This window comes from Thermocatellispora tengchongensis (assembly GCF_014202315.1).
Classification (GTDB): Bacteria; Actinomycetota; Actinomycetes; order Streptosporangiales; family Streptosporangiaceae; genus Thermocatellispora; species Thermocatellispora tengchongensis.
On record NZ_JACHGN010000005.1, the window covers coordinates 113,300 to 226,983 of the forward strand.

Annotated in this window: 105 protein-coding genes, 1 tRNA gene, 1 pseudogene and 1 riboswitch (2 of these 108 running past the window's edge); of the genes and pseudogenes, 31 read left to right on the plus strand and 76 right to left on the minus strand. The window is 72.2% G+C overall.

The features are described 5' to 3' along the window. From HNP84_RS12640 to HNP84_RS12650, 3 genes are all read left to right on the plus strand, one after another. On the plus strand, positions 1-384 hold the 3' portion of the coding sequence (locus tag HNP84_RS12640) for an LLM class flavin-dependent oxidoreductase (RefSeq protein ID WP_185049863.1). It extends 690 nt beyond the left edge of the window; 384 of the gene's 1,074 nt are visible here — the last part of the coding sequence; its start codon lies off the left edge, out of view; it ends in the stop codon at positions 382-384. A 138-nt stretch (positions 385-522) separates the two neighbouring features. Next, on the plus strand, positions 523-1,482 hold the full coding sequence (locus tag HNP84_RS12645; RefSeq protein WP_185049864.1) for a LysR family transcriptional regulator: 960 nt from the start codon (positions 523-525) through the stop codon (positions 1,480-1,482). Between the two features lie 349 nt (positions 1,483-1,831). After that, positions 1,832-1,908, plus strand: a tRNA-Ile gene (locus tag HNP84_RS12650). Positions 1,909-2,039: 131 nt separating this feature from the next. Here the strand turns inward: HNP84_RS12650 and HNP84_RS12655 are convergent. The 27 genes from HNP84_RS12655 to HNP84_RS54900 form a co-directional block, all read right to left on the minus strand. Then, a complete protein-coding gene (locus tag HNP84_RS12655; RefSeq protein WP_185049865.1) occupies positions 2,040-3,455 on the minus strand; it encodes a tyrosine-type recombinase/integrase in 1,416 nt (471 codons plus the stop codon). Continuing rightward, positions 3,455-3,652 carry a helix-turn-helix transcriptional regulator gene (locus tag HNP84_RS12660; RefSeq protein WP_185049866.1) on the minus strand — a complete coding sequence of 66 codons (198 nt, stop codon included), beginning with the start codon at positions 3,650-3,652 and terminating at the stop codon, positions 3,455-3,457. Before HNP84_RS12660 ends, HNP84_RS12655 begins: the two co-directional genes overlap by 1 nt. Positions 3,653-3,831: 179 nt before the next feature. Then, positions 3,832-5,016, minus strand: coding sequence for a DUF3631 domain-containing protein (locus HNP84_RS12665; protein ID WP_185049867.1), 1,185 nt, complete (start codon positions 5,014-5,016; stop codon positions 3,832-3,834). Between the two features lie 16 nt (positions 5,017-5,032). Beyond that, positions 5,033-5,953 carry a bifunctional DNA primase/polymerase gene (locus HNP84_RS12670; protein ID WP_185049868.1) on the minus strand — a complete coding sequence of 307 codons (921 nt, stop codon included), beginning with the start codon at positions 5,951-5,953 and terminating at the stop codon, positions 5,033-5,035. 221 nt (positions 5,954-6,174) lie between these two features. After that, complete coding sequence (locus HNP84_RS12675) at positions 6,175-6,666, minus strand: hypothetical protein (protein WP_185049869.1); 492 nt, start codon at positions 6,664-6,666, stop codon at positions 6,175-6,177. After that, positions 6,663-7,796 (minus strand): DNA cytosine methyltransferase, encoded by a 1,134-nt coding sequence (locus HNP84_RS12680; RefSeq protein WP_185049870.1) that lies wholly within the window; start codon positions 7,794-7,796, stop codon positions 6,663-6,665. The genes HNP84_RS12675 and HNP84_RS12680 overlap by 4 nt, the downstream gene beginning before the upstream one ends. Beyond that, the gene (locus HNP84_RS12685) at positions 7,793-9,664 is read right to left on the minus strand and encodes a DNA polymerase (RefSeq protein WP_185049871.1); all 1,872 of its coding nucleotides are present in this window, start codon (positions 9,662-9,664) and stop codon (positions 7,793-7,795) included. Before HNP84_RS12685 ends, HNP84_RS12680 begins: the two co-directional genes overlap by 4 nt. Continuing rightward, the gene (locus tag HNP84_RS12690) at positions 9,664-9,933 is read right to left on the minus strand and encodes a hypothetical protein (RefSeq protein ID WP_185049872.1); all 270 of its coding nucleotides are present in this window, start codon (positions 9,931-9,933) and stop codon (positions 9,664-9,666) included. The genes HNP84_RS12685 and HNP84_RS12690 overlap by 1 nt, the downstream gene beginning before the upstream one ends. Before the next feature lie 82 nt (positions 9,934-10,015). Continuing rightward, the gene (locus tag HNP84_RS12695) at positions 10,016-10,504 is read right to left on the minus strand and encodes a single-stranded DNA-binding protein (protein WP_185049873.1); all 489 of its coding nucleotides are present in this window, start codon (positions 10,502-10,504) and stop codon (positions 10,016-10,018) included. Between the two features lie 271 nt (positions 10,505-10,775). After that, the gene (locus HNP84_RS12700) at positions 10,776-11,087 is read right to left on the minus strand and encodes a hypothetical protein (protein WP_185049874.1); all 312 of its coding nucleotides are present in this window, start codon (positions 11,085-11,087) and stop codon (positions 10,776-10,778) included. A 72-nt stretch (positions 11,088-11,159) separates the two neighbouring features. After that, positions 11,160-11,414, minus strand: a complete 255-nt coding sequence (locus HNP84_RS12705; protein ID WP_185049875.1) for a hypothetical protein — start codon at positions 11,412-11,414, stop codon at positions 11,160-11,162. 300 nt (positions 11,415-11,714) lie between these two features. Beyond that, on the minus strand, positions 11,715-14,003 hold the full coding sequence (locus HNP84_RS12710; RefSeq protein WP_185049876.1) for a DNA translocase FtsK: 2,289 nt from the start codon (positions 14,001-14,003) through the stop codon (positions 11,715-11,717). Continuing rightward, positions 14,003-14,377, minus strand: coding sequence for a hypothetical protein (locus HNP84_RS12715; protein WP_185049877.1), 375 nt, complete (start codon positions 14,375-14,377; stop codon positions 14,003-14,005). The genes HNP84_RS12710 and HNP84_RS12715 overlap by 1 nt, the downstream gene beginning before the upstream one ends. A 19-nt stretch (positions 14,378-14,396) precedes the next feature. After that, entirely contained in the window at positions 14,397-14,708 is a 312-nt protein-coding gene (locus tag HNP84_RS12720) for a hypothetical protein (RefSeq protein ID WP_185049878.1), read from the minus strand. Continuing rightward, complete coding sequence (locus HNP84_RS12725) at positions 14,708-14,998, minus strand: hypothetical protein (protein WP_185049879.1); 291 nt, start codon at positions 14,996-14,998, stop codon at positions 14,708-14,710. Before HNP84_RS12725 ends, HNP84_RS12720 begins: the two co-directional genes overlap by 1 nt. Beyond that, complete coding sequence (locus tag HNP84_RS12730) at positions 14,998-15,273, minus strand: hypothetical protein (RefSeq protein WP_185049880.1); 276 nt, start codon at positions 15,271-15,273, stop codon at positions 14,998-15,000. The genes HNP84_RS12725 and HNP84_RS12730 overlap by 1 nt, the downstream gene beginning before the upstream one ends. Further along, positions 15,273-16,265, minus strand: coding sequence for a hypothetical protein (locus tag HNP84_RS12735; RefSeq protein WP_185049881.1), 993 nt, complete (start codon positions 16,263-16,265; stop codon positions 15,273-15,275). The genes HNP84_RS12730 and HNP84_RS12735 overlap by 1 nt, the downstream gene beginning before the upstream one ends. A 13-nt stretch (positions 16,266-16,278) precedes the next feature. Continuing rightward, entirely contained in the window at positions 16,279-16,440 is a 162-nt protein-coding gene (locus HNP84_RS12740) for a hypothetical protein (protein WP_185049882.1), read from the minus strand. Further along, on the minus strand, positions 16,437-16,820 hold the full coding sequence (locus HNP84_RS12745; protein ID WP_185049883.1) for an RRQRL motif-containing zinc-binding protein: 384 nt from the start codon (positions 16,818-16,820) through the stop codon (positions 16,437-16,439). The genes HNP84_RS12740 and HNP84_RS12745 overlap by 4 nt, the downstream gene beginning before the upstream one ends. Beyond that, positions 16,817-17,008 (minus strand): hypothetical protein, encoded by a 192-nt coding sequence (locus tag HNP84_RS12750; protein ID WP_185049884.1) that lies wholly within the window; start codon positions 17,006-17,008, stop codon positions 16,817-16,819. The genes HNP84_RS12745 and HNP84_RS12750 overlap by 4 nt, the downstream gene beginning before the upstream one ends. 268 nt (positions 17,009-17,276) lie before the next feature. Beyond that, entirely contained in the window at positions 17,277-17,807 is a 531-nt protein-coding gene (locus HNP84_RS12755; protein ID WP_185049885.1) for a hypothetical protein, read from the minus strand. Next, entirely contained in the window at positions 17,807-18,181 is a 375-nt protein-coding gene (locus HNP84_RS12760) for a WhiB family transcriptional regulator (protein WP_185049886.1), read from the minus strand. The genes HNP84_RS12755 and HNP84_RS12760 overlap by 1 nt, the downstream gene beginning before the upstream one ends. A 91-nt stretch (positions 18,182-18,272) precedes the next feature. Next, positions 18,273-18,437, minus strand: a complete 165-nt coding sequence (locus HNP84_RS12765; RefSeq protein WP_185049887.1) for a hypothetical protein — start codon at positions 18,435-18,437, stop codon at positions 18,273-18,275. A gap of 126 nt (positions 18,438-18,563) precedes the next feature. Beyond that, positions 18,564-18,728, minus strand: a complete 165-nt coding sequence (locus tag HNP84_RS12770; RefSeq protein ID WP_185049888.1) for a hypothetical protein — start codon at positions 18,726-18,728, stop codon at positions 18,564-18,566. A gap of 93 nt (positions 18,729-18,821) precedes the next feature. Continuing rightward, the gene (locus HNP84_RS12775) at positions 18,822-18,995 is read right to left on the minus strand and encodes a hypothetical protein (RefSeq protein ID WP_185049889.1); all 174 of its coding nucleotides are present in this window, start codon (positions 18,993-18,995) and stop codon (positions 18,822-18,824) included. An 84-nt stretch (positions 18,996-19,079) separates the two neighbouring features. Then, positions 19,080-19,259 carry a hypothetical protein gene (locus tag HNP84_RS12780; RefSeq protein ID WP_185049890.1) on the minus strand — a complete coding sequence of 60 codons (180 nt, stop codon included), beginning with the start codon at positions 19,257-19,259 and terminating at the stop codon, positions 19,080-19,082. 85 nt (positions 19,260-19,344) lie between these two features. Then, the gene (locus HNP84_RS54900; RefSeq protein WP_281396108.1) at positions 19,345-19,479 is read right to left on the minus strand and encodes a hypothetical protein; all 135 of its coding nucleotides are present in this window, start codon (positions 19,477-19,479) and stop codon (positions 19,345-19,347) included. A gap of 355 nt (positions 19,480-19,834) precedes the next feature. Here HNP84_RS54900 and HNP84_RS12785 point away from each other — a divergent pair, with 355 nt between their 5' ends. Together HNP84_RS12785 and HNP84_RS12790 are read left to right on the plus strand one after the other, a co-directional pair. Beyond that, entirely contained in the window at positions 19,835-20,221 is a 387-nt protein-coding gene (locus HNP84_RS12785) for a GntR family transcriptional regulator (RefSeq protein WP_185049891.1), read from the plus strand. A gap of 172 nt (positions 20,222-20,393) precedes the next feature. Then, entirely contained in the window at positions 20,394-21,761 is a 1,368-nt protein-coding gene (locus HNP84_RS12790; protein ID WP_221336204.1) for an NsdA family TPR-like regulatory protein, read from the plus strand. On the opposite strand, the gene HNP84_RS12795 is transcribed toward HNP84_RS12790, so the two are convergent. Continuing rightward, complete coding sequence (locus HNP84_RS12795; RefSeq protein WP_312924823.1) at positions 21,755-22,852, minus strand: phosphotransferase family protein; 1,098 nt, start codon at positions 22,850-22,852, stop codon at positions 21,755-21,757. The two genes, HNP84_RS12790 and HNP84_RS12795, sit on opposite strands and share 7 nt — an antisense overlap. Before the next feature lie 647 nt (positions 22,853-23,499). On the opposite strand from HNP84_RS12795, the gene HNP84_RS55990 reads away from it, so the two are divergent. Next, entirely contained in the window at positions 23,500-25,098 is a 1,599-nt protein-coding gene (locus tag HNP84_RS55990; RefSeq protein WP_185049893.1) for a glycoside hydrolase family 99-like domain-containing protein, read from the plus strand. Positions 25,099-25,156: 58 nt separating this feature from the next. Here the strand turns inward: HNP84_RS55990 and HNP84_RS12805 are convergent, their stop codons facing one another. The 6 genes and pseudogenes from HNP84_RS12805 to HNP84_RS56000 all read right to left on the minus strand — a co-directional run bounded on the left by HNP84_RS12805 (position 25,157) and on the right by HNP84_RS56000 (position 31,727). Next, positions 25,157-26,056, minus strand: a complete 900-nt coding sequence (locus HNP84_RS12805; protein WP_312924619.1) for an ABC transporter substrate-binding protein — start codon at positions 26,054-26,056, stop codon at positions 25,157-25,159. A gap of 106 nt (positions 26,057-26,162) precedes the next feature. Next, a complete protein-coding gene (locus HNP84_RS12810) occupies positions 26,163-26,807 on the minus strand; it encodes a tyrosine-protein phosphatase (protein WP_185049895.1) in 645 nt (214 codons plus the stop codon). Continuing rightward, positions 26,804-27,841, minus strand: a complete 1,038-nt coding sequence (locus HNP84_RS55995; RefSeq protein WP_221336205.1) for a PEP-utilizing enzyme — start codon at positions 27,839-27,841, stop codon at positions 26,804-26,806. Before HNP84_RS55995 ends, HNP84_RS12810 begins: the two co-directional genes overlap by 4 nt. Positions 27,842-27,878: 37 nt before the next feature. Beyond that, positions 27,879-28,367: pseudogene (locus HNP84_RS51060) on the minus strand (PEP/pyruvate-binding domain-containing protein); the annotation flags it as partial. Between the two features lie 269 nt (positions 28,368-28,636). After that, positions 28,637-28,939, minus strand: a complete 303-nt coding sequence (locus tag HNP84_RS12820) for a helix-turn-helix domain-containing protein (protein WP_185049896.1) — start codon at positions 28,937-28,939, stop codon at positions 28,637-28,639. A 22-nt stretch (positions 28,940-28,961) separates the two neighbouring features. Next, positions 28,962-31,727, minus strand: a complete 2,766-nt coding sequence (locus tag HNP84_RS56000; RefSeq protein ID WP_185049897.1) for a helix-turn-helix transcriptional regulator — start codon at positions 31,725-31,727, stop codon at positions 28,962-28,964. 205 nt (positions 31,728-31,932) lie between these two features. Between HNP84_RS56000 and HNP84_RS12830 the strand changes: the two genes are divergently transcribed. Next, the gene (locus HNP84_RS12830) at positions 31,933-32,871 is read left to right on the plus strand and encodes an RNA ligase family protein (protein WP_185049898.1); all 939 of its coding nucleotides are present in this window, start codon (positions 31,933-31,935) and stop codon (positions 32,869-32,871) included. A gap of 71 nt (positions 32,872-32,942) precedes the next feature. On the opposite strand, the gene HNP84_RS12835 is transcribed toward HNP84_RS12830, so the two are convergent. From HNP84_RS12835 to HNP84_RS12860, 6 genes are all read right to left on the minus strand, one after another. After that, positions 32,943-33,440 (minus strand): GNAT family N-acetyltransferase, encoded by a 498-nt coding sequence (locus HNP84_RS12835; protein ID WP_221336206.1) that lies wholly within the window; start codon positions 33,438-33,440, stop codon positions 32,943-32,945. Continuing rightward, positions 33,437-34,174: a dienelactone hydrolase family protein gene (locus HNP84_RS12840; RefSeq protein ID WP_185049900.1), complete on the minus strand. Its 738-nt coding sequence runs from the start codon at positions 34,172-34,174 to the stop codon at positions 33,437-33,439. Before HNP84_RS12840 ends, HNP84_RS12835 begins: the two co-directional genes overlap by 4 nt. A gap of 118 nt (positions 34,175-34,292) precedes the next feature. After that, positions 34,293-35,102 (minus strand): alpha/beta fold hydrolase, encoded by an 810-nt coding sequence (locus HNP84_RS12845; protein WP_185049901.1) that lies wholly within the window; start codon positions 35,100-35,102, stop codon positions 34,293-34,295. Next, the gene (locus tag HNP84_RS12850) at positions 35,099-35,323 is read right to left on the minus strand and encodes a hypothetical protein (protein WP_185049902.1); all 225 of its coding nucleotides are present in this window, start codon (positions 35,321-35,323) and stop codon (positions 35,099-35,101) included. The genes HNP84_RS12845 and HNP84_RS12850 overlap by 4 nt, the downstream gene beginning before the upstream one ends. 214 nt (positions 35,324-35,537) lie before the next feature. Then, entirely contained in the window at positions 35,538-36,185 is a 648-nt protein-coding gene (locus HNP84_RS12855) for a response regulator (RefSeq protein WP_185049903.1), read from the minus strand. Further along, on the minus strand, positions 36,182-37,417 hold the full coding sequence (locus HNP84_RS12860; RefSeq protein ID WP_185049904.1) for a sensor histidine kinase: 1,236 nt from the start codon (positions 37,415-37,417) through the stop codon (positions 36,182-36,184). Before HNP84_RS12860 ends, HNP84_RS12855 begins: the two co-directional genes overlap by 4 nt. 265 nt (positions 37,418-37,682) lie before the next feature. Between HNP84_RS12860 and HNP84_RS12865 the strand changes: the two genes are divergently transcribed. After that, the gene (locus tag HNP84_RS12865; protein WP_185049905.1) at positions 37,683-39,164 is read left to right on the plus strand and encodes an alpha/beta hydrolase; all 1,482 of its coding nucleotides are present in this window, start codon (positions 37,683-37,685) and stop codon (positions 39,162-39,164) included. 84 nt (positions 39,165-39,248) lie between these two features. On the opposite strand, the gene HNP84_RS12870 is transcribed toward HNP84_RS12865, so the two are convergent. Beyond that, entirely contained in the window at positions 39,249-40,700 is a 1,452-nt protein-coding gene (locus HNP84_RS12870; RefSeq protein ID WP_185049906.1) for an MFS transporter, read from the minus strand. An 86-nt stretch (positions 40,701-40,786) separates the two neighbouring features. Here HNP84_RS12870 and HNP84_RS12875 point away from each other — a divergent pair, with 86 nt between their 5' ends. Further along, the gene (locus HNP84_RS12875; RefSeq protein WP_221336207.1) at positions 40,787-41,677 is read left to right on the plus strand and encodes a LysR family transcriptional regulator; all 891 of its coding nucleotides are present in this window, start codon (positions 40,787-40,789) and stop codon (positions 41,675-41,677) included. Between the two features lie 169 nt (positions 41,678-41,846). On the opposite strand, the gene HNP84_RS12880 is transcribed toward HNP84_RS12875, so the two are convergent. Further along, positions 41,847-43,787: an FG-GAP-like repeat-containing protein gene (locus HNP84_RS12880; protein WP_185049907.1), complete on the minus strand. Its 1,941-nt coding sequence runs from the start codon at positions 43,785-43,787 to the stop codon at positions 41,847-41,849. Between the two features lie 243 nt (positions 43,788-44,030). On the opposite strand from HNP84_RS12880, the gene HNP84_RS12885 reads away from it, so the two are divergent. The 4 genes from HNP84_RS12885 (at position 44,031) to HNP84_RS12900 (ending at position 47,846) form a co-directional block, all read left to right on the plus strand. After that, positions 44,031-45,158 (plus strand): sensor histidine kinase, encoded by a 1,128-nt coding sequence (locus tag HNP84_RS12885; RefSeq protein ID WP_185049908.1) that lies wholly within the window; start codon positions 44,031-44,033, stop codon positions 45,156-45,158. Next, complete coding sequence (locus tag HNP84_RS12890; RefSeq protein WP_185049909.1) at positions 45,151-46,272, plus strand: hypothetical protein; 1,122 nt, start codon at positions 45,151-45,153, stop codon at positions 46,270-46,272. The genes HNP84_RS12885 and HNP84_RS12890 overlap by 8 nt, the downstream gene beginning before the upstream one ends. Next, on the plus strand, positions 46,242-46,925 hold the full coding sequence (locus tag HNP84_RS12895; protein WP_185049910.1) for a response regulator transcription factor: 684 nt from the start codon (positions 46,242-46,244) through the stop codon (positions 46,923-46,925). Before HNP84_RS12890 ends, HNP84_RS12895 begins: the two co-directional genes overlap by 31 nt. Positions 46,926-47,018: 93 nt before the next feature. Further along, a complete protein-coding gene (locus tag HNP84_RS12900) occupies positions 47,019-47,846 on the plus strand; it encodes a polysaccharide lyase family 20 protein (RefSeq protein WP_185049911.1) in 828 nt (275 codons plus the stop codon). Positions 47,847-49,065: 1,219 nt separating this feature from the next. On the opposite strand, the gene HNP84_RS12905 is transcribed toward HNP84_RS12900, so the two are convergent. From HNP84_RS12905 to HNP84_RS12920, 4 genes are all read right to left on the minus strand, one after another. After that, positions 49,066-49,482, minus strand: a complete 417-nt coding sequence (locus tag HNP84_RS12905) for a hypothetical protein (RefSeq protein ID WP_185049912.1) — start codon at positions 49,480-49,482, stop codon at positions 49,066-49,068. Positions 49,483-49,682: 200 nt separating this feature from the next. Continuing rightward, positions 49,683-51,098, minus strand: coding sequence for a hypothetical protein (locus tag HNP84_RS12910; RefSeq protein ID WP_185050306.1), 1,416 nt, complete (start codon positions 51,096-51,098; stop codon positions 49,683-49,685). After that, positions 51,017-51,391 (minus strand): BTAD domain-containing putative transcriptional regulator, encoded by a 375-nt coding sequence (locus HNP84_RS54915; protein WP_312924627.1) that lies wholly within the window; start codon positions 51,389-51,391, stop codon positions 51,017-51,019. Before HNP84_RS54915 ends, HNP84_RS12910 begins: the two co-directional genes overlap by 82 nt. Before the next feature lie 82 nt (positions 51,392-51,473). After that, positions 51,474-51,683, minus strand: a complete 210-nt coding sequence (locus tag HNP84_RS12920; protein WP_312924629.1) for a mycothiol transferase — start codon at positions 51,681-51,683, stop codon at positions 51,474-51,476. Positions 51,684-52,192: 509 nt separating this feature from the next. Between HNP84_RS12920 and HNP84_RS12925 the strand changes: the two genes are divergently transcribed. Then, positions 52,193-52,789, plus strand: a complete 597-nt coding sequence (locus HNP84_RS12925) for a hypothetical protein (protein WP_185049913.1) — start codon at positions 52,193-52,195, stop codon at positions 52,787-52,789. 191 nt (positions 52,790-52,980) lie between these two features. Here HNP84_RS12925 and HNP84_RS12930 read toward each other — a convergent pair whose 3' ends face one another. Next, entirely contained in the window at positions 52,981-56,301 is a 3,321-nt protein-coding gene (locus tag HNP84_RS12930) for a CARDB domain-containing protein (RefSeq protein ID WP_185049914.1), read from the minus strand. 292 nt (positions 56,302-56,593) lie between these two features. After that, a complete protein-coding gene (locus HNP84_RS12935) occupies positions 56,594-57,298 on the minus strand; it encodes a hypothetical protein (RefSeq protein WP_185049915.1) in 705 nt (234 codons plus the stop codon). A 320-nt stretch (positions 57,299-57,618) separates the two neighbouring features. Here HNP84_RS12935 and HNP84_RS12940 point away from each other — a divergent pair, with 320 nt between their 5' ends. Then, positions 57,619-59,343: a SpoIIE family protein phosphatase gene (locus HNP84_RS12940; protein WP_185049916.1), complete on the plus strand. Its 1,725-nt coding sequence runs from the start codon at positions 57,619-57,621 to the stop codon at positions 59,341-59,343. Positions 59,344-59,370: 27 nt separating this feature from the next. On the opposite strand, the gene HNP84_RS12945 is transcribed toward HNP84_RS12940, so the two are convergent. After that, a complete protein-coding gene (locus HNP84_RS12945) occupies positions 59,371-59,760 on the minus strand; it encodes a hypothetical protein (protein WP_185049917.1) in 390 nt (129 codons plus the stop codon). A 239-nt stretch (positions 59,761-59,999) separates the two neighbouring features. Between HNP84_RS12945 and HNP84_RS12950 the strand changes: the two genes are divergently transcribed. Further along, positions 60,000-60,332, plus strand: coding sequence for a YnfA family protein (locus tag HNP84_RS12950; protein ID WP_185049918.1), 333 nt, complete (start codon positions 60,000-60,002; stop codon positions 60,330-60,332). 134 nt (positions 60,333-60,466) lie between these two features. Here the strand turns inward: HNP84_RS12950 and HNP84_RS12955 are convergent, their stop codons facing one another. Then, on the minus strand, positions 60,467-62,035 hold the full coding sequence (locus HNP84_RS12955; protein ID WP_185049919.1) for a phosphodiester glycosidase family protein: 1,569 nt from the start codon (positions 62,033-62,035) through the stop codon (positions 60,467-60,469). Between the two features lie 450 nt (positions 62,036-62,485). Between HNP84_RS12955 and HNP84_RS12960 the strand changes: the two genes are divergently transcribed. Then, on the plus strand, positions 62,486-63,514 hold the full coding sequence (locus HNP84_RS12960) for a trypsin-like serine peptidase (RefSeq protein WP_185049920.1): 1,029 nt from the start codon (positions 62,486-62,488) through the stop codon (positions 63,512-63,514). Positions 63,515-63,572: 58 nt separating this feature from the next. On the opposite strand, the gene HNP84_RS12965 is transcribed toward HNP84_RS12960, so the two are convergent. Further along, on the minus strand, positions 63,573-65,048 hold the full coding sequence (locus HNP84_RS12965; protein WP_185049921.1) for a S1 family peptidase: 1,476 nt from the start codon (positions 65,046-65,048) through the stop codon (positions 63,573-63,575). Positions 65,049-65,174: 126 nt separating this feature from the next. After that, positions 65,175-65,729, minus strand: a complete 555-nt coding sequence (locus HNP84_RS12970; protein ID WP_185049922.1) for a hypothetical protein — start codon at positions 65,727-65,729, stop codon at positions 65,175-65,177. Between the two features lie 65 nt (positions 65,730-65,794). On the opposite strand from HNP84_RS12970, the gene ybiA reads away from it, so the two are divergent. Both ybiA and HNP84_RS12980 read left to right on the plus strand, forming a co-directional pair. After that, a complete protein-coding gene (ybiA, locus tag HNP84_RS12975) occupies positions 65,795-66,364 on the plus strand; it encodes a riboflavin biosynthesis intermediates N-glycosidase (RefSeq protein ID WP_185049923.1) in 570 nt (189 codons plus the stop codon). A gap of 275 nt (positions 66,365-66,639) precedes the next feature. Next, entirely contained in the window at positions 66,640-67,734 is a 1,095-nt protein-coding gene (locus HNP84_RS12980; protein WP_185049924.1) for a serine/threonine-protein kinase, read from the plus strand. Positions 67,735-67,744: 10 nt separating this feature from the next. Here HNP84_RS12980 and HNP84_RS12985 read toward each other — a convergent pair whose 3' ends face one another. The 3 genes from HNP84_RS12985 to HNP84_RS12995 form a co-directional block, all read right to left on the minus strand. Continuing rightward, complete coding sequence (locus HNP84_RS12985; RefSeq protein ID WP_185049925.1) at positions 67,745-68,557, minus strand: hypothetical protein; 813 nt, start codon at positions 68,555-68,557, stop codon at positions 67,745-67,747. Positions 68,558-68,690: 133 nt separating this feature from the next. After that, on the minus strand, positions 68,691-70,358 hold the full coding sequence (locus HNP84_RS12990; protein WP_185049926.1) for a hydantoinase B/oxoprolinase family protein: 1,668 nt from the start codon (positions 70,356-70,358) through the stop codon (positions 68,691-68,693). After that, a complete protein-coding gene (locus HNP84_RS12995; protein WP_185049927.1) occupies positions 70,355-72,409 on the minus strand; it encodes a hydantoinase/oxoprolinase family protein in 2,055 nt (684 codons plus the stop codon). Before HNP84_RS12995 ends, HNP84_RS12990 begins: the two co-directional genes overlap by 4 nt. 167 nt (positions 72,410-72,576) lie before the next feature. On the opposite strand from HNP84_RS12995, the gene HNP84_RS13000 reads away from it, so the two are divergent. The 3 genes from HNP84_RS13000 to HNP84_RS13010 all read left to right on the plus strand — a co-directional run bounded on the left by HNP84_RS13000 (position 72,577) and on the right by HNP84_RS13010 (position 76,415). Then, positions 72,577-74,013, plus strand: a complete 1,437-nt coding sequence (locus tag HNP84_RS13000) for a M17 family metallopeptidase (RefSeq protein WP_185049928.1) — start codon at positions 72,577-72,579, stop codon at positions 74,011-74,013. A 114-nt stretch (positions 74,014-74,127) separates the two neighbouring features. Then, a complete protein-coding gene (locus tag HNP84_RS13005) occupies positions 74,128-75,018 on the plus strand; it encodes an NmrA family NAD(P)-binding protein (protein WP_185049929.1) in 891 nt (296 codons plus the stop codon). A 71-nt stretch (positions 75,019-75,089) separates the two neighbouring features. Further along, positions 75,090-76,415, plus strand: coding sequence for a trypsin-like peptidase domain-containing protein (locus HNP84_RS13010; RefSeq protein WP_185049930.1), 1,326 nt, complete (start codon positions 75,090-75,092; stop codon positions 76,413-76,415). Between the two features lie 7 nt (positions 76,416-76,422). On the opposite strand, the gene HNP84_RS13015 is transcribed toward HNP84_RS13010, so the two are convergent. The 11 genes from HNP84_RS13015 to HNP84_RS13065 form a co-directional block, all read right to left on the minus strand. Continuing rightward, a complete protein-coding gene (locus HNP84_RS13015) occupies positions 76,423-77,058 on the minus strand; it encodes a dihydrofolate reductase family protein (protein ID WP_185049931.1) in 636 nt (211 codons plus the stop codon). 52 nt (positions 77,059-77,110) lie between these two features. Further along, positions 77,111-77,884, minus strand: coding sequence for an SDR family oxidoreductase (locus HNP84_RS13020; protein WP_185049932.1), 774 nt, complete (start codon positions 77,882-77,884; stop codon positions 77,111-77,113). A gap of 98 nt (positions 77,885-77,982) precedes the next feature. Next, positions 77,983-79,491, minus strand: coding sequence for a PucR family transcriptional regulator (locus tag HNP84_RS56005; protein ID WP_221336208.1), 1,509 nt, complete (start codon positions 79,489-79,491; stop codon positions 77,983-77,985). Beyond that, a complete protein-coding gene (locus HNP84_RS13030; RefSeq protein ID WP_185049933.1) occupies positions 79,488-80,570 on the minus strand; it encodes a DUF917 domain-containing protein in 1,083 nt (360 codons plus the stop codon). The genes HNP84_RS56005 and HNP84_RS13030 overlap by 4 nt, the downstream gene beginning before the upstream one ends. Positions 80,571-80,583: 13 nt before the next feature. Then, a complete protein-coding gene (locus HNP84_RS13035; protein ID WP_185049934.1) occupies positions 80,584-81,942 on the minus strand; it encodes a hypothetical protein in 1,359 nt (452 codons plus the stop codon). Positions 81,943-81,977: 35 nt separating this feature from the next. Further along, positions 81,978-82,988 (minus strand): ABC transporter permease, encoded by a 1,011-nt coding sequence (locus HNP84_RS13040; RefSeq protein WP_185049935.1) that lies wholly within the window; start codon positions 82,986-82,988, stop codon positions 81,978-81,980. Next, positions 82,985-84,514: a sugar ABC transporter ATP-binding protein gene (locus HNP84_RS13045; protein ID WP_185049936.1), complete on the minus strand. Its 1,530-nt coding sequence runs from the start codon at positions 84,512-84,514 to the stop codon at positions 82,985-82,987. The genes HNP84_RS13040 and HNP84_RS13045 overlap by 4 nt, the downstream gene beginning before the upstream one ends. 33 nt (positions 84,515-84,547) lie before the next feature. After that, positions 84,548-85,597, minus strand: coding sequence for a sugar ABC transporter substrate-binding protein (locus HNP84_RS13050; RefSeq protein WP_221336209.1), 1,050 nt, complete (start codon positions 85,595-85,597; stop codon positions 84,548-84,550). Continuing rightward, complete coding sequence (locus HNP84_RS13055; protein ID WP_185049937.1) at positions 85,597-85,947, minus strand: antibiotic biosynthesis monooxygenase family protein; 351 nt, start codon at positions 85,945-85,947, stop codon at positions 85,597-85,599. The genes HNP84_RS13050 and HNP84_RS13055 overlap by 1 nt, the downstream gene beginning before the upstream one ends. A 402-nt stretch (positions 85,948-86,349) precedes the next feature. Further along, a complete protein-coding gene (locus HNP84_RS13060) occupies positions 86,350-89,412 on the minus strand; it encodes an MGH1-like glycoside hydrolase domain-containing protein (RefSeq protein WP_185049938.1) in 3,063 nt (1,020 codons plus the stop codon). 147 nt (positions 89,413-89,559) lie between these two features. After that, positions 89,560-90,354, minus strand: coding sequence for a CPBP family intramembrane glutamic endopeptidase (locus tag HNP84_RS13065; RefSeq protein WP_185049939.1), 795 nt, complete (start codon positions 90,352-90,354; stop codon positions 89,560-89,562). 156 nt (positions 90,355-90,510) lie between these two features. On the opposite strand from HNP84_RS13065, the gene HNP84_RS13070 reads away from it, so the two are divergent. From HNP84_RS13070 to HNP84_RS13080, 3 genes are all read left to right on the plus strand, one after another. Then, on the plus strand, positions 90,511-91,974 hold the full coding sequence (locus tag HNP84_RS13070) for a sigma-70 family RNA polymerase sigma factor (RefSeq protein WP_185049940.1): 1,464 nt from the start codon (positions 90,511-90,513) through the stop codon (positions 91,972-91,974). A 12-nt stretch (positions 91,975-91,986) separates the two neighbouring features. Continuing rightward, on the plus strand, positions 91,987-92,313 hold the full coding sequence (locus HNP84_RS51070; protein ID WP_221336210.1) for a hypothetical protein: 327 nt from the start codon (positions 91,987-91,989) through the stop codon (positions 92,311-92,313). A gap of 171 nt (positions 92,314-92,484) precedes the next feature. Further along, the gene (locus HNP84_RS13080) at positions 92,485-92,856 is read left to right on the plus strand and encodes a VOC family protein (RefSeq protein WP_185049941.1); all 372 of its coding nucleotides are present in this window, start codon (positions 92,485-92,487) and stop codon (positions 92,854-92,856) included. An 8-nt stretch (positions 92,857-92,864) separates the two neighbouring features. Here the strand turns inward: HNP84_RS13080 and HNP84_RS13085 are convergent, their stop codons facing one another. From HNP84_RS13085 to HNP84_RS13120, 8 genes are all read right to left on the minus strand, one after another. After that, positions 92,865-94,073 (minus strand): L,D-transpeptidase, encoded by a 1,209-nt coding sequence (locus HNP84_RS13085; protein ID WP_246518111.1) that lies wholly within the window; start codon positions 94,071-94,073, stop codon positions 92,865-92,867. A 211-nt stretch (positions 94,074-94,284) separates the two neighbouring features. Continuing rightward, positions 94,285-95,106: a family 1 encapsulin nanocompartment shell protein gene (locus HNP84_RS13090; protein WP_185049942.1), complete on the minus strand. Its 822-nt coding sequence runs from the start codon at positions 95,104-95,106 to the stop codon at positions 94,285-94,287. 19 nt (positions 95,107-95,125) lie between these two features. Next, a complete protein-coding gene (locus HNP84_RS13095; RefSeq protein WP_246518112.1) occupies positions 95,126-96,199 on the minus strand; it encodes a Dyp-type peroxidase in 1,074 nt (357 codons plus the stop codon). A 38-nt stretch (positions 96,200-96,237) separates the two neighbouring features. After that, positions 96,238-96,978, minus strand: coding sequence for an ABC transporter permease (locus HNP84_RS13100; RefSeq protein WP_312924827.1), 741 nt, complete (start codon positions 96,976-96,978; stop codon positions 96,238-96,240). Between the two features lie 849 nt (positions 96,979-97,827). After that, on the minus strand, positions 97,828-98,508 hold the full coding sequence (locus tag HNP84_RS13105; protein WP_185050261.1) for a response regulator transcription factor: 681 nt from the start codon (positions 98,506-98,508) through the stop codon (positions 97,828-97,830). Beyond that, positions 98,505-99,851, minus strand: coding sequence for a sensor histidine kinase (locus tag HNP84_RS13110; RefSeq protein ID WP_185049944.1), 1,347 nt, complete (start codon positions 99,849-99,851; stop codon positions 98,505-98,507). The genes HNP84_RS13105 and HNP84_RS13110 overlap by 4 nt, the downstream gene beginning before the upstream one ends. 84 nt (positions 99,852-99,935) lie before the next feature. Continuing rightward, on the minus strand, positions 99,936-101,186 hold the full coding sequence (locus tag HNP84_RS13115) for a cytochrome P450 family protein (protein WP_185049945.1): 1,251 nt from the start codon (positions 101,184-101,186) through the stop codon (positions 99,936-99,938). Continuing rightward, positions 101,183-101,929: a TetR/AcrR family transcriptional regulator gene (locus HNP84_RS13120; protein WP_185049946.1), complete on the minus strand. Its 747-nt coding sequence runs from the start codon at positions 101,927-101,929 to the stop codon at positions 101,183-101,185. Before HNP84_RS13120 ends, HNP84_RS13115 begins: the two co-directional genes overlap by 4 nt. A gap of 125 nt (positions 101,930-102,054) precedes the next feature. Beyond that, positions 102,055-102,166: riboswitch (TPP riboswitch) on the plus strand. Between HNP84_RS13120 and thiC the strand changes: the two genes are divergently transcribed. The 4 genes from thiC to HNP84_RS56010 all read left to right on the plus strand — a co-directional run bounded on the left by thiC (position 102,164) and on the right by HNP84_RS56010 (position 108,888). Further along, positions 102,164-103,780: a phosphomethylpyrimidine synthase ThiC gene (thiC, locus tag HNP84_RS13125; RefSeq protein WP_185049947.1), complete on the plus strand. Its 1,617-nt coding sequence runs from the start codon at positions 102,164-102,166 to the stop codon at positions 103,778-103,780. Its footprint overlaps the riboswitch before it by 3 nt. 101 nt (positions 103,781-103,881) lie before the next feature. Beyond that, entirely contained in the window at positions 103,882-104,430 is a 549-nt protein-coding gene (locus HNP84_RS13130) for a hypothetical protein (RefSeq protein WP_185049948.1), read from the plus strand. A 103-nt stretch (positions 104,431-104,533) separates the two neighbouring features. Continuing rightward, on the plus strand, positions 104,534-105,409 hold the full coding sequence (locus HNP84_RS13135) for an alpha/beta hydrolase family protein (protein ID WP_312924644.1): 876 nt from the start codon (positions 104,534-104,536) through the stop codon (positions 105,407-105,409). Continuing rightward, positions 105,406-108,888, plus strand: coding sequence for a helix-turn-helix transcriptional regulator (locus HNP84_RS56010; RefSeq protein ID WP_312924646.1), 3,483 nt, complete (start codon positions 105,406-105,408; stop codon positions 108,886-108,888). The genes HNP84_RS13135 and HNP84_RS56010 overlap by 4 nt, the downstream gene beginning before the upstream one ends. Positions 108,889-109,182: 294 nt before the next feature. On the opposite strand, the gene HNP84_RS13150 is transcribed toward HNP84_RS56010, so the two are convergent. Next, positions 109,183-112,338 carry a bifunctional cytochrome P450/NADPH--P450 reductase gene (locus HNP84_RS13150; RefSeq protein WP_312924648.1) on the minus strand — a complete coding sequence of 1,052 codons (3,156 nt, stop codon included), beginning with the start codon at positions 112,336-112,338 and terminating at the stop codon, positions 109,183-109,185. A 64-nt stretch (positions 112,339-112,402) separates the two neighbouring features. Between HNP84_RS13150 and HNP84_RS13155 the strand changes: the two genes are divergently transcribed. After that, a complete protein-coding gene (locus HNP84_RS13155; RefSeq protein WP_185049950.1) occupies positions 112,403-112,984 on the plus strand; it encodes a TetR/AcrR family transcriptional regulator in 582 nt (193 codons plus the stop codon). Between the two features lie 5 nt (positions 112,985-112,989). Here the strand turns inward: HNP84_RS13155 and HNP84_RS13160 are convergent, their stop codons facing one another. Continuing rightward, positions 112,990-113,481, minus strand: a complete 492-nt coding sequence (locus HNP84_RS13160; RefSeq protein ID WP_221336212.1) for a metallophosphoesterase family protein — start codon at positions 113,479-113,481, stop codon at positions 112,990-112,992. An 87-nt stretch (positions 113,482-113,568) separates the two neighbouring features. Between HNP84_RS13160 and mads6 the strand changes: the two genes are divergently transcribed. Beyond that, positions 113,569-113,684: the 5' portion of a methylation-associated defense system protein kinase MAD6 gene (gene mads6 / locus HNP84_RS13165; protein WP_185049952.1), read on the plus strand. The gene runs 1,393 nt beyond the window's last position; 116 of the gene's 1,509 nt are visible here — the first part of the coding sequence; its start codon is at positions 113,569-113,571; the stop codon falls past the right edge of the window.

Sequence of the window (113,684 nt, forward strand, 5' to 3'; positions counted from 1 at the left end):
CAGCCCTCGGCGGTGCTCGACCGCCCGTACGCCCTGATCGGCGTGAGCGCCGTGGCCGCCGACACCGCCGAGCAGGCCCGCCGCCTGGCCCGTACCGGTGGCCTGTCCATGCTCCGCCTCCGCCGCGGCCAGCCCGCCCCGATCCCCACCCCCGAGGAGGCCGAGAGCTACCCGTACTCGGAGGTGGAGGAGGACTTCCTGGAGGCGTGGCTGTCCAATGTGGTCATCGGCGACGCGCAGGAGGTCCGCACCGGGTTGTCGGCGCTGCGCGAGCGGTTCGGCGTGGACGAGCTGATGATCACTACCACTGTGTACGGCGGCGAGAACCGGCTCCGGTCGTACGAGTTGATCGCCCGCGCGTACAAGATGATCGATGACATGTGACACAGAAATAACAGCGAACCGTATTGCGCGGATATGTCCTGATATATGACCTGGACTAGGAGCGTTCCGACACTTTTTCGTCAAATTTCGTGACAAAAGCGCATTGGCGGTGTGTCTTCGGGGCCATACCGTGCGTTTATGGATCTCGAGCTCCGCCACCTCAAGATCGTGCGCGCGGTGGCCGAGGCGGGCAGCGTCTCCAAGGCGGCCACCATGCTCGGACTCGCTCAGCCCGCGCTGACCGCGCAGCTCAAGCGGATCGAGCGTGTGCTCGGGGGCGCCCTGTTCGACCGCGACCACACCGGTGCACACCCCACCGCACTCGGGGAACTCGTGCTCACCAGGGCCAGGGTGCTCCTGCCCGCGGCCCGTCAGCTACAGGAGGAAGCCGCACGTTTCGCCAACTCCCCCGGCACCGAGCAGCGGTTCCGGCTGGGAGCGACCAACAGCCCCATCCTGGGCGGCCTGGTCGACCGGCTCGCGGCCGCGGACCCACCCGCGGCCGTGAGCACGTACACATCGTGGTCCGCCGAGGAACTCGCCGGCATGGTGCTGCGGGGACGGCTGGACTACGCCCTGGTCGGCGTCTGCGGTGAGAGCCGCCCACCCGCCGCCGACTCCCTCATCTGGCGCACGGTCGCCGTGGACGCCGTCTGCGTCCTGGTAAGCGACGACCACCCCCTGGCCGGCCTCCCCGAGGCCGGCCTGGAACGATTCCGCCACGAGAACTGGTCGGTCGCCCCCGGCGACGGCTGCTTCGCCGACTGCTTCGCCGCCGCCTGCGCCCGAGCCGGCTTCACCCCCCGCACCATCTACGAAGCCGACGTAGGCACCGGCGTCCACCTGGCCCAGGTCGGCCGAGCCGTGGCCCTCTGCCAGGCCACCTTCCACCTCACCCCCGGCCTGACCCTGCTCCCCATAGCCGACGCCCCCCTCCGCTGGCGCCAGCTCCTCGGCTGGCACCCCGACTCCACCGCCGCCCGCGCGGCCCCCGCCATGCTCACCCACGCCAAGGCAGCCCACATGGACGCCGTACGCCGCAGCCACCGCTACCGCACCTGGCTACTGGACCACCCCGGCCTGGGCACCCTCCCCTGACCCGCCGACATCCACCCGACAAGGAGCCTGATAACCCCGCAGGATCCGCAATCCCGACCCCTCACACCCGGGGCGGATTCACACCCACAGCTCGGCGTGGACGTACCCCGTCTACGCCGAGCCATCCCCCAGAAAGCCACTCCCGCCCGTACTCCCCAGACACCTCTCCCCCCGCCCCAACACCAACCGCCCCCCGATTCACCCAGACTTTCCCACCCCCCACGCCCAGCACCACCATTGGTAAAATCCGACATAGCGGCCACCTCACTCCCAGACGTCCTCGCCGGCCCCGGAGACCGCCCGATCCGTGCTGGCAACAGGCCGCAAATATGAGAGACTTCACCCCTGCGGGGCGGTAGCTCAGCCGGTCAGAGCAGCGGACTCATAATCCGTAGGTCGTGGGTTCAAGTCCCACCCGCCCTACCACCCCTGATCACCAGAAAGAGCCCCTGGCCAGCACTTACGCCGCCAGGGGCTCTCTTGCGTCGTCCGGCTGTCTACGGCTGACAGTGGTCGTCTACGGCCGGTCTTACCCAATGCCTACCCACGGCCGCCGGTCAGTCGCAGTCGTCAAGCGCGGCGGCGATGCGGCGCTTGGCGGCCTCATCCTGCCCGACGATGCACTTGGCGTAGATCTTCAGAAGCACATCGACGCTGTGTCCCGCCCATTCAGCGACCTGCGTTGCCGGAACACCCGCGTTCAGCCACGTGGAGACGCAGGCGTGCCGAAGGTCGTAAGGACGTTTGGCCAGCGGCGTCTGCACTTCCTTGGCGGTCAAGGCGTTCTGTCGCGCCTTGTTCCATACACGCCGGTACGTGATGCCGGCCAGTTCGCCGCCCCGTACGCCCATGAAGACCCGCCCGCCTGGACCGGTACCGAACTCTGTGAGGTGGGCACGGAACAGCTTGGTCAACGGCGGCGGACAGGGGACCGTGCGCGTCTGCCCTTCGGCACGATGCTTGAGCGCGCGTTCCTCGTACAAGCTGCCATCGTCGGTCCATTCCCGACCCGCGAAGGGCGTTGCTGCGGCAAAGTGCAGCTCGCCCCAATCGTCGGCAGGTTCCTCCAACTCCCCCGTATCTGGGTTCACGACCAGTTCAGGGAGAACGATGTTGTCCTCCCTAAGATTGACCGCTTCCTCAGGCCGTAGCGCGGCATAGTACATCGCGCCGAAAAACGCCACGAGCCGCTTTCCGCTCGGCTTCTGCGCTTCGACCTCTGCGAGCAAACGTCGAGCTTGGTCGTGGTTCACCACGCTGCGTCGATCCACCTCATAGGCGAGTTTGGGAGGCGTCCACTTCAGGGATTTAATCGGGTTGCCGCTCAACAGCTTTAACTCCACGGCGTAATCCATCGCGTTTTGAAGTATCGTCTTGTGCCTACGGACGGTGCTGGTCGCAGCCGGCTTGCCGTTCAAACGCGACGTAGCCGCGTCGAGCATCGCGCGGGCGGTCACAGCTTCTGCGAGCGCGGACACCGGCAGCGTGTTCACTGCCAGCCACGCGAGCGCTTCCGCCATCTCCCCCGCCACCTCAGCGCGCTGTTTCGTGTTGAACGCCCAACGGCGCATGGCTGTGCGCAAGGTCATGCCGTCGGGCTTACCTTCGGTGGTTGCGAGCATGGCAGGCGTGGCAGCCGTGAGCGCGCGAGCTATGTCTTGCCGGTACTTTGCGGAAGCGGCCTTCCACTTGAAGTCGGCAAACTTGCAGGCGAACTCATACCAGCTCATTTCAGGTGGCGCGGGGCGATTCCACTTCACGGGTTCGCCGGTAAGCAGGCTAAATGCCTCCCCCTCACGGGCGACCGTGATCAGACTGCTTCGGTAGGCGTCGGCTTGAGCGCTGTTCCGAAATGTCTTCTTCCAGGGTTTCCCCGCCGTTGTCCACTGAACTCGATATGACGTGACCTTGCCGCTTTTGTTCTTGCGCACCTCGGTCTTGTAGACGCGCACGTCGTATGTGGTGTCCTGCATCAGGCAGCGTCCTCCCGGGCACTAAGCCAGCTCTCCAGGTCGGCGCGGCGAACGCGGAGAGAGCCGTTGGGCAGGGTGATGCAGCGCGGGGCGCGGCCCTTCTGCCGCCAGTCGTAGAAGGTGGATCGGGAGATCTGAAGTTCAGCGCAGACCTCAGGGACGGTGAGCATCGCGCGAAGGCGGGTGACGATGGCCATCGGGCGTGTTCCTTCCGGACATGTGATCGGTGCGTGGGCGCGGCTTGAGAAGTTTCGGCGGTTGGACCGTGATGGTTTGCCGCCGAGAATTGTGCATGTTCGAGGGGGGTATCCGTCCCATCCGTCCCAAGCTCATTTCCGCAGGTCAAGCCTGGGACGGGTGGATCGGGTGGGACGGGTCAACCCGTCCCAGGGGCGCTTTCCGTCCCGCGCTGACCTGCGCTGACGAGGTTGGGACGCTTGGGACGGATACCCCTGGCGAGTGGGACGATCTCCCCCTCGGGGACGGGTTCGGCGGTGGGGCAGTAGCGCGCCCACGCGTCGAGGAAGTCAGCGCGCTGGTAGCCCTTGGCTTGCCCGGTGGGGAATCGGATGTTGGTCGAGCGGATGTCGTATTCGGCCAGCATGATGCCGAGCTTGCGCGGGGTCAGTCCGGCCGGGCCGTGCTCGGCCCACTCGCTTTCAGGGTCGGCCTTGAGCCGGTCCAGAAGCACGGCGGTCGGGAGCGCGGTATCGGTGCCGAACGCGGCGCGGCAGGCCGTGAGCAGGCGCAGGCGCGGCGAACTGGCCGTATTCTCGTCGGCTTCGCTGGTCAGCGCGACGGCGGCGGCGCGGGCGCGTTCTGGCCAATCTCCGCCGGCGTGATCGGCGACGATGACCAGGGGTTCCCAGGTGTCGGCGGCGCGGTCTTCTACGGGCATGGCGGGTTCGGCGGCCTCCAGAGTGGACAGGTCGGTGCGTAGCCACTGGTTGATGGCGGCGGCCAGCGCGCGAAGGGGTGGGCGGTCGCGGCGGTGCCGGTAGGGCGCCGCGCTCTCACCGGGGGCGCGGCGGCGCATGCGGACCACGACAGCGCGGTCTTCGATGGTGTCGGGCATGGCGCCGATGCCGGCGAGCGCGGCCATGGCGAAGGTCGGGATGGACTCCACCCGGTTGGCGTTGGCGTCGTACCGTTTGGCGGGACGGTTGCGCTGGTGGCCGGCGTTGAGCAGGCCGCGCAGGTCTTCGTTGCCGTCCGCTTTGGGGCCGAAGATGGTGTCGGCCTCATCAACCAGCAGCGTCGGCGGATCGTCGGTGATGGAGCGGTAGACCGCGGCCGAACTTGAGTTGACGGTGATGAACGGCTCGTAACAGGTGGCCTCCACGATGTCGAGCAGCCGGGACTTGCCGCAACGCTTCTCCGGGGCGCGGATGACCAGCCGCGGGGCGTGCGCCCACGCCGGTTGGGCGTGCGTGGCGGCGATCCACAGCACGACGGCGTCGGCGGCTTGCGGGGTGGGCAGGATCACGTATCGGACCAGGGCGGCGCGCAACTGGTCCAGCAGGCCGGCACCATCAGGTGCGGGCCGGGTGGAGCGGGTCATGGGCGGGGTGTCCCTCCTATCGGCGGGCGGGTGCGCGCATGCCGGCCGCGATGCCGTAGGCGATGACGCCGGCCAGGACGTGCGGCGGGCGGGGATCGCGGCTGTGGGCGTTGGCGACCTCGGCGGCCTGCTGTAGGGCGTGTTCGACCACGTCGCGGGGCAGTGCCCCGTGGGCGATCAGCTTGCCGAGCTTCCACGCGGCGAGGTTCAGCGCCCGGTTGCGTCCGCCATCGGGGGCGTTGACCACCCGTTCGACCTCACCGGCCAGGGCGGCGCGGCCATAGCGGGACAGGCGGGCGCCGTCGAGGTCGGCCAGGCGCGGCGGCGCGCTCGCCGCCGGCGCGGACGGTGGCGGGGTGAGCAGGGCGGCGAGCCAGCCGGGAAGCGGCGCCGGCGGAAGTGGGTTGGTGATGCGGTAGGTGCCGGTGCCGTCCGGACGGTGGACGTGGCTGCCAGGGCCGACAACGTAGCCGCCGTGGGCGCGGGTGTCGATCAGCCAGCCCAGTCCGTTGCCCTTGTCCCCGCTGGTGTTGCCGAGTCGGAGGTCGGGCAGGGCGGTGTAGTACAGGTGCGTGCCGCCGCGGCGGGTGGTGACGGTGAAGGTGCCGCCCGGGTAGGGCTGGCCGTGGCGCTCACACAGAGCGCGGAAGACCTGCTCGCCGGTGACCAGGCCACGGTCACGGTAGGCGGCGGGCGGGTGCTCGCCGGGCTTGGGCAAGTCGAGGTCGATCACCACGAGCTGAGAGGGGCCGGTGGCGATGCCGATGTTGCAGGGCCGGCGGCTCCAGAATCGGGCGATCCGCTCGGGGTCGGTGGTGGCGTGCTGTTCCCATGCGGTGAAGTGGCGTAGCGGGTACTTGCCGCGGGGGGTGAGGGGGAAGACGTGCCAGCCTCGGGCGGCGCACTCCAGCGCCGCGGCGATCAGGGCGCGGCTCAATGCTTCTCCTTTCCAGGGGTGTCCCCGCCTGGCGGCGCGGCGGTCGCGGGCGGGGGTGGGACGGATCGCCCCCAACTGGTGGCCTTGTCGAGGTGGTCGGTAGTGCCACCAGTTGGGGGCGAGGCCAAGCGGCGATTCGGCACGCGCGGGAGCCTTCCTCGTGGCCGTGATGAGTGGTGCGGGTTGCCTTCTTCAGCGGACGCGGTGGGTTGGGTGACCTGTCAGAACGTGACGGGGATGACCGGTTTGACCTGCGCGGGGCCGTAGGTACTGACCTCTGCTAGCAGGGTGTAAGCGAGTCGTGCCAGTGTCGGGATATCGTCGGCGTGGCGGGCCAGGAGCAGGACGATTGCCCAGGCGGCGCCGGTGTGGCAGAGCACCGGGGCGAGGTCGCCGCGGTCACATGCGGTGTTGATGTCCTGATCGGTCAGGATGTACAGCTCGTTGTGCGTGACCTCACACGCCGCGAAAGTACCGGCCGGCGGGGCGGGGTGGGTCCGCTGGTAAGTGGCCCGATCGATGGCGGCGGTCAGTGCCAGCCGCCGCGCGGTCTCGCGGTCGTTGGCGCCGAGTGCGCCGATCGAACCGATCAGGATCATGCTGAGGTCCCAGATGGTTTCGATCAGGGGTTGGGGGTCGGAGATCAGGTGCGCGGCGTTGATCGTGTCGGCGTAGGTGGCCATGGCCGCGGTGGTCGGGTAGTCGGTGCTCATGCTGCGCGCTCCAGAACGTCGGGGCGGTCAGGCGGCGTGTTCCTGCGCAGGGTCGAGTACGGTCGGCCCACGGGTCGCCGAAGCCGTCTCCGTGGCCGTGTCGCGCGGTGCGGGTTGCCGTTCACAGCGCAGGTGTTCGGGCAGTAGGGCGGCGACGGCGACGGCCCCTGAAGCGGGACGACGCCGTTGCCCACGAGCCGGAGTCGGCCGGTGCGGGAGATGCCGGGCACGTCGGTGACCCACCCGGCAGGCAGGCCCATCAGCCATTCCGAGAAGCGCGGGCTCAGCCGGGGTCGTCCATGTCGTCCAGGCTCAACTGGCCAGGGTGGCGGGTGGCCGATCGTCGCCTCCCAGCGCGCGACGGCCGGCCCGTACGGTCCCCAGTCGAAGACACCGCGCCGCTCAGCGTGGGATTGCCGCTGGCGTAGGTCGTGCTGGTCCGTTCGCCGTCGGCTGCGGTCGGGGTCGGCAGTAGCAGGGAGACCGCCGTACGAAGGTCCATCCCCCCGTCGCCGTGCAACCCCGCCCCGTTGGTGTCCGAAGTGCGCGGCGTCGGCAGCAAGGTGAACACGTTCGGCAGTTGCCCCCGGTAGCCGGCCTCCTTGCCGTCGCGTGCGACCGGTGTCGGCAGCAGGCCAGGCGAGGCAGAACCAGCGCTTGCGCTCGTGGGCGGCGCCGAGGTCGGATGCTCGAAGACATGTCCAGTTCGCATCGAACCCGAGTCGGGCAAGGTCAGCGAGGACGACGTCAAGACCAGGTCGCCGAGTAACGATGGCCCGCACGTTTTCCAGCACGAGCAGGCGGGGTCGTAGCGTAGCGACGGCGTCGGCGATGGTGTGCCACAGTCCACTTCGGGTGCCTTTCGTGATGCCCGCGCCGCGGCCGGCGTAGGACAGGTCCTGGCAGGGGAACCCGGCGGTCAGCACGTCCACGGGCGGGACGGTGTCCCAGTCGATGGCGGTCAGGTCGCCGAGGTTGGGCACGTCGGGGAAGCGGGCGGCCAGCACCCGCGCGGCGTCGGGGTCGTTGTCGGCCGCCCACAGCAGGCGGGTGCCGAGTACCGCGTGCACGGCCAGGTCCAGGCCGCCGTAGCCGGAGCACAGCGACCCGGCGGTGAGCAGGCCGGTCATGCCGCCTCCCGGTGCGCTTCGGCGGTCTCCTGGTCGGGCAGGCGGCCCCAGTGGGTGCCGAGGATCTCCGCATCGGCGAGGATCGGCACGCCGCGGAAGTTGGTCGTCATCGCCTCCCGGAGCGCGTCCCGCAGCCGTTCGGCGTCGGCCTCGGGCGCCTGGATGATGACCTCGTCATGGACGAACAGCCACAGCCGGGCCTCGGGGTGGCGGGTGGCGAAGGTGTAGACGGCGGCCAGTAGCAGGTCACGGGCGGTGGACTGGACCATGTAGTTGCCGTTGGCGTAGCCGCGGGCCGGATCGGCGGGGATGCGGCGCCCGCTCGGGGTGATGACCTCGGATTGGCGGGCCAGGCGTTTGGTGTAGGCGATCACGTGCGGGTAGGTGGATTGCCACCGGTCGATGACCTGCCGCGCCACCTCGGGTGTGACGCCGGTCTGTGCGGCCAGGGCGGTGGCGCCGCCGCCGTACAGGGTGCCGAAGGTGCACCGCTTGGAGATGGTGCGCTGCTCTTTGGTGTAGCCGGGGCCGTACATCAGCTCGGCGGTGGCGTCGTGGATGTCCACCCCCGAGGCGATGACCCGCCTCAGGGTCAGATCGCCCGACAGGGCGGCGGCCACGCGGACCTCTACTTGGGAGAAGTCGCAGGAGATCAGCACGTGGCCGGGGTCGGCGCGGAAGCAGTGCCGTAGCCGCGGGTCGTGCTTCTTGAGCGTCTGCAACGCCGGGCCGGTGATGGACATGCGGGCGGTCTTGGCGCGCAGGGTGTTGATCTGCGGGTGGACACGCCCGTGGTGGTCGGCGGCGCGCAGGAACGCCTTGAGGTTGGCGATCAGGTTGGAGGTGCGGGCCATGGCCAGCCGCGCCGTGACCAGCTCGGCGACCTCGCGCGGGAGCGCGGCGGCGTGCCGTTCGGTCAGGGCGGTCAGGGTGTCGGCGGTGACCTGGAGTCGGCCGGTGTCGGTGCGCGGCATGCCGGTGATGCCGGCGGCGGTCAGCCGGTCATCGAGCCATGCGGCGAAGCGGGGCGAGCCGCCGGGGCAGCCGAGCACGCCGCGGATGCGGTTCTCGGCGGCGGCGTGCTCGCGCTGGAGGTCGCCGAGTAGGGCGGTGGTGTAGGGGCGGTCCAGCAGCAGGCCGCGGATGGTGATGGCGGTGGCGCGGGCGGCGAGCCACTGTTCCATCCGCACCAGGTGCGTGAACGCCAGGCAGTGCCTCAGCAGGACCGGGAGCAGGCGGCGGACGTAGATGGCGTCCAGCCCGGCGTAGACCACGTACGCCTCATCGGTCGTGGGCAGGTGGTTCCAGCCCCAGGCCAGCCACGCGTTGCCCGCGCGGTGCCCCGGCGGGGCCAGGGCGCGCATCCGGGCGTGCAAGGCGGCTTCGGCCTGCACAAGCCCGTCGTCCAGGTGCCGGCCGGTCAGCTCTTTCAGGCCGTGGCCGGCGCGTTCGTCGGGGTCGATCAGCTTGGAGATCAGGTGCGTGTCGATGACGCGCTGTCCGAGCGCGATGCCGAAGGCGGCCCACACCGCCAACGGGTCGTAGTTGGTGTGGGTGACGAACCGGCGGCCGGGGTCGGCGAGCACGGCGCGGACGGCGGCGCGCTGGGCGGGGTCGGCGGGATCGAGGACCCACGCGTGGCGGGCCGAGGCGAGTTGAACCAGGCGGACGGTGAAGGCCGGGTCGAACTGGCGCGGCCCTTTGTCGTCAATGGCGCTGGTCTCCACATCCAGCCCCAGCATGGGTTCCGCGGCGGCGAACGCGGCGAACGCGGCCGGATCGAACCCGGCGGGGGTGTGGATGGTCATGGTGTGCCCGCCATGGGTGCGGGTGTAGACGGCGGGCGGGATAGTCGGGGTGGGGGTCATCAGACCTCCGTGGGGTGGCAGTGCGGGCAGGTCCACAACACCGGCGCGGCGGCCGGCAGGACGGCCGGGCGGTGGCAGTCCGGGCAGGTGGGCGCCGCGGGGGCGGGCAGGGCGTCGGCCAGCCAGCCGTAGCCGTCGCCGATGACCGCGGCGTCGCTGGCGGCGGGGTCGGCGCCGAGGAACGCCACGCCGGTCACCGGGCTCTCGGCCGGCGGCGGTGCGGGGGTGGCGACGAACAGGGCCGGTTGGTCACCGGTGGACGCGATCATGCGGTGACTCCTTGACTGTTTCCGGAACGCCTCGGGGTGGCCTGGTCAGGTCACCCCGAGGTGGTCGCGTGATGAGGCGAGGTCAGAACGGCGGCTCGTCACCACCGGCCGCCGAGGCGGCGGGCGCTGGCGTCGTGGACGCCCACGGGTCGTCAAAACCGCCGCCAGTAGGGGCGGCCCCGGTGCCGTTGCCGTTGCCGCGGGTACGGGCGGCCTTGTGAACCTCGGTGGTGGCGAAGCGCAGGGACGGGCCGATCTCGTCAACGGTCATCTCAATGACGGTGCGCTTGTCGCCGTCGCTGATCTCGTAGGTGCGCATGCGCAGCCGCCCGGAAGCGATGACGCGAGTGCCGCGGGTCAGCGACGCGGCGACGTGTTCGCCGAGGTCGCGCCACGCCGAGCAGCGCATGAACAGCGCCTCGCCGTCCTGCCACTGCTCGACCTGCTTGTTGTAGGTGCGAGAGCTTGACGCGATGGTGAAGCCGGCCACGGGCAGGCCGGTGGCGGTGTAGCGCAGTTCGGGATCGGCGGTCAGGTTGCCGATTATCGTGATCGTGGTCTCGCCGGCCATGGCGGTCTCCTTCCGCTGTGAGCGGTTCGGTGGGGGTGGGTTGACGAGTGGGACAGGTGATCTCGCGCGGGCGGGGTGGCTTCGGCGGGTGTAGGCGGACTGCGGCGGTGTAGCCGGTCAGCGGCGGCGGGTGTGCGCGGGGCAGGCCACCGTTCGGACGTTGCCGCGCCAAATGCAGCCGCAGGAGTAGTAGCGCTCTGTCTCGGCGCTCTCGGTGCCGCGGTGGGAGGGGGCGGGGCGGGTGCCGGTCATATTGGAGTGCCTTTCGGGGTCAGTGCGTGGCGGTGAGCTGGGTGGACAGGTGGGCTCCGGTGGCGGTGACGAACGCGAAGCCGTTGCTGGTGGGGCGGAACCGGTCCAGCAGGATGCGGCAGGTGGTGCCGCGCATGTCGCGCGGGTTGCCGCGTAGGGGGTAGTCGGCGGGGAGGTTCAGGGCGCGCTGTACCTCGTGGGAGTTGGTCAAGGTGGTGCAGACGGCGTACGGGCCGTCGATGGCCTCAACCACAACGGTTCGGCCCAGGGCGCGCTGGTCGGCCCAGACGCTCCCGGGGGTGACGGCGTGCACGGCGTGGATCTTGGACATGGAAGAGGGTTCCTTTCGGATATGGGTGTTGAGGGTGGCGCGTCGCGCGGAGATGCGGGGGCGCTGTCGAGGTCAGCGGATGTTGAGCAGGCGGGCGCCGAGGCGGATCTTTCGGCCGGTGCCGACGCAGTCGGGGCAGTAGCCGAAGGAGTGGGCGAACAGGCGGCTACGGCGCTGGCCGGTGCCCTTGCAGCGCCGGCAGTCGGTGTAGGGATGGCGCTTGAGGCTGAACCGGTAGGCCACCGCGCAGGCGAGCGCGAGGACGGTCAGGACGGTCAGGCAGACGGCGATGGTGGCCAGGGCGGTGATCAGGGGAGGGGTGGGCATGGGCGTTCTCCAGACGCAAGGGCCGGGACGGTGGCATGGGACGATCGCCGGGCGGCGGGGCGTGACAGGAGCGGGGTGTCACGGCTAGGGGCCGGGGGTGAGAGTCACAGGTCAGCGGGGGTGTGACAGCGTGACAGCAGCCCCGTGACAGGAGCCGTGACAGCGGGCGTGACAGCCCGTGACAAGATCATCGGCGGGGCGGTCGCGCGTCCCACGCGCAGCCGCGCGCACGTGACCGCGGGGCGGCTTTCCGGGTCGGCGCCGGGGCCGCCCCTTCGGCGCGGGGTGTGGCGTGGGCCGCTAGGCGGCGCGGTTGTAGCCGTCGCGGTCCAGCGGGCTCAGATCGGTGATGGTGTAGGTGCGGACGCTGCCCGACTTGGCCACGGCCAGCACGCCGCGCTCGGTCAGGTCGGTCAGCACCTTGTAGATCCAGCCGCGTCCGTTGCCGGTCTGGCGGCGTACCGCGGTCAGGTCCTCATCGGTGGCGGTGAAGGTCGGCCGGCCGTGCTGGTGCCGGTGCCGCAGCCAGGCATAGACCAGGTCGCGGGCGTCGGCGGGGTGCATCTTGGCCGGCGGGGTGGCCGCGTGCAGGGAATCGGCCTCCTCAGGCGTGGGCTCGGTGACGGGATCGTCGGGGCCGGCGGTCAGGGACGGGTCGGGGTCCTCGGTGCGGGCCAGCGCCTCGGTGACCACGTCCCCGGTCGCGCGCAGGTGCTCGATGAGGTCGGTGGCGCTCTGGCCGGCCTGCACCAGGACGGGCCGGTCATCGCCGCCGGGCACGGCCGGGCCGACGATGTTCTTGCGTTCCAGGGCCTCCAGCAGACGCAGGCAGTCCTGCCAGGCGATACGCAGTTTGCGCTGCAACATGGCCGGTGAGGCGTGCTGGGTGGAAATGACCAGCTCGGCGGCGTCGGCGAGCAGTTCGGCGAAGTCGGCGGCGAACTCCTCCTGCTCATCGTGCACCGCCGGCTCAACCTCGCGCGGCGCCGTACCACCCGACACCGCCACCACCGGGCGCGGCGCGGGTGCGGTGGGCCGGGCCAGGGCGGCGGTGAACGGGTCCACCTGCTTGGCGGCGGCGGGGTAGGCCGCGGCGTGGGCGGCCATCGCGGAGCGGGCCTCGCGGCTGTCACGGCCCCAGGTGTAGGTGCGCAGCGGCATCGCGTAGTGCGTGGTGCGGATGCCGCGGGCATCCAGCAGCGCCATGCCGGGGTAGTGGTCCTCCCACTCGTGCGGCGCCACATCCGCCTTGCGCTGCCGCGCCGAGACGCCGTACTTGACATCGTCGGGGTCGGAAAGGCCGAAGCACATCTTGGCCATCTGGGAGCGGAACAGGGTCGGGATCTGGGTGTAGTCCGCGCGCTGCAACGACAGCAGGACGCTGCCGCCCGCCGAGCGGATCTCCTTCAGAATCTCCCCCAAGCGTTCCTCATCCTGCGCGCCGATCTCGCTGACCAGCTTGGCGATCTCCTCGATGTGCAGGTACCAGTACGTCAGCCCGCATCCGGGCTCCCAATCGCTGTAGCCGTGCTCGGCCAGCCACTTGGTGCGCTGCGGGATCGCCTTGTGCATCGCGCGGATCAGCTCCACCGCGCCGGCCTTGGTGGTCTCGAACCGGTGCAGTCCCTCGCGCAGCGGCCCCATCGTCTGATCGTCCTTGGAGATGTCGATTGAGAACACCGCCGCGTCGTGGCGGGTGATGACCTCCCCGAAGATATTCCACGCCCCGCCGATGCTCTTGCCGGACCCGGTGCGGCCCATGATCTGCAAGTGGTGGCCTACGAACCGGTATTCGACGGGGTCGCCGTCCTGGTAGACACCGATGCGCAACGGCTTGTCGATGGAGGCACCGGGGTGGGAGGGGCCAGGCCAGGGGATCGGCCGGCGGATGGTGGTGGGGTCGGAGACCGTCATGTACGCCCGATCGGCGCGATCGTCGTCGCGGGCCACGGTCACGCTGCCGGGCGGCAGTTGCATGCCCGACTCCAGGCGATCGGTGGCCTTGATGGCGTCCTCGGCGGTCTTCTCCCCCGGCGGTAGCTGCATCTGGCCCTTGACCTTGTGGTCGGTGACCTCGATCGCCCGCACCCGCGCCCCCTTCAAACCGGCCTGCTCTTTGGCCCGGTTGAACAGCGTGCCCAGCGCGTCCCCGCCGCCGCTGTCCTCCTCGCCGGTGGTGCGGCGGATGACGGTGCGGATGTTCCACGAGATCGCCAGGGTGGCGCCGCCGAAGAACAACGCGCCGTGCGTGATCGGCGCATCCAGGCCGGTGATGGTGGCGGTGGTGAACCACGCGCTCGCCGCCGCGGTGGTGACGGTGGCGTGCACGCGTCCGATCAGGCGCCGCTGGTGGCTCACGGCCCAGGTCAGCGCCGTGAGCACGGTAGAGCCGAGGGTGCAGCCGACCGCCGCCCACGTCACCGCGGGCGGCTGACCCCACCACACGTGCGACAACGCGCCGGCGGCGGCCTCGATGCCCAGCACGGCCCACGGCGGGACCAGCACACCGACCTTGGAGACCGCCGAGGCAACCAGGCGGTCCATCGTCGCCTCCTGCACCAGTTGCAGGGACGGCTGCTTGCGTGACATCACAGATCGACCTTCCCCTTGTACTCCTTGCGGTTCTCGGCGCGTCTCTCGGTCATGGCCTCCAGGAACTCCTGCCGGAACTGCATGTTGAACTTGACCGCCTCAGCCGAGATGCCCTGAGCCAGCTCCCGGGCGTCGGCCAGGTGCCGGGCCACACGCCACGCGCGGGCGCGCACGTCGATGCCCAGCAACAGCGGGTGGCCCTTGAGCTGGCTCATCGCCGACTCGGCGGTGGATTCGGCCGTATCCAGCTCACGCGCCAGATCGTGCGCGAAACGCTGGGTGGCGACGGTGTAGGCGGCGATCTTCGCCGCGACCTTGCCGTGGAACTCGATGCCTGCGATCTCATCGAGCCGGGTCTGTCCGGTGCCCATCCATGGCCTCCTCTCAGGGTCAGGGCAGGAAGTGCTTGCGGTAGCTGCGGGGGAAGCGCTCGCCCTGCTCAGCCAGCGCCGCGGCAAGGTCACGGGCGCGCTTGAGCCGCTTGGCCACCCGGCGGGCGCGGACCTTAGAATCCAGGCCGAACAGCAGCATGTGACCCTTCATGCTGGACATCGCCGCCTCGGCATCCACCGCGGCGATCTCCAGTTCGAGGCCCCAGCGTTCGGCCAGCGCGGTCAGTTGCCTGCCGTAGTTCGTGAACGCCTCCCCCAGGGAGCCGGTGAACTCGATGCCGGACAGTTCGGTGATGTTGCGGGTGCTCATCAGCGCCACACCTTCCGGTCAGGGTCGTCAACGACTTGGGCGGGCGCCGCCCCGGTGACCCAGGTGCGGCACTCGGCGGCCAGCAGGGCGAACAAGCGCCGCACCGCGGGGATCAGGGGGCGAACCCCGATCCGCGCAGTCAGGTACGCATCAGCCGCGGTGACCAGCAGGACCAGCGCGGCGAGCAGCATCAGCAGGGCGGTGCGCAGACGCGCGAGCGGGCGCGCCCGCGCGGGCGGGGCGGCGTCGGTGATGACGTAGACGATGCGCGGGGCGCCGACCATCGCCATCACCGCCTCCGCTTGCGGCAACGGCGGGCGGCCACGCCCCGCCGGCCGGGAGTGGGGATGGCGCGTTCGCCGGCCAGACGGGCAGCGGCCAGCGCCGGCACCTTACGCAGCGACGGGCCGGCCAGCAGTCCCGCCACGACGCCCGCCAGCCACATCGCCATCTCGCGCGGCCAGGCGGTGAAGCACACCACCGCCAGCCCCGCGGCGAGGGACACCACGGCGATCGTGATCAGGGTGCTGATCAGCGTGTCGGCGACGGCGTTGCGGCGGCTCATCAGGCCACCTCCCCACCGGCGGCGGGTCCGCCATGACGGGCGGCCTCGGCGGCGAGTGCGTCGCGCACGGCGCGGGCGTCGTCCATGCCGCACCGCAACGCCCGCTGGATCTTGTAGGCACTGGGACTCGGCGGAAGCTCGCCGGCCGCGATCAGCGCGCGGGTTCGCGCAAGGTGCTCGTTCTCCGCGGGAGAGGTTCGCCTTACCGGATCACCGGCGTTGCCGCTGTACGTAAGGCCGGTAAGGCCGCGGGTGTCGCGGTCGTGGTCCAGCCCGGCGAACGCGGCCAGGATGATCGGCAGCGCGGTGACGATGGCCACCGCGACGATCGGCCCCAGGATGTGCAGCACCAGCCGCGAGAGCGAGAAGTCCTCGGCGACGCCGGGCAGGTACGGCCAGGCGTTCATGCCCAGCGTCAGCGCGAGGAACAGCCACTCGATCCGCACCAACGCCGGCGAGGTGATCGGCTGGCCCCGGGTGCCCATGTAGGCGCGGGCACCCACCACGACCAGCAGCGCCAGGGACAGGAACGGCTCCACCAACCAGGCGAACAGCCATCCCGGCGACCACGCCGGCGCGCCATCGGCGGCGAAGCGCTGCACGCCCGCGGTGGACCAGGCCAGCGCCAGCGTCAGCGACACCATCGCGACCGTGACCAGCAGCCGCCGCATCCGCGCGGCCTGCCACGCCCGCATCGCCGGATCGCGGGCCAGCTCATGCAGCCGGGCGGCCTCGTAGGCGGCCTTACGGCGCCGGCGCACCTTGACCGTGTCCAGCAGGAACGGCGTGTCATCACCTTGCAACGCGGCCAGCGCGCGGGCCTCGGCCACCTCGGCGCGCAGCCGCTGCACGCGCCTGGTGTCCCCGCTCGGTGCCACCGGGCGGGGTGAAGGCGCGGGCGGTGCGTGTGCGGCGACGTGGCGTTCCAGGTCGGCCAGGCCGCGGGAGATGTCCTCGGGGGACGGCTCAGGGGTCGGGGTCGTGATGCTCATCGGGCACCTCCTTTCATGTGGTCTTGGGGGCGTGGATGCACAGGTAGAGCCGGACGTGGGCGGGGTCGCGACGCGAGGGGTAGGGGCCGCGGGCCGCGTCGATGGTGAAGACGGCGCGCAGGGCCAGAGCGACCGCGGTCACCTCGGCGGGCTCGCCGATCAGGCGCACGTTCATGCCGCGGCCTCCTGAGCGCAGTCCAGGCACGTGCCCAGGTGCCGCGGCAGGACGTAACCGGCGTCGCGCTCGCACACCGGGCAGGTGCGGCGGGCGGCGTTGGCCTTGGCCAGGGCGGCGCGCTGGGCGGGGGTGGCGGTGCGCTTGGGCAGCGCGAACCGCACGTCGTACAGGTAGGCGGCACGGACGCCGCCGCGGGCGCGGTAGCGGCGTGAGGCCCAGAGCACCTGTGCCTGTACGCCCTGACCGCCGGGACGCAGTCCCTCGGCGGCGAGTTGACGCATCGTCAGCAGGTGCGGCGGGGCCATCCGCCACGGGTAGGTCGGGACGCCGTACCGGGCGCCGGCCGGGTCCCAGAAGCGGGCGCGGATGCGGCTCACGGCCGGCCCCCCTCAAAGGCTCGCGTCAGCTCCAGCAGCCTCGACAGCATCTCGCCGAGCGCCCGATACCGGGGCGTGTCCTCGGCGGGAAGCCGGTACCCGTGCGCTTCCAGCACCTTCCAAACGTCGTACACCAGTCCCCAGGTGAAGCGGGCGTCGTCGTCGGCCATCTCGCCGGTATGGCTCATCACGCACCTCCACTCGGCGGAGCGGTCGCAGCGCAGGCGGTGAAGTTCGTGCGCCGGACGTGTCTGAGGACGGCCGGGCCGTCCGGATCGGCGGCCAGCAGGTAGCGCGGCGTGTGGGGGATGCGATTCCAGGCCGCGAAGTCGCAAGCGTCATCGCAGGCATCGCATGTGCAGATGTCGGCTACGAAGTAGCATCCGTGCGCCTCGCTCACCGATCCGTGGTAGACGACCTTGGCCCCGACCTGGATAGGGTTTACGGCGGCCGACATCACGCCACCTCCGTGCGCGGGCGCTGATCCAGCAGGTGTGCGGCGAAGTAGCGAACAACATCGGCCAGAACGGGCTCGCTCAGCATGCTCAGCCACCAATCCGGCTGGGTGTCCTTGGGAATCCGCATGGCCTGGCACAGGTCGGCGAAGGTGCCGACGCGAATCCGGGTCGGCAGCCCGTAGGCCGCCTCCAGGTCGGCGGCCAGGGCGGTGCGGTCGTGGTAGCCCCGGATGTCCAGGAACGAGCCGCCCGGGGTGATGACCCCCACGTGCGTCCACTCCCAGGCATCCGCACGCCGCCGCTCGACCAGGCCGAACGGCCAGCCGGTAGCCTCGCGCAGGGCCGCTGCCAGCAGCCAGCAATAGCCCCAGGCGAAGAACTCGTCGGCGTTGTCATCGATCACGCCGGGGCGTAGGACAACGCGCGTGAGGCCACGGCGGGTGGTGGGCTTGGCCGGTGCGAACACCACCTCCACCTCACCGAAGGGCCGACCGGCGGCGGCCCTGTCCAGGTGCGGATAGCGGCTCATCAGGCCACCTCGCGCGGCGACCACGCCACCGGGTCGGCGGGGCCGGGTAGGGAGGCGATCTCCTCGGCGGTCAGCCCCGCCCACACGCCCACCTCGGGGCGCGTGTCCAGGGCGTAGAACAGGCACGACGCCCACACCGGGCAGTCCGCGCACACCTCACGCGCCACCTGCACGCGCGCCTCCCGCTCCTCGGCGGACTCGTCGGCGAACAGGTCCGGGCCGGTGTGCAACTCGGGATCGAACATGCACGCGGCGTTCTCGGCCAGGTGCCGCGGCATTCCGGCGGTGACGGCGGCCAGCAGGATCAGCGCGGCGCGGTCCCGCGCAGGCGCCGGCGTCTTCGCTCGGAGAGGCGAGCCGACTTCATGGGGCATGATGGTTGGGCTCCTTCACTGGGAGTGGGGGCGCGCCCGGTGCGGCGGGTCTTGGCGGATTGGCCGCCCGGTGCGCGCCCGTCTCGCTTGGTCAAGCAGGCTTCGGCTTGGAGACGTAGGCGCCGCCGGGGATGCGGACGAACCGCGTGCCGGCGTCCTTGTGGATCAGGTGCAATCCGGCGGTGCGGTCACAGGTCAGGGACTCACTGCCGTCGTAGGCGATGAACTCGATGCCGCACTTCTCCTTGTCGGTCATGCCGTGTCCTTGGTCCTTTCGGCGAGGGGAGATACCGGCCGGTTGACCGGAGTGCCCTGGCGGGGAGTCGAACCCCGCCTTGCGACCATCAGGGCGGCAAGAGGATCAGTTCGGGCGGATGTCGGGCTAGCAGTCCCAGCAGGGCCACGGGCCGATGCCGTAGACGATGACGGTGCGTTGACGCAGGTCACGGCGCAGGTGCCGCATGGCCGCGATCCATCTCGGGCAGTCGCCCGTGTAGGTCTCGCTACCGTCCGGGCTGTAAAACTGAATGGCCTTGCGCCGCTTCACGATCCGAACTCCTTCAGGTGTGGCGATGACAGCAGCGCCCCGGCGGGGAGTCGAACCTCGCCTACGACCATCGGGGCAGTTGAGATCCGCGGACTAACCGACGTTGCCGACAAAAGTGGCCAACGCATCGGCCACCGTCATCAGCCCGTTGAACGCGCTGGTAGCCAGGCTCGCGGCCCTTTCGGGCTGTCGGACAACGAACACCAGAACGAGGCCCAGCAGAGCGAACAGCAGTAGGCGGCGCACTGGCTTGCGGTCGGAGTACACGAGTGGGTCCCTCCTTTCATGGCAGCCTGCGGGTTCAACCCCAGTCAGGGGCGGGGCATGGCCCGGCACCGGCCTCCGCCCCTGTCAGGCGGCGGCGGGGACTAGGCCGGAGCGGTGGCAGATGCTCGCGTGGTCGTGCACGTACTGGACGGTGTCGGTGCCGAACTCGCCGCAGCCGCCGCACTCGTACTCGGCCTGGGTGTCGGTCTCGGGCGTGTAGGTCACCAGGCACCCGCCCTGGGTGCAGATGGTGATCTCGGTCATCGGGTCCTCCGTGGTGGCGGGAGCTGTTGCTCCGCACGCCCGCCCGGCCGGGGAAGGGCCGGGCGAGCACGCGCAACATCAGCAGCTACTTGAGGAGCACGCTGCCGACGCCCTTGCAGACCGCGCACACCTTGATGAGCGGGGTGAGGTGGTCGCGCCCCGAGCCCTTGCACGAAGCGCACTTGACGACGTGGCCCTCGGGCTTCTGGTTGTCGCTCATGGTGATCTCCTTCGATGTGGTGGTCTTGCGTGCCCGCCCGGGACTCGCACCCAGGGGTCTGCTGGTCGGGCTGGCGGGCCGGGCGAGAGGTCCGGCCCGCCGGTGAGACAGGACGCGTGAGCGATGCGCGGGTCATCGCCCGCGCGGGCCGCCTTATTCGGTGGGAGGCGGTGGCCCATATGCAGTTCCCAAGAAGCGAGTGCGACAGCCCGTTGGCGCGCGGCGTGAGCCGCCTTCCCAGGTCTTCCGGCTGCGCGATGAACCACCTTAAGGCAGTCCATCTGTCTCATGACAGTAGGCCGTGCGCGGGCGAGCGTCAACCCACTGCCTCAAGGCAGTTGAGTACGCTGACCGTGTGGCACTTGATCAGAACCGGGCAGATGAGCCCAAGACGCATGCGAGTCAGAAGCTCGCAGCAATCATTCGCAGGGAGATCGAGGGCGGGCAGCTACAGGTAGGCGAGAAGCTGCTCTCTTACAGGAAGCTGGCGGAGAGGTACGACGTGGCCCAGAACACGGCGCAAGCGGCTGTGAGGCTTCTTCAGGCCGAGGGTTGGGTGACAGTGAAGCCGGCGAGCGGTGCCTACGTGCGCGATCGGACGGCAGCGCCCCTCGCTAGCACCCCTGAACAGCTCCGCACGGAGCTTGCTGAAGTGCGGCAGGAACTCAGGGAAACGAAGAGGCGACTGACTCTTACCGAAGATCGGGTTTCTAGCCTGATTGAGCGGCTTTCGGACGATTGAGAGAATTTCGGTTCTCACCTTTCTCGCGTCTTTCTGTGTTGAGGTAGACCTCGCCGGGGCGCTCCGGCTTGACTGGACAAGAACAAGACTGCCCCGGGGAAGGGACGCGCTACAGCGCGCACTCGGGGGCGCACATGTGCACTTCGTGAGGAGCGCCATGCCGGTCAGGTCTGTGAACGACAAGTTGGCTCGGTTGATCAACGAAGCCGGTTACTCACACAAGTCGTTCGCCCGCGCGGTTCGAGACACCTCGTCCGAAGCAGGCACACCTATTGGATGCGACCACACATCTGTCAGCCGGTGGCTCAACGGCGTCAAGCCACGTGCGGATGCGGCCCAAGTGATCGTCACGACGTTGAGCCGCGCACTCGGGCGGGCGGTGACACTGGCTGACGCCGGGCTCGCCGCGGCTGAGCGGCTACCGCTGGATCTGGGACTCTCTGTCCCTCAGGCTGCCGAAGACGGCATCGAGACGGTATCCCGACTGTGGCAGGCAGATCTCAACGAGGCTTCTGTCGTCCTACGGGAGCAAGTCAACCCCGCCGCGTGGAACGAAGCTTCCCTGACCTGGCTGCTATCCCCATCCATTACGCCGGCGCAGGTACGGGATGGTCGCCGAGTCGGCCAATCGGACGTTCAGCGTTTTCAGGCAACCATTGGCCTATTCACCCAGATGGATAATCGCTTTGGCGGTGGGCACGCAAGGCACGCACTGATTCAATATCTATCGAGCGACGCCCCGCAACTACTGAAAGGAAACTTCAACGAGACTACTGGACACATCCTCTTCTCCGCCGTCGCAGAAGCGACACTGTTAGCGGCCTGGATGTCTTACGACAGCGGCTTGCACAGTCTGGCTCAGCGCTACTTCATTCAGGCTCTATCGCTAGCAAGAGCGGGTGACGACCGCCTCTTGGCTGCGAGCATCCTAGATGCCATGAGTCACCAGGCGACGTTCATGGGCCGATTTCGTGAGGCAGCCAATTTGGCACAGGCTGCGCGTCAAGGCACCCGAGGCATTGCTACGCCAACGCTAACAGCCCATTTCCTAGCCATGGAGGCTCGTGCACTCGCCCGACTTGGAGATGCCCGCGCATGCGATAGAGTCCTCTCGCAAGCAGTAACAGAGTTTGAGCGTCGCAACCCAGACAACGACCCTGAATGGATTCGATACTTTGATGACGCGGAGCTAGCAGCCGAATTCGGGCACTGCTTAAGAGACCTCGGCAGGCCGGTGAACGCCACACAGTACGCAACTCAGTGCTTAGGCAGCATAGACGGCGAGACGTATCAGCGTAGTGACTTCTTCGCAACCATGGTGCTCGCCGATGCCCACTTGGCCGCTGGAGACGCAGAACAGGCATGCACGGTCGCGCTTAAAGCACTCCGGCTAGGTGACCAACTTCGTTCGTCAAGATGCCTTGCCTACGTGCAAGAATTCTCGAAACGACTGGCCCCCGCAGCATCGTCGAGCGCTCTGCGGGGGTTTCAGGAGGAAGCTATACAATTTTCACTGTGGCAACAGATCGCGTATCAGTAAGGCTCCCAATTGCGCAGGCCAGTTGCCCCACTCTTCAGATCATCGATACGCTTTCTAACCTCGGCTGCAACTCGCTCGTCTTGGGCTGCTTTTTGACTCAGCCACGTCACCATCAGGAATTCACGAATGTCGGCGAGCACAGTATAGCCGTCCCACGCCATGACATCGAAGCCATAGATTTGGGCGAACGCCTCATACTCCTCGCGAGTATGCCAACCAAACCGCTCATAGTACAGGGCGGTGAGAACCAGGTCCCATTCGCGAGGGCCAATAGCCACGCCATCGAGGTCAATAAGCTTGGGGTGACCCTCACGGTCGCGAATCACATTCCCTACGCTGGCATCACCGTGAATGACACCGGACGACAAGGAGAAGGAGAGACCGGAATACGCTTCACGCAGTTTCACCAGCCTACTCCGAAGATATTCATCATCTTCGGGGGTGAACCACCCGTTTGAGTTGATGCGGCGCTCCACCCTGGAAAAGGGATCGAGGGGCTTGAGACCGAGAGCCCCAGCAGGGGCGTCAAGCTCATGCAGCTTAACGAGAAGTTCGGCCACATCTGCCGGCGTACCGTAATCCTCTACATCGGTAAGACTTTCCCAGAAGGTCACCGCGTGGTCGGCGATGATGCATGGTTGTTCGATTCGAAGGGCACGGATAGCGGGGAAGTCGATTTCGGCCAGCCATCGAGATACCGCTACCTCTTTCCGCACATCGGCGAGGTAGGCGAGCGTGCGCGACACCCTGACGATGACAGGCTCTCGAAGTCGATATACGGCATTCTCCCCCAGTCTGATCAACTCTGCCCCTTGGGGGTCCAAGCCAGCGCGAGCACACGCGCGCTCCATCGTTGCGCGACTCGTCTCGGCGGTGAAGTCCTCAGAGCCTCGCGCTGCGGGCTGGGTCTCTGCCATACGTTTGACGCTACCGTTCGCCATGAGATCTCCTAACGAAGTCCGTATCGCGCCACCGAGATGGGCCAGGGAACGACGAAGGCGCTTCGCCGCACGTCTCGCTCCCGGAACGCGCTCTCGCCCCTCAGAAGCGCTCTCATCCTTGATCATTACCCAATGCTTCCCCGGCGACATCGCAACATCGCGCGTCGTGCCGGGTTGTACCACGTCAGCGACATTGCCAAGGGCTGTAGCACACTCGACTCATAATCCGTAGGTCGTGGGTTCAAGTCCCACCCGCCCTACCACGTGCCACCCGGAACACCCTCCCTCATCTGGGCATACGTCTGTACGGCGTCACCCGTCCCCATGCAGCCGACACCAGCCAGAAGCAGCCGGATGCCACCCCTCGCGGAACATACGCGGGATGGAACCGGCCCTCGTCTCCCCTGGTCAGAGCAGGAAAAGCAGAAGGACCCCGGAGCGTTCCGGGGTCCTTGACCTCTGTTGTCGATCATGCGGTGAGTGCCCGCGAGATCCGCCCGTGTGCGACCTCACGTTGCCCGCCACGTCCAACGGCCACCGCGGGAAGATCGTCTGGTACGGCACGGAACAGGTCCCGCTGCCGGACGCCGGACCCCGGCCGATCACGACCGGCTCTTACGGCGGTTCGCTCGTTCTGGCCGCGTGGTCCGGTTCGGCCGTGCCATCGGGGGACGGTCATCGTGACGGATGCGGGGAGGCGTCCTGCTCTTCTACGTTCTGTGCCCGTGTGTTCGACAAGAGCGCGGTTGAGCCCGCGGGTGCTCGCGGGGGTCATGACGGCCCTCGCCTTGACGGCTGTGTCCACGGTGAATCTGCCCCGCCCCGCGCGGGCGGTGGCGAGCTCGGCCGAGGAGAAGGTGGACTTTCCGGTGCCGCTGGTGGAGATGCTGGCACCGGGCGGACGGGGACGGTTGTACACGCTTTCGACGGAGGAGGCGTCGCTGGCGGCCGAACGGCACGGGTTCAGGCGGCAGCCGACCCGGGCCGGTTATCTGTGGCGGAACTCGTTCCAAGGTGCGCGGGCGGTGCACCGGCTGCGGCTGGTGGGAACGTCGACGTACCTGCTGAGCGTTTCCGACGCCGAAAGGGATGACCTGGTCGCGGACGGCCGGTTCGTGGACGAGGGCGTCATGGGGTACGTCGCGGCCGAGCAGCGGCCCGGCGCCGAGCGACTGCTCCGCTTCGCCAACTCCTACGAGTGGCGGGTCGCTGTGGAGAGCGAGGCCGACCGGCTCAAGGCCCTGGGGTATCGGGTGGACGGGCCCATGGGATGGGTTCATCCGGAGTGGATCAGGGCGGGGGCGATCTACTTCGGCTCCTGGAATCCGTCCAGTGACATGGTGATCGGCGCGACGAAGACCTGGTACCAGCGCGACGGCGACTGGTGGGGCGGCGTGCGCGACTACTACGGCCGTGACCCGGGCGTTGAGCCGTCGAAGTACAACGTGTGGAAGGACGAGGACTTCTCCAACCTCAAACCGTCCATCGGCTACTACGACGACTCCGAACCGGAGACCCTGGAGAAACACATCACCCAGGCGTCGTCGGCCGGCCTCAGCTTCTTCCAGTTCTACTGGTACTGGAACTCCGAGGACCGGCAGCCCCGGCCCGACGTCGCCATCGAGGCGTTCAAGGCGGCCCGCAACAGCGCCGCCATGGATTTCGCCGTCACCATCTGCGCCCATCCCTCGGGCGATCTGCGCATCCCGCGGAGCGACCACACCGCCGCGGCGGAGGCGCTCGTCGGCCGGTACCTGAACGAGCCCAACTACCTGCGCGCCAACGACGGCCGGCTGATCGTCGGGCTGTGCGACCACACGGGGCTGACCGGCGACGGGACGGCCGGCGCCGGCGATGTGCGGGCGTTCGTGGCGGCCCTGCGCGAACGGGCCAGGACGGACCTGAACGAGGAGATCCTGGTGCTGTCCAACTGGGAGATGCACGTCGGCACCGACCCGGCGGTCTTCGGCGCCGACGGCTCCTACTGCGGGGTCCGCTACGACCACCAGCCCAGTTACGTGTCATACGTTCAGGAGATGGCAGGCTACTTCGCCGCCGCCCCGCGCACCTTCATGCGGTGCGCGGCCTCCGACTTCGACGAGCGGCCCCGCTACCCGCATCTCATCCAGGACCCGGACAAGATCCGCTGGTACCGGGACCAGACGATCGAGTTGTTCCGCCAGGGCGTCGGCCGGATACGCACCGACATCGCACGGTCCACCCGCCTGTCCCCGATCGACAACCTGGTCGGTTTCTACGCCTGGAACGAGTGGCACGAGGGCGGCATCATCGAGCCCAACGTCCGCGACGGCTGCGCCTACCTCGACGTCATCCGATCCGAGCTGCGCCTCACCGGCGGACAGGGCTGCGTGGCGTCGGGAATCGCTCCTTCCTGACACCTGCGGTGGCCGCGGGCCGGGGGCGCGAGCGCCCGGCCTGAGCCGGGCTCCGGCTTCACCGGTTCAGGCGGGGCAGAACCCGGTCGATGGCGTAGGGGATGGACAGGACCGAGGGGAAGGCCAGCGCGTGGCTCTCGGCCGGGGTGAGCGGCAGGTAGCCGCCGTTGCGGACGGAGTTCAGCCTCGCGAACAGGGCCGTGGTCTCGATCGCCCGCCGTTCGTGCTCATCCCGGAAGGTGATCAGGGTGTAGCCGGCGTCGATGAGCTCCAGCCGTTCCCTGCTGACGCCGGCCATGCCCGCCGGGCCCGATTCGGGCAGGGCGGCGACTAGCGCGGGCAGCGCCAGGCCGAAGCCGGCGAGGAACCGCACCAGCACGTCGTCCCGCGCGCACTTCGTGACGACCTGGTCCCCGGCGAACGAGCTGAACGTGAAGGTTCTCCCGCGCAGCCGCGTGGCCCGCCGTCGCACGTCGCCGAGCCGGTCCTCCAGGTCCCGGACGAGGCGTTCCGCCTGTGCCTGCCGGCCCAGTGCCCGCCCGATCCGTCGCGTGGTGGTCTGCCAGGTGTCGGCGTTGGGGCCGTTCACGTACGCCAGGACCGGGGCGATGCGCCGGAGCAGGTCATGGTGGTCGGCCAGGCGGTAGTGGTTCGTGGCGAGGATGAGGTCGGGGGTCAGCGCGGATGCGTTCCACCGGTGGTTCCGTCCCCGCCTGAATGAGCTCGGGCCGCGCCGCGCCGACGGCTCGCGCGAGCCACGGCTCCATCCCGCTGGGATCGCTGAGCGACCGCTGGACAACGAGGGGGACGACGCCGAGGGCGACGGCCGTGTCGGCGTCCTTGCCGAAGCCGAGCGCCACGATCCGCACGGGCCGTGCCGGAATCTCGGTCGCCCCGAACGCCCCGGCGATCCGCGCGAACGGTCCCGTGCCCGCCACCTGGTCACCTGCCCCGGCACATCCAGCGAGACCGAGCAGGGCCCCTGCTCCCGCGGCGATGAGCGCGCGGCGGCTCGGCACCGGTGACATGGCTGTCCTTTCCGGAGGTGGACGGTGCGATGGAGGTCAGGCCGTCAGCGCCGCTTCGATGGCGCTCACGGTCTCCGGCGAGATGCCGGCACCGGACGCCCATCCTCGGGCGCCGCCGTAGTCCGCTTCGAGCGCGTCGAGGAAGGCGGTGATCGGCTCCTGGGAGCACTCGTAGAACTCCGGCGCGAGTGGCCGGGCGCGATGCCGGGCCAGGAGCCGGGGCAGGTTGCCCGCGGTGCGGAGATAGTCCTCGACGATCACGGATCGTGGCACGTCGGCCAGGCGGAGCGCCAGCGCGATGACCACGCCCGTGCGGTCCTTGCCTGCCGTGCGATGGACCAGGGTCGGCCGTTCGAGCAGCACGGCCAGAGCTTTGACGGCCAGCGGCAGGTTCCGGTCGTGGCAGAGCCTGCCGGCGTAGTCGGCGGGCAGCGAGGGGAAGATCCCGACGTCGAGCAGGGGTATGTTGACGTGGGCCACCCCCGGGAGTGCCACGCGGGCCGGGGCCGTGTCCAGGGGGTGCCGCAGGTCGAGGACGCAGCCGATGCGCAGCTCGTCGGTCAGGTGCTCGATGTCCGACGGGGTCAAGTCGTCCGGGGCGTCGCTGCGGAAGAGCCGGCCCGGCACGATCCGGCCGGGTGACCCCGAAGCGACGTCCCGGAAGTTGCACAGGCTGTTCACCGCTCGTGCCCGCCGAGCGAGATCGTGCCCCGCGAGCCGTCCACCGTGATCACCTGACCGTCGCGGATCCTCGTGGTCGCGCCGGCCGCGCCCACGACAGCGGGGATGCCGTACTCCCGGGCGACCGTCGTGCCGTGGGAGATCATCCCGCCCGTCTCGGTGACCAGGGCGGCGGCGTTGAGGAAGAGCGGTGTCCAGCCCGGGTCCCTCGAAGGGCACACGAGGACCTCGCCCGGTTCGATCCGGGCGGTTTCGGGGTCGTGCACGATCCTGGCCGGCCCGGACGCGATGCCGGACGAGCCGGCCAGGCCGTGCAGGAAGACGCCACCGCCGGCGCTCGCGGGGCGGTACTCGGGGATGGTGCCGTCCGACAGGACGACGGAGGGTACCTGGCTGCGGCTCATCTCCTGCGTGTAGACCGCCCGCCGCTCGCGCACCTTGGCCCGATGACCGCTGTCCCCGTCCCCGGACGCGTCGAAGCCGGTGTCCGCGGCGTCCACGTAGCTGATCAAGGTGCCGAAGACGGGAGTGGGGTCGTCGGCCCAGCGGGGCAGCCCGAGGTCCATCTCGGCGGCCACCCGGCAACCGTAGCGGGTGAGGAAGGCGCGCATTCCCCTCTGCAGAGAATCGGGCAGCTCCCCGCGCTGGTACGCCTTCGCCAGCCTCCCGGCGTCGCGCTCGGCGACGACGGCGCGTGCGGCCGGGTCGGTCCTGGCCGTCATCGCCAGCCGCCACAGCGCCAGATCCATCTCCGTGGTCGGGTTGGCGGGCAGGCCGCGGAAGCAGGCGTTGATCTCCTCCGGGCCGGCGAATCCGTCGAGCAGACGGGCGGCGAGCCGCTGCGCCAGGCCGCCCGCGGTGTTCGCCGCGCGGGGCAGGTCGGCCTCGATGTGGCAGATCATCTTGTGGTTGGCCTCGATCCAGCGCAGCCGCTCGGCGGGTTCCGCGTGCTGGGGGCCGATCAGCGCGCGCACGTGCTGTTCCGCCCGCCGCCGTACGCGGACGCGGGCCAGTGCCGGACGCCACCGCCTCACCCACGCCCCGCACCGCTTCGGCGACCATTTCGGACCTGTGGCCCGTCACCGGGTTGAGTGTGTGCAGGACGCCCGCTGTCCTGGCTCGCACCATGCGCTGCACGACGACCCCGATGGCGGCGGCACGATGATCCACGCCGTGTGCCGTGCGGTACCGGACGGCGCGGTCCGACCAGAGCGAGGCCCAGCAGCGCCTGACCGCCGCCAGCACCTCCTCGATGCCGGTGACATGCAGGAACGTGTCGTACTGCCCGGCGAAGCTGGCCTCGGCCAGGTCCTCGCTCGGGGAGGACGAACGCACCGCGACCTCAGCGTCCTCGCCCATCGCGCGGTAGGCGTGCGCGATGGCCCTGGTCAGTTCCCCGGGCGGCTCCGCCGCCAGGATCGCCGCCCGGATGGAGCGTGCCGTCTCCTCGTCCGCGGACCCGCCGTTCAGGAGAGCCGCCACCTGTCCTGCGCAGGCGGAGTCGTAGGCGGCGGTGGTGATGACGAACCCGTCGGGGACGCTGAAGCCCAGCCCGAGCATGGCCGCCAGGTTCACGGCCTTGTTCCCGGCCCGTCCGGCATCCGGAACCGTCAGTTCTCGCAACGTCACCACGCTGCGGGTGTCCGTGACAACCAACTGATCGACACTCCTTCGCTGGTCGATGGGCAGGCATCACGATGCATCCTCAACTCGGGTTGAGTGCAAGCCGCCGCGTGCGGTCACCGCGGTGAGTCCGGCGGCGAGCAGGCAGCAGGTGACGCCCGGCATCGACGTGAAGGATCACGTGCCCGCGGGCGCGGGTCCGGCCGTCATCGCGGTGCGGGCGCTTGGACGCCCGCTCTGAACTCGGGGCAGTCCTCCAGCGATGGGCCGTGCGGGCACTGCTTCAGATGGCCGAGGTACCGCCTGGCGGTGGCCAGGCGTTCCATCTGGGCGTCGATGTCGGCGATCCGCGCGTCCACGATCTCCCGCCAGTTGTCGGCCCGCGACAGCAGCGCGGCTATCTCGTCGATCCCCATGAGGCCGCTCTGCCGCCATAGCCGGATCAACGCCACCCGGTAGACCTGCGCGGTGTCGTAGAACCGCTGCCCCGACCGCCGGTGCGGGATCACCAGCCCGCGTCAGCGGCCCTCATCAGCGGTCGTCCTCCTCGAACAGGTCGAGGCCGCGCAACTGCGACCGGGACGAGATGCCCAGCTTCGGGAAGATCTTGTACAGGTGGTGGCTCACCGTCCTCACCCCCAGGAACAGCCGGGCGCCGATCTCCTTGTTGGTGAGCCCCTGCGCGGCGAGCCTGGCCACCTGCCACTCCTGCGGCGTGAGCGCCGCCCCCCGCGCGACCGGCGCCGGCTCACCACCACAACTGCGCAACTCCGCCCTCGCCTGAGCGGCCCACGGCCGCGCGCCCAAACGCTCGAACTGCTCAAGTGCCTGCCTCAACGACACCCGCGCATCGCGGACCCGGCGATGGCGGCGCAGCCACTGCCCGTGCAGCAACGCCGTACGGGCGTACTCGAAAGGGCGATGATCCGCACCCGGAATCGACAGAGCGGCACGGAAGTCCTCATCAGCCCGGTCGATGTCACCGGCCAGCAGAGCGCGACAGCGGTGCAGACAGGCCCTCGCCAACGGCGTGCCGGTCGTGGCCGTGCGCCGCTCGTGCTCGGTGGCCAGCCGTGCCGCTTCACCGGTGAGCCCCGCCCGGACGTGCGCCTCCACCGTGTCGCCGATCGCCAGCGCGCTGACCTGCTCGTGATGCCGCGCGGAACCGGCCAGGTGCAGGGAGCGCAACGTGGCCGCGGCCGACTCGGGCCGGCCGTGCGCCAGGTCGCGCAGCCCCAGAGCCCACGTCGCCTGCGCGGCGGCGAGCCGGTTGCGGACCGGCGCGGCCAGCTCCAGGGCCCGCCGGGCATGCCGGCCGCAGTCGGCACGCCCACCGCGCGCGGCGGCCAGCAGCGCCAGCATGGCCGCCGCATCGGCGGCCCGCGGACGCTGGTTCACCTCGCCGGCCACCTCGTACGCCTGCATCGCGTGCTCCTCGGCCTCCGCCCACAGCCCGAGCCGGTACTCCAGCTCGGCCAGCCAGCACAGCGGGATCGCGATGATCGCCCGCATGCCCGCATCCATCAGGTGATCGCACGCCACCAGACCGAACTCGCGCGCCTGGCTCGGATCAGGTCCGCGCCAGTTGATCGCCATGGCGTACAACCAGCTGTGCGCGTTGGAAGGATGGATCGCGGCGGGCGCCCGATCGAACACCCACCACGGGTCCGCCGTCGCAGGGTCGGGCAGACCTCGGACGGCGGCGGCAAGCAGCAGGCCATAGCGCTGATAGCCGCCGGGCAGTTCGGCGAGCCGGTCGGCGGCAGCGGCGGCCCAGGGCAACCGGTCGGTGTAGACGGCGGTCTCCAGCGCGATGAACAACATCTCCGCCGCGTGATCGGCGGACTTGCCCGCCAGTTCGGCCGCCGTGCGCGTCGCGTAGTCGTAGGCGGTGACCTGATCGCCGCTGTAGAACTCGACCAGCCCCCGCAGGCGTACCATCTCCTGCTCGGTGCCCGGATCGGCGAGGCTGCGGTCGGCGGCGGCGAGCAGCGACCGGGCATAACGGTCGTGCCCGGACTTCCACGCCGCGTAGGCGGCCAGGGTCAGCCGGCGCACCCGTTCGGCTGGCTGGGAGCTGAGCAGGGCGGCCTGGTGCAACGTCGATGCGGTGGCGGCCATCCCGCCGCGCGCGGTCATCTCGTGGGCGTCCCGTTCGAGTTCGGCCGCCAGCGCGTCGTCCGGATCGACCGCGGCCAGCGCGCGGTGCCGCCGCGCCCGCCCGTTCTCACCGCGCGCGGCCAGCACCGACGCCAGAGCGGCGTGCGCGGCGCGCCGTCGCCCGGCGGAGGCGCTCTGGTAGGCGGCCGAGCGGATCAGCGGATGACGGAACCGCAGCTCGTGGCCGAACACGTCGATCAGTCCGGCCCGTTCCGCCGCGTCCAGGGCGTCCTGCGGCGCTCCCAGCCCGGCGGTGGCGGCCAGCACCACGCTCACCCGTCCGGACTCCTCGGCCGCCGCCACGAGCAGAGCGTCGTGCGCCTGCTCCGGTAGCGAGCCCAGTCGCCGCACGAACATCGCCCGCAGCGTCGCGTCCAAGGGGACCGTCCCGGTCAGGAGCGACACCGGCACGAGCCGTTCCCAGTCGCCGGCACGGGCCAGCGTGGTCAGCGCCAGCGGGTTGCCGCCGGTGGCCTGCGTCAGGACGTCGATGGTGGGGCGGTCCACCTCCCATCCGGCGGCCTGCGCCAGCCGGGCCACCACCTCAGCGTCCAGGCCGTGCAGCCGGATCTCCGCCAGGTCCGCGGTCTCCAGCTCCGCTTCACCCGGATCTTGTACGGCGATCAGCATGCCGGCTCCGGTGCCGGTCAGCCGCCTGGCGGCGAACAGCAGCACAGCCGTGGAGGCGCGGTCGAGAGCGTGCGCGTCGTCCGCCACGACCACGACCGGGCCGGCCTCCGACAGCCGCCGGAGCAGCGCGGTGAACGCCGCGCACACCAGCAGTTCGGTGGTCTGCCCGCGCCGCAGGCCGAGCGCGCAGCGCAGGGCCTGCGCCTGCTCCTCCGGCAGCAGGTCCAGGCTGTCCAGGACGGGTGCGAGGAGCTGATGCAAGCCGCTGAAGGCCAACCTGATCTCCGACTCGACGCCCGCCGTCACGAGAAACGTGAGCCCCTGCCCGGCCCGCCGCCGGGCCTCGCGCAGCAGCGCGCTCTTCCCCACCCCCGCCTCGCCCCGGATCACCAGGGCACCGCCGCGCCCTCTGTGGACCTGGTCGAACAACCGCCCGATCCGCTGCAGCTCCTCGTCCCGCCCGAAGATCGTGTGGTCCGCGTTGATAGGACATCCGTTCCTTGTCACTCAATCTTCACGCCCTGTGGATGCGAGATCATAAGCGGGATCGCTCACAAGCCACTCACACGCCGCTCGCATGCCGTCCTCCTGTGGCCGGCCTCCCGGCCGGCTTCATGGCCTCCTCCCGTGAGGCATCGCCCCGGTACAGAATGCCCGCGGTGCCGGCATAAACCGGTTCCGGGGACATCGGAGGGAGATGGAGACTTCTGCCATGCGGCATCTGCCTTTCCCGAAGATTCCCGTTGCGTCGCGCGCCGTCGTCGCCTTCAACGGCGAGTGGATCGCGACCGAGAAGATTCACGGAGCGCAACTGGTCATCGCCTTCGACGGCCGTGAATTCCATATCGGCAAACGCAAAGCCTGGCTGGGCGGGGAGGAAGCGTTCTTCGGCTGGCAACTGCTGCGCGGCCAACTGGAACAAGCGGCCAGGACGGCTTTGTCGCTGGGCGGCAGCGCCGTACGCATCTATGGAGAACTGTACGGCGGCCACTATCCGCACGCCGACGTCGTCCCGGTGCCCGGGGTCAGTGCGGTGCAAACGGGGGTCTGGTACAGCCCGGACCTGCGTTTCGCGCTCTTCGACGTACTGCGGCACGAGGGCCCGGACGACACCGGCGTCTTGCTGCCGTACGCCGACGTGGCAGCCGTGGCGTCGTCGGCCGGGCTCGATGTGGTGCCGCTGCTCGGCAGAGGGCCCCGCCACGAGCTGGACGCCCTGCCTCTGCGGTTCCCCACCCGGGTGCCGCGTCTGCTCGGGCTGCCGGACATTCCGGGAAACCATGCGGAAGGGATCGTCATGCGTCCTGATGTCTCCGCTCCGGCCCAGCGACGTCCCATCATCAAGATGAAAATCGAAGAGTTCGACGAATTGCGCTTCGATGAGAGCCGGCCCTGGAACCCGCACACGCGCCTTTCCCTGGATGATCTGCGAAGACTCGCTCACGCCATGGTGAACAAGCCCCGCCTGGACAGCGCGCGGTCGAAGACGGGGCCCGGGTCCTTCCATGAGTTCGTGGACGAGGTCGTGCTCGACGTCATGGTCGATCTGACCGACGCCTTTCCCGCAGCCATGGCGGCCCTCGACGGTGCTGCGGAGGACGAGCTGAACGCCCACCTGAGGGACACGGTCCGGGCGAGCTGCCGCGAGTGACTCACTCCGCGACCGCGCGACCGGCGATGGGCCTGCCCAGCGCCCGCCTGCGCACCGCCGTCGGCCTTCGGCTACGGACGGAGATCGACCCAGGCCGCCACCTCGTCGCCGGTCTGGGTCAGGGTGGCGCCCAGACCGGCGAGGATCTCGCGCATGGGGGTGTTGCCGGCGGTCGTGCTCGCGAACAGCCGGCGGGCGCCGCGAGCGCGTGCGAGGCCGACGAGCTGCCTGAGCACGGCGGTACCCACGCCCTGGCCCCGGTGCGAACGCCCGATCCAGATGCCGGCCTCCACGGCGTCGCGGGCGTCGTCCAGCGGGCACAGCCTGGCGGCGCCGGCCGCGCGGCCGGTGACCAGGATCACGTAGGTGTCCTCCACGGGTTCGGGCGCCAGCGCCCTCGACCGGTGGAAGCGCAGGAAGGCCCGACGCCGCTCGCCCGTCCATCCCCCGGGGCCCTCCACCGGAGGCATCACCTCAAGCGGATCCGCGTCGGCCACCGCGCATTCCAGCAGTTCCGGCAGCAGGCTCTCGTCCAGCCGCGGCAGCTTCACGTCCGGCCGGAGGCTCACGACGGCTGCCGGAGGCATTCGGCGAGGAACCGCTCCAGGCTCCACCAGGCACGCTCTGCGGACTGCCGGCTGTACTGGATGCCGAGCTCCGGGCTGTTCGCCTGCTCGGCCATGAAGGAGTGGAAGGTGTGGCCGAACACCTGGAACTGCCAGTCGGCGCCGGCCGCGGTGAGCTCGGCCGCGAGCGCCGTGACGTCCTCCGGCCTGGCGAAGGGGTCCTCCCAGCCGTGATAGACGGCGACCTTGCACGAGGTCGGCCGCGGCGTCCAGCCCGGCGGCGGCGTCAGCACCCCGTGGAAGCTCGCCACCCCTCGTACCGCGGCGCCGGTCCTGGCCATGTCCAGCACGCACAGCCCGCCGAAGCAGAACCCGATCGCCGCCAGCCGGGAGGCGTCCACCTCGGGCAGTTCGGCCACCGTGGAGACCACCGTGGCCAGGCGGTCCGCCAGCATCGCCCGGTCCTCCAGGAACGGTCTCATGAGCGCGTCGAACTCCTCCGGCGTGGAGCCGCTGACGCCCTTGCCGTACAGATCCATGACGAACGCCTGATACCCCCAGGGCAGCAGCCGCATGGCCATCTCGACCAGGACGTCGCTCCTGCCCTCCGCGCCGTGGCACACCAGCACGGTCGGCGCAGGCGCAGGGGTCGCATCCCCACGCAGCAGCAGCCCTTCCATCACCGCCGAACCGTGACGGTACTCGACAGGCACGGTGACCACGGCACCGGTCTGCATGTTCTCGGTACTCCTCTCGTTCCTTGCCCGGTGAACGGCGGGCGGGACGTGTTGGTGGTGGTGCGCGCTCTCACCACGCTCACATGCGGACGACCTGGCGCCGGCGCCTCTCGTCGGCTCACGGCTTCGGAACGGCCTGGTGGATGAAGCTCATGAGGATGTCCGCGATGACCGCAGGGGCGGTCTGGTGCAGGCTGTGCCCGACCCCGTCCACGGTGCGGACGGTGCCACCGTGCTCCCGCACCAGCATCGCGTCCCGCTCACTCGACAGGGCCAGCACCGCTGGATCCCCGCGCAACAGCGACACCGGCCCCGGCACCGCCTCCAGCCAGTCGCCGGAACGGTCGAGACAGCCGTACACGCCTTCGCGATCGTCGAGAAGCGCATCGAGGAAGGCCGGGTCGTGGCGGTGCAGGGAGTAGGCCATGCCGGTGAGGTACGGATGATCGAGGCCGAACAGCTCGGCATAGGTCCGCTCCCCCGCACTCTCGGCGCCGAGCAGCCCGAGCAGCTCGGACTCGGGACGACCGCACCAGTCCCGCCAGCGGCGCAACCGCTCGGAGCTCTGCTCCACAAGCCGGTACATGGCCTGCGCGGACAGCGGCGCATCACCGATGACCAGGCCGGCGAACGCCTCCCGGCAGGCCGCGGCGGTGGCCAGGGCGACCTGACCACCATAGGAGTGGCCGTACCACCACGCCGGGCCGTCCAGCTCGGCCCTCGCCCACTCGGCCAGCACCGCCGCGACACCCTCCACGTCGTAGCGGCCGGGCGGCGAGTCGCCGTGACCAGGCAGGTCGACGGCCCACCACCGGACATGGGGCGACAACATGAACAGCAGTTCGGCGCCCATCCGCCAGGAACCGGAACCGCCGTGCACGAAAACCAGCCGGGGGCCACCCTGGCCGCCCTTGCGGACCGCGATCACGGCCTCATCTCCTCAAGTGATGGAGTGCGAAGCGGCCGGCTGGACAGGGCCGGACTGCGGAGCCCGCCCGCCAGGTCGCGCATGGACAGGCCGTCGAGGCCCTCGGCGCCGAGGACGGCCACGGCCTCGGCCACGATCTTCGCCTGGCCGGGACGGCGATCCCCGGCCGGCTGTGGCCGCCGCAGCCACACCGAACCCATCTTGCCCGCACGGCTGGTCATGAGCGCAGCCTAGCGCCGTTATTAAGCAGTGTTCAAGTCAGCTGAACACTGTTCAGGGGCGCGCCGGCATTCCGCTCATGACGTGCGCGCGGATCACCGCCATGCGCGTCGGCGCCCGCCACCTGCCGTTCCCCGGCAGCGGCCACACTGTGGACGCACCGGAACGCCTGAACGCCGTTCTCGCCGGCTTCTGGGACGAGGCGGAGGGAGCCGCTCAGGGCCCTGGGGTGATGAAGCCGGACTCGTAGGCCGCGATGACGGCCTGCGTGCGGTCTCGGGCGTTCAGTTTGGTGAGAAGGTTACCGATGTGGGTCTTGACGGTACCGACGGTGATGTACAGCCGCTCGGCGATCTCTGAGTTGGTCAGGCCCTGCGCCATCAGGCGCAGAACGTCCGCCTCGCGTTCGGTCAACTGCCGGCTGATGGCGAGAGGGCGGCGTGGACGGTACCGGGCGGCCAGTTCACGGATACTGGCCGGGAACAGCAGGGTGTCGCCGAGAGCGGCCACCCGGACCGCGTGCACGATCTGCTCGGGCTCCGCGCGTTTGAGCAGGAAACCCGTGGCGCCCGCGCACAGGGCCCGATAGACGTATTGGTCGCTGTCGAAGATGGTGAGGAGCAGGATCCTCGGCGGCTGCCGCTCGATGTCCAGGATGAGTTCCGTGGCGTCCAGGCCGTCCAGCTCGGGCATTCGGACGTCCATGAGCAGCACGTCCGGGCGGAGACGGCCGGCCAGTTCGACGGCCTGCCGTCCGTTCTCCGCTTCGCCCACCACGCAGATGTCAGGCTCGGCGTCGAGAATCTTGCGAAGAACCGTTCTGATCATCGGCTCGTCGTCGGCGACGACGACACGGGTCGTCATCGGGGGACCGCCAGGGGCAGCCGGATGGCGAGCAGCCACTGGGAGCCTTTCGCTCCGGCGGTCAGGTCGCCGCCGAGCGCGAGCACTTGATGGCGCATCGACGTCAGGCCCATCCCTGGCGGGACCGGCCGCTGATTCGTGGACAGCGGGTTGACGCACTCGATGGTGATCGCTGTCTCGTCGATGGTCACGCGCAGCTCCGTGACGCCGGGCCCGCCGTGCCGGAGAACATTGGTCAGCGCCTCTTGAACGACGCGGTAGCCCACCCGGGAGACCGCGGCCGGCAGCCGAGCCGCATCGCCGATCACCGTGTGGCGGACGGTCAGCCCCCCCGCGGTGACAGGGCCGATCAGCTTGTCCAGGTCGGTCAGCGCGCCATGCGGCACGGTCGGTGCCGGTGTCGTGCCGTCCTTCAGGAGGGACAGCACGTGGTCGAGGTCGCTCAGTGCGCTGCGACTGGTCTGCTGGATCGACTTGAGCATCTCACGGACGAACTCCGGATCCGTGTCGAGCAGCCGTTCGGCGCCTCCCGCTTGCATGAGGGTGACCGTCAGCGCATGACCCACCGAGTCGTGCACCTCCTTCGAGAGCCGGCTGCGAGCGGCCAGGTCCGCGGCGATCAGGCGCTCGGCGGCCAGCAGCTCCGCGCTGGACGGGCCGAGCAGGGGCCGGACCAGACGGTCCGCCAGCGCGCCGGCCGCCCCGACCAGGCAGCCCAGCGCCAGGACACCGATCAACGCCGTCCCGGCGAGGAGCATGAAGTCGAGCGGCCCGCGAAGACTCCACGGCGCGAGGTCATGCCCCGCGGGGCCGCTCAACCAGGCGGGCACCGAGGCGATGACGCTCAACGTGACGAGGAACGCCACCGCGACAGCGGCACCGAGGAAGACGTGGAGCACATGCCAGACTCCGGCCCGCAACCGCGTCTGCCACCGCACGCTCCGGGACGGTACCGGCTCGAAGCGGACGCGGAGGAGAACACGAACCACCCGCAGCTCGGCCCGGCGTACGGCGGGTACCAGCCCGGCGGCGAACGCCAGCGCGCCGGCGGCCAGGACGGCCTGGACGAGAACGAGCTGCACGAGGCCCGCCGTCGCCGGCTGCTCGTCGAGCCGCCAGGGGGCCGCGACCAGTGCCGCACCGGCCAGCAGGTACGCGCCGCACGACGCCGCGCCGAGCGCCAGGAGCAGGCCCCGCCGAAGGGTCCTGTCCGCGGTATGCGAGCGGAACAACCGAAACAGGGAGAAGGAGGGCGACCGGGGCACCCCCTCATCCTGCCCGGTACCGGCCGTCTCCCGACTCCGCCCAGCGCAGGATGCCCGCCTACAACTTCCGGCAGAGGGACTCCGTCTGGCGACAGAAGCGGAAGAGGCCCCGCGTCCGGAAGCCTTGCCGTCTGCGCATCCGTCGAAGCATCCGTCGAACCTGCTCGGGAGGGCACCGGAGATGGCACGACCGTTGGGACGAGAGAACAGGCACGCGAGATGGCGATGCCTGGTGGCAGGGCTGACGCTGACGACCGCCGTGAGCGCGATGGGCACCGCGCCCACCGCGGCCGCGGCCGAGGCCGCGGCCGCCCCCGCGCGCTGGCGGGCGTGCGCGGAGCCCGCTCCGCAGCAGGCACCGCTACAGTGCACGACGATCTCGGTACCGCTGGACCACCGGATACCCCACGGCCCCAAGATCGACATTGCCGTCTCCCGGCTGGCCGCCCGCGACCAGGCCGAACGCAGGGGGGTGCTGCTGATCAATCCGGGCGGGCCTGGCATCGCCGGGCTGGGCGCACCGGCGCTGGTGTCGGGAAATCCGGCGCTCAAGGACGTCGCGGAGCACTACGACCTGGTCGGGTTCGACCCGCGCGGCACGGGCGCCAGCAGCCCCATCGACTGCGGACTCGACGACCGGCAAGTGCGCCAGGCACAACTGCCGTGGCCTCAACCCGGGGGGTTCGACGCCGACGCCGCGCTCGCCCGGGCGACAGCACAAGCCTGCGTCAGGCGTGCCGGTGCGATGCTTCCGCATCTGACCACGGAGAACACGGCACGTGACATCGACGCCATCCGCTCCATGCTGGGCGAGCGGAAGATCTCCTACCTGGGAGTCTCGTACGGCACCTACCTCGGTGCGGTTTACGCCACTCTGTTCCCCACCCGCGTCGACAAGCTCGTGCTGGACAGTGTCATGGCACCGGAGGGCCCCTCCTACCGTACGGTCCGCTCTACGGCGCAGGCCGTGGACGCGCGCTTCACCGACCTGGCGGCGTGGCTGGCGGAGCGGCACGCCACGTACTCTCTTGGAGAGACCGAGCACCAGGTGCGCGCGCGCATCCTCGCGCTGCTGCGGCGGCTCGCGAAGCAGCCGGAGAAGGTCGGGGACGTCGAGGTCACGCCGGCCTCACTGCGGTCCCTGCTGTACATGACCTTCGCCGCGCCGGACGCGTCGCTGTTTCCCGACACGGCGGGCGTCGTGGGATATCTGACCGGCGCACCTGGAGCGCCCCCGGAGGCCACCGTGGCTCAGCGGCTCGCCCGAGCCACCATGGTCCCGCCGACCGGCTCGGCCACCGCGTCGGCGATGCTCGCGGTGACGTGCGCCGGCCGGTGGCCACGCGATCCCGCCGCCTACCGGCGTGACTCGCTCAGCGAAGCGCGCGCCTTTCCGGTGACCGGCGGGGGCTTGTCCAACATCCGCCCGTGTGCGTACTGGCCCGGCGCCCCCGGGCAGGGGCAGGTCCCGAGGATCGGCGGAAGGCCCGTCGAGGTGCTGATGCTGCAGAACCTGCGAGATCCTGTGACGCCTTACGCAGGCGCTGTGCGGATGCGGCTGGCGCTCGGGGCACGCACCCGCCTGGTCACCGTCGACGCCGCCGGTCACGGGGTCGCGGACCTGTGCGCGGTGAGCGCGGCATCGGCTTGGCTCGTGGACGGCACGCTGCCGCGCGAGGACGTGCGCTGCCCGGGGAGAAGCAAAGCCACATGACGGCAGAGAACCGGGCGGCCGTCGTGCACGTGAGCGCTCGCCGGGCCCCAGGCCGGCCACTGGACGTGGAACGACCCGGCCCGGCTATTCCGCCGGCGCGCTCACGCGAGAGGTCCGCGCCGGCGGCGGCTCGGCGGGCCGATCACCGGGGGAGCCGCCTGCCCGCGTGACCGTCCTGGCGCCGGTCACCGCCAGCGCGACCGCGCCGGCCGCCACCACGCCCGCCGCGGTCAGGTACGCCGCGTGGTACCCGCCGAGCGTGTCCGGCACCGCGCCGGCCACGGCCGCCAGGGCCGCGACGCCCAAGGCCGAGCCCACCTGCTGCGCCGTCACGTTCACCGCGCCCGCCACCCCGTGCCTGTCCTGGGGGACGCCGGTCAGCGAGGCGGAGGTGAGAGCCGTGAAGGCCAGCCCCTGGCCCGCGCTCATGACCGCGATGCCGGGGAACACGTGCAGCCAGTACCGCCCGTCGGGCGGCGTCACCGCCCACAGCGCGGTGCCCGCGGCGATCAGCAGCAGGCCGAAGACGAGCAGCCGGCCCTGCCCGACGCGGACGAGCACCCGTCCGGCCACCGACGACGTCGCGATGACCACGATGCTCATCGGCACGACCGCCAGGCCCGACTGCAGGGGCGTGTAGCCGAGCATCCCCTGCAGGTACATGGGCGCGAAGAACAGCACGCCGGCCACCGCCACGTAGAACAGCAACGCGCCGGCGGCGCCCATCCGCACGTGAGAAGAGCGGAACAGCGTGAACGGCAGCAGCGGGTCGGCCGCCCGGCGCTCGCGCCAGGTGAACGCGGCGAGCGCTCCGACGGCGAGGGCCAGCGCGAGCAGCGTACCGGGGTCGGTCCAGCCCATCTCGCCGCCGCGGGTCACGCCGTACACACCCAGCAGCAGGCCGACCGTGACGGCGGCCGCTCCGGGCGCGTCCAGGGGCTGCGCGCGGCGGCGGCCTCGCGGAAGGAACATCCGGCAGGCGGCCAGGGTCAAGGCGGCCGGCACGGCGATCACGGCGAAGACCGAGCGCCAGCCGAGCCAGGTCGTCAGGAAACCGCCCAGCACCAGCCCCGCGGCGAAGGCGCAGGCGCCGACGGAGGCGTACACGGCCAGCGCGCGGTCGCGTTCGCCGCCCTCGGGGAAGATCTCGGTCAGCAGCGCCAGCCCGGCGGGGACGGACAACGCCGCGCCCACGCCCTGCAAGGCGCGGGCGGCGACCAGCACCGCCATGGCCGGCGCGAGACAGGCCAGCAGCGAGCCGGCCGCCAGCAGCCCCATGCCCAGCGCGAACGTCAGGCGGCGGCCGAACACGTCGGCCACCCTGCCACCGAACAACAGGAACCCGGCGAAGGCCACCGAGTAGGCGGTCAGCGCCCACTGCAACGCGCCGGGCCCCAGCCCGAAGTCATGACCGATCTCCGGAAGGGCCGCGTTGACCACGGCTCCGCTGGCCACGTCGAGCCCCTGGGCCAGGGCCAGCACGACGAGAGCGGCCTGGCGCGAAACCGTCGTAGGACGATGACGAGATATGGACATGGCCAAACCTCACCAACAGGGCGTCCCCGCTGTCCAAGACCTGTTGCCATGCGCAGAACGCATAGATCGATTACCGTTGAGGCGTCATGGATGTGGACACCAGAGCGTTGAAATACTTCATCGCCGTGGCGGAGGAGCTGAGCTTCAGCCGGGCCGCCGCCCGCCTCTACGTGTCGCAGCCCTCGCTCAGCAGGCAGATCCAGCGGCTGGAGAACGACCTGCGCACCCCGCTGTTCCAGCGCACCAGCCGTGACGTGCGGCTGACCCCGGCGGGCCAGGCGCTGCTCCCGGCCGCGAAGGACCTGATCGAGCAGTGGACGGACGCCTTCCGGCAGGCGCGTGTCACCGCCGCGGCCCACGACCGGGTGCTGCGCATCGGCTTTCAGGCCACCGGGGCGGGCAAACTCGGCACGAGGGCCAGGGCCCTGTTCGAGGAACGCCATCCCGGCGTGTCCGTCGAGCCGCGCAGCTTCGACTGGGCGGGCGAGGTGGCGGCGCTGCGCGAGGGCCTGGTGGACGTCGCCTACGTCTGGCTGCCGGCCGACACCCGCGGCCTCACCTGCACGGTGATCGCGACGGAGCCCCGCGTGCTCGGCCTGCACAGCGGGCATCCGCTGGCCAGCCGGAAGAGCCTGACCATCATGGAGATCGCCGACGTGCCGCTCGTATGGACGCGCAAGGCGCCCCGCTTCTGGGTGGACTGGTGGGCGGTCAACCCCCGCCCCGACGGCTCGGAACCTCGATGGGGGCCCGAGAACGACAACCCGGAGGAGCAGCTCGAACACGTCGCCGCCGGGGTGGCCGGAGCCATCGCGCCGAGGTCCATGGCCTGGTACTACGCCCGTCCCGACATCACCTGGGTCCCGCTGACGGACGTGGAGCCGCTGCGGATCGCCCTGGCCTGGCCCGAGCGCGGGGCGAGCGACCTCGTGCCCCCCTTCGCCGCCGTCGTCCGCGAACTGACGGCCACCGCGTAGACGCCCGGCCGCTTCGCCGGCCGCGCGTGCACGCGGCCGGCGAAGCGACATCCCTCGCCCGCCCGCGAAGGCGGGCGCGGGAGCGGGCGTTGCGATGCGGTGGCCCACAGCCCCGTCCAAGGCCGGTGCCGCGCACCGTGGGCGGCGCGCCCGCCCGCGGTGCGAGTCCTCACCCCACAGGCGCTCCGAAGTACGCCGCCCAGCCGGAGCTGATGGCGGTGCCCGAGCCGAACTTGTTGCCGCCCCTGCCGTTCCAGACGGTCAGCACTCCGGTCTCCGCGTGCACGGCGCCGATGTCGGTACGGCCGTCCTTGTTGACGTCTCCCAGCGACATCAAGGTGGCGGCGTAGGGCCCCCAGCTGGGGCCGATCTCGATGGCACCGGTGAAGTCGTTCGCGCCTTCGCCGTTCCAGATGTGGAGTTTGTTGGTGTCCTTCCTGACGGCCATCAGGTCGCTGATCCCATCGCCGTCGAAGTCGCCGCCGATCGGCCGGGTGTAGGCGGTCCAGCCGCCGCCGACGGTGATGCCCGGGCCGAACTGGTTGGCGCCCTTGCCGTTCCAGATGGTCAGCTTTCCGGTCTCCGCGTGCACGGCGCCGATGTCGGTACGGCCGTCCTCGTTGATGTCTCCCAGCGACATCAGGGTGTCGGCGTACGGTTGCCAGCCGGAGCCGAGTTCGACGAAGCCGGTGAACTCGTTGGCGCCTTCGCCGTTCCAGATGTGGAGTTTGTTGGTGTCCTTCCTGACGGCCATCAGGTCGCTGATCCCATCGCCGTCGAAGTCACCGGCGATCGGCCTGCTGTAGGCGGTCCAGCCGCCGCCGACGGTGGTCGCCGGGCCGAACTTGTTGTCTCCTTCGCCGTTCCAGATGGTCAGCCTTCCGGTGGCGGTCGAGAAGAGGTCGCCCACGCCGTCGGCGTCGAAGTCCGGGGTGGCCGACGCGCCCACCCCCGCGTAGTGCGGGTTCTGGGCGTGCGTGAGGGTCTCCCAGCCCAGGAAGTGCGACACTCCGGCGGGACGGTTCTCCTCGATCCACCGCGTGGCGTAGGGGATGTCGTCATATCCGAGCCGGTGGTGCAGTGCGTTGTACGCGACCTCAAGGGGCGCCCCGAGGCCGAGCTCGACCTTTCCTCCGCACAGCCACGACGGCACCGTCCCGCCCAGTTCCAGACGGGCGTGGAAGTCCATCGCGAACCGCAGCCGGTGCTTGGCCGTGGCGTACAGGTCAACGCCCTGGAGCCGGGCCGTCTCCGCGACGTGGGAGATGGCGGCGAGACCCCATCCGGTGTGCCCGAAATCGCGGCAGGTCTCCTGAGTCAACCCGTCCACGAACGTGGTCTGCCCGTGCCAGTAGTCGATGATCTCGGCTTTGGTGTTGTAGTCGCTCTTCGGCGGCGCCTTGGGCAGTGAGCCGTCCGTCGTGAGGTAGATGTAGGCGGGCAACCGGCCGCGCCAGGTGCTGATCGCCTTGTCGAAGGAGACGCGGTCGTCGAGGTGCACGGCGATGCCGATGGCGGCATCGGTCATGATCAGTTCCCAGTTGCCGTTGTTGTTGGGCCGCCCCGCGATCAGGATCGGGAGGTACACCGTGCGGAGCTTGCCGGCGAACCGGCCCGCCTGGGTCCAGCCGGAGTAGGTGTGCTTGATCAGCTCGGCGGCGCGGGAGAAGTTGGCGCCCGCCCAGCCGGTCTGCAGCGGTGCGTTGTCCCCGGTGTGCCCGGTGATCACGGCCGACCAGGCGTCCATGATCTGGATCGCCTTCTCGGCGTAGCGGGCGTCCTTGGAGAGATACCACCGCAGGGCGAGCGTGTAGGCCGCCATCGCGTCCTTGCGCTCGTCCGAGCACCCGTGGTCGGGATTCGACACGGGCCCGCAGTTCACGACGGCGCGTGGCTTGGGCGTGTAGGAGAGCGAGGCGTAGGGGCTGGCCTGCAGGGCGCTCCAGGCGGACTTCCACGGCTCGTTACCGAGGTTGGCCCTGACGAAATCGAGCTGAGCCCGGCTGACCAGCACGCCGGGGTGCTTGAACACGGCCGCCTGCGCGGGCTGCGGAACGGCCAACGCGGCGACCACGAGCGCGAAGACGGCGACAAAGCGAGCGAGACGCACAGGAGTCCTTTCACAACAGAGGGCGCCTATTTCGTCAGCCGCCTGCTCGGGGTGTCAAGATTCGCGTGCCGCGAAGGCGGCTCCGGCATACCCGCCGCATACCACTGCCGGGGGCACGGGGTGGAGGAAGCCCGGCGTGTACCTTCGCCGAGCCTGACCATGACGGGGATCGGTTGATTACGGCGGATGGGAGGGGGCGTACTCGCTAGACTGATCACCGGCCGGCGGGGCGAGAGGTGGCGGTTGACTGGGGAAGCGACACGGCTGCTGGTGCGTTTCGGCCGCCGTTACGCCGCCGCTGTTCGCCTGGCGACGCTGGTGCCGATCTGCGCGATCGCAGTGTCCCGTGCCTCACCCGAGCACGTGGCGGCCACGGCGTCCGTGGTCGTCGTCGCGGCGGCGTGGACCTGCGGCTACGCGTGGTGGCTGCGTGCGGGCCGTGGGACCGTACCGGTGGCCCTCGACGTGGCCGTCCTGCTGGGCCTGTTCGCGAGCATCTGGTGGACCGGCGCCGTCGAGGACCGCAACACCGGGTGGCTGCGGCTCCTGGTCACCTTCGCCTGCGTGACGTGCCAGTGGCACACCTCCCCCCTGACGGGCGGCGTGGCGGCGCTGGCGGCCGGGGGCGGGGCGGTGGTCCTCCTCATCGCGGCGGGAGCGATGGACGTGGACGCGAGCCTGGTCAGCGGGACGATGCAGGCGATACCGGCGGCAGCACTGTCCAGGGCGGCCTGGGTGCTCGTCCACCACGCCGCCCGGCAGGCCGACCGCATGGCGGCCGAGGCCGCGAAGGCGCGCGGCGAGGCGTTGGTGGCCGCGGGCGTCCGTGCCGGAGAACGCGAGTTCGCCAACTCCCTGCACGACACCGCGGCGACGACCCTGCTGATGGTCGGCACCGGTCAGGTGCGCTCGGACGCCGACTGGCTGGCCCGGCAGGCGCGGCGCGATCTGGACCGGCTGCGCTCGGGGAGCGGCCCGCCGCCGGAGGAGGCCGACCTCGTCGAGCTGCTGCGCGCCGACCTCGATGCCACGCACCTGACCGTGGACTTCGACTCCCCCGCGCGGCTCCGGCTGCCGTTCGGCGTGGCCAGGGCGATCGCCGACGCGGCGGGTGAGGCCCTGAACAACGTACGCCGCCACGCGGGCACGACGCGGGCGACCGTCCGGCTCAGCGGCGACGCGCGGGCGCTGCGGCTCGACATCGCCGACCAGGGGAAGGGATTCTCGGCGGCGGACGTGCCCGTCACCCGGCGCGGCCTGCGCGAGTCGGTGTCCGGAAGGATGGAGCGGGTCGGCGGCACGGCCACGATCACCTCCGCCGTGGGCGAGGGCACCCTCGTCCGGCTCGAATGGCGTGCCGGCGATGGGTGACGCCGCCGAAGAGGTGACGCGGACGCAGTTGCGGCGCGGCCTGCGGATCGCGACGTCGCTCGTCGCCATGGCGACCGTGTTCGGGCTCGGAGGGTCCAACATACTGCGCCACCTGGAGGAGTACGACTCACCGCTCACGCAGTGGGCCGCCTTCGCGGCGCTCGCGGCCGTGCTCGGCGGCGAAGCCCTGCTGATCGTCCGCGGGCGATCGTGGAACCGGCTGCGCGGGCCCGCCATCGCCGTCGTGCTCGCCGCGTCGGCGCTGTCGTACGTGACCCTGCCCGATGGCCGCACCTCGACCGGCCCGGACTGGATCTTCGGCGCGGCCAACTGGGCCGGCCTCGTCGTGCTGCTCGACCGTCCCCTGCGCAGCGTCGCGCTGTTCCTGCTGGCCCACGAGCTGACCGCCCTGCTCAACCTGCTCCTGCTCGACGACCCCAGCCTGCCGGACATGGCCAGGTTCTGCACCGGCTCGGTGACCGTGATCGGCTTCCCGCTGTGCGTGGCCGTGGTGGCGTCCATCCTGAGCGGCCTCAGCGCGAGGGCGGCGGCCGCGCGCGAGGAGGTCGAACGGGTACGCGTCTCCGAAGCCGTCGCCGCGGAGTCGCACCGCCGCAGGCAGCAGCGCTTCGCCGAACTGTCGGTGACCACGGTCCCGCTGCTGGAAGGGCTCGCCGACGGCTCGCTGCGCCCCGAGGACCCTGCGGTCCAGCGGCGGTGCGCCATCGAGGCGGCCCGGATGCGCAGGCTGTTCGCCGAGGCCGACACCGTCGCGAACCCTCTGTTGCACGAGCTGCGCCACTGCATCGACGTGGCGGACCGCAAGGGCGTCGTGGTGGAACTGGACGCCCGCGGCCAATGGCCCGAACCGCCGGTGGCGGTCCGGCGCGATCTCACCGAGGCGGTGCTCGTCGCCCTCGCCACCGCCGCCTCCCACGCGCGGGTCACGGTCATGGGCGGCGCCGGGCTGGTGTCGGTCAGCGTGGTCGCCGACTGCGGTGAGATCGACGTGCCGAAGCCGGCGACGCCCGGCGTACGGGTCGAGGCGTTGCACAACGACGATACGGTCTGGATGGAGGCGCAATGGCAGCCGAACCGCCGGCTGACGAGCTGATCACCGTGGTGATCGTGGACGACCACGCGGCCATAGCCGCCGGCGTGCGCGCGTGGTGCTCCCAGGCGGTGCCGCCGATCGAGCTGATCGACGCCGGAGACCGGCTCGCCGACGCCTGGACCGGCCCCGGCGCCGCCGCCGACGTGGTCATCTTCGATCTGGAGCTCGTGCCCCGCCGGCCCGACTTCGGCGAGCTGCGCAGGCTGGTCGACAGCGGCAGGCGCGTCATCGTGTACTCCCAGCACACCGACGACGCGACCGCGATCAAGTGCGTGGACCTGGGCGCGCTGGCGTACCTGACCAAACGCGAGGGGCCCGAGCACCTGGTGCCCGCCATCCGGGCCGCCGCGCGCGGCGAGCCGTACACGGCGCCGTCGCTCTCCGGCGCCCTGGCCTGCGACGACGCCCCCGGCCGGCCGCGCCTGTCGCAGCGCGAGACCGAGGTGCTGCGGGCGTGGTTCGTGTCCTCGTCCAAGGACCTCGTCGCCGCCAAGCTCAACATCACGGTCAAGACCGTCGACACCTACATCGCGCGGGTACGGGTGAAGTACGCCAACGTGGGACGGGCCGCCCGTACCAAGAGCGAACTCGTCAGCCGCGCGCTCGACGACGGTCTCATCACGCTGGCCGAGCTCAACGAGACCTCGTTGTAGGGCGTTCACCTGACACGACGGCACCTGTCCCTTCCGTAAGGTGGCGACGCCCGATGATCGCCGTCCCGGCCCGAGGAGATATCCAAGGTGTTCGTGTCCCTGAAACCGATGTCCGTGGCGATGGCCGCGCTCACCGTCGTCGGCCTCGCGCCGGTGAACGCCCACGCGTCGGCCGCCCTCCGATTCGGTTACGAGAACGGCACCAAGTCCTCCGGGCAGCCGAAACTGGGATTCAACGAGTGCTGCCAGACCTCGATCCAGGTCGATGACCTGCCGAGGACCGGCAGGTACGCGATCCGCAGCCATCTGAAGTACGGCGACAAGATGGTCGCCGGCGGCACCAGAGCCGAAAGCCACACCCTCGACATCAAGGACACCCATTTCCGGTCTGGTGAGACGGTCTACTACGGGTTCAGCATCTACCTCGCGAGCACCTGGCAGAACGACTCAAGAGAAGACATCGTGTTCCAGTGGAAGCCCTGGCGCGACAAGTGTGAGACCGACAAATCCCCCAGCGCCTTCCTCAGCGTGCAGCCCTCCGGAAAATGGCGGCTGAGGGTGAACTCCGACGGCAGTCCCTGTTCCACGGCCGATACCGTCCACAAGACGAGCTTCGACCTCGCCGAGGTGAAACCCGGGCAGTGGCACGACTTCGTCTTCAAGTTCAAGTGGAGCCACGACAGCCAGGGCAGCATCGACGGCTGGTACCAGACCCACAAGAACCCCGGCTGGCGCAAGGTCGTGACCGCCACGGGCCCCAACACCTTCAACGACGATGCCACCACGCAGGGCTACCTGAAGTGGGGCATCTACAAGCCCGCCTGGAACACCGGCCCGACCGAGGTCGAGAGCCGCACGGTCTTCCACGACAACATCACCGTGGGCACGTCCTTCAGCGAAGTCAACCCGGCGGCCGGCTAGCTCTCCTCACCACCGCTCGCGACAGAGCCGGCCACGTTCCCGATGGCGGCCCGACGATCGCCACCGGGCACCCGGAGGCCGCCCGCACTCGCACCCTCCCCGCCCGTGTCGCCAAGGTCTGGGCAGCCTAGGCCACCTCCGAGGACCACGGCCAGTAGGGTGCGCGGCGGGGGCGGCGGGGGCGCAGCACGAACCAGGCGTCGCGCTCGGGCCGTCTTCGTCGGTAAGGCCGCCGTGGGCCTGGGCGATCTGCCGGGCGACCGGCAACCCGAGCCCGGCGCCGCCGGGATCGCGAGCGCGGGAACCTCCAAGCGCGTGAAGCGCCGAAGATCGTCGATCGCCTCGCGGCGGCCGGTGACGCCCGCGTCCAGCCGAGCCACCCGCAGCAGGTCCCCGATCAGGGACTGCATGCGCTCCACCGATTGGGCGCGCCCAACGCCCTGGTTCGCGCGACCGTCGCCGTTCGGCTGCGCCGGCCTTGCCCACGCCCCAAGATCGCGTCGTGGCACAACCCCTGATCTGGTGGGCGCGGCGAGGACGCCGCGGTTGAGGCTCACCCACCGGCATGGTGCCGGCGCGACGGTGATCGCGGTGGTGGGAGAGGCGGATCTCACCACCAGCGCTCAGCTTGAGGCCACATCGCCAAGACGCGCCGCACCCCCCGATGAGCCGCTGGTGCCGGCCAAGTCGGCCGGGCCTGGCAGGTCGGCCGAGCCTAGCAGGTCGGCCGGGCCTGGCAGGTCGGCCGGGCCGGGCACCACGGCGCCGGTGGCGGCCACGCGTGGCGCTGGTCGGTGGCGCTTCGGGCGTGCTCGCGCGCGGTGCGGGCGAGGGCCTCGGCGAGCCGGGCCACCTCGGCCCTCCCACCCGGCCAGGGCCCACCAGACCGGGATACCGGCGATCTCGGCGGGCGCCTGGTGCTGCTCAGCCGGGATGCGCGCGGTGGTGACCAGCTCCCCAGGCGACGCTTTCGTCTGGGATTGCCAGACGAATTTCCTGGTCAGTCACAGGAAGGTCGTCAAGGCAAATCAGGAAAAGTAAACCCCGGCATGCCGAGCATGGTGGGCCCGGCGCGAAGGTGTTCGAGCGTGTGGAGACGCGACCCATCAGCGATGGGCCGTTGCGACAAGGAGTCGCAGTGCGGCGTAGGCGGGGAAACCCCACGTGGCCTTGCCGCCCCGGCGGCCGGCTCCTCTAATAGGCCAGGGCGTACTCACGGTTACTTGTAGGTCCACTCGGCCTTGCAGCGATACTTGCCGTCGAAGAACGTCGTGCGGTAGGTGTAGTTCTTTCGCAGCGGGACACCGCGGCTGTAGTGCGTCTGGCCCGATCCCTTGTTGACCGATTCGCTCTTCATTCCGACGCCGTTCTTCAGCTCCTTGAACTCGCCGGTACGCCCCTTGGTCATGCGGCCCCAGACGTACGTCTTGCCGTTATAGGTGCCGGTGCGGACCTGGCAGTTCAGGCCTGCCGGACCGGACCAGACCGTGTCGGTGTCCCTGGTCTTCACGTTGCTCGCCTTACTGGGGTCCGAAAGAATGTCGGAGGCCTGCGCGCCGGGCGCGTGCACAGTCAGCCCGACGGCGGCGACGGCAAGGCCGCTCACAATGGCAGTGGTCCACCGGAACTTGTTCATCAGTGCGGATTTCACGTTTTTCCTAGGGTCGGTTTACATCGGCGGCCCCGAGCATAGGAAACGGCGGTATACCAACGGTATGTCGGACGACCGCGACGGATGGCGCGATCCTGTGGATCCACGGCGGCGGGTTCATCTTCGGCGCCCCGCGTCTGGGCGTCGCCGTACGTCCGGCCGCTTGAGCAGCGCGTTGTCAGCGTTCATTCCAGGCCGGCGAGGAAGGTGGTGGCCAGCCGCGTCACGGCCCGGCGCGCGACGGAGGACTCGAAGATCGGCTCCTGGTAGCCTGCGACGCCGACGAGGCCGCCGCCCGTCGTCGTCCCTCTGAAGGTGAACTCGACCGTGCGGTCGCCGATCAGCACCTTGATCAGGATCTCCTGCAGGGGATCCTCCTCCGGCCGGTTCGGCCTGGTGGTGGAGGAGATGACGGCGAACGCCTGCTCCCCGAGCCCGGACAGCGCCTGGCGAGGCTCGTAGTCGGTGTGGATGTTGCCGTCGCCGATACCGCCCTTGGCGGAGTAGCGGTCGTACTTCTTGGCATCTCGGTCGAACTGGAACTTCGACTCGCTGCTGCCGCCACCCCAGTCGACCAGGTGGACGCGGAACTCGCCGCCCCGGGCGGTGAACTTCTGCCCGGGCTCGTGCTCGACCGCCTCGTGGATGCTCCACGTGCAGGTGGTCTGCCGGATCCTGCCGGCATTGCCTCCGACGGACGGTCCCTCGGCGGCGGGGAAGAACGCCGACTCCAGGTCCTTCGCGGTCAGGATCGCGCACGGCCCGTCCAGCTTCGCCTCCCCGGCGTCCTTGGCCATTTCCGCGGTGATGACCTCGGTGACCTTGCCTGCCGCGGCCCGCACCTCGTCGCCGGAGGGGTATTGGACGCCGGTCCGGTTGCTGCCGCCGTACACGACCTCGATCAGCCAGGGCCCCTGCCGGACGTACACGCCGGCCTTGAGGCCGCTGCGTCCGAGCGAGGTCTGGCTGTAGGAGGCGTCGCCGTATCGCAGCTCCCTGAGCTCTCCGAACGCCGAGCCGGAGGTCCTTGCGTCGGTTCGCCTGCCCTCTCGGACATTGACCCGCCGTTCGTGCTCTTCCTTGTTCCTGTCGAATCGGTACTTGGCGTACTCGATCGCGTTCTGGCTCTCGGTGCTCTGGGCCGCGACCGAGATGCTCAGGGTCCGATGGCCGATGACACCGTTGCCGACGTCCATCTTGTTGTTGCTCCACGTGCAGGCCGCCTGCTTCTCGGCTTCGGTGGCGGCCCGGGTGGACGCGTCCTTCCTGCCGTACGTGCCGTCGCTGACCAGACTCCTACGGAGGTCATCCGGAACCGCGGCGCAGAGCTGGTCGCCGCTGATCGGCCGCAGTTTCACCGCCTGGACCGTCGGCGATGGCGACCGGACCGGCTGACGCCGGTCGCCGGTGGAGCTCAGGGGCGGTCCGGGTTCGCCGCCACGGGTGCGCAGGAGGATCCAGCCTCCGACCGCCAGCCCACCGATCAGCAGGAGGACGACGAGCACGGCGACGCCGGCGATCAGCCATCCCTTCGAGCCGCCGCCGCGCGGGGGTGGCGGCCACTGCCCTCCAGGCCCGCCCGGCCCTGGCCCGCCCGGCATCGGCCCTCCCGGCATCGGCCCTCGCGGCGGCGGTCCTCCCGGTGGGATCGGCGGAAAGCCACCAGGATGCCGAGCGCGAGGTGGCGGAAATGGGGTGGACATGACCTCTCCAATAGACCAGCAGTTGTCCGGCGGCGCGTGTCCTGGTACACCGCGAGGGCTTCGGAGAATCGGCAGGCCCGGTACGGCCCCAGCATCGACTGGGCGCGAGAACGTTCCCGTAGCGGGTGGGCCTCGGCATGGGCGGTGAGCACCGGCACCACCGCGTGGTGCTCACCAGCCGCCAGGCGCACCGCGCGGCCTCGCCGCGATTGATCGCCAGTTTACGAAGGCACAGGACGGGCCGGTGTCAGGCGAACGCCTTACAACGAGGTATCAGCGGCCGGTGGATCCGTCGAGCTGCTCGCGGAGGATGTCGGCGTGGCCAGCCTGGCGGCCGGTCTCTTCGATCATGTGCGCCAGGACCTGTCGCATTGACGGGTCCGGCCCTAGGGGGCGGGGGCGCGGGCCGGGAAGGGCCAGGTCCGGGCAGGCGTCGATGACCTGGTTCGCCTGCTCGATGGTCTCGCGGTAGTCGGCGAACACATCATGGCCTAGCCCTCATCCCTGACGGGGCTCGGTCGAAAGGACCCGGGATGAGGTGATACCTCGCCGTTGCCGCCGCCCTGCGAGGGAACCGGTGAGGTCGGCGACGGTCGTGGAGGCGTCGAGCCCTGGATGCACGAGGGCGCAGGCGATGGCATCGTGGGCGTGGTACGGACGGTACCGGTCATATGCGCTCGATGCCGCCGCGCGTACCTCCTCCGCGGAGGGCTCGCCGGCACGTGCCAGGGCCAGTCGGGCGAGCTTGCTCGGCGTACTGGGGTCGAGGGGCCGCACGGAGATCGCGGGATCGGCGACCTCCCAGACGCGGAACACGCAGTCGCGCGGATCCAGTTCCGCCGGCCACTCCGCCACCTGCCCCTCATCCTCCAGCCACCACGCCGTCCGCCGGTCGCCGTCCAGTCACCGCACCTTCTCCATGTCACCGCCTTCCTGTCGTACTGGGCGTAGCTGAGGAGCTGAAGGGGGCTCACTTCCGCGACAATCGTCACATGATCGATCACTACCGCGATCTCTTCGAGCGGCAGCAGTGGCTTGAGGACGGACTCTGCTGGATCGTGGTGCAACCCCTCGACGAAGAGATCACCGTGGACGATCTGCTGTGGCGGCTGAACGGAGGCCGTGATCCCGAGGAACGCACCATGGCGTATCCCAGGGAGGAGGCATTCGAGGAGGGCGTGCCCGTGCTCTTCGTCTACGAGGGCCCAGGGGCCTGGGGTTTCCTCGAATTCTCCCATGGCTTCGCCACGCCGGATCACATCCTCGCCGAACTCAGCAAGGAGTCGCGCGTGTGGATGACGACCTGGCACTTCAAGGGGGGACACACGATCCTCTACGCCGCCGACGGCAAGATCAGGGCGCGGCTGCGTGACTTCATCTTCGCCGAGCACATCATCCAGGAGGGTGATCAGAGCGTTCTGGCCGGTTTTCACGCCATGCTCGACCGCCTCGACCGGGAGGATTACCGCGGCAAGCGCAGTGCGGCGTTCGCCTTCATCGAGGCGTCCACGGGCGTGGGCCTTGAGGGCGACTGGCTGGATGTGGAAGAGGCGCCCGTCATCATCCTTGACAACTGGAACCCGGCCTGAATCGCAGCGTCCATCGGACTCGTGGCGGGGAGCGGCGGCGATGCGAGGACCCCGCAAGGGCGTCCTCGGGGGCATCGGATGCCGGGAGGGGTGGCGGGTTCCGGCCCTTGCGGGAGACGGTGCGGCTTCGGGGGTGTGTCATGCCCCGAAGCCGCACGCTCGTACGCCGGGTGTGGTGGATCGGCGTGGGCCTACTGGCCGTTGATCACGAAGCCTGAGCCCGGCTCCCTGACGATGTCGCCGGTCGCGGAGTTCGTGATGGTGACGTTGGTCAGCGTCGCGCTGCCGCGGGCGCTGCTCTGGGCCAGGATGCCGGCGCCGTTGTTGGACCTGTCGATGCGGACGTTCGTGATGGCGACGTTCGGCATGTTGCCGCCGCCCGACTTGAACTGGATGCCGTCGTACGTCGAGTCGGAGATGTCGGTGTCGCGGATGGTCACGCCGGTGATGTCCCGGTTCTGGGCGTAGAGGGTGATGGCGCCGAACTTCTGGGCCTCGCCCCAGAAGACGCCGCCGCAGCGGTGGAGCGCGTTGCCGGCGATCAGGGTCTGGCCGGAGAACGGCAGCGGGTTGTGGTCGGTGGCGAGCATGATGCCGGGGTAGTTCATGGTGTCGTAGATCAGGTTGTTCTCGATCTTGTTGTCGTAGCCGCCGTAGATCGCGATGCCGTTCGCGCGCCACGGGAGCTGGATGGTGTTGTTGACGAAGGTGTTGTCGTGGGCGATGTCCACCGACGGGTCCTTCACGAACGGGTTGGCCCACACGGCCAGGGAGTCGTCGCCGGTGGTGCGGAAGGTGGAGTTGTACACGCGCGAGTTGCGCGTGCCGTTGCTGAAGTTGATGCCGTCGGCGTACGTGTTGCGGATGCGCATGCCGCTGAACTGCAACCCGTCGGCAGGGCCCCACAGCTCGGGGATGTTGTCGTAGTCGCGGCCGACCCAGACGCCCACGTTCGCGTGCTCGATCCACACGTTGGCGATCTTCGTGTTCTTGCCGAAGCGCCCGTTCAGGCCGACTCCGCCCTCGGCGCCGCCGGGGCCGCCCCGGATACGGCCGGAGCCGAAGATGGCCAGGTCGGAAATCTGGACGTTGTCGTCGATGTCGAAGCCGAAGTTCCCTTCGTGCGGGTGGTTGATGCTTCCCGTCGCCAGGTGCGGCTCGGTCAGGGTGTAGAGCTGGGAGTGCCACATGCCGGCGCCGCGGATCGTGACGTTGCGGATGCCGACCTGGTTGTACTGGCCGCGGTTCAGCGGGTCGTCGGTGAGGATCTTCTTCTCCTGCCGCCACTGGCCCGGCGGGATCCACACGCAGTTGATGACGCCGTTCTGGTCGTCCGTGACCGCCCGCTGGATGGCGGCCGTGTCGTCGTTGCCGTCGTCGGGCACGGCGCCGTACTCGGTGATGGAGGTGCATTCGGCAGGGCGCTCGGACGGGGGCGCGACCTGCTCCAGGTCGATCAGGTCGATGATGTAGAAGGCGGCGGTGTCGTCGGCGTCGCGCTGGATCCGGAACTTGGTGCCGGGCGGGTACGAGCGTGACAGGAGCGCGTGCGACTCGTCGAACAGGCGGCGGGCGTCGGCCTGCGGGGTGTTGGTCAGCGCCTCCGGGTCGTCGCTGGTGCCGTACAGCCAACTGTGCCGGGACGACAGGGTGAGCTTGCGGACGAAGGTCCCGTCGGCGTACAGGCTGATCGTGGCCTCGATGCCGCCACCGCCCGGCGCGTCCGGGATCGAGTTGCGCACCACGATCGAGTTGGCCTGGTTCCTGGAGGTGAACTCGACGTACTGGCCGGTGCTGTTCAGCCGGACAGACTTGCGGCCCGAGGACTCGGTGGCGAAGTTGGTGTGCCCGTACGTGCGCAGCGGGTCGCTCTGCAGCAAAGTGCCCTGGTAGACGGCGGATTCGGCCTCGTACTCGACGTACGGCACCGAGGCGCCGCGGCCGACGGCGATCTGCTGCGAATGCGTGTTGTTGTCCTCGTCGGTCTCGTCCACGGCGTCGGTGGCGTCGGCGGTGGCGGTGATGGTGGCGCCGCCGCTGGTGGCGGTCCAGCCGCCGCCGACGGCCACGTTGGCCGTCGCGCCCGCGGCGATCGGCGGCGTCTGGGTGTCGAGCGTGGTGCCGCCGACCGCGACCCGGGTGACCGTGGTGGCCCCGGTCGTGCTGGTGCCGCGGTTCTTCACGGCCACGGTGAAGGTGACCCGCTCCCCGATGGCGGGGTTCGGCGGAGTGGCGCTGACGCCGACGATCTGCAGGTCGGGCCCGGGCGCCTCGGCGACCTCCAGGGACGCCGGCGCGGTGAAGGTGTTGTTGCTCTCGTTCTGCTCGACGACCTCGCCCTCCTCATCGGCCTTGGCCGAGAGCTGGTACGTTCCGGGCCTCCTGGTCCCGATGTTCACGGACACGCTGGTGGACGCGCCCGCGGCCAGCGCGCCCACGGCGGCGGTGCCCACCTTGGTGGCGCCGGCGTAGAAGTTGACCGAGGTCGCGGCGGAGGCGGCGGTGCCGGCGTTCTTGACCGTGCTCGACAGCGTGATCGCGGTCGTCGCGGTCGGCGAGGCGGGGCTCCAGGTGAGGTTCGTCACGGTGAGGTCGGGGTTGGCCGCGGGGGTGCCGAAGATCTGGAACTCCGCGATCTGCCCGCCGGGGGCGCCCGTGTTGGCCGTGATCTGGAGCCGTACGTCGGCGGCCTTGGCCGTCACCGGGATCGTCACCGTGTTGCCCGTCGCCGGGTCGAAGGTGTAGGTGGCCTGCGGGACGAGGGTCGTGAAGGCGGTGGCGCTCTGCTCGCGGCCGAGCACCTGGATGGTCTGGGTGCGCCGGGCCCAGACCGGGTCGGGGTTCAGCTTGAGCGTGATGGAGGTGAGGTCGGCGTTCGCGCCGAGCTGCGCGGTGAGCGTGCCGGGGTAGGCCGCGCCCTCCCAGTAGGTCTGTACGTTGTCGTCGTTGGCGTTGGCGGCCACGTAGCTCTGGGTGTGGGAGGAGGCGGCCATCGCCTTGCCCAGAGCCAGGTTGGTCCCGCCCCCGGGGTTGCCGAGCGGGCTGCCCCACACCTCGAACTCCGAGAGCTGGCCCGCCGGCCAGCCGGAGTTGGCGGTGATCTGCAGCCGGACGTACCGGGTGGTCGTGGTGCCGAAGGTGATGGTGGCGGCCGGATCGAAGGTGTGGGTGGCCGAGGCGGCGATCGTGCTGAACGTGGAGCCGTTCGTGCTGCCCTGGACGGACAGCGTCTGCGTACGGACGGGCCAGCCGGAGGGCAGCTTGAGCACCAGCTTGCTCACGCTCGCACTGGCGCCCAGATCGACCTGGACCCACTGCGGGAAGGCGTTGTTGGCCGACTCCCAGTAGGTGGCCTGGTTGCCGTCGGTCACGTTGGCGGCGCGATAGACGTCGGTGAAACTGCCGGCGGTGGCGGACCTGCCGGCGGCGAGGTTGGTGTCGGCGGCTGCATGGGCGGGCGGTGCGACGAGGAGTCCGATGAGTAACGCAAGGGCGGCTAGCAGTGCTCTCATGGGGGGTGGCCCTTCAGGTAAGGCGATTGCCCGCACCATAAGATGTCAAGCAGATGGCCGCAATATTTCGATGAGATTGCGCAAAGAAGCTACGTCAGAGTGCGCGAGAATTCTCACACCTTCTCCCAGCGTGGGCGCCATGAACCGGGCCTGCGCAGGACTGCGGCGGAGCGCAAGGGACGACGTCGCCTGAGCGCAAGAAGCCCGCAAGAATTGCGCTCCGCGCGGCCTCATCTTGCGTGAAGGTGGGCCCGCTCAGCGGGGGTGGCGGGCCGGCACGGCGGCGCGGCCGTCAGACCTGGTGCTCGACCCGGTGCCGGATGTACTCGTCGGGGTGCGTACGCGCGATGTGGACGGCGGCCGAGACGAGGTCCCTGAGCTCGGGCGGGTAGCGGCTGGGGTCGAGGTCGAGCCCCGGAAGGATGCAGCGGCGCAGGTCGAGGTCCTCGTTGGCGACGAATTCCCGAAGCGCCGCCTCGCGCCACCGCATTCTCAGGTCTTCCAGCGCGTCGTACTCCCTCTGGCTCTCCTCGGTGGCTTTGCGCGCGGCGAAGTCAGCGGCCCCCCGGTATCTCAGCGAAGGCTGCGCCCAGTACCAGGCGCGGGCGGCGCCGGCCTTCTCGGAGTTCGTACCGCCGCGCAGCACCTCCACAAGGGCGGCCTGCACTCTGCGACGCCCGAAGTACGCGACCGCAGGCTCGACGAACCGGCGGTTGAAGCTGGGATTGGGATCGTAGACGGCGGCCAGGATCAGCGCGTCGAAGACCGCCTCCGGCGCCTCGCCGGCCGCGGACAAGCCCTGTGAGACGGCCGCCCGGGCGGCGTGTTCCCACTCGAACGAATTCGCGGGCGTCTCGGCCGGCACCTCCTCGCCGATGAGACGCAGCAACGCGGCCACGTGCCGGTGGAAGGCCGGACGCTGATCTTCGACCCGCCCCGGCAGGGCCATGAACAGGCGTGGCTTCTTCGCGTCGTCCTCGCCCTCGCGATGGTTCACATCGACCTCCAGCCTGTTCCCGAGGCCCCTGCCGCATCCGGGACCCGCTTCGCTGATCCATACTCGCCGACCGCCGCGGGGACCGCGCGACTCCGCGCCGGCCCGCTCGATCCCGGCCGGCCGCTCCTGTGTACGGATCACGTATCGGGGCAGATCCTTCAGGGCCTCACCGTCAGGCGAGGCCCACCGAAACCGGCCCGAGCCCATGGCGGTCACGCCGCGCCCCGGCCCCGCGCGACCGCCGTCATCACCCGGAGCCGCCCTCCAGGCCCACCGGCCGTCTCCGGCCGGGAGCGCACGTCTACAGCGGAAGGAACGGCATGATCGGGAACGCGGCCGGTGGCCAGGGCCGAGAATGGGCGGCGCGGCCGGAGTTCTGGCGGGAGGTGTTCGACCACCTCAGCGCCGGGCTGGCCGTGCTGGACCCCTGCGGCCGGATCGTCGCGGTCAACCTCGCGGCCGGAGAACTCCTGGGGCGCACCGCGTCCGCGATGACGGGGCAGGACTTTCACAGCCTGCTGCACCACCACACGAACGGCGCCGCCATTCCGGACAAGCACTGCCGGCTGCTCATGGCGCTCACCCGGCGCATGCCGTCCAGCGCCGAGACGGACAGCTTCCTGAGCGGTGACGGACGTCCCATCCCCGTCTCCTGGTTCAGCTCTCCCCTGACCAGGAACGGCCACGTGCTCGGCACGACCGTGCTGTTCACCGGCGACACGACCGGCAGGGAGACGGAGGAGGGCCTTGCGGCGCACGTGATCGCCCTGGAGGACCTCGCGGACCGGCTGACCCTGGCGGCGGAGATCGCCACGGCCCTGGCCCAGACCCTGGACACCGAGGAGGCCATCGCCCGGCTGGGGCGCCTGCTGGTACCGCGCCTGGCCGACTGGCTCGCCATCGACCTGCGCAGGAAAGAGGGGATCCGAAGGGTGGCGGTGGTCGGCCCGGAGGACCGCGACGGCGATCAGAAGGCATGGCGGGGGCTTCTCCCGGCGGCGGACGAACACTCCCGTTCCGCCCTGGTGCGGGTGTTGCGCGGCGGCGGCCCGGTGCTGCTGGGGCCGAAAGAGATCGCCACCCCGCCCGACTCGCCGTTGGCGGCCGTCCAAACCGGATTCCTCCAGGCGCTCGGCGCCGTCTCGGCGGTCATCGTGCCCTTGGGCACCGCCCAGCAGGTCACGGGGGCCCTCACCCTGGCCCGTACCGGCGACCCGCCCTTCGACGCCACGGAGGTGGCCCTGATCGGCGACATCGGCCGTCGCGTCGGCCTGGCCATCGACAACACCCTTCTGTTCGGCCGCCAGCGCGAGATCGCCGAGGCCATGCAGCGCAACCTGCTCATCGCCCTGCCGCAGCCCGGCCGGCTGCGCATGGCCGCCCGCTACCAGCCCGCCGCGGCCGGCTCACAGGTGGGCGGCGACTGGTACGACGCCTTCCCCCTGCGCGACGGCGCCACCGCGCTGGTCATCGGCGACGTCGTCGGCCACGACCTGGCCGCCGCGGCGGGCATGGCCCAACTGCACGGCATGCTGCGTTCTCTGGCCTGGGATCGGATGCGACCGCCCAGTGCCATCATGGACCGCCTCGACGAGGCCATCCCCGTCATCACCAACGTCCCCATGGCCACCGCGATCTACGCCCGCGTCGAGGGCCCGGAGGAGGGGCCCTGGCGGTTGCGATGGACCAGCGCCGGTCACCCCCCGCCCCTCCTGATCACCCGCGAGGGACGCGCCGAATACCTGGAACAGGGACAGGGCCTGCTGCTGGGCACCGGCCTGGACGGCGCGAGCCGGCCGGACGCGACGATCCCCCTGCCTCCCGGCTCCACCCTGTTCCTCTACACCGACGGCCTGATCGAAGTCCCCGGCACCGAACTGGACACCAGCCTGCTTGGTCTTCGCCGCCATGCCGCCGCCCTCGCCCGCCATTCCCTGGACGACTTCTGCGACCAGATCCTCGCCCGCATGCCCGCCGGCACCATGGACGACATCGCCATGCTGGCCGTGCGCGTCCCGGCCGCCGCGCCTCCCGGCCGCCGGTAGCTCCCGCTCTCCACCTGCGGACGCCCGTCAGGTCTGGACGGCGCGGATCTCCGTCACGGTGAACGCGTCGGCGATGTGCCGGTTCTCCAGGAGGAACCCGACCAGTCCCGCAATCGCCTCCGGGCCCGTGGCGGCGCGTGCCTGGCCGGTGAGGAGGTAGACCAGGGGGGTGGACGGCTGGTCGAGCGCGAAGCGGCGGCCGTGGCGGCGTACGTCCTTCAACGTCTTGATCGGCATCGGCCGCGGCGAGGTGAACCACACCGCGATCTGCCACAGCGGCAGCGCCGGGTCGGCCTCGCCCGAGGCGTGGTAGCAGGCCACACACCCCTGCCCGGCGTGGCGCCCGTGGGGGCAGGTCCACCGGGCGGCCTCGGCGGCGAGTTGGTCGCGAACGCTCGCCTTCGCCGCCTCGGTCACGCGGCGACGCCCTCGTCCCGGCTCCGCCACAAGGCCCACCGCGTGCCCCTGTCGCGCCTGCCCCGCGGAACGGGGGTGACCGGTGGATGGTGGTTCGGCATCGGATGTGCCACCTGTCTCGGCGTGGAGGGCGGACTGTGTCCGGGGCCCTGCCGGCATGCGCAGTGTCCCGGGCGACCCACCCTACGCCGCCCGCCCCGCCGACCGGGCACGCGTACGCACCTGGTGCAATGGCCGCCATGACGATCGCCCGTTCTCTGGTGTTGTTCGCCGTGGCCGCGTTGTTCGAGATCGGCGGCGCCTGGCTGGTCTGGCAGGGCGTGCGCGAACAGCGCGGCCTGATCTGGATCGGCGCCGGCGTGATCGCCCTGGGCCTGTACGGGTTCGTCGCCACCCTGCAACCGGACGCCCACTTCGGCCGCATCCTGGCCGCCTACGGCGGTGTGTTCGTCGCCGGCTCACTGGTGTGGGGCATGATCGCCGACGGGTTCCGCCCCGACCGGTGGGACGTCATCGGCTCGCTGCTGTGCCTGGCCGGCGTCCTGGTGATCATGTACGCGCCACGCGCATGACACGCCCCCGCCCCAGGCCGGGGAATCACGCCGCGAATATCCGCGGATAAGGGGACGGCCGTTGTTTTCGGGTGTGCCGGAAACGACGCAAGGACCCCGGGTGGCCCGGGGTCCTTGGGATTCGTCGCGGCCGGTTACGGGCGGACGAGGATGACGTTGCCGAGGGAGCGCTGGCCGGTGGCGTCGGAGGGGCGGTTCACGATGCCGGTGCCGGAGGTGACCATGACGCTGGAGCCGCCGCCGTCGAGGTTCATCGCCTCGCGGGCGCCGAGGAGCTTCATGAGCTCGCCGGTCTGCGCGATGCCCAGGCCCTCGCTGTAGCCGTCCTGCCGGCCGTCCACCACGACCAGCATGAGCCGGCCCTGGGCGTCCATGCCGATCATGGAGCGCGGGTTGCTGCGGAGGGCCCAGTTGTAGGTGAAGGTCTGGTCGGCGCCCTCGCGGATCAGGCCGTCGGCCGCGGCGTTCACCGAGACCTTGCCGTCCTGGACGAGGGTCGGGCCGACCTGGAGGATCGTGGTGTCGGGGGTCAGGGCCACGCGGCGGCCCCGGCTGTCCTCGACGCGCTCGGTCACGTGCAGCCGCTCGCCGACCTCCACGTGCTCAACCAGCCAGGTCGCGCTGTCGCCGATGGCCTGGACGGTGGTCCCGCCGACGGGGATGGGCGCGCCGCGGGAGGCGTTCACCGCCGTCACCTTGCCGGCGGCGTCCAGTACGGCCTCCGCTCCCGCGCCGGTGGGCGGGGTGCCCCATTCGGGGGTGAACAGCACGAGTTCGCTGCTGTCGGTGCACTTCAGGTCGTGCTGCGGCTTCTCGGTGGGCAGGTCGCCGCCCACGCCGCCGCAGTTCCAGATCTCGCCGGGGAGCCGGTTGACGCCGTCGATCTCGGCGCTGTCGCGGCCGGCTCGCAGGGTGACGTGGGCGGTGTAGGCGTCCACGTCCACCGCACGGCCACCCTTGGTGATCTTGATGCCGCCGCGGCCCTGGGTGGCCGAGCCGATCAGCTTGCCGTCCTTGACGTACATGCCGCCGGGCGCGCTGTTGTAGAACCACTGCGCGTTGATCCCCGCCACGGCGCCGGCCGCCTGGGCCAGGTCGGTCAGCTTCTCCGTGCCGTTCAGCGCCGGGCCGAAGTCGGTGCCGACCGTGCCGCCGAACTCGCGGAAGTCCACGCGGAGCACGTGCACCTTCTGGGGCGCCCCGGGGTCGGTGCCGTCCTGCGCGGTGTAGCGGGTGCCGCCCGCGAACCCGGCCGCCCTGATCCTGGACAGCGCGGCCGACGCCTCGGCGCTGGTGGCGTACTTGCCGACCCGGACGGTCCAGCCGAGCGTGCCCGCCGCGTGGTCGGCGAACGCGGGTGAGGAGACCTCTTCGAGCCTCGGCTCGAAGCCCTTGTCCCGGACCGCCGCGGCGACGCGGTCGGCGATCTCCTTCGCCCCCAGCGCGGTGTTGGCCGTGTTCAGCGGCCCGCCGGCCGTGGCGGGCAGGTACACGTGGACCGTCCAGTAGTCGTCGGCGTCCTTCTTGCCCAGCGACATCGAGGTCAGCGTCACCCCGGGCGCCACGGTGGTGGTCACCGGCGGCGCGCTCAGCGGCAGCTTGCCGCCGAAGAAGGAGTCCTGCGGGGTGGCCGCCGCGGCGGGCGCGTTCACGGCCAGTACGGTCACGACCGCCGCCAGCGCGGAGAAGGTGGTCCGGCGCATGTACGTCCTCATCTCAAGAGAAATATGTGCTCGTGCAGTTAATGAGTTGCGGATGGCCCGAAATCGAACGCGAGGCGTTTCCCGTGAAGCACCGGGGTGAACAGCTCCGCCGACCCGTTGTACGGCGATTAGTCACAAATCGATAACCCACAACAGAGGCCGCCAGGCGATGATCACGGGTTATGGCGCAGCGTTTGATCCGCGATGGCGCGGCTCCTGGCGCGGTGGTGAGCGGGGAGCCGGGCCTCGGCTAGTAGAGGGGCGGGCGAGGAAGTTCGGGCGCAGTGTGCCGTTCGGGGTCCGGCTGGACGCACTCGCCCACGCCGAACGGCACTCGGGGCAGGAGGTGAGGGAATGAGCCAGCGCCCCGCTCCCCGGCGCCGTTGAGGAGGTTTCGCGGCGCCGTACGTACCTTTCAGCGGCAGATTTCCGGTTCCGGGAGGTACGTGAATGCACCGCAGACTCGCCCTCGTCTCCGCCGTCGCGCTCGCCCTGGCAGGGGCCCTGGTCCCCACCGGCGCGGCGCGGGCGGTGACCGGCCCCGAGCCCGTCGGGTGGTCGGCCACGGACTCGTGGCCGGAGCGCAGGTCCGTCCTGCAGTACTGGACGCCGCGGCGGATGCTGGCCGCCCAGCCGATGGGGGCGCCCGCGCCGCGGCGGAACTCCGGGTCGAGCGCGCCGACGCAGGGCACGCCGTGGGCGACCCGGGGCGTCTCGGCCGCCGGCACGCAGGGCACGCCGTGGACGGTCCGCCCCGCCTCCACCGGCGGGCGCCTGGCCCGGGTGCCGAACAGCCCCGGGCTGCGCTGGGATGACGGTGGAACGGTGGTGCGCACCACCGGGCGGGTGTTCTTCACCACCGCGGACGGGCGCAACTCCTCCTGTTCCGGGACCGCGGTGACCAGCGCCAACGAGAGCGTCGTGATGACCGCGGGGCACTGCGTGAAGCTGAACGGGGCGTTCCACCGCAACTGGGTGTTCGTCCCGGCCTTCGACGACGGGCGGCGGCCGTTCGGCACCTGGGTGGCGACCTGGCTGATGACCACGCCGCAGTGGAACGCGCGCGAGGACATCAACTTCGACGTCGCCGCCGCCGTCGTCGCGCCGCTGGACGGGCGGACCCTCACCGACGCCGTGGGCGGGCAGGGGGTGGCGTTCAACCAGCCCAGGCGGCGGCAGATGTACTCCTTCGGCTACCCGGCCGCCGCGCCGTTCGACGGCTCGGACCTGATCTACTGCAGCGGGCGCGCCTTCGACGACCCCGTCTCCACCAGGGACCTGGGGCTGCGCTGCGACATGACCGGCGGCGCGAGCGGCGGCCCGTGGTTCCAGGGGTTCGAGGAGTCCACCGGGCTCGGCTGGCTGAACTCGGTCAACAGCTTCAAGTACGACGGCGCCCCGCAGTTCATGTTCGGCCCCTTCTTCGGCGACGAGGCGATGGCCGTCTACCGGGCCGCCCAGAACGCCGACGCGGCCTGAGCGTGAAGCCGCCGCCGGGTGGGTGGGAGCCCGGCGGCGGCTGTGGGGGGTGGCGGCGTTACGGGCGGGTGATGCCGAGGGTGTAGGAGCCGCTGCCGCTGTAGGCGTGGACGCGGTAGCGGTAGTAGCCGGCGGTGCCGTTGTAGGTCACGGTCTCGTCGGGGGCGGCGGTGGTGCCGCTGGCGACGGTGGTCCAGGCGGAGCCGTTCCAGCGCTGGAGGTACAGGTCGAAGTCGACGCCGGCCGGGCCGTCCAGGCAGGCGCGGTGGGTGCCGCTCGTGGTGGACTGGTAGTAGGAGTTGTTCGGCTGGTAGGCGTTGGCGCCGCTGCTCAGCGAGCCGGTGTAGGTGTTCTGGTAGCCGGTGCAGCCGGGCGGCGGAGGCTCGGAGTCACCGGTGGTGAGGGTCAGGCCGTACGTGGTCAGGATCTCGTTGACCGGCTGGAAGTACGTCGTGCCGCCGACGCTGCAGTTGCCGGAGCCGCCGGAGGTGACGCCCTGGGCCTGGCTGCCGGAGATGAAGGAGCCGCCGGAGTCGCCGGGCTCGGCGCAGACGCTGGTGCGCACGACCTGGTTCACGGTGCCCTGGGGGTAGGTCACGCTGGTGTTGCGCTGCTGGATGGTGCCGCAGTGCCACTGGGTGGTGGAGCCGGAGCGGCACACCGAGGAGCCGGCGGGTGCCTCGGTGGAGCCCGCGACCTCGACGATGCCGTTGCCGTAGGCGTTCACGACGCCCACGGGGGTCCAGTTGGAGTTCACCGCGACCCAGGCGTAGTCGTTGCCGGGGAACGAGGAGCCCTGGAAGGTGCCCTGGGCCACCCGGTTGTGGCCGGTGGTGCTCGCGCCGGTGGAGCCGCAGTGGCCGGCCGTGACGAAGCCGCCGGTCGAGCCCCTGGTCACCGAGAAGCCGACGGAGCAGCGGGAGCTGCCGTTGATGTAGTACGCGTCGCCGCCGCGCACGTCGTACAGGGGGGTGGGCTGCTCGGTGGTGGTCTCGATCCGGACGGCGGCGCGGTCGGCGCCACTGGCCGCGACGAACGCCTCGCCGGCCGCGGTGTCCCTGGCCGCGACCACGACGACGTTGGCGACCTCGTCCACGTACCACAGCGGGACCGACGCGGCGTGCGCGGACGCCTTGTCCAGCTTGTCCTTGACCGCGGTCAGCTCGGCGAGGCTGCGCGCGACCACCTTGGCCTGGGCGCCGGCGGCGGTGATGTCGGCGGTCGCGGCGGCGTCGGTGGTGGCGACCACGAGCGCGCCGGTGCCGGTGACCCAGGAGCCGCCGAAGCGGTCCTTGAGCTTGTTGCGCAGCTTGGGCTCGGTGCGCATGGCCCTGGCCTCGTTGGCGAGGCGGGCCTCGGCCTGCTCGGCGGTGAGGCCGAGGTCGCGCTGCATGGCCTCGACCATCCCGCGCGGGGGCTTGGCGGCGGACTGACCGGCGGCGGTCACGGGATCGGCCGTGGCCGGGCTGCCGGTGAGCACGATCGCGGTGCTCGCGACCACGGCGCCCATGATCAACAGGCGTGTCCGGATCATGAGGTCTCCTCGGATCGGGGGGTGCCGTCACCGTACGGCCCACCCGATCCCGAGGGGATCTATCAGTTGTCCTATAACGCGGCGTTATGGGCGGGCACGAGCGCCACCCGTCCCCGCCGGCCCGGCTCAGCCGGAGAGGGCCACGCCCCCGCCCGGCAGCCCCGCCCGGTCGGGCACCACCCGGGGCAGCCCGCGCAGCCACGCCTCGATGTCGCCCGGCCACCACCGCCCGGCCGACAGATGGCCCAGCTCCTCGGTGACCGCCGCCGCCGACGGCCGCACCGGCACCACCCGCACGGGCGCGGCCCCGGCCATCACCCCGAGCCACCAGTGCCGCCAGGTCTCGGTCATCGAGTCGGGCTCCAGCACCAGGTAGTAGTCGGGCAGCACCAGCCGCTCGGCCCGCAACTCGCCGATCGCGGCCTCGATGGCCACCTCCAGGGTCCCGACCGGCGCGGTGCCGTCGAAGAACCCCGCCCACGCCGCGGCCACCTCACCCAGCGGATCGGCGTCGTGCACGACGTACGTCGCCGCCGACCGCGCCGCGACCTCCATCACCTCGGCCACCCGCTGCTCCCGCCGCGGGATCGCCCGCACGTTGTGCAGCCCGTCCAGCCCGGCGACCACGTCCGCGGCCCCGTCGCCCACCACCACGACCACCGTACTGCTCAACCGCCGCATATCAGGAATCCTATGCCGCCGATATGGGCGCGCATTCTGTCGGCGGGGTCTGCCATCGTGGAGGCATGGCGGACGTGATCGAGTCACCGCGGTCGGTCGAGCAGGCCGTCGCGGCCGAGCGGGCCGGGGTGCGGCTGCGGTATCTGTGCTTCTGGGGGCACCGGGCCCGGCGCGAAGGCGAGATCGGGGCGTGGTGCCTGAGCCAGTGGTGGCCGGTGGAGTTCGAGGAGGACGGACGGGTGTTCCGCTCCGCCGAGCACTACATGATGGCGCACAAGGCGCTGCTGTTCGGCGATGAGGAGGCCGCGGCCCAGATCCTGGCGGCCGGCCATCCCGGCGAGGCCAAGAAGCTGGGGCGCGGGGTGCGCGGGTTCGACGAGCGCGTGTGGGCCGAGCACCGCTACGACATCGTGGTGCGGGGCAACGTCGCCAAGTTCGGGCAGCACGAGGAGCTGCGCGAGTTCCTGCTCGGCACCCGCGGACGGGTGCTGGTCGAGGCCAGCCCCGTGGACCGCATCTGGGGCATCGGCCTGGCCGCCGACGACGAGCGCGCCGCCTCCCCCGCCACCTGGCGCGGCCTCAACCTGCTCGGGTTCGCCCTGATGGACGCCCGCGACCGGCTCGCGAGCGCGTGACACCCGGTCCGGGGCGGCTCACCCGGCGGGGCCCACTCGCCCTGCCACTTGGTGAAGGTCTGGTCGGCGATCCGCCCCGGCCCGTACGCCGCCGCCCGCGCGGTCTCGCCCGCCGACGGGCGGCTGCACCGCTGGGTGATCGGCCCGGCCGCCCGCACGGTCACGGCGCGGTCCGTGATGGGCCGCCCGCATTTGAGTAGGGCCGTACTCATGTGTCCGGGTGCGGGGCCGCGGCACAGTGGGGAGCATGGGACTTCTCCGTACACTCCCGGCCGATGCCTGAGGTCCGGCCGCTCACCGGGCGGGACCCGGAGCGGGTCGGCGGGTACGTGCTGTGCGGCGTGCTCGGTGAGGGCGGGCAGGGCACGGTGTATCTCGGGCGGGCGCCCTCGGGGACGTGGGTGGCGGTGAAGGTGTTGCACGGCTGGCTGGCCGGGCGGCCGGAGGCGCGCAGGCGGTTCATGCGGGAGCTGGACGCGGTCCGCCGGGTCGCGCCGTTCTGCACGGCGAAGGTGCTGGACGTGAACCTGTTCGGCGAGCGGCCGTACATCGTGAGCGAGTACATCCCGGGCACGTCGCTGGAGGAGCTGGTCGCCGCCGAGGGGCCGCGCACCGGGTCGGGGCTGGAGCGGCTGGCGGTGGCGACGCTGACCGCGCTGGCCGCGATCCACCGGGTGGGGATCGTGCACCGCGACTTCAAGCCGCGCAACGTGATCCTGGGGCCCGAAGGGCCGGTGGTGATCGACTTCGGCATCGCGCACCACCTGGAGTACACCACGGTGCACTCGGCGGTGACGGGGACTCCGGCGTACATGGCGCCGGAGCAGTTCGAGGGACGGCAGGCCGGGGCGCCGGCCGACCTGTTCGCCTGGGCCTGCACGATGGTGTACGCCGCGACGGGACGCCCGGCCTTCGGAGGCGCGAGCGTACCGGCGATCATGCACGCGATCGTGACCCGCGAGCCCGACCTGTCCGGCGTCCCGGGCGAGCTGCGCCCGTTGCTCGCCTCGTGCCTGGACAAGCGGCCCGAGGTCCGGCCGACGGCCGCCGCCGCGCTCAGGCGGCTCACCGGCGACGCGACCAGGGCCATGCCGGCGCCGGGCGTCCTTCCGGCGACGGCGACGGCGGAGGAGGAGGGGGACGTGCCGACCATCCCCGGCGGGCGGGCCGCGGCGGCCGGGACTCCGCCGCGGTCCGCGGGGGCGACGCTGCCGCCGGAGGACTGGCCCAGGCGGCGCACCGGCCGGCGCCGGCGTACGGTCGTGATCCTGGCGGCGGTGCTGCTCGCGATCACGGCCGCGCTCGTGCCGCTCGCCCTGCGGGACGGAGCCCCCTCCCCCGCGCCCGGCTCCTCCCCGGCCCGTACGTAGCCGGTGCGGGTCAGGCGCCGCGGCGGGCGCGGACCTCGGTGCCGCGACGCCAGATCAGCGGGTTGAGGTCGAGCGGGGGCGGCGGGTCCGGGAGGGAGGCCAGGACCTCGTCCCGGGCGATCGACGCGGCGCTGACACGGCGCCGGAAGTCGGTGAATATCTGGACTTCGCCGTCGGGGTAGTGGGTCAGGACTTCCTGCGGGTGGTAGTCGCAGTTCGACGTGCCCCGGTTGAGATTGCGAGGCAGGAAGGCCGCGTCCAGGGCCCACTCGCGCAGGAGGTCCGGGGCGGCGCGCACCACGATCATGCCGCCGACGCGTTCGACGGCGGCGCCGCAGCGGTTCAGCGAGCGCCGCCACTGCCACGGGACCGCCTCCTGGCGGGCCACTTCCGCCTCCAGGCCCCAGGTGTGCCACTTGACGCTGCCGTGCGGGCGGTGGCGGCGGTCGGCCACGCGGCGGCGCAGCGCGCGGGCGGCGTCGCGGGTGAGCGTGGTGAGCTGAGCCGGGACCAGCGCGATGGGGTCGGCGGGCTCGGCGTCGAAGGGGTTTCGCGTCAGGTGGGGCGGGCCGATGACGACCAGGGTGCCGGGGCGGCGCTGGTAGGACAGGCCCCACAGCAGGCGGGCGAGCAGGCGCGCGCCGTGCGGGTCGGACAGGATGTGCCAGGTGTCGTGGTAGCGGTTGGTGGACAGGCGCGCCCGGACCCCGGGGCGCAGGGTGATCATCTCGTACGCGCGTCCGTCGGCGCGCACCTCGTGCCGGTGCAGCTTGAGCCGGTCGCCGTCGGCGTGGGCGGCGGCGGGCCGTGGCGACTTAGGCACCCGTCATCCTCGCGATCCCTCCTCTGTGTGGCGTCGATTCGCGGATCTTCATGGAAGCGGGAGCGGGCCGCCGGGCACAACCGGTTTTCCCCGCCGCGCGGCGCGGCGGCGGCGCGGCGGGGAGGACCCGGCGTCAGGCGTGGGCGTAGACCTCCTTGGCGCGGGTCTCGGAGACCTGGCCGTCCAGGACGTCCGCCCGTACGGCCCCGGGGTCGCGCTCGGCGGGCGGGCCGAAGCCGCCGCCCCCGCCGGTCGCGCACCGGATGACGTCACCCGCCTTGAGCCTCAGGCCGTTGCACTTGAGCAGGCGGCGCTCGTCCTCGCGGCCCGGGTTGATCACGACCTCCGGGGGCGCCGCGTCGTGCCCGCCGAACAGGCCCCACGCGGGCGTGGTGGAGCGCTCGAACCACAGCGACACCGTGCAGTCGTGCAGCGCCGTGTACTCGCGTACGACACCGTTGCCGCCGCGGAAGCGCCCGGCGCCGCCGGAGTCGGGCCTGATCTCGTAGGTGCTGATCCGGAACGGGTAGCGGGTCTCGAACACCTCGATCGGGATGTCCTTCAGCGAGCCGTTCACGTTGTTGATCAGCGCGGTCTCGCCGTCGGAGCCGTCCCAGGCCCCCCAGCCGCCGAGCGTGGCCTCCAGGCTGACGTAGTCGCGGCGCGTACGCGGGTCGCGGCCGGCCAGCAGCACGATCATCGAGTCGCCGTGGCTGGCGCCCGCGACCTTCTCCGGCAGCGCCGGGGCCAGGGCCCGCGCCACCATGTCGATGAGCAGGCCGAGGTGGGAGAAGTACCACTGGCAGGCGGCCGGGGCCACCGCGCCGAACACCGAGCCCTCGCGCACCTGCACGGTCATCGGCCGGAACGAGCCGCCGTTGCCGGGCACGTCCGGGCTGACCAGCAGCTTGTAGCCGACCCGGCAGGCCGAGACGGTCTGCGAGACGCCGCAGTTGACCGGGCCCACGGTCTGGTCGGCCGAGTCGCGCACGTCGAAGTCGATGTCGGAGCCCGAGACCGTGATCGTCAGCCGCACCGGGACGGGGGTGTCCAGGTCGATGCCGTCGTTGTCCAGGCAGCCCTCGGCGGTGTAGACGCCGTCGGGGATCGCCGCGATGACCTCGCGCTCCAGCGCCTCGGTCTGGGCGAAGATCTCGTCGCGGGCGGCGCGGAGCGTGTCCAGCCCCCAGCGCCGCACGATCTCCTCCAGGCGGGCCTGGCCCATCTTGATCGTGGCGATCATCGCGTGCATGTCGCCGCTGGTCTGGTAGGGGAAGCGGACGTTGGTGGCGATGGTGCTCATCACGCCGGGCACGTCCACGCCGCCCTCGACCAGCTTCTGCGGGCCGAGCCGCAGGCCCTCCTGGAAGATGTTCACCGAGTCCATCGACCCGCCCGGGTCCTTGGAGCCCACGTCGATCCAGTGGGCGCGGGTCGCGGTGAAGCCGACCAGCTCCTCGTCCACGAACACCGGGCCGAAGATGGTGACGTCGTTGAGGTGCGTGCCGCCGAGGTAGCTGTCGTTGAGGATCCACACGTCGCCCGGCCGCCACACCTCGCGGCCGAACTGCTCCTCGGTGGCCTTGGTGCAGGTCTCCAGGTTGCCCAGGAAGATCGGCAGGCCGGCCGACTGGCCGAGCACCTGGTGCTGGTCGTCCAGCAGCGCGACCACGCAGTCACCGCACTCGTAGATGATCGGCGTGTACGCCGACCGGATCAGGGTGGCGTTCATGTCGTCCGCGGCCGCGGCCAGCGCGTTGCGGATGATCTCCACGACGACCGGGTCCACCTTCTGACTCACTTGTTCTCCTCTCCGGCGGCACGGACGACCAGCGAGCCGATCGGGTCCACCGACACGGTGTAGCCGGGCGGCACCACGGTGGTCGCGGTGCTCTCCATGACGATCGCCGGGCCCTCGAAGTCGTGGCCCGCGGCCAGCTCCTCACGGCGTACGAGCAGGGTGGGACGCGCGGCGCCGTCGAAGACGACCTCGCGGAGCCGGCTGGGGAAGCCCGCTCCCTCGGCGGCGGCCGGGATCTCCTCGGCCGCGCCCCGGCCCAGGTCGCCGAACGCGGTGGTGCGCAGCGTGACGAACTCGATCGGCGCGCCCAGGTTGGCGTGGCCGTAGCGGGACTCGTGCTGCTGGGCGAACCGCTTGGCGATGGTCTCGACGAAGCCCTCGCGGGCCGGCTCGGCCGCGTCTTCGAGCGGCACGGTCAGCGTGTACTCCTGCGCGGCGTACCGGATGTCCACCGCGTGCTCCACGCGGCGGTTCTCCTCGGGCACGCCCTCCTCGGCCAGGGACGCCAGGCCCTCCTCCGCCATCGCGGCGAGCCTGGCCGCCATGTCGGCCGGGTCCAGGTCGGCGTCCAGGAAGAAGTAGGTGTCGGAGAAGTCCTTGCGGATGTCGGTCTGCAGCATGCCCCAGGCGGAGAACGCGCCGGGGAAGCGCGGCACGACGACCTCGCCGATGCCCAGCTCCCTGGCCAGGAACACCGCGTGCATCGGGCCCGCGCCGCCGAAGGCGACCAGGGTGAACTCCCGCGGCTCGATGCCCCGCGAGACGGTGATGGTCCGGATGGCCTGGGCCATCTTGGCGTTCGCCACGTCGCAGATGCCCTCGGCCATCGCGACCGTGTCCAGGCCCAGCGCCTCGCCGAGCCCCGACACGGCGGTGGTCGCCGCGGCGGTGTCCAGCGCCACCGAGCCGCCGGCGAACCACTCCGGGTCGATGCGGCCGAGCACCAGGTTGGCGTCGGTGACGGTCGGCTCGGTGCCGCCGCGGCCGTAGCAGGCGGGGCCGGGGGTCGCGCCCGCCGACCGGGGGCCGACGCGCAGGCCGCCCGCCTCCAGCCAGGCCACCGAGCCGCCGCCCGCGCCGATGGTGTGGATGTTGACCACGCTCATCAGCATCGGCAGGCCCTCGATCTTGGCCTCCGGCGAGATGTCCGGCTGCCCGTCGATGACCAGCGACACGTCGAAGGAGGTGCCGCCCATGTCCACGCAGATCAGATTGGGGCGGCCGATCTGGCGGGCCAGCTCGACGCCGCCCATCGTGCCGCCGACCGGGCCGGACAGCAGGGTCTGCAGCGGGCGGCGGCGCGCGGACTCGGCGGTGAGGATGCCGCCGGAGGACTGCATGACGTGCAGCGGCACCGACAGGCCGCGCTCGGTCAGGTTGGCCTCCAGCCGCTCCAGGTAGCGCCGCACCACCGGCCCGGTGTACGCCTCGACGACGGCGGAGGACGTGCGCTCGTACTCGCGCCACTCCTTGGCCGCCTCGTGCGACAGCGAGATGGTCACCTCCGGGCCCAGCTCCTCCAGCAGGATCTCCCGGGTGCGCAGCTCGTGCGCCGGGTCGAGGTAGCTGAACAGGTAGGCGACCGCGATGGCCCCGAACCCGCCGTCGCGGTAGACCTGGGCGGCGCGGCGGACGGCGTCCTCGTCCAGCGGCTCCAGCTCGGCGCCGGCGGCGTCGAACCGGCCGCCGATCTCCAGGATGTCGCGCAGCGGCACCAGCGGCTCGGGCTTGCGGAAGTGCAGGTCGTACAGGCGGGTGCGGGGGCCGCGGGCGATGTGGTACGTGTCGCCGGCTCCGGCCGAGGCCAGCAGCAGCACCTTCACCCCGCGCCGCTCCAGGAACGCGTTGAGGCCCTGGGTGGTGCCGTGGACGGTGAAGGAGATGTCGCCGGGGGAGTCCACCAGCGAGGCCAGGGCGGTGAGCACGCCGTCGGTCAGGTCGTCGGGGGTGGTGGACGACTTGCCCACCAGGTACCGCCCGGTCGCCTCGTCGTACCCGATGACGTCGGTGAACGTGCCGCCGATGTCCATGGATACCCGGAATCGGGCCATCAACGAGCTCCTTTCTGTGGGCGTCGCGGCGACGGTAGCTCCGGGCGGCCCGGCCGCAGTGTGCACACCGACCAGCGATCCGGGGTGAGACGGTGCGGCGTGCCCTGCGCGGCCGGCTCGGGGCGCGGGAGACTGGCGCCGCCGAACGGACGATCAGGGGGTGGACGGTGCGGGTCGAGACGGGGCCGCGGCGGGCGGGCGTGCCGGAGGTGCGCGGGGTGTTCGCCGGGGAGGCGCCGGACCTGCCGTGGGGCGGTTTCGCGGGCGCGGCCGGCGAGACGGCGGCGGCGTACGAGGGCGGGGCGCCGGTGCTGCTGGCGGGCCTGGGCCCGGAGCGCGAGCTGGACGCCGAGGCGCTGCGCACGGCGGCCACCGCCGCGGCCAGGGCCGTGCCCGAGGTGCAGACCGACCTGGCCGCCCGCGCCGCCGCCCGGCTGGGCCCGGCCGAGTCCGTACGCGCGACGGTGACCGGCCTGGCGCTGGCCGAGACGCCGCCCTCCCTGGTGACGCTCACCGGCTGCGGCGACGAGGCGAAGGCGATCAAAGCAGCGGAGGCGACCGAAGCGGCAGAGAGGACCGAAGCGGCAGAGGCGACCGAATCGGCAGAGGCGATCCAGGCGGCGATCGAGGCCGGCCTGCTCGACGCCGAGGCCGTGCTGCTGGCCCGCGACCTGATCAACCGCCCGCCGGGCGACCTGATCCCGTCCCGGCTGGCCGAGGAGGCGCACGACGCCGCGGTGCGCGGCGGGCTCGACGCCCGGGTGCTGGACGAGCACGCGCTGCGCGAGCTGGGCATGGGGGCGCTGCTCGGCATGGGCGCGGGCTCCCCGCACCCGCCGCGCCTGGTGGACCTGCGCTACGAGCCGCCGGGCGCGCGGGCGTCGGTGACGCTGGTCGGCAAGGGCATCACCTTCGACTCCGGCGGCCTGTCCCTGAAGTCCCCGGCCGCGATGATGGCCATGCGCGGCGACATGACCGGGGCCGCGGTCGTGCTCGGGGTGATGGCGGTGCTGGCCCGGCGCGGGCTCCCGGTCGCGGTGCGCGGCCTGCTCCCGCTCGCCGAGAACATGATCGGCCCGTACGGCGTGCGCCCCGGCGACGTGCTGGCCGCCTGCGACGGGCGGCGCATCCAGGTGCTGGACACCGACTTCGAGGGCCGGGTGATCCTGGCCGACGCGCTCGCCCTGGCCGCCCGCGACCGCCCCGGCGCGATCGTGGACGTCGCCACGCTCACCTACCAGGTGGTCACCGCGCTCGGCCCGGACATCGGCGGCGTGCTCGGCCGCGACCCGGCGCTCACCGAGCGGGTGCTCGCGGCGGGCGCGGCGGCGGGCGAGCCGCTGTGGCCGCTGCCGTGGGCGCGCCGCTACCGCGACCAGATCTCCTCGCCGTACGCCGAGGTGCGCAACTTCCCCGAGGCCGACACCGGGCGGGCGATCACGGCCGCGCTGCTGCTGGGCGAGTTCGTGCCGGAGGAGATCCCGTTCGCGCACCTGGACATCACCGGCCCGTCCTGGCGCGGGCCCGCGTCCGGGCGCGGCGCGACGGGGTTCGGCGTGCTCACGCTGACCCGCCTGCTGGAGGCGTTCGCCCGGGGCGCCTGACGGGCACGCCTTCCGTGACCGCGCCTGTCCCCCGGCGGCGCGGGCCCCCCGGATTGTCGGTGCCGGGTCCTACCATCCCTCCCTGACCGACCGGCACAAGCGAAGGGAGACGAGATGACCATCGCCGTCACCACCCCGACCGGGCATGTGGGATCGCGCGTGGTACGGCTGCTGCTCCAGGCGGGCGTACGGCCGAGGGTGCTGGTGCGCGACCCGGCGCGGCTGGACCCCGAGACCCGTGAGCGTGTGGAGGTGCGGCAAGGCGATCTCACCGACGCCGCGTTCGTCCGCGAGGCGACGGCCGGGGCGCGCACGGTGTTCTGGGTCGATCCGACCCCGCACGTCGCGGAGGAGCCGGTGGAGACCTCGCGGCGCACCGCCGTGGCCGTCGCCGAGGCGGCCAAGGCCGGAGACGTCGCCAGGCTCGTGCTGCTGAGCAGCATCGGCGCCGAGCGGCGGCACGGCGTGGGCCACATCGACGGGCTGGCCGCGATCGAGGAGCTGTTCGACGCCTCCGGGGCCGACGTGCTCCACCTGCGCTGCGGCTACTTCTTCACCAACCTGCTCATGGACCTGGAGTCGCTGGCCGGCGGGGTGCTCACCACGGCGGCCGACCCCGACCGGCCCGTGCCGTGGGTCGATCCGCGCGACATCGGCGACATCGTGGCGGCCCGGCTGCTGAACGACGCCTGGCGGGGCCGCGTGGTGCAGGCCGTGCACGGCCCGCAGGACCTCTCCTTCCGCCAGGTCGCCGAGATCCTGACCGGCGCGCTGGGCCGGCCGGTCCGCCTCCAGGTCGTCACCGACGACGACGTCCGCGCCGCCCTGAGCGGGGCCGGCCTGCCGCCCTCGGCCGTCGAGGGCATCGTCGGCATGACCGCCGGCACCCGCGACCTGGTGCCCGAGCAGCCGCGCGATCTGATCACCACCACCCCGACCACCCTCGCCGGCTGGGCCTACGCGCACCTGCGCCCGCTCCTGCCCCCTCACCCATCGGGCGATTAAGCCGCTTTCAAGCCGCTTTCCAGTGGTTCGCCGGACACTCCTGCGTACCTAACTGGGGGATGTGGAGACCGATGCGAAAGACCTTACGCACGACGCTGGCGGCCGCGGGGGTGGCCCTGGCCGGCGTGACCGCCGCACAGGGAACGGCCGTGGCCGCGCCGCAGGAGGCAAAGCCGCCGCGCGACGTGGCGGTAGGCACTCGGATCGCCGCGATGACCGATCCGGCGGTGCAGCTCATCTACCTGCAGTACACCGCGACCGCGCGGGTGCCCTCCGTACGCCCGACCAAGGCGTTCGGCGCGCTGCAGGCCAAGGCGCGCAAGCACGCCAAGGCCAAGCGCATCCCGGCCGACCGGCAGAGCCAGCTCAAGTGGGTGCTGCGGCAGGCGGCGGCCGACGTGGATCGCTACCTCGCGCCGGCCAAGCCGTACCGGACGACGCCGGTGGTGCTCGGGGGCCTGTGCACCGGCTGGTGGGTCACGCCGCAGGGGCACATGGTGACCGGCGCCCACTGCACCTCCGCCGACGCGGCCACGCTGCGCGAGACGTTCACCACCCAGGCGATCCCCGACATCGCCGAGCGGGACGTCAAGACCTTCCTGAACGCCTACATGGACGTCGCCCAGCCCGACGACGACCTGGTCACGCTGGCCAACACCATGTTCACCCGGTTCGGCACCGCCAAGATGCGGGTCACCGGCCTGAAGAAGGAGATCAACCTGGTCCGGGCGCTGCCCGGGGGCGGCATGGACCGCACCTCGAAGTTCTCCCCGCTGACCCTGCTCGACGAGGGCGAGCCCTGGCCCGGCCTGGACTACGCGCTGCTCAAGCTCAAGGGCGCGCGCAACCTGCCGACCGTGCCGCTCGGCCGCGACGGCGACGTGCGGGTGGGCGACCAGATCTACATCAACGGCTTCCCCGGCCTGATCACCCAGAACGTGGCCGTCTTCGACCCCAAGTCGCGGCTGTACCCGACCCTGACCGAGGGCGCGGTCAACGCCAAGCGCACCACGGTGCGGAACGTGCCCTACATCCAGTCGCAGGCCCCGTCGTACGGCGGCAACTCCGGCGGCCCGGTGTTCAGCAAGGACGGCAAGGTCATCGGCATCCTCATCGCCGGCAGCGTGGACCAGGCCACCGGCGAGACCGCCGAGAACCACAGCTTCATCCTGCCGGTGGACGTCATCAGGAAGCGGCTCGCCGCGGCCGAGGTGAAGCCGGCGCTGTCGGAGACCTCGCGGCTGTACAACGCGGCCCTGAACGACTACTTCGCCGGCCGCTACCGCGCGGCCCTGCCCAAGTTCCGCCAGGTGCGCGAGCTCTACCCGGCGCACCCGTACGTGGGCACGTACATCGCCGACACCAAGAAGGCCATCGCCGCCGGCAAGGACAAGTAGCGGGCTGCTAGCGGGCCATCCGGTAGCGCAGCCAGGCGAGGCCGCCGTCGAAGGTCCGGGACGCGAGGAGCTCCAGCCCGGCCGCCGGCGGCGCGGCCCCGGGCCAGCGGCGGTCGCCGCCTGGCCCGGCGAGCACCGGGTGCACGAGCAGGCTCACCTCGTCCACCAGCCCCCGGGCGAGCAGGGCGCCGACGAGCCCGCCGCCGCTGTCGACGCGCACGACCCGCGCGCCCTCCCGCTCGGCGAGGGCGCGCAGCGCGGCCTCCAGGTCGACCCGTTCGCCGCCCGCGACCAGCTCCGGCACCCACGCCAGGCTCGCGGGCCGCGGCGGGATGGACCCGGCCCGCAGCGCGAGGACCCGGGACCAGTGCCCGGCGTCGCGCAGCGCCGCCCACGCGCTGACCCGCGCCCGCCCGTCCACGACCGCGAGCAGCGGCCCGCCGGAGGCCGGCCCCGGCCCGGACGCCCCGGCCGGCGTGGGCTCCTGCGCCAAGATGGTGTCGGCGCCGGCCAGGGTCGCATCCTCGTTCCAGGTGGCCGCCGGCTCGTAGAACCGCCCGGCGTCGGGCGCGAACCCGGTGGTCGCGCCCTCCAGCGACACCGCGACGTGCGCCACGACATAGGGCCGCGCACCGCCGTCCATGCGCCGACTCTACGCGGAATGTACGCGGACTCTACCCGGCGCCGGTGGCGCCTCACAGGGTGTTCACGAGCCCGCCGTCCACGCGCAGGGCCACGCCGGTGATGTACGACGCCTGGGCCGAGCACAGGAACGCGACCGCGGCGCCGAACTCGGAGGGGTGTCCGTGGCGGCGGGCCGGGATCGCCGCCGCGGACTCTGCCGAGACCTCCGCCACGGTGCGTCCCTCGCGCTCGGCCCGCGCCGCGTCCAGCCGGGCCATGCGGTCGGTGGCGATGCGGCCGGGCAGCACCATGTTGACCGTCACGCCGTCGGCGGCCACCTCGGTGGCCAGGGTCTTCAGGTAGGCGGCCAGCGCCCACCGGCCGACGTTGGAGGAGGCCAGGTTGGGCAGCGGCGCGGCGACGCCGCTGGAGCCGATCGCCACGATCCGCCCCCAGCCGCGCTCGCGCATGCCGGGCAGCACCAGCGAGACCAGCTCCTGCTGGGGGCGCAGCAACGAGTCCACCGCCGCCGTGATCGCCGCGCCGTCCATGGCGGCGGCGGTCCCGGGCGCGGGCCCCGGCCCGTTCAGCACCAGGATGTCGATCGGCCCGAACATCTCCTCGGCGGTGGCCACCAGCCGCCGCGGCACGGCCGGGTCGAGCAGGTCGCCCGGCGCGGCGGCGGCCTCGGGCAGCTCGGCCGCGATGCCCGCGGCCAGCTCGGCGCGGCGCCCGCCGATGACCACCCGCGCCCGCTCGGCGCCCAGCGCCCGCGCACTGGCCTCGCCCAGCCCGCTGGTGGCCGCGCACACCAGCGCGACCCTGCCCTGAATGCCGAGATCCATCAGGCGCCTCCCTCCGGCTCACGCCGATCCTCGGGTCCGGCCGGCACGCCTCCCGCCGGCCGGGCATTCCTCGCCTTCCTCATGGGCACCATCCAACATCACAGCTCCGGGAGGAGGGCGTAGCAGGCCAGGTGCAGCGCCAGGCGCTGGTCGGGGCGGTCGGGATCGACGCCGCGGGCGCGGATGCGCTCGACGCGGCCGAGCACGGTGTTGCGGTGCACCCCCAGGCGGGAGGCCGCCTGGCTGGTGGAGCCGCCGCAGTCCAGCACCGCGGCGAGGGTGGCGACCAGCACCGGGCCGTCGGGGGCCGACAGCAGGTCGGCCAGGACGACGCGGGCCGAGGCCACCAGGTCGGGGCCGGAGAGGGCGGCCAGCATCACCCGGTAGCCCAGCTCGTCGAAGGAGCGCACGGTTCCGGGGGCCTCGCGGACGGTCACCCCGGCGGCGAGCACCGCCTGCGACAGCGACTCGCGCAGTCCGCCCGCCCCGTACGCCGCGCGGCCCACGCCGCCGCTCAGCGGGACCGGGGGGCGCATGCGGGCCAGGGCCCGGCCCAGCGCGGCGGCGACCTGGTCCACCTCGATCTCCCCGCCGGACCACCAGCTCGCCCAGCCCGACTCCCAGGGGACGAGCGGCAGGTCGGGCAGCGCCTCCTGCCAGGCCGACACCACGCCGGGCGTGGCGGCGGCCACGTCGAGCGCGGCGCCGGTGCGCAGGAACACCGCGACGTGCCGGCCGTCCACGCGCCAGCCGAGCACCGGTTCCGGGATCTCCGGCGCCTCCTCGGGCAGCGCGCGGGCGGCGGCCTCGGCGGCGCCGGCGAAGATGGCGGCCAGGGCGGCGCGGCCCCGCTCGGCGTGGTGCACCGCCTCGACCCGCTCCCTGGCCACGGAGGTGGCCAGGGGCGCGCGGGCCAGGCGGAGGATCAGGCGTACGGTGGCGGCCCAGGTCTGCGACTGCGCGCCGGACATCGCGGCGACCAGTTCGGCCCAGCCCCGGCCGTCGGGGCCGGGCACGCCCACCCTGACCTGGTGCTCGGCCCTGACCGCGGCCGACTGCCCGGCCAGCACGTGGCCGTCGGGGGCGACCAGCGCCGCCGTGACCCCGGGCACCTCGGTGTTGATCACGCCGACGATGCCGCGCACGCTGCTGCGCTCGGCGAACAGCTCGGCGCAGCGGGCCGCGAGCCGGGCGCGGGCGGCCTCGGGGCTGGCCACGGCGGCGGCCAGGTCGAGCGCGACCGGGGCGCTGTCGCCCTCGACCGCGAACAGCGGCAGCCGCATGCGCCGGGCGAGCTGGGCGGTGGCCTGGGTCGGGCCGGTCACGGCCGGGGTGACCAGGCAGGCCGCGCCGCGCTCCCAGGCCAGCCGCAGCGCCGACTCCACCGCCCAGGCGCCCAGGGCCAGGCCGCTCGCGAGCACGACGGCGGTGCCGGGGCCGCAGCGGCGGATCGCGTCCAGCTCCGACACCAGCGCGACCTGCGACACCTGGCGGGCCAGGTTCTCCCCCGCCAGCATCTCGGCGCGCCCCAGCGGGCCGTACCTGACCAGCTCGTCCACGGTGAGCTGCTCGGCGGGCCGCCGCGCGCGGGCGCCGGGGCCGGTCACCGGGCCCCCTCCCCCGGGTGGCGTAGCGGGAAGCCGAACGCGCCCGGCCCGCCCAGGGCGAGCCCGGGGACGCTGTGCCAGACGGGGGCGGCGGGCACGCGCAGCACGTCCACCAGGTCGCCGGCGGCCAGCCGCTCGGTGCCGGTCATCCGCAGCGTGCCCCGGTCCAGCAGGCACAGCAGGTCGGGGACGGCGGCGACGAGCGCGCCGTCGGCCAGCGCGAGCACCAGCTCGTTGTGCGCCTCAAGGCGGATCAGCCGCCCGGTGCCGAGGTCGTGCACCACCATGCCGACGGGGTTGCCCGGGTAGACGGTGCCCGCCTGGCGCACGCTCGGGCCGATCTCGACCACCCGCCCGCCGCCCAGCACCGACGCGCCCGCCGCCCCGGCCAGGCCGCGCAGCAGCCGGTCCAGCGGCCCGCCCTCGCACAGCACCCGGCCCACCTCCAGCACCCGGCTGACCGAGCCGTGGATCGCGGCGTCGCGCAGCCGCCCGGCCCGCGTCTGGTACATGCCGCACATCAGCCACCCGCCGGCGGCCTGCGCCATGGAGCGGGCGAGCTGCTCGGCGCGGGCGGAGCCGGTGTCGAGCAGCAGCGAGTCGTGCCCCGCGCTGACCACGGCGAGCGGGCTGAGCGAGAGCCCGGCCAGCTCGTAGGTGGTCTGGTGGATCAGCGGGAACACCCGGCCCATGCCGTCGCAGTCGATCAGCGGCAGCCCGAGCACGGCCGCCGCCGCGACCGGGAACAGCGCGTTGACGCTGGCCGCGTTGAGCGGCATCACCGCCCCCAGCCGCCGCCCGCCCGCCATGGCCAGGCTCCGCGCCAGCGTGACCGGCTCGTCGCCGGACGGCGGCAGCTCGGCCATCGCCGTGGTGGAGCCCATCCCGCCGATCGCCGCGCAGGGCGTGTCGGGCGGCAGCTCGGCGGCGGGCACCAGGCGTACCGGGCCGGTGTGGGCGAGGATGTCCTCCAGCCACGGCCCGGCGAACTCGATGCCCTCGCCGGCCGCGCTGGTGGAGTAGAACTCGGCGCCCGCGAGCAGCGCGGGCACGTCCGCGACGCCGATCTCCGCCGTCATGGCCTCCCCCCGCTCACGCGACCTCGTCCTCGGCCCGGCCGCCGGCGCGGACGATGACCCGGTAGGAGCCGCTGCGCAGGAACGACAGCGACAGGGCGCGGGAGGAGACCACGCGCTCGCTGCCCAGGCGGGCGCCGCTCTCGGCCACCAGGGTGAGGGCGCGCTGCTCGGCGACGGCGCGCCTGCGCTCCAGCTCGGCGGGGGTCTCGGCGTACACGACGGTGTCCACCCAGGCGCTCGGCTCGGTGCAGGCCGCGCCGACCGCGGCCGGTTCGCCGCCCGCGTCCACCAGCGCGGACGCCGGCGCCACCCGCCCGGCCACCTCGCGCGCCCGCGCCTGCGCCCCGTCGGGCCCCTCGCCGGCCTCGGCCGCCGTCACCACGGCGGCACGCGGGTCGTGCCCGGCCAGCAGCGCGAACGCGGCGGCGGCCGAGGCGTGGGAGCCGGGGATGCGGGTCAGCGATGCCCGGGGCACGGCCATGCGGACGCCGCCGGGGCCGGGCAGCTCGGTGGCGACGTGCGGCAGGCCGTCGCGTACCTGGCCGACCGCGAGCGCGTCGGCGTACGCGAGCCCGACGACGGCGTCGCTCACCCCGGCCAGGCGCACGGCGCCGGTCAGGGCGGCGGCGCCGGTGGCCGACAGGGCGAGCACGGGCAGCAGCCGCAGCCGCTCGGCGGAGATGCGGCCCCCGTCGCCGGCGACGAACCAGGCCGAGGTGCCGGGGCCGAGCTGCGCGGCGATCCGGCCGCAGCGCTCCACCACCTGCTCCACCCGGCCGAGCAGCGCCGCGTTGATCACGGTCGCGGCCTCGCGGTCGAGCAGCCCGAGCCCGCCGACCTGGTGCGACAGCGAGACGCGCAGCGCGGGGAAGGCGTCGCGGATCAGCTCGGCGGCGGCCAGCTCGTGATCGGCGCGGCCCGGGGCGCCGGTGGCGGTGACCGCGAGCGCGGCGAGCCCGTCGGCGTGCGCGGCGGCGGCGTGGCCGAGCAGGCCGTAGATGTCCAGGGCGGCCAGCTCCACGCCGAACAGGTCGTGCCCGCCGAGCACCGCGGTCTGCCGGCCGACGAGGGCGCGCAGCAGCGGGGAGGGGTGGCCGGAGCCGAGGCCGCGCGGGGACAGGCGGGGCAGCACGCGTACGGCGGCGACCGGCTCGCCCGCGCCCGCCGGGTCAAGCTCGGCGGAGACGTCCCAGGTCACCGAGCCGACCGGAGCGCCGCCGGCCAGGCCGCGCAGCGTGCGCACCAGGGCCCGGTCATCGCCCGCCCGGCAGGTCGCGTGGCGGACCAGCGGCACCCCGCCCGCGGCCCCCGTGCGCACGAGCGCCGCGGCGCGTGCCGTGCCGCCGGCCAGGCGGACGCCGATGCGTACCACGTGGGGCGGTCGTTCCTTTCCGGGGGGAGGGAGATCTAGGCTCTGCTGCGGCGGAGCAGGCGGTCGAAGCTCACCGCGCCGAGGATCAGCGCACCCTGGACGACCTGCTGGTAAATCGTATCCCAGCCCAGCAGGTTGAACCCGTTGCCGATCAGGGTGATCAGCAGCACGCCGATCAGGCCGCGCCAGATCGCGCCCTCGCCGCCGAGCACGCTGGTGCCTCCGACGACGGCCGCCGCGATGGCGGTCAGCTCCATGCCGGTGGCCATGCTCGCCTGCGCCGAGCCGCCGCGCGCGGCCAGGATCAGCCCGGCCAGCGCGGCGCACACGCCGCTGATCGCGAAGACCGCGACCCGGATCGAGCCGACCCGGATGCCGGACAGCCGGGCGGCCTCCTCGTTGCCGCCGATGGCGTACACCCTGCGGCCGAACGTGGTGCGCGCGAGCACGATCCAGCACACGGCCGCCACCAGCAGGAACAGCAGCGAGGCCGCGGTGATCCCGCCGAGTACGGTGGGCCAGCTCAGCGCCTGGAAGGCGGTGGCGACGTCCTCGGGCGGGTAGACGATCGCGCCCGCGGTGAGGATCACGGCCAGGCCGCGGTACATGATGCTCAGCGCGAGGGTCGCGATGAACGAGTGCACCTTGACCGTGACCACGACCAGGCCGTTGATCGCGCCGAGCACGCCGCCGACGAGCACCGCGGCGGCCATGCCCGCGGCCACTCCGGCGCCGCCGGTGACCACCACGGCCGTGATCGCCGACACGGCGAGCACCGCCGTGATGGACAGGTCGAACGCGCCGGAGATGATGACCAGCGTGGCCGCGCACGCGAGCAGGCCGACCACGGCGGCCTGGTCGAGCAGGTTGACCAGGTTGCCGGTGGTCAGGAAGGTCTCGGTGGTGAGCGACAGCGCGACCACGATCGCGACCACGCCCAGCACCACGCCGAAGTCGCGCAGGCGGGTGAAGCGGCCCGCGGCGGCCCCGCCGCCTGCTTTCTCCGCCGCTTCGAGCGCGGCCTCGTTCTCGGCGGTCGTCGTCATGGGCGTCCCTCCGGTGGGGTGGCGGGTGCAGCGGTTGGAGAGGGGGTGTCGGCGAAGGCGAGGGCGAGCACCTGTTCGCGGGTGACCTCGCCGCGGGCGAACTCGCCGACGACGCGGCCGTGCCGCATCACGAGTACGCGGTGCGCGAGGCCGAGGACCTCCTCGACCTCGGAGGAGACCATGAGCACGCCCATGCCGTCGGCGGCCAGGTCCACCAGCAGGCGGTGGATCTGGCTCTTGGCGGCGACGTCCACGCCGCGGGTGGGCTCGTCCACCAGCAGGACCTTCGGCCGGTCCAGCAGCCACTTGCCGAACAGCACCTTCTGCTGGTTGCCGCCGGACAGCGTCCACACCGGGCCGGCCAGGTCCGAGCCGCGTACGTCGAGGTCGCCGAGCATGGCGCCGGCCGCGCGGCCCTCGGCGCCGCCGCGCACGAAGCCGGCGAGCTGCCGCGAGCCCAGGCTGGCCAGGGCGATGTTCTCGCGCACCGAGCGGCCCAGCACCAGGCCCTGCTCCTTGCGCGACTCGGGCACCATCGCCAGCCCGGCCCGCATCGAGGCGGGCGGCGAGCCGGGCGGTAGCGGGCGGCCCTCCAGCTCCACCTCGCCGCCGTCGCGGTGGTCGGCGCCGAAGATCGCGCGCAGCGTCTCCGACCGGCCGCTGCCGACGAGCCCGGCCACGCCGACGATCTCGCCGGCGCGGATGTCCAGGGACACGCCGCGTACGGCGGCGCCGCGGCGCACGTCGCGGGCGCGCAGCACCACCGGCGCGGCCTCGGCCACCGGGGCGGGGTCGGGGAAGAACACGTCGAGGGGACGGCCGACCATGTGCCGCACCAGGCTGTCGGGGGTCTGATCGGCGGCCGGGCCGGTGATGACGTGGCGGCCGTCGCGCAGCACGGTCACGTCGTCGCACACCGACAGCACCTCCTCCAGGAAGTGCGAGATCAGCACCACCGCGGCGCCCTCGGCGGCGAGCTGCCGGATCACCGCGAGGAGACGGTCGGTCTCGGTCTTGGTGAGCAGCGCGGTGGGCTCGTCCATGCCGATGACCTTCGCCCCCGAGGCGAGCGCGCGCAGGATCTCGACCTGCTGCTGCGCGGCCAGCGGCAGGTCGCGTACCAGGGCGCCGGGGTCGAGGTCGAACCCGGTGCGCTCGGCCAGCTCGGCGAAGGCGCGGGCGTCGGCGGCGCGGGTGCGCCAGCCGAGCCGGTTGCGCCAGCGGCCGAGATAGACGTTGTCCAGCACGGTCAGCGCGGGCACCAGCGCCAGCTCCTGGGAGATCAGCGCGAAGCCGTGCCGCAGCGCGTCGCGGGGCGAGCCGATCGAGATCGGCCTCCCGTCGAGCAGGACGCGCCCGGTGTCCGGGGCGACCGCCCCGCACACCGCCTTGAGCAGGGTGGACTTGCCCGCGCCGTTCTCGCCGAGCAGCCCGTGCACCCGCCCGCCACGCAGGGAGAACGACACGTCGCGCAGCACGGGCACGCCGCCGTACGCCTTGCCGAACCCCTCCAGGTCGATCCTCACCAGCCGGCCCTCCCGGGTACGCTCACGCGGCGCCTACTCGTCGTACTCGCCCTGGACGTCCTTGAGGGCGTCCTTGGTGCCGAGGCCGCCGTTGGGGGCGAGGTCGGTCGAGCTGTTGGCCGCCGTGACGTCCTGGCCGCGCGCCTTGGCCAGGCCCAGCTCGGCCGCCTTGGCGCCCGCGGTCTTCTCCGGCAGGTAGTACGTGGCGAACCAGCGGCCCTCCTGGACCGCCCGCACGGCCTGGCGGGAGCCGCCGTTGCCGACGAACAGCACGTCCTTGCCCCCGGCCACGCCCTCGGCGCCCGCGATGGCCTGGGAGGAGCCGATGACGACGTTGACGTCGGGCTGCGACTGCAGCACGTCCTGCATCGCCTTGCGGCCGCTCTCCTTGGTGTAGCCGCCCTCGACCCGGGCCACCAGTTCCACGCCGGGGGCCGCCTCCAGGGCCTTGACCGCGGCGTCGGTACGGGCGTTGTCCAGCGGCAGGGACTTGAAGCCCTCCAGGTACGCCACCTTGCACGGGTTCAGCTTCTTGCTCTGGCAGGCGGCGACGCCCAGCTCGCCGAGCTTGCGCCCGTTGTCGGTGGGCACGTCGAGCAGCGTCAGCATGCCGGGCACCTGGGACTCGGTGGTGTCGTAGCGGGTGCCGACCGGGGTGAACTCGGCGACCACGGTGATCCCGGCGGCGACGGCCTGCCGGACCGCGGGCACCACGGCGGCGCCGTCGTTGGCCTGGACGATGAACACGTCGAAGCGCTTGGAGGTGACCGCGTCCTGGATCTGCTGCACCTGGGTCTGGGCGTCGAAGTTGGGGTCGAAGAACTCGGCCTCGGCGTCGTTGGCCTTGGCGTACTCCTCGATGCCGGCCCAGGTGGCCGCGGCGAAGGAGTTCGCGCGGGCGAAGCCGAAGAACGCGATGCGCTTGTGGCCGCCGGCGCTCGCCGAGGGCGCGCCCTCGGCCGTCGCGCCCGTGGTGCCGCCGGTCTCCGACCCGGGCGCGACGCAGGCCGCGCTCAGGGCCAGCAGCCCGGCCGCCATGATCCCGGCCGCGAGTCCGCGCCCGTACCTGTCCCGAATGCTCATCAGCCTGTCCCGCCTTCTCCGTTGTCGCCGCGACGGCGCCCGGCCTCCTGCACGATGCGGTAGACCCCGCCGCCCTCGCCCTCGCCCGGCCCGCCGTCCAGCAGCGCGCCCAGCTCGGCCGTGACGGACCGCCGCCATGGATCGTCCAGCCACTGCTGGTAGTCCGCCTCGCCCTCCCACGTGGCGATCACCACGTACGGCGCGCCGGCCTGGACCGGCCGGTGCAGCGAGGCGTCGAGGCAGCCCGGCAGCGAGGTGGCCCGTTCGAGGACACGGTGGCGGGAGAAGAACTCCTCCACGTCGCCGTCCTTGCCGGGAAGCGGCCGAAGTTGCAGAACGCTGCGGATCACGTGCTCCTCCGAGCGATAAACCGTCTGTTAACCCGCCGTCCCCCACGACGTGGAACAGACTGTAGAAACCGGGCTCGAACCGTCCTGTGCACCCGGCACAGCGCCGCATCCGGCCGCTGTGCCGTTCGTACATCTCCCGGCGTACACGGCCAGTCGTGCATCGGCCGTGGCGGGCCGCACGTGGGCACGCCGAAGCGCGCGCCGCCGGGGCGGCGCGCGCAGGAGAAGAAGCCGGACGCCCGGCTGTGGCGCGGACGTGCGGCGGAGCGGCGAGGCCGCACGGGCGGCCCCGCCGCCGTCACACGGCCCGGCCCCGCCGCCGCATCACGCGGCCCGGCCCCGCCGCCGCGTCACACGGCCCCGCCCCGCCGCCGCGTCACACGGCCCGGCCCCGCCGCCGGGTCACGTGGCCCGGCCCTCCAGGGCGGCGATGGCGATCGTGCCGGACGTGCCGCGCAGGCCGAAGCCGTACCGGAAGCCGGCGCGGGCCTCCGCGGAGCCGAGGGCGGCGCCGATGTGCGCCGAGCGCAGCCGCCGCCACGCGCCGTCGGTGTGGGCGAAGGAGGTGATGGTGTCGCCCGACAGCATCAGGGCGAACCGGTCGCCCGGCTTGAGGGTCAGGGCGGCGTCGCCCGGGGTGTCCAGGAACGCGCCGTTGATCCGCACGTTGATGCCCGACGCCTTTCGGGTGTGGTTGTACCACGCGGTGACGTAGTCGTCCGCGTCCTTGACCCAGCCCGCGAAGACGCTGTCCTCGGGGCTGCCGGTCCCGGCGAACGAGTCCACCGTCACCACGGTGAGCGCGTCGCCGGGGGGCAGGGGCGCGGGCCCGGCGACCAGGCCGAAGAAGGGCTGGTCGCCGCTGCCGGCGTACCGGCCGCCGCCGGCCGCGACCGACGGCTCGGCCTCCCCGCCGAAGGGCCGGTGGACGGTGTAGCGGGCCGAGGTGTCCTGCGGGAACGCGTCCTGGATGGCCACGGTGGGGAAGGCGGCAGGGTCGAGCGGCACGTCGAGCCGCGCGTACGCGCTCGCCGCCCGCGCATCGGCCGCGCCCGCCCGGTACGTGGCGAAGGCCCGCAGCGGGTAGGCGTCCGGGCGGGTCCCGGCGGGCGGCGTCACCCGCCAGCGCGCGCGGAACTCGCCCCCGGCCCGGACCACGCTCGCCTCCACGCGCCCGGCCGGCTCGGCGGACCAGCCCGGCGGCACGGCCAGGGTGGTGCGCACCCGCGTGACGGGCCGGTCGTCCTCGTTGCGGAAGACCGCGGTCACGGTGGCGGGCTCGCCGGGGCGGGCCGGCGTGGGCGTCTCGATCGGCGTCTCGATCGACAGGCGGGTGCCGGCCGCGGCCGGGGACCACGCCTGCAGCTCGGTGACGCCGACCCAGGCGCCCGCCGGGTTGCGGAACACCAGCCGGATCTTGGTGGTGGTCAGCGCCGGGAACGTGATCCGGTTCAGCGCCGCGCCCGCGGGCCGCTCCGGCGTGCGCACCTGGCCGGGGACCTCCCGCCACGCCGCGCCGTCCCAGTGCTCCAGCCGGTACGACGCGGGCGCGCGCACCCCGCCGCCGTCGTCGTAGGCGTGGAACCGCACGTCGCTCACCTCGGTCGGCACCCCGAAGTCCACCCCGAGGTGGTCCTCGGCGTTCGGCGAGCGGTAGTTCGTCCACCGGCTGTGCGGGATGTCGTCGTAGTAGATCCTCCCGTCCACGGCGTCCCAGACGTCGTCGATGCCGTTGGTGTAGGACGCGAACGGCCGGGGGTGGCCGGCGCCGTGCGGGTTGGCGGCGTCGTTGACCGGCCGGGGCTCGGCGCGCCGGGCGGGGGCGGCGGGCACGCGGGCGGTCAGCTCGCCCAGGCCGGGACGCGCGGCGACGGGCTCGCCGTCCACGTACAGCCGCAGGCCGGCGCCCTGGCCGTACCGGCTGCCGTCGCGGTCCCACAGCACCGTGACGTTGTGCCCGTGGTAGGGCACGTTCTCCAGCGCGAAGTGGTCCCAGGAGGCGGGGACCAGCGGGTTGACCACGACCGTGCCGCCGGGCTGCGGGCGCAGCCCGATCAGGCCGCTGATCACCAGGTCGGCGAAGGTGGAGTGGTTGTAGTGCTCGCTGTGCCCGCGCCCGTCGTAGATCCAGCGCGGCTCGTCGGGGTGGTGCGCCTCGGCGACGTACGGGCGGCCGTCCTTGTACTGGGTGAGCGCGTAGCCGCGCAGCACCCGGTAGTAGTCCTCGGCGGTGACCACCGGCTGCTCGGGGCCGTTGAGCAGGTTGGCCATGGCGGTCAGCGTGGTGGAGGTCGAGTAGGGCCAGCTCGGGCCGTTCCAGCGGCAGCATCCCCTCAGCGCGTCGCGCATGAAGTACGGGCTGCGCCGCTCGGCGGTCGTCGGGCCGTACGGCGCGGCGAACCCCTGCGGGTCGAGGAGCTGCGCCCACGCCTTCTCGGTGCCCGGGTTCGCCATGCCGAACGCCCAGGGCACGAACCCGATCTGCTCCCGGGTGGACGCCAGGCGCCGCTGCGGGTCCAGGTCGGCGCGGGCCTTGTGGTAGAAGAACGCCCGCTCGGGGTCCCACAGGTGGCGGTGCAGCGCGGTGCGCAGCGCGCCGGCCCGCCGCTCGAACGTCGCGGCCAGCGCCTTGTCGCCCTGCCGCCCGCGCATCCGGGCGATGGCGGCGATGGCGCGGGCGTCGCCGTACTGGTAGGCGTTCAGGGTCGGCCGGTAGCCGGCGCCGCCGTGGTAGGGGTCGGCGGGGTCGGTCTCGTAGGAGGACGCGGTGTACTCCATGGCGTCCCAGACCGGAACCGACCAGTAGAGACCGAGTTCTTTGTCGAACTGACCGCCCCACTTGTCGTACTGGCGGACCAGGTCGGGCAGCAGGTCCTCGACGAACCCGGCGTCGCCCGTGACCAGGTAGCGCTGGTAGGCGGCGTCGGCGGCCCAGAAGGCGTACTGGTGGGCCCAGTCGTCGGTGTCCTTGTTGACGTAGTCCTCCTTGGGCTTGGGCCCGGAGCCGGGACCACGCAGCCAGTACGTCAGGTAGTCGTCGAGCGGGCGGGTGTCGCGCAGCCAGCGGCCCTCGTACACGTGGTGGCCGGCGGCGGCGACGATGCCGCCGAGCGGCGCGGCGTATCCGGGGGCGTTGTGGAACTCGGTGATGATGTTCCCGGTCGCGGCGTCGGTGTAGCGGATGTGCCGCTTGTAGGTGCTCCAGCGGTAGTAGTAGACGTCCTGGATCTCCCGGTCGGGCACCTCCAGGAAGGGGATGTTCGCCTTGTACCACTCCGGCTCGGCGTAGCCGGCCAATGGCGCGTCGTGGTCCAGGAAGGCGGTGCCCCGGCCCACCTCGGGGTACGGGGCGGGGGCCGGGACCGCCGGCCGGGCGGCGGCCCCGGCGGGGGCGGCGGGGGTGAGGGCGGCGGTCGGCGCGACCAGCGCGACCAGCGTCGCGAGCGCCACGGCCGTGCGTCTCATGGTCACCTCAAACGTGCTCGGGGGGTGACAGGCGCCGGGCATGGCCCGGCCCGGTCAGATCCGATCGCTGCGGTGGATCGAATCTGACCGTTATTGCACAACTATCGACCACTCACGCGGGGAAGACAAGATCTGTACGGGGCGGGGTCACGGCAGCCAGGACACCCGGCCGCGCAGCGCGGCGTACCCGACGAACGCGACCACGTCGATCAGCGTGTGCGCGACCACCAGCGGCATCGCGCGACCCCAGCGCTGGTAGAGGCGGCCGAACACCAGCCCCATCACCACGTTGCCCACGAACCCGCCGAAGCCCTGGTACAGGTGGTACGAGCCGCGCAGCAGCGCCGAGACCGCGACGGCGCGCCAGGGCGACCAGCCGAGCTGGCCCAGCCGGTGCAACAGGTAGCCGGCGACCAGCACCTCCTCCAGCACCCCGTTCTGCGCGGCGGCGGCGATCAGCACGGGGATGCGCCACCACTCGTCCGGCAGGTCGCCGGCCACGACGTTCAGGTTGAACCCGGAGTAGTAGACGGCCAGGTAGAACGCCAGGCCGCTCCCGCCGATCGCCGCCGCGAGCAGCGTGCCGCGCAGCAGGTCGCGGCCCGGCTCACGCAGGTCGGCGCCGATCGTGCGCATCGACTCCCCGGAACGGGCGAGCAGGTACGCCACCAGCCCCACCGGCGCCAGCGCGATGGCGATGGCGACCAGTTGGAGCGCCAGATCCAGCCAGGGGCGGCCCGGCGCCCGCGACCCGACCAGCACCGCCTGCTGCTCGCCCAGCGCGCGCGGCGCGGTCAGCGCCCCGATGAACTGCACCAGCGCCCGCAGCGCGGACGCGCCGAGCGAGACGGCGAAGACGACCACGATCTCCGTGCCCGCGAGGCGGGGAGTCAGGCCGGACGGCAGCGAGGGGGCGGGGAGCCTGGTGACACCGGGACGCATGCCCAGAAGGCTAACGGGCCCGGCATACACCTCCGGTAAATGGCCCTCACCCGGGTTGACCGCATCGCGTGGAGAATCCCAATGAATTACCGGGATTACGCACCGCGTTGTGTCCTAAGGTTGCTGGGTGCGCCGACGCTCATCTGGATCCGCGTCATGACCGGCCCCGACGACGACGGCCTTGTGCCGGCCGACGCCGAGCTCATCCGCCTGACACGCGAGGGCGACCAGCACGCCTACTCCGAGCTGTACCGGCGGTACGCCGGGGCGGCGCGGGCGTGCGCGCGTTCCTTCGCCGCCGACCCGCACACGGTGGACGACCTGGTCGCCGAGTCCTTCGCCCGCGTCCTTTCCGTGCTCCGGCGCGGCAAGGGGCCTTCATCGGCGCTTTTCCCCTATTTACGGGCGACCATAAAGAATATCGCCTACGAATGGGCCTTCCTGAGCCGGCGCACGGTCCCGATCGGCGAGCACGGCGAGGAGGATCTCGGCTACACCGACATCGACTGGGCCTGGTGGAGCGACAACCAGCTCATCCGGCGGGCGTTCCAGAGCCTGCCGGCCCGCTGGCGCCTGGTGCTGTGGCGCACCGCAGTCGAGGGCGAGACGCCGTCGGCGCTGGCCGAGACCCTGGGCCTCAAGGCCAACGCGGTCGCCGCCCTGGCGGTGCGGGCCCGCGAAGGGCTGCGCCTGGCGTACCTGCGGGCCCACATCAACGCCGGCCACCGCCCCGAGTGCCGCGACCACGCCCTGCAGCTCGCCGCCCACGTCCGCCGCCCCCTGGGCCCCAAGCAGCGCCGCACCCTGGAGGCCCACCTGCTCGCCTGCGCCTCCTGCCGCCGCCTCGAGGCCGACCTGCGCGAGGTCAACAGCAGGCTCGGCGAACTCCTGGCCCCCCTCACCGTGGGCGCGGGCGGCGCCGGCGGCGCGGCCGGCCTCACGGCCTGGCTGTTCGGCGCCGCCCCCGGCGGCTGGCTCAGCGGCCTCGCCGCCGGCGTCGCGATCCTCGGCCTCGCCGGCGGCCTGGCCGGCGACCGCCCCACCGTCCCGGCCCCGCCCCTCCTCCCCGACCGGGGCGTCGAGCAGGGCACCCTCCCCCGCGACGACTCGGCGACGCGCGGCACGTACGACCCGATCCGCGGCGACCGTCCGCCCGTCCGCGACGCCGGCGACCAGGAACACAAATCCGAACGCCCATCCGACCCGGTCTCCCGGAAAGGACCCAAAGGCCCGAAGGAGCCCAGGAAACACCAGACCAACGACAATGCGGCGAACCCCGACCGCGGCAAACCCCTGGAACCCCCGGGCCAGGCCAAGAACAAGGACAAGTCCCCCGAAACCGGCAACGGAAATGGCAAGGGCAACGGGAATGGGAATGGGAATGACAAGGCGAAGGACCCGAAACAGGGCAAGAATCTCGGCCAGGGCCCCAAGACCGACCCGCCCCCGAAACCCGCCCCCGGCCCGAAGCACGACCCCGCCCCCGTCCCCGAGCCGAACGGCAACGCCAACGGCCTCGGCAACGGAAACGAAAACGCGAATGAAAACGGTAACGGAAACGGTAACGGGCATGGGAACGAGCACGGGAACGGCAAGGGCAACAGGCCGGGGAGCGGGTGAGCGCACGCGGCCATGACCGGCCCGGCCACCCCGGAAGGCGAGTTCGCCACCTGCGGCCAGAACCCGGTCAGCGGAGCACCCAGCGAGACGACCTTGGAGGCGGCCCGCCACCAGGCCCGCCGCGTCGTCGCCGTCACCGCCGCACTCAAGGCGCGCCGCGCGGACGCGGACCCGTGCCGGGCGTCCGCGACCGGCATGCCGCGGGGATCGCCCGGCGGGGACGGCATCCCGCTCGCCCGCCTGCACATGAAGGTGCGGCCGGTCACCCGGCCTGGCGGGTTCCGCCGGCGCCCACCGGGATCGCAGGCCGCCGAGCCGGTCGTCACAGACCCCGCTTGATCGCGTCTCATCCCCTCCCCCTGCCCCCAGGACCGGAGCCCGGCGGCTCCCGGCCCCCTGACGCCGCCCCGGGTGTGCGCCTCGGCACGGCAGGGCAGCATCAGCTCATATGCCCTGCCGGGCCCTCTTCGCAGGTCGCGGCGGGGCGGTCACGGGGGAAGGAGACGGGGCATGTTCAAGGACACCAGGGCGTACAGCGGGTTCGCGGTCAAGGACGTCGCCGAGGCGAAGCGGTTCTACGGTGAGACGCTCGGGATCGAGGTCTCGGAGGCGAACGGGATGCTGACGCTGCGCCTCGGCGGTGGCACCCAGGTGCTGGTCTATCCCAAACCAGACCATACGCCGGCGACGTACACGATCCTCAACTTCCCGGTGCCCGACATCGAGGCCGCGGTGGACGAGCTGGCGCGGCGCGGGGTGCGGTTCGAGCGGTACGAGGGCTTCGACATGGACGACAAGGGGATCGCGCGGGGGCAGGGGCCGGCCATCGCCTGGTTCACGGACCCGTCGGGGAACATCCTGTCGGTGCTCCAGGAGGGTTAGGCCGGGGGTCAGCCGTTGACCGGCTTGCCCAGCGCGCTGCCGGCCAGCCACTCGCTCCAGGACTTCGCCCACGGGGTCGGGCCGTTGCCGAACCGGAGTTTGCGCGAGGTGCCGGTGACCTCGATGATGTCGCCGCGGTTGGTGAACTCGTAGAACCAGCGGGCGTTCTCCGGGCTGGCGTTGACGCAGCCGTGGCTGACGTTGGAGTTGCCCTGGGCGTCGGTGGACCAGGGGGCGGCGTGGAAGAAGGTGCCGCTGTAGGTCATCCGGACGTTCCACTTGGTGGGGATGCGGTACTCTCCCGGGTTCCCGGTGGTGGCCGAGTCCATGATCATGTCGGCGACCTTCTCCTGCGCGATCATGATGCCGGAGTAGCTGTCGTCGCCGGGCTTGCCCAGGCTGACCGGGATCGTGCGGACGACCTTGCCGTTGCTGGTCACCACGGCCCGGTGCGTCTTGGCGCTGATCTTGGTGATGTGGCGGGGGCCGACGGTGAAGCGGAGTGTGCGGTCCTTGGCGCCCCACAGGTCCGCGCCGGCGCGCACCCCGGCGAGGTGGGCCACGACCGTGACCTTCTGGCCGGTGGGCCAGTACTCGCGCGGCCGGAACTGGACCTCCTTGTCGCTGACCCAGCTCCAGGCGCCCTCGACCGGCTTGGACATCCTCACCTCCAGCGCCCGCTCGATCGCGGCGCGGTAGCGGCGGGAGCGTACGGGCTGGGAGAGCAGGAGCTGCACCGGCATGCCGACGCCGACGGTCTCGCCGTCCAGGGGGGCCATGCCGCTCTCCAGCTTGCGCCGGGGCTTGAGCGTGGTGAAGGTGGCGGTGCCGGTGACCTGCTCGCCGTCGGTGCCGGTCGCGGCGGCCCGGACCGTGTACGTCGTGGAGGGGCGCAACGTCCAGCGGGGCCGCCAGGTGCCGTCCTCGGCCAGCGTGCCCTTGACCTGCCTGCCCTTGGCGTCGGCCACCGTGACGGAGTCGAGCCTGCCCCCGGTCACCTTGACCGCGACGGGCGTGTCGGGGGCGACCTTCTCGGTCCCGTCGGCGGGGGTGATGGCGAGCCTGGCCACCGGCCCCGTGGGCGCCCGCTCCTCCCCCGCGCCGCCGCCCGGCGCACCCGGTGCTCCCGGTGTTCCCGAGGTGCAGGAGGCGGTCAGCAGCAGCGCCGCGGCGAGCACGCCCGCGGCGGCGCTGGTCATGGTCCGGCCGTTCGTCATCAGAGGGAACCTCCCACCTGCGACACGTCCTGACATGTCCACTTTATGCGAGTTATAGAGAGGATTTACGCAACCGTGGGGTGACATGGCACCACTACTGTCCCGGCCACGCGCCCTCATGCACGCGGTCACCTGCCGGGCACGATCGGCCCGGCGGCCTCCGCGGCGCCGGGCCGGCGGCCGGCCGCGAAGGCGCCGGTCTCCCCGCGAGTTAGTCCTGCTCGCGCGGCGACGGGGCCGCGGTCAGCGCGACGGCGGCCTCTCCCGTGTAGACCTGGAAGGTCAGCGACTCCTGCAGGTACAGCTCCACCGTGGCGGCGTCGTGGGAGAGGTAGCCGATCGACAGGTCCTGGCCGAGGTGCAGCGCGTAGTCGCCGCCCCGGGTGGACAGCAGGAACGCCCCGTCGATCGCCGGCGCCCAGATGATGTCGCCGTCGATGACCCGGGTCAGGTGCTCGTGGATCGGGTAGCCGTGGTCAGAGGTCTCGTTCACCGCGGTGTACGCCTCGGCGCTCAGCGCCAGCGAGTACGGCCCGGCGACGCCGGCCAGCCGCAGCGCCGAGACGGCCTGGCTGATCGTGTTGGGATACGCGCGCACGTCGGCGGGCAGGGTCAGCGCCGGGTTGGTGGCGGCGGCGCGGATGCCCTCGATCCCGGCGGCGGCGTAGCCCTCGAAGATCGCCCGGTCCTCGGCGAAGGCGATCTGCCGGGCGGCGTCCTTGACCGGCTGCCAGTCGGCGTCCTTCGCGCCGCGCTCCACGTCGTCGATCTCACGCCGGTCCAGGGTGAACGGCACGCGCAGCTCGACGAGCGGCAGCGCGCGGCGTACGTGGGAGACCACGCCGGGCGCGGGCGGGTCGATCGGGTCGAGGCGGCCGGTGCCGACCGCGGCCAGCTCGACGCCGCCGGGCTCGGGCACGTCCACCAGCCTGCGGCCGGCGAGGTGCCTGCTGAAGGTGCGCCGCGCCTCCTCCTCCAGATCGGCCCAGGCCGCCGCGGAGATGGGGGCGAGTTCGCGGTGCAGGTTGTTCATTGCTTGCGGGCTCCTACTCTCACTTCGCCGGCTTCAGGTCGCCGATGCCCAGCGACCCGTCGTACGTGGGGACGTCCACCGCCCCGGCCGCGGGCGCGGCGGGCGGGCCGGGCGGGTCGTCCAGGAAGTCGGCGGACGGGACGTAGAACAGCGACCCGGTGACCGCCGTGGAGAAGTCGAGCAGCCGGTCGTGCCCGGTCCCGGGGCGGCCGAGGAACATGTTGCGCAGCATCTCCTCGGTGACCGCGGGGGTGGCGGAGTAGCCGATGAAGTAGGTGCCGAACTCCCCGCGCCCGGGGGCGCCGAAGGCCATGTTGTCGCGCAGGATCTGCCGCTCGGTGCCGTCGGGGCCGACGATCGTGTTCAGCGCGACGTGGGAGTCGGGGGGCAGGACGTCGTCGGCCAGCTCGATGTCGGCCAGCTTGGTACGCCCGACGGCGCGCTCCTGCTCCTCCACGCTCAGCGTGTTCCACGCGGCCAGGTCGTGCAGGTACTTCTGCACGATGACGTAGCTCCCGCCCGCGAACTCCGGGTCCTCCTCGCCGACGATGACGGCGGCGCGGGCGGCGGCCCCCGTCGGGTTCTCGGTGCCGTCCACGAAGCCGAGCAGGTCACGCTGGTCGAAGTACTTGAACCCCTGCACCTCGTCCTGGACGGTGACCGCGCCGCCGAGCCGGTTCATGATCTGCGTGGCCAGCTCGAAGCACAGGTCCATCTGCTGGGCCCGGATGTGGAACAGCAGGTCGCCGGGCGTCGCCGGGGCCCGGTGCCGCTCCCCGGCCAGCTCACGGAACGGGTGCAGCTCGGCGGGCCGCGGCCCGGCGAACAGCCGGTCCCAGGCGTCGGAGCCGATCCCGGTCACGCAGGTCAGCCCGGCCTGCGGCACCCGGAACCCGACCGACCGGACCAGCCCTGCCAGGTCGGGCAGCAGCTCGCGTACGACGGGCTCCCCGCCGGGATCGACCGTCACGACGAGGAAGATCGCCGAGCTGGTCAGCGGCGCCAGCACCTCCTGCGGAGTGACCTCGCGCATCCCGATCCCCGCCCTCCCCTCCAGGCCCCGCAAGCCCGTACGCCCGCCGAGTGTAGTCATCCCCGGCAAACCTCACGAAGCACCAATAAATTCCTAGATCACCCACGCTGCCCGGCATCGGCGGCGAACCGCCCCCGGGCCACCAGCTCGGTGGTGACCAGCACCGCGACGGCCTCGGCGGCGAGCAGCGCGACCAGCACGACGAGCTGCACCACCCCGGCCTCGATCGGCCCCGCCCCGCCGAGCAGCATGCCGACGAACGCCCCCGGCAGCACGACCAGCCCGACCGTCCTGGTCTGGTCGAGCGCGGGCACCAGCGCCTGCGCCGCCGCCCTCCGGCAGATCTCCAGGTGCGCGTCCCGGGGGCTGAACCCGAGCGCGAGCGCGGCCTCCACCTCTCCCCGCCGCTGCACCAGCTCGTCCACCGCCCGCTTGCCCGCCAGCGCGGTCGCGGTCAGGCAGCCGCCCAGCAGAATGCCGGTGATCGGGATGAGCACGATCCCCTCCAGCCGCGCCGCCCCGCTCCCCACCAGCAACAGCAGCACCGGCACCGGCCCCGCCGCCATCGGCAGCGCCGCCCACCACACCGCCCACCCCTTCGTGATCCGCCGCCCCGCGGTGTAGGTCGCCACGCCGTACATGAGCAGCAGGAACGCCACCACGGCCGGCAACACCCCGATCGCCCAGGCGATCACCAGCGACACCACCGCGAGCTGCACGGCCGCACGCACACAGGCGGTCACGACCGCCGCCGCATACCCCAACCGCCCCACCCACGCCACCACGGCGGCCCCGGCGACCAGCACGGCCAGCACGATCCCCAAACCCGGCGAAATCACAATCAACGTCGAAGAAGACTCCACAACCCCCAATCCTCCCGAACCCCACTCACTTCTCAGGCGCCAGGGGACCTCGCCGCGAGCCGGCTCCGGTCTTCCCTATGGGGCGCCGGGACGGCATCGCCGCAGACCACCTCGCAGGCACCACGCCCCGCCTCGCCACCTCGCACGCACCCCGCACTCCGCACGCCCGCGGTGCGGCGTCCGCAGCGCGGCCCAGCGGGGCAAGGCCGAGGCCCGAGGGACACAGCGCGAGCTCGACAGGCGCAACGCGAGCCCCACGAGGCAGCGCAAGGCGGGATGGGGGTTGTGACGAGGGGTGGCGGTGCGGGGCTGTCAGGGACATGGCTCGCCCGCCATCTCCCAATCGGATCGCCGGGCCGGCCGCCGTCGCTTCCGGCGCGCGCTCCGACCTCGGCCTTCCCCCATGGCGCCGCGACGGCGAGAGGTGGTACGGCGCTGCCCGGCGCCCATGTCAGAACCGCCACCGATCGGCCGGTGCCATCTTCCGCCCCGCACATCCGGCACTCCGGGCACCCTCACGACCGTGACCCGTCAGGGTGCGAGCCGGACCCGGGGTGCACCACCGTGAGGGCGCGACGTGCCCGCAGGGCGGGCCGTAGACGACGCGCGGCGCAACGGACGCACCGCGGCGGCGCGGCGTCCGCAGCGCGGGCGCCGGGCGCGAGGCCGAGGCCGGGGGCAGGCCCGAGACGACGGCCCGAGCCCGAGACCTGACGGGCGAGAGGATCGCACGGGCAAGAGGCGAGACCCCACGGGCACGAGACCGGGGCGTGGCGGAGGGGGGTGCCCGGGGGACGCGGCGGCCGGCGCGTACCGGGGTGGGGGTCAGGGGCGGGGGCGGGGGCGGACCATGCCGGTTTCGTAGGCGATGATCACCAGCTGGGCGCGGTCGTGGGCGCCGAGTTTGAGCATGGCACGGTTGACGTGGGTCTTGGCGGTCATCGGGCTGATGCCGAGGCGGGTGGCGATCTCCTCGTTGGTCAGGCCGGTCGCGACCATGGCCATCACCTCGCGCTCGCGGTCGGTCAGCGCCGCCAGGGCGGCTGGTTCGCCGGTGTCCCGGGTGGCGTCGGGGGCGGACAGGAAGCGGGTGATCAGGCCCTTGGTCGCCGTGGGCGACAGCAGGGCGTCGCCGCGGGCCACCACGCGGATGGCCTCCTGGAGCTCGGGGGCCTCCACGCCCTTGCCGAGGAAGCCGCTGGCTCCGGCGCGGAGCGCGGCGAAGACGTACTCGTCGATCTCGAAGGTGGTCAGGACCAGCACCCGGACGCCGGCGAGGTCCGGGTCGGCGGTGATCTCGGCGGTGGCGGCGATGCCGTCGGTGCCCGGCATGCGCAGGTCCATCAGAACCACGTCGGGGCGGGTCTCGCGGGCCAGGCGCACGGCCTCGCCGCCCGTGCCGGCCTCGCCGACCACGGTGAGGTCGGGCGCGGCGTTCACCAGGACCCGGAACCCGGCCCGGACCAGGGCCTGGTCGTCGGCGAGCAGGACGCGGACGGCCGTCATGCCGCGCCCTCCAGCCGCTCGGCGGGCAGCGGGATCACCGCGCGCACCCGGAAGCCTCCTCCGGGCTCGGGTCCGGCCGCGAAGACGCCGCCGACCGACAGGGTCCGCTCCCGCATGCCGATCAGGCCGTGGCCAGGGCCCTGGGCCCGGTCCTGGTCCTGGTCCTGGGGCTGGTCCCGGTCCCGGTCCTGGGGGTGGCTGCGGTCCCGGTCCTGGGGGTGGGGTTGGGGCTGGTTCTGTTGTTGGGTTCGGGGCTGGGGGCGGTTCTGGGGCCGTGGGGAGCCGCCGTCGTCGGTGATCTCGACGGTTAGGGTGTCCGGTTCGTACGCGATGCGGACCCGGGCGCGGGCGCCGGAGGCGTGCTTGCTGACGTTGGTCAGCGCCTCCTGCACCACCCGGAAGGCGGTCAGCGCGATCGGGGCGGGCAGCGGGTGCTCGGCGGTCTCGACGGACCAGTCCACCTCCAGGCCGGCCGCGGCGAAGGACTGGGCCAGGTCGGGCAGGCGGTCCAGACCCGGCGCGGGCTGGCACAGCAGCTCGCCGGGCGGCTCGTCCTCGCCGCCCGGACGGCGCAGCAGGCCGACGGTGGTGCGCAGTTCGCCCAGTGCCTCGCGGCCCGCCCGGCGTACGTGGCCGAGCGCCTCGCGGGCCTGGTCGGGTGCGGTGTCCAGTACGTGCTCGGCGACCTGCGCCTGCACGTTGATCAGCGCGATCTGGTGGGCGAGCACGTCGTGCAGCTCGCGGGCGATGCGCAGGCGTTCCTCCATCACCGCCCGCCGTGCCTCCTCCTCGCGGGTCTCCTCGGCGCGGCGGGCCCGCTCCTCGATCGCGGCGACGTACGCGCGCCGGTTGCGCAGCGCGCTGCCCACCGCGACGGCCGCGGCGGCCAGGGTGAGCTGGCCGGACGCCTCGACGGACAGCCCGCCGTCGCCGATCGGGGACGGCCCGGAGGCGATCAGGACGCCGGCCGTGGCGGCGCCCGCGGCCAGGGCCACCCGCCGGTGGTGCCGCGCCGCGACGGTGCCCAGGGAGATCACCCAGGCCAGGTCCAGCGCACCCGTCCCGCCGAGGAACCGCGCGTACACGGCGGTGAGGCAGACGATCACGGCGAGCGCGGCGCGCGGCCGGCTCCTGCGTACGGCGAGGGCGGCGCAGATGGCCGCGGCCAGCGCCGCCGAGGCCGGGGTGAACGGCGGCACGGGCACAGCGGGGGACTGTTCCCGCGGCACCGGCAGGACCAGCGTCTCGCACAGCGAGATCACGAACAGGACGGCGGCCAACACCCCGTCGACCACATGGGGATGGGCACGTGAGGTCTGCTTCAGCCAGGTCCAACCGCTCACGCCCCAACCGTAGGGCCACGGCGGCGCGTTCTCCTCGTCCGGGAGCACGGGTTTCGGATACCGCGAGCGCGGTATCCGAAAGCGTCAGGCCCCGAGCCGTACCGGCAGGGCCTCCAGCCGCCAGCTCACCGGGACCGGCTGGCGGCGCAGCTCCGCCTCGGGCACCGCGCGCTCGATCGCGGGGTAGCGCTTGAGCAGCGCCGTGAACGCGACCTCGCCCTCCTGCCTGGCCAGGGCCGCGCCGAGGCAGTAGTGCAGGCCGTGGCCGAAGCCGACGTGGGTCTCCTTGCGTCCGTCGGCCTCCCTGGTGATGTCCAGCCGGTCGGCGTCGGGGAAGGCGCGGGGGTCGCGGTTGGCCGCGACGAGCACCGCCATCAGCGGCTCGCCGCGCCTGATCGTCTGGCCGCCGAGCTCGACGTCCTCGCTCGCGTAGCGTACGCGGGTGCCCTGGACCGGGCCGCACCACCGCATCAGCTCGTGGACCGCGCGGGGCGCCAGCGCGGGGTCGTCGCGGAGCAGCGCGAGCTGCTCGGGGTGGGCGAGCAGGGCGGCCGTGCCGTTGGAGATCAGGTGGGCGGTGGTCTCGTGCCCGGCGAACACCAGCGTGAGCACCATGGTGACCAGCTCCTTGTCGGACAGCCGGTCGCCGTCCTCGTCGTGGGCCCGGATCAGGCCGGTGAGCAGGTCGTCCTTCGGGTCGGCGCGGCGGTGCGCGATGAGTCGCTTGATGTGCTCGACCATGTCGCGGATGGTGGGGCCGGTGGTCTCGGGCCGCATCCGCATCAGGGTGCTGCCCCACTCGCGCCAGCTCTGCCGGTCCTCCTCGGGCACGCCGACCAGCTCGCAGATGACGGTGATCGGCAGCGGGTAGGCGAAGTGCTCGACCAGGTCCACGACGCCGTCCTCGGCCGTGCCGGGCAGGGCGTCGAGCAGGGACTCGGTGATCTCCTCGACCCGGGGGCGCAGCTCGGCGACCCGGCGCGCGGTGAAGGCGCGGGAGACGAGCCTGCGCAGCCGGATGTGGTCCTCGCCGTCGGCGTCCAGGACGGTGTTGAGCACGTACTCGGCGTACTCCGGGGGGATCCCCTGGGCCGCGGCCCCCTTCGCGCGCACGTTGGTCACATCCAGCCCGGGGACGCTGGCCGGGTTGTTGACGAAGCGCCGGTCGCTCAGCAGCGTGCGTACGTCGTCGTACCTGGTGACCAGCCAGACGGATGTGTCCAGGCCGGGGAAGTTCGCCCTGGCCAGCGGCCCCTCCTCCCGGATGCGGGAGTAGCCGGCGAACGGGTCGCGCAGCAGCTCGGGGTCGAGCAGGTCGTAGGTGTGCGCGGTCATGGTTCCTCCATGGACGGCTTCGTGAGCCTGTGCCGGTCGATCTCCTCGACGATTCGGGCGCGCAGCCGGTCGAACAGGGCGATCACCTCGGGGGCGGCGGCGCGCAGGCGTTCGGGGGTGGCTTCGGTCTCGAACGCCGACCCGATGACGTGCGCCAGCATCGGCGCCCGCTCCTTTGCGCCCCCGGCGCCCGGGGGCAGGAACGGTTCGGCGGTCAGAAAGCCCAGCAGCACCGACATGTACGCCTGGACCTGGGCCTCGGCGGGCTGGTCGGCCCGGACGAGCCCGTGGCGGCGCAGCAGCGCGAAGTACTCGCGCAGGGTGCGCAGGCGCATCTCGTACACCTCGGCGACGCCGGCCGGAGCGGTGCGGGCGAGCGTGCCGAGGGTCTCCATGTCACCGGTGAGCAGCGCCCGCAGCAGCGGCTCCTCGCGCACCCGCAGGTATCCCGCCGTGGCCATGCGGCTCGGCAGCACCGCGGCGGGGTCGGCCCGCATCTCGTCCAGGATCACCCCCATCATCCGGGCCTGCGCCCGCATGAGCACGGTGATGAAGAGCACTTCCTTGGTGCTGAAGTGCAGGTAGACGGTGCCCTTGCCGATTCCGGCGCGGCGTGCGACGTCCTCGATCGTGACCCGGCGGTAGCCCCAGGCGATCAGCAGCTCGCCTGCCGCGTCGAGGATGCGCTCGGCGCGGAGGTCGCGCTCGCCGACCGCGTTCGCCGGTCCTGCGGGTGGTGCCATGGTGGTACTCCTTGACCTTCTGACCGGATTTGAAATCGGGTCATCGAGTCAACAGTACGCCTCCGCGCGCACCGGCGCCAGATCCGGGTCTTGCGCACCCCCCGGGTGCTCGGGTTACCGTCGAGGCGACAGATCGCGGGAGCCCGGCCGACCGGGCTGAGAGGGCGACATACGGGGTCGCCGACCGCCGGAACCTGACCGGGTAATGCCGGCGTAGGGAGTTGTCGATCGGCCATGACGATCTTCGATGATGTTGTGCTGCCCGCCGCCCGCAAGACGCACCTGACCGGCTCCAGGCCGGACATCCGGGTGCCCATGCGGGAGATCGGCCTGACCAACGGCGCCGCCGTCGTCCTGTACGACACCTCGGGCCCGTACACCGACCCGTCCTTCACCCCCGACCTCGCCGCGGGCCTGCCCCGGCTGCGCGCCGGGTGGAGCGCCACCCCCGGAGGCGGCACCCAGCGGGCGCACGCGCGGCGCGGCGCGATCACGCCCGAGATGGAGTTCGCGGCGATCCGCGAGGGCGTGCCGCCCGAGTTCGTCCGCGACGAGCTGGCGGCGGGCCGGGCCGTGCTGCCCGCCAACGTGAACCACCCGGAGACCGAGCCGATGGTCATCGGCCGGAACTTCCTGGTCAAGGTCAACGCCAACATCGGCAACTCGGCGGTCTCCTCCTCCATCGAGGACGAGGTGGAGAAGATGCGCTGGGCCATCCGGTGGGGCGCCGACACGGTGATGGACCTGTCCACCGGCAAGCGCATCTCCGAGACCCGGGAGTGGATCCTGCGCAACTCGCCGGTGCCCGTCGGCACGGTGCCGATCTACCAGGCGCTGGAGCGGGTGGGCGGCCGGGCCGAGGAGCTGACCTGGGAGGTCTACCGCGACACGGTGATCGAGCAGTGCGAGCAGGGCGTGGACTACATGACCGTGCACGCGGGGGTGCGGCTGGCGTACGTGCCGCTGACCGCGCGGCGCAAGACCGGGATCGTCTCGCGCGGCGGGTCGATCATGGCGGCGTGGTGCCTGGCGCACCACGAGGAGAGCTTCCTCTACACCCGCTTCCGCGAGCTGTGCGAGATCTTCGCCCACTACGACGTGACGTTCTCGCTCGGCGACGGGCTGCGCCCCGGCTCGATCGCCGACGCCAACGACGAGGCGCAGCTCGCCGAGCTGCGCACGCTGGGCGAGCTGACCGCCATCGCGGCCGAGCACGACTGCCAGGTGATGGTGGAGGGCCCCGGCCACGTGCCCATGCACAAGATCGAGGAGAACGTGCGGCTGCAGCAGGAGTGGTGCGCCGAGGCGCCGTTCTACACCCTCGGCCCGCTGACCACGGACATCGCGCCGGGGTACGACCACATCACCTCGGCGATCGGCGCGGCCATGATCGGCTGGCACGGCACGGCCATGCTCTGCTACGTCACCCCCAAGGAGCACCTGGGGCTGCCCGACCGGGACGACGTCAAGGCGGGCGTCATCGCGTATAAGATCGCGGCGCACGCCGCCGACCTGGCCAAGGGCCATCCCGGCGCGCAGGCGTGGGACGACGCGCTGTCGGAGGCCCGCTTCGAGTTCCGCTGGGAGGACCAGTTCAACCTGGCCCTCGACCCCGAGACGGCCCGCTCCTTCCACGACGAGACCCTGCCCGCGCCCGCGGCCAAGACCGCGCACTTCTGCAGCATGTGCGGCCCCCACTTCTGCGCCATGAAGATCACTCAGGACGTCCGCCGGTACGCCGAGGAGCACGGCCTGGCGGAGGAGGACGCCCTGACGGCGGGCATGCGGGAGAAGGCCGAGGAGTTCACCCGCCGGGGCGCCCGGGTCTACCTGCCGATCGACCCCGCGTGATCTTTTCTGTCGGTTTTTCCCGGGAGTTCACCAACTTTCGCGACCTTCGCGGCATCTAACCGGTCGCGAGCCTCATTCCGACGTCTCAAGGGGGATCCCCGATGACACCCTCCAGCAGAACTGCCGCGCGCACCGGCGCCCTCGCGGCGCTCGTCCTCGCCGCCGGCCTGCTGGCCACCCCGCCCGCCACCGCACAGGCCGCCGCCCCCGCCGCCCCGGCCGCCGTCACACTGGCGCAGCCCGCGTCCACCCTGGACGCCGCGGCCCGCCCGCGCAACGGCACGATCCTGTACGCCCGGATCAGCGGCGGCCTCGGCAAGCTGAAGATCCAGAACGGCACTCGCAAGGACGGCGTCGTCACCCTCGTCCGCGGCCGGTCCAAGGCCATCAGCATCTACGTCCGCGCCCGCTCCAGCGCCACGGTACGCAACGTCAAGGACGGCACGTACCGGATCTACTTCACCACCGGCTACCGCTTCAGCGTCTCCAAGGGCCGCTTCACCCGCGAGGCCACCTACCAGCGCTTCAACCGCCGGCTCACCTTCCGTACGACGTCCAGCACCTCCACGGTCTGGACCCTGACCCTCAACCCGGTGATCGGCGGCAACGCCAGCACCACCAACATCAACCCCAAGGACTTCCCGGCCTGACCCGGGGCCTCGCGCGCCGCGCCCTCGCACCGGGGGCGCGGCGCGCGCGTTTCCACCCCGCCTGCTATGGTTCGGTCATTGAACTCACTAGGCGGGAGGCGGCGTGGACGTGTTGCGCGAAGATCCGGTTGACGAGGCCGCCCCGCCGGCGGCGACACCCGCGGTGACCTTCGACAGCGCGGGGGTGCCCCTGCTCGGGGTGCTGCACCTGCCCGCGGGCCCGGGTCCGCATCCGGTCGTGGTCCTGCTGCACGGCTTCCCCGGCAACGAGCGCAACTTCGACCTCGCCCAGGCCCTGCGCCGCGCCGGGTACGCCGCGCTGGTCTTCCACTACCGCGGCTCGTGGGGCGTGGGCGGCGCGTTCTCGTGGGGGAACGTGCTGGCCGACGTACGGGCCGTGCTCGCCGGACTGCGCGACCCGGGCTTCGCCGCCGGGCACCGGCTCGACCCGGGACGGGTGGCGCTGGCCGGGCACAGCATGGGCGGGTTCGCCGCGCTCATGACCGCCGCCGCCGACCCCGAGGTCCGGGCCGTCGCCTCCATCGCCGGGTTCGACTTCGGGCGCGCCGCCGCCGAGTGCGCGGCCGGCGAGGGCGCGCGCGCGGCGTACACGGAGATGTTCCAGGGCGAGCTGCTGCCGCTGCGCGGCACCAGCGGCGAGGCCCTGGTCGCCGAGATGACGGCGGCGGGCGAGGAGTGGCTCCTGCCCCGGCTCGCGCCCCGCTTCGCCGGACGGCCGGTGCTGCTGGTGGGCTGCGGGCGCGACACGGTCGCCCCGGTGGCCGCGCACCACGAACCGCTGGTCGAGGCGTGCCTCGCCGTGGCCGAGCCGGGAGTGCGGCTGCGCCACCTCGTGCTGCCCACCGACCACGCCCTGTCCGACCGGCGGGTGGCCCTGACGCGTACGCTCCTGGCGTTCCTCGCCGACCACCTGGCCCCGGCGCCGCTGTCGGTGCCGGATGGCATTGTGGGGGCGTGAGCACGCGTACGGTCAGCCCGCGCTTCGTCGGCCGGGCCGATGAGCTGGCCCTGCTGCGCGAGGCGTTCGCCCGCGCCCGCGCCGGAGAGTCCTCGGTCGTGCTGGTGGGCGGCGAGGCCGGCGTGGGCAAGACCCGCCTGATCCGCGAACTGGCCGCCCGCGAGCACGACGCCCAGACCGCCGCCGGTGAGAACGGCGGCGGCGAGGATGGCGGCGCGGCCATGGTGCTGGCCGGCGGCTGCCTGGAGCTGGGCGCCGACGGCCTGCCGTTCGCGCCGTTCACGGCGGTGCTGCGCACCCTGGTGCGCGAGCTGGGCCGCGACGGCGTGGCCGAGCTGGTCCCGGGCGGCACGACCCGCGGCCTGGCCCGGCTGCTGCCCGAGTTCGGCGAGCCCGCCGACGGCGGGGCCGAGGCGCGGGCGCGGCTGTTCGAGCAGGTGCTCGGCCTGCTGGAGCGCCTGGCCGAGCGCCGCCCGGTGCTGCTGGTGATCGAGGACGCCCACTGGGCCGACGGCTCCACCCGCGACCTGCTGTCGTTCCTGGTCCGCTACCGCCGCCCCGACGCCCGGCTGCTGATCGTGGTGACCTACCGCGCCGACGAGATCCACCGCCGCCACCCGCTGCGCCCGCTGCTGGCCGAGCTGGGCCGGATCGACCGGGTACGACGGCTGGAGCTGCGCGGCCTGCGCCGCCACGAGGTCGTGGAGCAGGCCGCGGGCATCCTGGACCGCGAGCCGTCCGCGGCCGTCGTCGAGGAGGTCTACTCCCGCAGCGAGGGCAACCCGCTGTTCGTCGAAGCCCTGCTCGGCGGCGACGACGACGGCAGCGCCCTGCCCGAGTCGCTGCGCGACCTGCTGCTGGCCAGCGTCGAGCGGCTGCCCGAGCAGACCCGCGAGGTGCTGCGCGTGGCGGCGGCGGGCGGGGCCAGGATCGAGCACCGGCTGCTCGCCGCCGTTGCCGGGATCGATGAGGACACCCTGGCCAGGGCACTGCGCCCGGCCGTGGAGGGCAACGTGCTGTCGGTGGACGGCGACGGCTACGCCTTCCGGCACGCGCTGATCCACGAGGCGGTGCACGAGGACCTGCTGCCGGGCGAGCGCACCCGCCTGCACACCCGCTTCGCCGAGGCGCTGCGCGACGACCCCGGCCTGCTGCCCGCCCCGCGCAACGCGATCGAGCTGGCCTACCACTGGTACGCCGCCCACGACACCACCTGGGCGCTGGTCGCCGCCTGGCACGCCGCCGCCGCGGCCGGCGACTCCCTGGCCTACGACGAGCAGTTGCGCATGCTGGCCAGGGTGCTGGAGCTGTGGGATCGGGTGCCCGGCGCGGCCGGGCGGATCGGGGCCGACCACATCGAGGTGCTGCACCAGGCGTCGGTGGTGGCCCACAGGCTGGCGGGCGAGTTCGAGCGGGCATTGGGCTTCGCCACCCAGGCCATCGCCGAGATCGACGCCGCGGCCGATCCGGCGCGCGCGGCCGTCCTGCTCCGGCGGCGCGGCCTGATCAGGTACGACTACGGCCGCCCCGGCGCGCTGGACGACCTGCGGGCCGCGGCGGCGCTGGTCCCGGCCGAGCCGCCGAGCGCGCTGCGGGCCCGGGTGCTGGAGTCGCTGGCCCGCATGCTGCATGGCCCCGGCCAACTGGCCGAGAGGCTGGCCACGGCCGAGGAGGCGATGGCGCTCGCGCACGAGGTCGGCGATCTGGAGACCGAGGCCCACGCGCTCACCACGCTCACCTGGGCGCGGTGGCCGAGCTCCCGCGTCGAGCAGCAGCGCGAGGCGTACGCCAGGGCGCGCGAGCTGGCCGCACGGGCGGGCTCCTTCGACGCGCTGACCCGGGTGGCCATCTCCGAGTCCGACGCGCTCGAAGGCATGGGCGCGCACGAGGAGGCCGCCGAGGTGGCCCGGCGCGGCTTCGCCGACGCCGCCGAGTACGGCCTGGCCCGCACCCAGGGCGCGTTCCTGGCGATGAACCTGGCCGAGCCGCTGCTGTCACTGGGCCGCTGGGACGAGGCGCAGACGGTCATCGACCGCGCGCTCGCGCTGACGCCACCGCCCAACTACCGCGCCAGCCTGGTCGAGTGGGCGGGCGACATCGCCCTGGCCCGCGGCGAGCCCGACCGGGCGGAGGCGCGCTACGCCGAGTCGCGCCGCCTCCTCGCCCGCGGCACCTACCGGGCCCAGACCGTGCTCCCCAACATCCGCCGCACGTTGGAACTCCGGCTGACTCGCACCCGCCAGGGGGCCCCACCTGAGGCACGCGAGCGGGCGTACGTACGGGGTGCGCGGGGGGTGGGGGCGGCGCGCAAAGCGCAGGAGATGGCGGCCGTGCGCCAGGCGCGGGACGTGGCGGCGGCGCGCGAAGCGCGGGCACAGACGACCGGGCTGGAGACGCGCCAACCGGCGACCCTGCACCAAGCGCCGGACGCGGCGGCGGCGCACGAAGCGCGGGCACAGACGACCGGGCTGGAGACGCGCCAACCGGCGACCCTGCACCAAGCGCCGGACGCGGCGGCGGCGCACGAAGCGCGGGCACAGACGACCGGGCTGGAGACGCGCCAACCAGCGACCCTGCACGAAGCGCGGGAGGTGGCGGCGCGGGCGCTCGTGGAGCAGGATCTGGCCGCCGAGCCGCGCTATACCTGGCCGTTGCTGGTCACGGTTCTGGAGGTGGCGGGGCCGGTGGCGGGGGTGCCGGTGGACGCGGAGCTGACGGCCCGGGTGCGGGCCGCCGCCTCGGGGCTGCCGGTGCAGAGTCCGGTGCAGGAGGCCCACCGGCTGACCTTCGCCGCGCTGGCCGGGCTCGTCTGCGGCGAAGGACCGGCGCCCGAGGCGTGGCGCAGGGCGGTGGCGGCGTGGCGGGCGCTGGGCCAGCCGTACGCCGAGGCGCGCACGCTGCTCTGCGGCGCCGAGGCCGCGGCGGCGAGCGGCGACCGTGAGGGCGCGGCGGCGATGCTGGACCGGGCGTACGAGCTGGCGGCGGGGCTGCGGGCCGCGCCGCTGCTGGAGGCGGTCGAGACCCTGGCCCGCCGGGTGGGCGTCGCGATCCGCGCGGCCGACGCGACGGCGACGGCCGGGGCCGTCGGCGCCACCGGTGGCGCCGGCCCGGCTGGCACGGCCGGCCCGGCTGGCACGGTAGGTGCCCCCGGCACGGTAGGTGCCGCCGGTGCGACCCGCAGGGCCGGCGCGACCGGCAGGGCCCGTACCACCCGCGCAGCCCGTGCGTCCGGCGCGACCGGCGCCACGGGTGCGGCCGGGTCGGCGGCCGATGCGCGGCGCGGGCTCACCGCTCGCGAGCTGGAGGTGCTGCGCCTGGTCGCGCTGGGGCGCAGCAACCGCGAGATCGCCGCCGAGCTGTTCATCGCGGTGAAGACGGTGAGCGTGCACGTCTCCAACATCCTGGCCAAGCTGGGGGCGGCGTCGCGGGGCGAGGCGGCGGCCGAGGCCCGCCGCCTGCGCCTCCTGGACGTGCCCTAGCCGGTCGGCGAACGCGCCGCGCGGCCGACCTTCCGCCGCCCGGACGTCCTGCAGCCCGGCCCCAGGAAGTCAGCGGGACCCAGTAGGGCGCGGGCAGGCGGCGGACGCCGAGCCTCGGCCACGCCCCTGGCCGGTCTCGAACGTGCCGCCCCGCCAAGCCCGCCGCCCGCACCCCCCTGCACGCCGCGCCCCGGGCAGGTCAACGAACGCGCCGCCCCCTTCACGTCCCCAGCCGGTCGGCGAACGTACCGTTCCGCCGTCGCCGACACCGTCCTCGGGCGTTCTCTGTGCCCGTCAGGCGAAGACGTCCTGCTGGTAGCGGCCCGCCTCCTCCAGCTCGCGGAGCCACGCGTCGCCGTCGCGGCCGGTGCGCTCGGCGTAGATCGCGGCCAGGGTGCGTCTGACCGCGGGGGCCATGTGCAGGCCGTCGCCGCAGACGTACACGTGGGCGCCGCGTTCCAGGAGAGCCCACACGGTGTCCGCGTTGGCGGACAGGGCGTCCTGGACGTACCGGTGCGGGTGGCCGGGCAGTGCCGAGAACGCGGTGTGCACCCGGGCCACCCCGGCGCGCTCCCAGGCGTCGAGGTCGGCGTGGTAGAGCCGGTCGTGTCCGGGGTGGCGGCAGCCGGTGAAGACCTCGGCTGGCTCGGCGCCGGGGGCCGAGAGGGCTCGGTGCTCCAGGAAGGCGCGCAGCGGGGCGAAGCCGGTGCCGGGGCCGACCAGGACGATCGGCGTGGCCGGGTCCTCGGGGAGCCGGAACGGCGGCGCGGGCACCCGTACGTACCCGTAGAACACCTCGCCGGGCGCGAGGCCGGCCAGGTAGGCCGAGCACATCCCCCGGTAGGCGGCGTCCGCGCCCGACCAGGCCGGGCCCTCCACCAGGCCGACGGTGATCCGGACCTGCCGGGGCGCGGCCAGGGGCGAGGACGAGATCGAGTAGTAGCGGGGCCGGATCGGGCCGGCCGCCTCCAGGAAGACGGGCAGCGGCAGCGCGATGGCCGGGTACCGCTCCAGCAGGTCGATCACGGAGACCCGCTTGGCCAGCACCTCGTCCGGGTACGCGGCGGTGAGCCGGTCCAGCTCGCCCCGGGTCCACGGGCACCGGGTGTGCGCGGCGAGGGTCGCGAGGTCGGCGCGGGTGGCGACGTCCTGGAGCTCGGCGAAGTCGGCCAGCAGCAGCCCGGCGGTGACCGGGGTGTCCACCGGCAGGTGGGTGGCACCGTGGGCGCGCAGCCGCACGACCTGGTCGCGGGGCACGCGCAGGGCGCGCAGCGCCCGCTCCACCAGCTCCGGCTCGTTGCGGGCGAACACCGCGAGGTGGTCGCCGGGCTCGTACGTCACGCCCTCCGGCAGCTCGGCCACGATCGAGCGCACCCCGGGCCGGGGCGCCTCCAGGGAGAAGTCCCACAGCCCGGTGGGGTCGCCGGTCAGCTCCTCGTTGGACACCACGGTGAGCGGGACGGCGCGCTCGGAGACGACGGCGGGGCGGATCTCGGACTCGGTGAGGACCTCCATCTCGTAGCGGGGCCCGGCGGGGGCCGCCCCGGCGCCGTACTCGGCGGCGAGCGCCGCCCACAGCGCGGAGGTCCAGGCGGAGACGGCGCCGTCGAAGTCGCCGTCGGCGTCGGCCTCGCCGCGCTCCACCAGCGGCACGGCCCCGGCGGCGGTCAGCTTGGCGAAGGCGCGCTTGGGGAAGCCCTGGTAGGTGGGCCACTGGGTGTTGCCGCAGCCGAGCAGGGCCAGACGCACGCCGTCCATGCGCGGCAGCTCCTCCAGCGCGTCGAACTCCTGCGCGTTGTCGGGCGCCTTGCCGTTGTAGGTGGAGGTGACCACGGCGAGCAGCCCCTCGCGCGGCGGCGCGGCGGCCAGTTCGTCCAGGGTGAGCAGGGTGGTGGCGAACCCGGCGTGGCGTGCCCGCTCGGCCAGCCGCTCGGCGATGTCGGCGCTCGTGCCCAGGTTGGAGCCGTAGGCCACGGCCAGGCTCACCCCGGTCACGGTCACCTCGGCGGCCAGGTCGCGCGGCGCGTCCTCGGCGGCCTCGCCCTGGGCCGCGGGCACAGCGCGCTCGTGCGGCTGCCGGGCCCGGACCCGGATCGTGAAGTCCTCGGGCTTGAGGGTGAGGGTCTGCTTGATCTTCATCCGGTACGCGCCCGGGTCGGCGAGGGCGAACTCGCGCAGCACCATGGCCAGCGCCAGCCGGGCCTCGGTGAGCGCGAACTGGCGGCCGATACAGGCCCGCTCGCCGTTGCCGAACGGCTTGTACGCCGCCGGGTGGTGCTCCCGCTTCCGCTCGGGGAGCCACCGGTCGATGTCGAACTCCTCGGGCCGGTCCCACGCCTTGGGGTGCCGGTGCAGCGGCGGCAGCAGGATCACGCACCTCTGCTCCGCCGCGATCGGGTGGCCGCCGAGCGTGGTGTCGGCGTAGGCGGTCACGGCGAAGGACGGGATCGGCGACCACAGCCGCAGGGTCTCCTCCAGCACCCGCGGGATCACGTCCAGCTTCATGATCGTCTCGTACGTGGGCGGCTCGTCGCCGGGCAGCAGCCGGTCCACCTCGGCGTACGCCAGGGCCAGCGCGTGCGGGTTGCGCAGCAGGTTGTACAGCGCGAAGGAGAGCAGCCCGCTGGTGGTCTCGTGCCCGGCGATGAGGAAGGTCAGCACCTGGTCGCGGATGTTGGCGTCGGACAGGCGCTCGCCGGTGCGCGGGTCGGCGGCCTGGAGCATCAGCCCGAGCAGGTCGCCGGTCCCGGCCTTGCCGGCGGCACGCCGCTGCCTGATCACGTCGTCCACCAGTTCGCGCATCAGCGCGATGTCGGCGCGGTAGCCCTCCTCGCGCCGCCGCTTCAGCTTGGTGACGAGCGGTAGCTGCCGGTTGCGCAGCATCGCCTCGGTGAGGGCGCGGCCCATGGCGCGCAGGAACGGGTGCAGCTCGGCCGACTCGAAGGAGTCGAAGCGGTAGTCGAAGCCGGTCAGCGAGATGGTGTCCAGGGTGAGCCTGGTCATGTCGTCGGGCACGTTGAGGTCCTGGCCCTGCCTGCGGCGCCAGGACGCGACCAGGTTCTGCGCGATCTCCAGCATCTGGGGGAAGTACGCCTTCATGGAGCGCTGGCTGAAGGCGGGCATCAGGATGCGATGCGCCTGGCCCCAGACCGGCTCGTCGTGCCGGGCGGTGAACAGCCCGTCGCCGGCGAAGTCGCGCACGATCGACAGCGGCGGGTCGATGGACTTGTAGAAGCGCGACTCGTCGCACAGCTCGGCGACCAGGTCGGGGTCGTAGACGAACAGGATGTCCCGCCCCATGAGATCCAGGCGGTAGATGCCCTGCGGGTGCCGCCCGGCCAGCTCGTTGAAGTAGGCACTGGGCGAGTGCGCGGGCACTTGCAGCATGTTCCCGACGATGGGCAGCCCCTGCGGCGCGGGGATCTCGTGGATCGCGGGTACCTCGGTCACGGCCATTCGAGCTCCTCCCGACAGCTCCAGCCATACGCTGTATGGATACGCTAGCATACGGCGTATGGCTGTGAGGACGCGCAGGGGGGAGCCCCTCTCCCTGGACGAGATCCACGCGACCGCGCTGCGCCTGATCGACGCGGGCGGCGCCGAGGCGCTGTCCATGCGCAAGCTCGCCGCCGAGCTGGACGTCAACCCGATGTCCCTCTACCACCACGTCGAGAACAAGACCGCGCTGCTCGCCGGGGTGTGCGGGCTGGCCATCTCGCAGCTCCGGCTGCCGCCCGACGACGGGCGTCCCTGGCAGGAGCAGTTGCGCGCGCTGGCGCACGCGTACCGGTCGCTGGCCCAGGCCCACCCCCGGCTGTGGGCGTACGTGCACGAGCACCCCGAGGTCGTGGACCGCAAGGAGGGCATGGGCGCGGTGCTGCGCCGCATCCTGCACGCCGCCGGGGTGCCCGAGCGCGACGTGGAGGCGACCTCCGAGATCCTCTACGCCTTCGTCACCGGCTTCGTCTACGCCGAGACCCGCGACCACCTCGGCGAGCACCCGGGCGCCGAGGACGTCGATCGCAGCTACGAGATCGCGATCCGGCTCATCCTGGCCGGTCTCGCCTCCGGCGAGGCGTTCGACACCCAGCCATAGCCAGGTCACGTCACGGGGACGATCCTGGCCTCCAGCAGGCGGCCCGACTCGATGCGCAGCAGGCCGATCGTGCCGTGCGGCTGACGGCGGCGGTCGGTCGGGGAGCCGGGGTTGAAGATGCGCAGGCCCTCGCCGCTCTCGTCGAGCGGGATGTGCGAGTGGCCGAAGACCACCAGGCCGGCATCGGGGAAGCGGCGGCGCATGCGGGCCAGGCGGCCCTTGGCCGGGCCGCTGTCGTGGATCATGCCGACGCGCAGCCCGTCGAGGTCGAGCTCCAAGGTCTCGGGCGCGTCGAGGTCGGGGCCGTCGTTGTTGCCCTTGACCGCGTGCACCGGCGCGTACGCGGCCAGCTCGGCGAGCACGCCGGGCACGCACACGTCGCCCGCGTGCAGGATCGCGTCGGCCCCGCGCAGGTGCTCGGCGACCCGCGGCGGGCACGACTTCCACCGCCGGGGCGCGTGCGTGTCGGCCAGCGCCACCACCTTCACACCCACCATCCTGCCCCAGCCCGTCCGAGTGGCGTACGCGGCCCGTACCCGTGAGGATGGATCACCAAGGACGGCGAGGAAGGCGGCAGCGGAGAGATGGCACAGATCGTCGGAGGCGGGCACCCGGTCAACGACGCCGAGCGCAGGGTGATCGCGCACCTGCGGGACCACGCCCCGGACGACTGGCTGCTCCTGCACAACATCGAGGTGCC

Excerpts from the sequence above, each read along its gene's own strand:
- HNP84_RS12755 (WP_185049885.1), bottom strand. The coding sequence starts at position 17,807 with ATGAGCCGCTATCCGCACCTGGACAGGGCCGCCGCCGGTCGGCCCTTC.
- ybiA (WP_185049923.1), top strand. The coding sequence starts at position 65,795 with ATGGCGGACGTGATCGAGTCACCGCGGTCGGTCGAGCAGGCCGTCGCG.
- HNP84_RS13155 (WP_185049950.1), top strand. The coding sequence starts at position 112,403 with ATGGCTGTGAGGACGCGCAGGGGGGAGCCCCTCTCCCTGGACGAGATC.
- HNP84_RS12780 (WP_185049890.1), bottom strand. The coding sequence starts at position 19,259 with ATGACCGAGATCACCATCTGCACCCAGGGCGGGTGCCTGGTGACCTAC.
- HNP84_RS12750 (WP_185049884.1), bottom strand. The coding sequence starts at position 17,008 with ATGAGCCATACCGGCGAGATGGCCGACGACGACGCCCGCTTCACCTGG.
- HNP84_RS12675 (WP_185049869.1), bottom strand. The coding sequence starts at position 6,666 with ATGAGCACCGACTACCCGACCACCGCGGCCATGGCCACCTACGCCGAC.
- HNP84_RS13040 (WP_185049935.1), bottom strand. The coding sequence starts at position 82,988 with ATGACGACGACCGCCGAGAACGAGGCCGCGCTCGAAGCGGCGGAGAAA.
- HNP84_RS12905 (WP_185049912.1), bottom strand. The coding sequence starts at position 49,482 with ATGAACAAGTTCCGGTGGACCACTGCCATTGTGAGCGGCCTTGCCGTC.
- HNP84_RS13010 (WP_185049930.1), top strand. The coding sequence starts at position 75,090 with ATGCGAAAGACCTTACGCACGACGCTGGCGGCCGCGGGGGTGGCCCTG.
- HNP84_RS12875 (WP_221336207.1), top strand. The coding sequence starts at position 40,787 with ATGGATGTGGACACCAGAGCGTTGAAATACTTCATCGCCGTGGCGGAG.
- HNP84_RS12955 (WP_185049919.1), bottom strand. The coding sequence starts at position 62,035 with ATGCGCCGGACCACCTTCTCCGCGCTGGCGGCGGTCGTGACCGTACTG.
- HNP84_RS13090 (WP_185049942.1), bottom strand. The coding sequence starts at position 95,106 with ATGAACAACCTGCACCGCGAACTCGCCCCCATCTCCGCGGCGGCCTGG.
- HNP84_RS12685 (WP_185049871.1), bottom strand. The coding sequence starts at position 9,664 with ATGACCCCCACCCCGACTATCCCGCCCGCCGTCTACACCCGCACCCAT.
- HNP84_RS12705 (WP_185049875.1), bottom strand. The coding sequence starts at position 11,414 with ATGCCCACCCCTCCCCTGATCACCGCCCTGGCCACCATCGCCGTCTGC.
- thiC (WP_185049947.1), top strand. The coding sequence starts at position 102,164 with ATGACGATCTTCGATGATGTTGTGCTGCCCGCCGCCCGCAAGACGCAC.
- HNP84_RS12715 (WP_185049877.1), bottom strand. The coding sequence starts at position 14,377 with ATGGGCACCGGACAGACCCGGCTCGATGAGATCGCAGGCATCGAGTTC.
- HNP84_RS12720 (WP_185049878.1), bottom strand. The coding sequence starts at position 14,708 with ATGAGCACCCGCAACATCACCGAACTGTCCGGCATCGAGTTCACCGGC.
- HNP84_RS12840 (WP_185049900.1), bottom strand. The coding sequence starts at position 34,174 with ATGCAGACCGGTGCCGTGGTCACCGTGCCTGTCGAGTACCGTCACGGT.
- HNP84_RS12895 (WP_185049910.1), top strand. The coding sequence starts at position 46,242 with ATGGCAGCCGAACCGCCGGCTGACGAGCTGATCACCGTGGTGATCGTG.
- HNP84_RS12930 (WP_185049914.1), bottom strand. The coding sequence starts at position 56,301 with ATGAGAGCACTGCTAGCCGCCCTTGCGTTACTCATCGGACTCCTCGTC.
- HNP84_RS12645 (WP_185049864.1), top strand. The coding sequence starts at position 523 with ATGGATCTCGAGCTCCGCCACCTCAAGATCGTGCGCGCGGTGGCCGAG.
- HNP84_RS12665 (WP_185049867.1), bottom strand. The coding sequence starts at position 5,016 with ATGACCCGCTCCACCCGGCCCGCACCTGATGGTGCCGGCCTGCTGGAC.
- HNP84_RS13020 (WP_185049932.1), bottom strand. The coding sequence starts at position 77,884 with ATGGATCTCGGCATTCAGGGCAGGGTCGCGCTGGTGTGCGCGGCCACC.
- HNP84_RS13085 (WP_246518111.1), bottom strand. The coding sequence starts at position 94,073 with ATGACGAACGGCCGGACCATGACCAGCGCCGCCGCGGGCGTGCTCGCC.
- HNP84_RS13115 (WP_185049945.1), bottom strand. The coding sequence starts at position 101,186 with ATGACCGCGCACACCTACGACCTGCTCGACCCCGAGCTGCTGCGCGAC.
- HNP84_RS12710 (WP_185049876.1), bottom strand. The coding sequence starts at position 14,003 with ATGTCACGCAAGCAGCCGTCCCTGCAACTGGTGCAGGAGGCGACGATG.
- HNP84_RS12980 (WP_185049924.1), top strand. The coding sequence starts at position 66,640 with ATGCCTGAGGTCCGGCCGCTCACCGGGCGGGACCCGGAGCGGGTCGGC.
- HNP84_RS13080 (WP_185049941.1), top strand. The coding sequence starts at position 92,485 with ATGTTCAAGGACACCAGGGCGTACAGCGGGTTCGCGGTCAAGGACGTC.
- HNP84_RS12735 (WP_185049881.1), bottom strand. The coding sequence starts at position 16,265 with ATGAGCATCACGACCCCGACCCCTGAGCCGTCCCCCGAGGACATCTCC.
- HNP84_RS13105 (WP_185050261.1), bottom strand. The coding sequence starts at position 98,508 with ATGACGGCCGTCCGCGTCCTGCTCGCCGACGACCAGGCCCTGGTCCGG.
- HNP84_RS13070 (WP_185049940.1), top strand. The coding sequence starts at position 90,511 with ATGACCGGCCCCGACGACGACGGCCTTGTGCCGGCCGACGCCGAGCTC.
- HNP84_RS12870 (WP_185049906.1), bottom strand. The coding sequence starts at position 40,700 with ATGTCCATATCTCGTCATCGTCCTACGACGGTTTCGCGCCAGGCCGCT.
- HNP84_RS12700 (WP_185049874.1), bottom strand. The coding sequence starts at position 11,087 with ATGTCCAAGATCCACGCCGTGCACGCCGTCACCCCCGGGAGCGTCTGG.
- HNP84_RS13005 (WP_185049929.1), top strand. The coding sequence starts at position 74,128 with ATGACCATCGCCGTCACCACCCCGACCGGGCATGTGGGATCGCGCGTG.
- HNP84_RS12760 (WP_185049886.1), bottom strand. The coding sequence starts at position 18,181 with ATGCCCCATGAAGTCGGCTCGCCTCTCCGAGCGAAGACGCCGGCGCCT.
- HNP84_RS12890 (WP_185049909.1), top strand. The coding sequence starts at position 45,151 with ATGGGTGACGCCGCCGAAGAGGTGACGCGGACGCAGTTGCGGCGCGGC.
- HNP84_RS12940 (WP_185049916.1), top strand. The coding sequence starts at position 57,619 with ATGATCGGGAACGCGGCCGGTGGCCAGGGCCGAGAATGGGCGGCGCGG.
- HNP84_RS13030 (WP_185049933.1), bottom strand. The coding sequence starts at position 80,570 with ATGACGGCGGAGATCGGCGTCGCGGACGTGCCCGCGCTGCTCGCGGGC.
- HNP84_RS12855 (WP_185049903.1), bottom strand. The coding sequence starts at position 36,185 with ATGACGACCCGTGTCGTCGTCGCCGACGACGAGCCGATGATCAGAACG.
- HNP84_RS12850 (WP_185049902.1), bottom strand. The coding sequence starts at position 35,323 with ATGACCAGCCGTGCGGGCAAGATGGGTTCGGTGTGGCTGCGGCGGCCA.
- HNP84_RS12730 (WP_185049880.1), bottom strand. The coding sequence starts at position 15,273 with ATGAGCCGCCGCAACGCCGTCGCCGACACGCTGATCAGCACCCTGATC.
- HNP84_RS12660 (WP_185049866.1), bottom strand. The coding sequence starts at position 3,652 with ATGGCCATCGTCACCCGCCTTCGCGCGATGCTCACCGTCCCTGAGGTC.
- HNP84_RS12830 (WP_185049898.1), top strand. The coding sequence starts at position 31,933 with ATGCGGCATCTGCCTTTCCCGAAGATTCCCGTTGCGTCGCGCGCCGTC.
- HNP84_RS12970 (WP_185049922.1), bottom strand. The coding sequence starts at position 65,729 with ATGCGGCGGTTGAGCAGTACGGTGGTCGTGGTGGTGGGCGACGGGGCC.
- HNP84_RS12995 (WP_185049927.1), bottom strand. The coding sequence starts at position 72,409 with ATGGCCCGATTCCGGGTATCCATGGACATCGGCGGCACGTTCACCGAC.
- HNP84_RS12925 (WP_185049913.1), top strand. The coding sequence starts at position 52,193 with ATGATCGATCACTACCGCGATCTCTTCGAGCGGCAGCAGTGGCTTGAG.
- HNP84_RS13060 (WP_185049938.1), bottom strand. The coding sequence starts at position 89,412 with ATGAGACGCACGGCCGTGGCGCTCGCGACGCTGGTCGCGCTGGTCGCG.
- HNP84_RS12765 (WP_185049887.1), bottom strand. The coding sequence starts at position 18,437 with ATGACCGACAAGGAGAAGTGCGGCATCGAGTTCATCGCCTACGACGGC.
- HNP84_RS12740 (WP_185049882.1), bottom strand. The coding sequence starts at position 16,440 with ATGAACGTGCGCCTGATCGGCGAGCCCGCCGAGGTGACCGCGGTCGCT.
- HNP84_RS12950 (WP_185049918.1), top strand. The coding sequence starts at position 60,000 with ATGACGATCGCCCGTTCTCTGGTGTTGTTCGCCGTGGCCGCGTTGTTC.
- HNP84_RS13160 (WP_221336212.1), bottom strand. The coding sequence starts at position 113,481 with ATGGTGGGTGTGAAGGTGGTGGCGCTGGCCGACACGCACGCGCCCCGG.
- HNP84_RS12695 (WP_185049873.1), bottom strand. The coding sequence starts at position 10,504 with ATGGCCGGCGAGACCACGATCACGATAATCGGCAACCTGACCGCCGAT.
- HNP84_RS12680 (WP_185049870.1), bottom strand. The coding sequence starts at position 7,796 with ATGACCGGCCTGCTCACCGCCGGGTCGCTGTGCTCCGGCTACGGCGGC.
- HNP84_RS12795 (WP_312924823.1), bottom strand. The coding sequence starts at position 22,852 with ATGTCGCCGGGGAAGCATTGGGTAATGATCAAGGATGAGAGCGCTTCT.
- HNP84_RS12725 (WP_185049879.1), bottom strand. The coding sequence starts at position 14,998 with ATGGCGATGGTCGGCGCCCCGCGCATCGTCTACGTCATCACCGACGCC.
- HNP84_RS13120 (WP_185049946.1), bottom strand. The coding sequence starts at position 101,929 with ATGGCACCACCCGCAGGACCGGCGAACGCGGTCGGCGAGCGCGACCTC.
- HNP84_RS13065 (WP_185049939.1), bottom strand. The coding sequence starts at position 90,354 with ATGCGTCCCGGTGTCACCAGGCTCCCCGCCCCCTCGCTGCCGTCCGGC.
- HNP84_RS12655 (WP_185049865.1), bottom strand. The coding sequence starts at position 3,455 with ATGCAGGACACCACATACGACGTGCGCGTCTACAAGACCGAGGTGCGC.
- HNP84_RS12690 (WP_185049872.1), bottom strand. The coding sequence starts at position 9,933 with ATGATCGCGTCCACCGGTGACCAACCGGCCCTGTTCGTCGCCACCCCC.
- HNP84_RS12960 (WP_185049920.1), top strand. The coding sequence starts at position 62,486 with ATGCACCGCAGACTCGCCCTCGTCTCCGCCGTCGCGCTCGCCCTGGCA.
- HNP84_RS12965 (WP_185049921.1), bottom strand. The coding sequence starts at position 65,048 with ATGATCCGGACACGCCTGTTGATCATGGGCGCCGTGGTCGCGAGCACC.
- HNP84_RS13015 (WP_185049931.1), bottom strand. The coding sequence starts at position 77,058 with ATGGACGGCGGTGCGCGGCCCTATGTCGTGGCGCACGTCGCGGTGTCG.
- HNP84_RS13050 (WP_221336209.1), bottom strand. The coding sequence starts at position 85,597 with ATGAGCATTCGGGACAGGTACGGGCGCGGACTCGCGGCCGGGATCATG.
- HNP84_RS54900 (WP_281396108.1), bottom strand. The coding sequence starts at position 19,479 with ATGAGCGACAACCAGAAGCCCGAGGGCCACGTCGTCAAGTGCGCTTCG.
- HNP84_RS13130 (WP_185049948.1), top strand. The coding sequence starts at position 103,882 with ATGACACCCTCCAGCAGAACTGCCGCGCGCACCGGCGCCCTCGCGGCG.
- HNP84_RS12910 (WP_185050306.1), bottom strand. The coding sequence starts at position 51,098 with ATGCCGGGCGGGCCAGGGCCGGGCGGGCCTGGAGGGCAGTGGCCGCCA.
- HNP84_RS51070 (WP_221336210.1), top strand. The coding sequence starts at position 91,987 with ATGACCGGCCCGGCCACCCCGGAAGGCGAGTTCGCCACCTGCGGCCAG.
- HNP84_RS13095 (WP_246518112.1), bottom strand. The coding sequence starts at position 96,199 with ATGACTACACTCGGCGGGCGTACGGGCTTGCGGGGCCTGGAGGGGAGG.